This window comes from Photobacterium obscurum, assembly GCF_026191635.1.
Lineage (GTDB): Bacteria > Pseudomonadota > Gammaproteobacteria > Enterobacterales > Vibrionaceae > Photobacterium > Photobacterium obscurum.
In genome coordinates, this window is record NZ_JAKRRW010000009.1 from 57,672 (window position 1) to 173,014 (window position 115,343).

General features: G+C 45.9%; 93 protein-coding genes and 4 tRNA genes (2 of these 97 cut by a window edge). 43 read left to right on the plus strand and 54 right to left on the minus strand.

The features are described from left to right. The 4 genes from MD588_RS13040 to MD588_RS13055 all read right to left on the minus strand — a co-directional run. On the minus strand, positions 1 to 27 hold the 5' end (the start) of the coding sequence (locus MD588_RS13040) for a LutC/YkgG family protein (RefSeq protein WP_265697763.1). The gene continues 624 nt to the left of window position 1, outside the view; 27 of the gene's 651 nt are visible here — the first part of the coding sequence; its start codon is at positions 25 to 27; its stop codon lies beyond the left edge, outside the window. A 10-nt stretch (positions 28 to 37) separates the two neighbouring features. Further along, positions 38 to 1,471: a LutB/LldF family L-lactate oxidation iron-sulfur protein gene (locus MD588_RS13045; RefSeq protein ID WP_265697764.1), complete on the minus strand. Its 1,434-nt coding sequence runs from the start codon at positions 1,469 to 1,471 to the stop codon at positions 38 to 40. A 1-nt stretch (position 1,472) separates the two neighbouring features. Continuing rightward, positions 1,473 to 2,225 (minus strand): (Fe-S)-binding protein, encoded by a 753-nt coding sequence (locus tag MD588_RS13050; RefSeq protein ID WP_265697766.1) that lies wholly within the window; start codon positions 2,223 to 2,225, stop codon positions 1,473 to 1,475. Between the two features lie 185 nt (positions 2,226 to 2,410). Continuing rightward, a complete protein-coding gene (locus MD588_RS13055) occupies positions 2,411 to 4,108 on the minus strand; it encodes an L-lactate permease (protein ID WP_265697767.1) in 1,698 nt (565 codons plus the stop codon). Between the two features lie 155 nt (positions 4,109 to 4,263). On the opposite strand from MD588_RS13055, the gene MD588_RS13060 reads away from it, so the two are divergent. From MD588_RS13060 to MD588_RS13070, 3 genes are all read left to right on the plus strand, one after another. Continuing rightward, the gene (locus MD588_RS13060) at positions 4,264 to 5,166 is read left to right on the plus strand and encodes a LysR family transcriptional regulator (protein WP_265697768.1); all 903 of its coding nucleotides are present in this window, start codon (positions 4,264 to 4,266) and stop codon (positions 5,164 to 5,166) included. A gap of 110 nt (positions 5,167 to 5,276) precedes the next feature. Continuing rightward, positions 5,277 to 5,672 carry a DUF805 domain-containing protein gene (locus tag MD588_RS13065; RefSeq protein ID WP_265697769.1) on the plus strand — a complete coding sequence of 132 codons (396 nt, stop codon included), beginning with the start codon at positions 5,277 to 5,279 and terminating at the stop codon, positions 5,670 to 5,672. A gap of 387 nt (positions 5,673 to 6,059) precedes the next feature. Beyond that, the gene (locus MD588_RS13070) at positions 6,060 to 7,007 is read left to right on the plus strand and encodes a hypothetical protein (protein ID WP_265697770.1); all 948 of its coding nucleotides are present in this window, start codon (positions 6,060 to 6,062) and stop codon (positions 7,005 to 7,007) included. A gap of 82 nt (positions 7,008 to 7,089) precedes the next feature. Here the strand turns inward: MD588_RS13070 and MD588_RS13075 are convergent, their stop codons facing one another. Then, on the minus strand, positions 7,090 to 8,793 hold the full coding sequence (locus MD588_RS13075; RefSeq protein WP_265697772.1) for an FAD-dependent oxidoreductase: 1,704 nt from the start codon (positions 8,791 to 8,793) through the stop codon (positions 7,090 to 7,092). A 203-nt stretch (positions 8,794 to 8,996) separates the two neighbouring features. On the opposite strand from MD588_RS13075, the gene MD588_RS13080 reads away from it, so the two are divergent. Further along, entirely contained in the window at positions 8,997 to 9,416 is a 420-nt protein-coding gene (locus MD588_RS13080) for a YeeE/YedE family protein (protein WP_265697773.1), read from the plus strand. Between the two features lie 24 nt (positions 9,417 to 9,440). After that, the gene (locus tag MD588_RS13085; protein WP_265697774.1) at positions 9,441 to 9,908 is read left to right on the plus strand and encodes a YeeE/YedE family protein; all 468 of its coding nucleotides are present in this window, start codon (positions 9,441 to 9,443) and stop codon (positions 9,906 to 9,908) included. Between the two features lie 39 nt (positions 9,909 to 9,947). Here the strand turns inward: MD588_RS13085 and cobA are convergent, their stop codons facing one another. The 4 genes from cobA to nirB all read right to left on the minus strand — a co-directional run bounded on the left by cobA (position 9,948) and on the right by nirB (position 14,675). Further along, positions 9,948 to 10,706, minus strand: coding sequence for a uroporphyrinogen-III C-methyltransferase (cobA, locus tag MD588_RS13090; protein ID WP_265697775.1), 759 nt, complete (start codon positions 10,704 to 10,706; stop codon positions 9,948 to 9,950). Between the two features lie 78 nt (positions 10,707 to 10,784). Next, entirely contained in the window at positions 10,785 to 11,639 is an 855-nt protein-coding gene (locus MD588_RS13095) for a formate/nitrite transporter family protein (RefSeq protein ID WP_265697777.1), read from the minus strand. Between the two features lie 151 nt (positions 11,640 to 11,790). Continuing rightward, on the minus strand, positions 11,791 to 12,114 hold the full coding sequence (gene nirD / locus MD588_RS13100; protein ID WP_265697778.1) for a nitrite reductase small subunit NirD: 324 nt from the start codon (positions 12,112 to 12,114) through the stop codon (positions 11,791 to 11,793). A gap of 2 nt (positions 12,115 to 12,116) precedes the next feature. Then, positions 12,117 to 14,675, minus strand: coding sequence for a nitrite reductase large subunit NirB (gene nirB / locus MD588_RS13105; RefSeq protein WP_265697780.1), 2,559 nt, complete (start codon positions 14,673 to 14,675; stop codon positions 12,117 to 12,119). Positions 14,676 to 15,010: 335 nt separating this feature from the next. Here nirB and MD588_RS13110 point away from each other — a divergent pair, with 335 nt between their 5' ends. From MD588_RS13110 to MD588_RS13120, 3 genes are all read left to right on the plus strand, one after another. Next, the gene (locus MD588_RS13110) at positions 15,011 to 15,271 is read left to right on the plus strand and encodes a hypothetical protein (protein ID WP_265697782.1); all 261 of its coding nucleotides are present in this window, start codon (positions 15,011 to 15,013) and stop codon (positions 15,269 to 15,271) included. Positions 15,272 to 15,846: 575 nt separating this feature from the next. Further along, a complete protein-coding gene (locus MD588_RS13115) occupies positions 15,847 to 17,013 on the plus strand; it encodes an amino acid permease (RefSeq protein ID WP_265697784.1) in 1,167 nt (388 codons plus the stop codon). Between the two features lie 445 nt (positions 17,014 to 17,458). Continuing rightward, the gene (locus MD588_RS13120; RefSeq protein ID WP_265697785.1) at positions 17,459 to 18,223 is read left to right on the plus strand and encodes an ATP adenylyltransferase family protein; all 765 of its coding nucleotides are present in this window, start codon (positions 17,459 to 17,461) and stop codon (positions 18,221 to 18,223) included. A 126-nt stretch (positions 18,224 to 18,349) separates the two neighbouring features. On the opposite strand, the gene fusA is transcribed toward MD588_RS13120, so the two are convergent. Beyond that, a complete protein-coding gene (fusA, locus tag MD588_RS13125; protein ID WP_265697786.1) occupies positions 18,350 to 20,437 on the minus strand; it encodes an elongation factor G in 2,088 nt (695 codons plus the stop codon). A 490-nt stretch (positions 20,438 to 20,927) separates the two neighbouring features. After that, positions 20,928 to 21,254, minus strand: coding sequence for a c-type cytochrome (locus MD588_RS13130; RefSeq protein WP_265697787.1), 327 nt, complete (start codon positions 21,252 to 21,254; stop codon positions 20,928 to 20,930). Positions 21,255 to 21,452: 198 nt separating this feature from the next. Between MD588_RS13130 and MD588_RS13135 the strand changes: the two genes are divergently transcribed. Further along, on the plus strand, positions 21,453 to 22,160 hold the full coding sequence (locus tag MD588_RS13135; RefSeq protein ID WP_265697788.1) for a DUF4336 domain-containing protein: 708 nt from the start codon (positions 21,453 to 21,455) through the stop codon (positions 22,158 to 22,160). A gap of 86 nt (positions 22,161 to 22,246) precedes the next feature. Here MD588_RS13135 and MD588_RS13140 read toward each other — a convergent pair whose 3' ends face one another. Further along, positions 22,247 to 22,705 (minus strand): RNA methyltransferase, encoded by a 459-nt coding sequence (locus MD588_RS13140; protein WP_265697789.1) that lies wholly within the window; start codon positions 22,703 to 22,705, stop codon positions 22,247 to 22,249. 139 nt (positions 22,706 to 22,844) lie between these two features. Next, complete coding sequence (locus MD588_RS13145; protein ID WP_265697790.1) at positions 22,845 to 23,177, minus strand: PBPRA1643 family SWIM/SEC-C metal-binding motif protein; 333 nt, start codon at positions 23,175 to 23,177, stop codon at positions 22,845 to 22,847. A 302-nt stretch (positions 23,178 to 23,479) separates the two neighbouring features. Between MD588_RS13145 and MD588_RS13150 the strand changes: the two genes are divergently transcribed. The 8 genes from MD588_RS13150 to MD588_RS13185 all read left to right on the plus strand — a co-directional run bounded on the left by MD588_RS13150 (position 23,480) and on the right by MD588_RS13185 (position 35,063). Further along, the gene (locus MD588_RS13150) at positions 23,480 to 25,294 is read left to right on the plus strand and encodes an extracellular solute-binding protein (protein ID WP_265697791.1); all 1,815 of its coding nucleotides are present in this window, start codon (positions 23,480 to 23,482) and stop codon (positions 25,292 to 25,294) included. Between the two features lie 78 nt (positions 25,295 to 25,372). Next, the gene (locus MD588_RS13155; RefSeq protein ID WP_265697792.1) at positions 25,373 to 26,458 is read left to right on the plus strand and encodes a microcin C ABC transporter permease YejB; all 1,086 of its coding nucleotides are present in this window, start codon (positions 25,373 to 25,375) and stop codon (positions 26,456 to 26,458) included. Next, entirely contained in the window at positions 26,459 to 27,475 is a 1,017-nt protein-coding gene (locus MD588_RS13160) for an ABC transporter permease (protein WP_265697793.1), read from the plus strand. It begins immediately after the preceding gene. A 3-nt stretch (positions 27,476 to 27,478) separates the two neighbouring features. Continuing rightward, the gene (locus MD588_RS13165) at positions 27,479 to 29,074 is read left to right on the plus strand and encodes an ABC transporter ATP-binding protein (protein WP_265697794.1); all 1,596 of its coding nucleotides are present in this window, start codon (positions 27,479 to 27,481) and stop codon (positions 29,072 to 29,074) included. A gap of 183 nt (positions 29,075 to 29,257) precedes the next feature. Next, positions 29,258 to 30,757 carry a glucose-6-phosphate dehydrogenase gene (zwf, locus tag MD588_RS13170; RefSeq protein WP_265697795.1) on the plus strand — a complete coding sequence of 500 codons (1,500 nt, stop codon included), beginning with the start codon at positions 29,258 to 29,260 and terminating at the stop codon, positions 30,755 to 30,757. Further along, positions 30,754 to 31,476 carry a 6-phosphogluconolactonase gene (pgl, locus tag MD588_RS13175; RefSeq protein WP_265697797.1) on the plus strand — a complete coding sequence of 241 codons (723 nt, stop codon included), beginning with the start codon at positions 30,754 to 30,756 and terminating at the stop codon, positions 31,474 to 31,476. The genes zwf and pgl overlap by 4 nt, the downstream gene beginning before the upstream one ends. Before the next feature lie 10 nt (positions 31,477 to 31,486). Further along, positions 31,487 to 32,935: a decarboxylating NADP(+)-dependent phosphogluconate dehydrogenase gene (gnd, locus tag MD588_RS13180; protein ID WP_265697799.1), complete on the plus strand. Its 1,449-nt coding sequence runs from the start codon at positions 31,487 to 31,489 to the stop codon at positions 32,933 to 32,935. A gap of 580 nt (positions 32,936 to 33,515) precedes the next feature. Then, a complete protein-coding gene (locus tag MD588_RS13185) occupies positions 33,516 to 35,063 on the plus strand; it encodes an alanine/glycine:cation symporter family protein (RefSeq protein WP_265697800.1) in 1,548 nt (515 codons plus the stop codon). 81 nt (positions 35,064 to 35,144) lie between these two features. Here the strand turns inward: MD588_RS13185 and MD588_RS13190 are convergent, their stop codons facing one another. The 3 genes from MD588_RS13190 to MD588_RS13200 all read right to left on the minus strand — a co-directional run bounded on the left by MD588_RS13190 (position 35,145) and on the right by MD588_RS13200 (position 39,669). Next, complete coding sequence (locus MD588_RS13190; protein ID WP_265697801.1) at positions 35,145 to 35,840, minus strand: hypothetical protein; 696 nt, start codon at positions 35,838 to 35,840, stop codon at positions 35,145 to 35,147. A 552-nt stretch (positions 35,841 to 36,392) separates the two neighbouring features. Continuing rightward, positions 36,393 to 38,261, minus strand: coding sequence for a methyl-accepting chemotaxis protein (locus MD588_RS13195; protein WP_265697802.1), 1,869 nt, complete (start codon positions 38,259 to 38,261; stop codon positions 36,393 to 36,395). A 304-nt stretch (positions 38,262 to 38,565) separates the two neighbouring features. Beyond that, the gene (locus MD588_RS13200) at positions 38,566 to 39,669 is read right to left on the minus strand and encodes a phosphoribosylaminoimidazolesuccinocarboxamide synthase (RefSeq protein WP_265697803.1); all 1,104 of its coding nucleotides are present in this window, start codon (positions 39,667 to 39,669) and stop codon (positions 38,566 to 38,568) included. Positions 39,670 to 39,996: 327 nt separating this feature from the next. On the opposite strand from MD588_RS13200, the gene MD588_RS13205 reads away from it, so the two are divergent. The 5 genes from MD588_RS13205 (at position 39,997) to MD588_RS13225 (ending at position 49,910) form a co-directional block, all read left to right on the plus strand. Further along, the gene (locus tag MD588_RS13205; RefSeq protein ID WP_265697804.1) at positions 39,997 to 42,354 is read left to right on the plus strand and encodes an ATP-dependent helicase; all 2,358 of its coding nucleotides are present in this window, start codon (positions 39,997 to 39,999) and stop codon (positions 42,352 to 42,354) included. A gap of 278 nt (positions 42,355 to 42,632) precedes the next feature. Continuing rightward, positions 42,633 to 43,076: a DUF805 domain-containing protein gene (locus MD588_RS13210; protein ID WP_265697805.1), complete on the plus strand. Its 444-nt coding sequence runs from the start codon at positions 42,633 to 42,635 to the stop codon at positions 43,074 to 43,076. A 94-nt stretch (positions 43,077 to 43,170) separates the two neighbouring features. Further along, entirely contained in the window at positions 43,171 to 44,625 is a 1,455-nt protein-coding gene (locus MD588_RS13215; protein ID WP_265697806.1) for an HD-GYP domain-containing protein, read from the plus strand. A 265-nt stretch (positions 44,626 to 44,890) separates the two neighbouring features. Continuing rightward, complete coding sequence (locus tag MD588_RS13220) at positions 44,891 to 46,861, plus strand: diguanylate cyclase (RefSeq protein ID WP_265697807.1); 1,971 nt, start codon at positions 44,891 to 44,893, stop codon at positions 46,859 to 46,861. 280 nt (positions 46,862 to 47,141) lie between these two features. Then, a complete protein-coding gene (locus MD588_RS13225; RefSeq protein ID WP_265697808.1) occupies positions 47,142 to 49,910 on the plus strand; it encodes an EAL domain-containing protein in 2,769 nt (922 codons plus the stop codon). A gap of 10 nt (positions 49,911 to 49,920) precedes the next feature. On the opposite strand, the gene MD588_RS13230 is transcribed toward MD588_RS13225, so the two are convergent. Beyond that, complete coding sequence (locus MD588_RS13230; protein WP_265697810.1) at positions 49,921 to 50,187, minus strand: hypothetical protein; 267 nt, start codon at positions 50,185 to 50,187, stop codon at positions 49,921 to 49,923. Positions 50,188 to 50,364: 177 nt separating this feature from the next. Continuing rightward, positions 50,365 to 50,853 carry a L,D-transpeptidase family protein gene (locus tag MD588_RS13235; RefSeq protein WP_407676568.1) on the minus strand — a complete coding sequence of 163 codons (489 nt, stop codon included), beginning with the start codon at positions 50,851 to 50,853 and terminating at the stop codon, positions 50,365 to 50,367. A 495-nt stretch (positions 50,854 to 51,348) separates the two neighbouring features. On the opposite strand from MD588_RS13235, the gene MD588_RS13240 reads away from it, so the two are divergent. The 3 genes from MD588_RS13240 (at position 51,349) to cydB (ending at position 55,102) form a co-directional block, all read left to right on the plus strand. Then, the gene (locus MD588_RS13240) at positions 51,349 to 52,212 is read left to right on the plus strand and encodes a GNAT family N-acetyltransferase (RefSeq protein WP_265697811.1); all 864 of its coding nucleotides are present in this window, start codon (positions 51,349 to 51,351) and stop codon (positions 52,210 to 52,212) included. Positions 52,213 to 52,721: 509 nt separating this feature from the next. Further along, positions 52,722 to 54,095 (plus strand): cytochrome ubiquinol oxidase subunit I, encoded by a 1,374-nt coding sequence (locus MD588_RS13245; RefSeq protein ID WP_265697812.1) that lies wholly within the window; start codon positions 52,722 to 52,724, stop codon positions 54,093 to 54,095. Between the two features lie 8 nt (positions 54,096 to 54,103). Continuing rightward, complete coding sequence (cydB, locus tag MD588_RS13250) at positions 54,104 to 55,102, plus strand: cytochrome d ubiquinol oxidase subunit II (RefSeq protein ID WP_265697814.1); 999 nt, start codon at positions 54,104 to 54,106, stop codon at positions 55,100 to 55,102. A 176-nt stretch (positions 55,103 to 55,278) separates the two neighbouring features. Here the strand turns inward: cydB and MD588_RS13255 are convergent, their stop codons facing one another. After that, on the minus strand, positions 55,279 to 58,446 hold the full coding sequence (locus MD588_RS13255) for an efflux RND transporter permease subunit (RefSeq protein ID WP_265697815.1): 3,168 nt from the start codon (positions 58,444 to 58,446) through the stop codon (positions 55,279 to 55,281). Beyond that, positions 58,446 to 59,546, minus strand: coding sequence for an efflux RND transporter periplasmic adaptor subunit (locus MD588_RS13260; RefSeq protein ID WP_265697816.1), 1,101 nt, complete (start codon positions 59,544 to 59,546; stop codon positions 58,446 to 58,448). Before MD588_RS13260 ends, MD588_RS13255 begins: the two co-directional genes overlap by 1 nt. A 219-nt stretch (positions 59,547 to 59,765) precedes the next feature. On the opposite strand from MD588_RS13260, the gene MD588_RS13265 reads away from it, so the two are divergent. After that, the gene (locus MD588_RS13265) at positions 59,766 to 60,716 is read left to right on the plus strand and encodes a M23 family metallopeptidase (RefSeq protein ID WP_265697817.1); all 951 of its coding nucleotides are present in this window, start codon (positions 59,766 to 59,768) and stop codon (positions 60,714 to 60,716) included. An 8-nt stretch (positions 60,717 to 60,724) separates the two neighbouring features. Then, a complete protein-coding gene (locus MD588_RS13270; protein ID WP_265697907.1) occupies positions 60,725 to 61,060 on the plus strand; it encodes a bactofilin family protein in 336 nt (111 codons plus the stop codon). 74 nt (positions 61,061 to 61,134) lie between these two features. Here MD588_RS13270 and MD588_RS13275 read toward each other — a convergent pair whose 3' ends face one another. The 9 genes from MD588_RS13275 to MD588_RS13315 all read right to left on the minus strand — a co-directional run bounded on the left by MD588_RS13275 (position 61,135) and on the right by MD588_RS13315 (position 66,855). Continuing rightward, the gene (locus MD588_RS13275) at positions 61,135 to 62,319 is read right to left on the minus strand and encodes a pyridoxal phosphate-dependent aminotransferase (RefSeq protein ID WP_265697819.1); all 1,185 of its coding nucleotides are present in this window, start codon (positions 62,317 to 62,319) and stop codon (positions 61,135 to 61,137) included. A gap of 104 nt (positions 62,320 to 62,423) precedes the next feature. Next, a tRNA-Val gene (locus MD588_RS13280) sits at positions 62,424 to 62,500 on the minus strand. Positions 62,501 to 62,556: 56 nt separating this feature from the next. After that, positions 62,557 to 62,633, minus strand: a tRNA-Val gene (locus tag MD588_RS13285). Positions 62,634 to 62,690: 57 nt separating this feature from the next. Beyond that, positions 62,691 to 62,768: transfer RNA gene (locus MD588_RS13290), tRNA-Val, on the minus strand. A 38-nt stretch (positions 62,769 to 62,806) separates the two neighbouring features. Beyond that, positions 62,807 to 62,883 (minus strand) — tRNA-Val (locus MD588_RS13295). Positions 62,884 to 63,071: 188 nt separating this feature from the next. Continuing rightward, entirely contained in the window at positions 63,072 to 63,863 is a 792-nt protein-coding gene (locus MD588_RS13300; RefSeq protein ID WP_265697820.1) for a ParA family protein, read from the minus strand. Positions 63,864 to 63,924: 61 nt separating this feature from the next. Then, on the minus strand, positions 63,925 to 64,185 hold the full coding sequence (locus MD588_RS13305) for a DUF5062 family protein (RefSeq protein ID WP_265697821.1): 261 nt from the start codon (positions 64,183 to 64,185) through the stop codon (positions 63,925 to 63,927). A 129-nt stretch (positions 64,186 to 64,314) separates the two neighbouring features. Further along, positions 64,315 to 65,361 (minus strand): DUF3080 domain-containing protein, encoded by a 1,047-nt coding sequence (locus tag MD588_RS13310; protein WP_265697822.1) that lies wholly within the window; start codon positions 65,359 to 65,361, stop codon positions 64,315 to 64,317. 123 nt (positions 65,362 to 65,484) lie between these two features. Beyond that, positions 65,485 to 66,855: an MATE family efflux transporter gene (locus tag MD588_RS13315; protein WP_265697823.1), complete on the minus strand. Its 1,371-nt coding sequence runs from the start codon at positions 66,853 to 66,855 to the stop codon at positions 65,485 to 65,487. Between the two features lie 436 nt (positions 66,856 to 67,291). Between MD588_RS13315 and MD588_RS13320 the strand changes: the two genes are divergently transcribed. Further along, positions 67,292 to 67,903, plus strand: coding sequence for a riboflavin synthase subunit alpha (locus tag MD588_RS13320; RefSeq protein ID WP_265697824.1), 612 nt, complete (start codon positions 67,292 to 67,294; stop codon positions 67,901 to 67,903). Positions 67,904 to 67,999: 96 nt separating this feature from the next. On the opposite strand, the gene MD588_RS13325 is transcribed toward MD588_RS13320, so the two are convergent. From MD588_RS13325 to hutC, 8 genes are all read right to left on the minus strand, one after another. Further along, on the minus strand, positions 68,000 to 68,203 hold the full coding sequence (locus MD588_RS13325) for a CPXCG motif-containing cysteine-rich protein (protein WP_265697825.1): 204 nt from the start codon (positions 68,201 to 68,203) through the stop codon (positions 68,000 to 68,002). Positions 68,204 to 68,523: 320 nt separating this feature from the next. Beyond that, positions 68,524 to 69,180: a hexitol phosphatase HxpB gene (hxpB, locus tag MD588_RS13330; protein ID WP_265697826.1), complete on the minus strand. Its 657-nt coding sequence runs from the start codon at positions 69,178 to 69,180 to the stop codon at positions 68,524 to 68,526. 163 nt (positions 69,181 to 69,343) lie between these two features. Then, positions 69,344 to 70,210, minus strand: a complete 867-nt coding sequence (locus tag MD588_RS13335) for a fructosamine kinase family protein (RefSeq protein WP_265697827.1) — start codon at positions 70,208 to 70,210, stop codon at positions 69,344 to 69,346. A 230-nt stretch (positions 70,211 to 70,440) separates the two neighbouring features. After that, entirely contained in the window at positions 70,441 to 71,973 is a 1,533-nt protein-coding gene (hutH, locus tag MD588_RS13340; protein WP_265697828.1) for a histidine ammonia-lyase, read from the minus strand. A 25-nt stretch (positions 71,974 to 71,998) separates the two neighbouring features. Next, positions 71,999 to 73,708: a urocanate hydratase gene (gene hutU, locus MD588_RS13345; protein WP_265697829.1), complete on the minus strand. Its 1,710-nt coding sequence runs from the start codon at positions 73,706 to 73,708 to the stop codon at positions 71,999 to 72,001. Between the two features lie 28 nt (positions 73,709 to 73,736). Next, entirely contained in the window at positions 73,737 to 74,762 is a 1,026-nt protein-coding gene (gene hutG / locus MD588_RS13350) for a formimidoylglutamase (protein WP_265697830.1), read from the minus strand. Continuing rightward, positions 74,752 to 75,984 carry an imidazolonepropionase gene (hutI, locus tag MD588_RS13355; RefSeq protein WP_265697832.1) on the minus strand — a complete coding sequence of 411 codons (1,233 nt, stop codon included), beginning with the start codon at positions 75,982 to 75,984 and terminating at the stop codon, positions 74,752 to 74,754. Before hutI ends, hutG begins: the two co-directional genes overlap by 11 nt. A gap of 281 nt (positions 75,985 to 76,265) precedes the next feature. Next, positions 76,266 to 76,970 (minus strand): histidine utilization repressor, encoded by a 705-nt coding sequence (gene hutC, locus MD588_RS13360; protein WP_265697834.1) that lies wholly within the window; start codon positions 76,968 to 76,970, stop codon positions 76,266 to 76,268. A gap of 159 nt (positions 76,971 to 77,129) precedes the next feature. Between hutC and yqfB the strand changes: the two genes are divergently transcribed. From yqfB to rplT, 5 genes are all read left to right on the plus strand, one after another. Further along, on the plus strand, positions 77,130 to 77,459 hold the full coding sequence (gene yqfB / locus MD588_RS13365; protein WP_265697908.1) for a N(4)-acetylcytidine aminohydrolase: 330 nt from the start codon (positions 77,130 to 77,132) through the stop codon (positions 77,457 to 77,459). A 185-nt stretch (positions 77,460 to 77,644) separates the two neighbouring features. Continuing rightward, the gene (thrS, locus tag MD588_RS13370; protein WP_265697835.1) at positions 77,645 to 79,573 is read left to right on the plus strand and encodes a threonine--tRNA ligase; all 1,929 of its coding nucleotides are present in this window, start codon (positions 77,645 to 77,647) and stop codon (positions 79,571 to 79,573) included. 3 nt (positions 79,574 to 79,576) lie between these two features. Next, positions 79,577 to 80,128 (plus strand): translation initiation factor IF-3, encoded by a 552-nt coding sequence (gene infC / locus MD588_RS13375; RefSeq protein WP_265697910.1) that lies wholly within the window; start codon positions 79,577 to 79,579, stop codon positions 80,126 to 80,128. Between the two features lie 96 nt (positions 80,129 to 80,224). Beyond that, the gene (rpmI, locus tag MD588_RS13380) at positions 80,225 to 80,419 is read left to right on the plus strand and encodes a 50S ribosomal protein L35 (protein ID WP_007469870.1); all 195 of its coding nucleotides are present in this window, start codon (positions 80,225 to 80,227) and stop codon (positions 80,417 to 80,419) included. Between the two features lie 41 nt (positions 80,420 to 80,460). Continuing rightward, complete coding sequence (gene rplT, locus MD588_RS13385) at positions 80,461 to 80,814, plus strand: 50S ribosomal protein L20 (protein ID WP_048897216.1); 354 nt, start codon at positions 80,461 to 80,463, stop codon at positions 80,812 to 80,814. 71 nt (positions 80,815 to 80,885) lie between these two features. Here the strand turns inward: rplT and MD588_RS13390 are convergent, their stop codons facing one another. The 4 genes from MD588_RS13390 to MD588_RS13405 all read right to left on the minus strand — a co-directional run bounded on the left by MD588_RS13390 (position 80,886) and on the right by MD588_RS13405 (position 84,253). Beyond that, the gene (locus MD588_RS13390; protein WP_265697836.1) at positions 80,886 to 81,380 is read right to left on the minus strand and encodes a hypothetical protein; all 495 of its coding nucleotides are present in this window, start codon (positions 81,378 to 81,380) and stop codon (positions 80,886 to 80,888) included. A gap of 1 nt (position 81,381) precedes the next feature. Next, positions 81,382 to 81,642: a YiaA/YiaB family inner membrane protein gene (locus MD588_RS13395; protein ID WP_265697837.1), complete on the minus strand. Its 261-nt coding sequence runs from the start codon at positions 81,640 to 81,642 to the stop codon at positions 81,382 to 81,384. A gap of 242 nt (positions 81,643 to 81,884) precedes the next feature. Then, entirely contained in the window at positions 81,885 to 83,369 is a 1,485-nt protein-coding gene (locus tag MD588_RS13400) for an acyltransferase family protein (protein WP_265697838.1), read from the minus strand. 65 nt (positions 83,370 to 83,434) lie between these two features. After that, positions 83,435 to 84,253 carry a helix-turn-helix domain-containing protein gene (locus MD588_RS13405; protein WP_265697839.1) on the minus strand — a complete coding sequence of 273 codons (819 nt, stop codon included), beginning with the start codon at positions 84,251 to 84,253 and terminating at the stop codon, positions 83,435 to 83,437. 373 nt (positions 84,254 to 84,626) lie between these two features. Between MD588_RS13405 and pheS the strand changes: the two genes are divergently transcribed. From pheS to btuD, 6 genes are all read left to right on the plus strand, one after another. Then, entirely contained in the window at positions 84,627 to 85,610 is a 984-nt protein-coding gene (gene pheS / locus MD588_RS13410) for a phenylalanine--tRNA ligase subunit alpha (protein WP_265697911.1), read from the plus strand. Between the two features lie 18 nt (positions 85,611 to 85,628). Next, the gene (pheT, locus tag MD588_RS13415; protein ID WP_265697840.1) at positions 85,629 to 88,016 is read left to right on the plus strand and encodes a phenylalanine--tRNA ligase subunit beta; all 2,388 of its coding nucleotides are present in this window, start codon (positions 85,629 to 85,631) and stop codon (positions 88,014 to 88,016) included. A 476-nt stretch (positions 88,017 to 88,492) separates the two neighbouring features. Next, entirely contained in the window at positions 88,493 to 88,789 is a 297-nt protein-coding gene (gene ihfA / locus MD588_RS13420) for an integration host factor subunit alpha (RefSeq protein WP_075763434.1), read from the plus strand. A 366-nt stretch (positions 88,790 to 89,155) separates the two neighbouring features. Continuing rightward, positions 89,156 to 90,202, plus strand: coding sequence for a succinylglutamate desuccinylase (locus MD588_RS13425; RefSeq protein ID WP_265697842.1), 1,047 nt, complete (start codon positions 89,156 to 89,158; stop codon positions 90,200 to 90,202). A gap of 124 nt (positions 90,203 to 90,326) precedes the next feature. After that, entirely contained in the window at positions 90,327 to 91,319 is a 993-nt protein-coding gene (gene btuC / locus MD588_RS13430) for a vitamin B12 ABC transporter permease BtuC (RefSeq protein ID WP_265697843.1), read from the plus strand. A gap of 49 nt (positions 91,320 to 91,368) precedes the next feature. Further along, positions 91,369 to 92,130 (plus strand): vitamin B12 ABC transporter ATP-binding protein BtuD, encoded by a 762-nt coding sequence (gene btuD / locus MD588_RS13435; protein WP_265697912.1) that lies wholly within the window; start codon positions 91,369 to 91,371, stop codon positions 92,128 to 92,130. A gap of 71 nt (positions 92,131 to 92,201) precedes the next feature. On the opposite strand, the gene MD588_RS13440 is transcribed toward btuD, so the two are convergent. Continuing rightward, a complete protein-coding gene (locus tag MD588_RS13440; RefSeq protein ID WP_265697844.1) occupies positions 92,202 to 92,528 on the minus strand; it encodes a hypothetical protein in 327 nt (108 codons plus the stop codon). 133 nt (positions 92,529 to 92,661) lie between these two features. Beyond that, a complete protein-coding gene (locus MD588_RS13445) occupies positions 92,662 to 94,116 on the minus strand; it encodes a DUF3360 family protein (RefSeq protein ID WP_265697845.1) in 1,455 nt (484 codons plus the stop codon). A gap of 750 nt (positions 94,117 to 94,866) precedes the next feature. Between MD588_RS13445 and MD588_RS13450 the strand changes: the two genes are divergently transcribed. Further along, complete coding sequence (locus MD588_RS13450) at positions 94,867 to 96,669, plus strand: M3 family oligoendopeptidase (RefSeq protein WP_265697847.1); 1,803 nt, start codon at positions 94,867 to 94,869, stop codon at positions 96,667 to 96,669. A gap of 89 nt (positions 96,670 to 96,758) precedes the next feature. On the opposite strand, the gene MD588_RS13455 is transcribed toward MD588_RS13450, so the two are convergent. Beyond that, positions 96,759 to 97,409: an outer membrane beta-barrel protein gene (locus MD588_RS13455; RefSeq protein ID WP_265697848.1), complete on the minus strand. Its 651-nt coding sequence runs from the start codon at positions 97,407 to 97,409 to the stop codon at positions 96,759 to 96,761. Between the two features lie 374 nt (positions 97,410 to 97,783). On the opposite strand from MD588_RS13455, the gene trpB reads away from it, so the two are divergent. From trpB to MD588_RS13470, 3 genes are all read left to right on the plus strand, one after another. Continuing rightward, positions 97,784 to 99,019, plus strand: a complete 1,236-nt coding sequence (gene trpB, locus MD588_RS13460) for a tryptophan synthase subunit beta (RefSeq protein WP_265697849.1) — start codon at positions 97,784 to 97,786, stop codon at positions 99,017 to 99,019. A gap of 376 nt (positions 99,020 to 99,395) precedes the next feature. Then, entirely contained in the window at positions 99,396 to 100,919 is a 1,524-nt protein-coding gene (locus tag MD588_RS13465; protein ID WP_265697850.1) for a DUF1800 domain-containing protein, read from the plus strand. Between the two features lie 3 nt (positions 100,920 to 100,922). Beyond that, entirely contained in the window at positions 100,923 to 102,251 is a 1,329-nt protein-coding gene (locus MD588_RS13470) for a DUF1501 domain-containing protein (RefSeq protein ID WP_265697851.1), read from the plus strand. 113 nt (positions 102,252 to 102,364) lie between these two features. On the opposite strand, the gene MD588_RS13475 is transcribed toward MD588_RS13470, so the two are convergent. The 10 genes from MD588_RS13475 to MD588_RS13520 all read right to left on the minus strand — a co-directional run. Then, positions 102,365 to 103,771, minus strand: coding sequence for a YfcC family protein (locus MD588_RS13475; RefSeq protein WP_265697853.1), 1,407 nt, complete (start codon positions 103,769 to 103,771; stop codon positions 102,365 to 102,367). Positions 103,772 to 103,869: 98 nt separating this feature from the next. Continuing rightward, positions 103,870 to 104,979 carry an NAD/NADP-dependent octopine/nopaline dehydrogenase family protein gene (locus MD588_RS13480; protein ID WP_265697854.1) on the minus strand — a complete coding sequence of 370 codons (1,110 nt, stop codon included), beginning with the start codon at positions 104,977 to 104,979 and terminating at the stop codon, positions 103,870 to 103,872. Between the two features lie 192 nt (positions 104,980 to 105,171). Beyond that, the gene (locus tag MD588_RS13485; protein ID WP_265697855.1) at positions 105,172 to 106,107 is read right to left on the minus strand and encodes a LysR family transcriptional regulator; all 936 of its coding nucleotides are present in this window, start codon (positions 106,105 to 106,107) and stop codon (positions 105,172 to 105,174) included. A 285-nt stretch (positions 106,108 to 106,392) separates the two neighbouring features. Further along, a complete protein-coding gene (locus MD588_RS13490) occupies positions 106,393 to 106,581 on the minus strand; it encodes a hypothetical protein (RefSeq protein WP_265697856.1) in 189 nt (62 codons plus the stop codon). Between the two features lie 355 nt (positions 106,582 to 106,936). Next, positions 106,937 to 108,109 (minus strand): MalY/PatB family protein, encoded by a 1,173-nt coding sequence (locus MD588_RS13495; protein WP_265697858.1) that lies wholly within the window; start codon positions 108,107 to 108,109, stop codon positions 106,937 to 106,939. A gap of 9 nt (positions 108,110 to 108,118) precedes the next feature. After that, a complete protein-coding gene (gene nhaC, locus MD588_RS13500) occupies positions 108,119 to 109,573 on the minus strand; it encodes a Na+/H+ antiporter NhaC (RefSeq protein WP_265697859.1) in 1,455 nt (484 codons plus the stop codon). A gap of 117 nt (positions 109,574 to 109,690) precedes the next feature. After that, positions 109,691 to 110,731: a LacI family DNA-binding transcriptional regulator gene (locus MD588_RS13505; protein WP_265697862.1), complete on the minus strand. Its 1,041-nt coding sequence runs from the start codon at positions 110,729 to 110,731 to the stop codon at positions 109,691 to 109,693. Between the two features lie 299 nt (positions 110,732 to 111,030). Beyond that, complete coding sequence (locus MD588_RS13510) at positions 111,031 to 113,106, minus strand: methyl-accepting chemotaxis protein (RefSeq protein ID WP_265697863.1); 2,076 nt, start codon at positions 113,104 to 113,106, stop codon at positions 111,031 to 111,033. Between the two features lie 192 nt (positions 113,107 to 113,298). After that, positions 113,299 to 113,880, minus strand: coding sequence for a PadR family transcriptional regulator (locus MD588_RS13515; protein ID WP_265697865.1), 582 nt, complete (start codon positions 113,878 to 113,880; stop codon positions 113,299 to 113,301). Between the two features lie 298 nt (positions 113,881 to 114,178). After that, positions 114,179 to 115,343, minus strand: partial view of a cache domain-containing protein gene (locus MD588_RS13520; protein WP_265697866.1) — the 3' end only. It continues 2,003 nt past the right edge of the window; only the last 1,165 of its 3,168 coding nucleotides appear in the window; its start codon lies off the right edge, out of view; the stop codon is at positions 114,179 to 114,181.

Consider the following 115,343-nt stretch of genomic DNA (forward strand, 5'->3'; position numbering starts at 1 on the left):
CAAAATCGTTTGACGTGCTTTGCTCATTGTTCTCTCCTTATTTTTTCCGTGATTTCAGCAGTTGGTGCAGGGTTTTATCTGCAGGTTTTGGCGCGGTTCGGCACTGGGTCCATGGTTCAAGACGGCGGGGGATCAGGGCTTTCAGTTTGGTCGCTGCCAGTGTACCGGTGTGGTACAGCGTTGGATGCGTGGCCGCAAAAGCGAAGCTTTTCATCGCCAGTTTCTCTGCAGTATTGGCCGCTGCTTGCTGGCCATCAATGGCTTCCGTACCCAGAGCGGGCGGGTTTTTGGATTCATGGCGCAGGCGTTGTAGTAGTTCAGGGATCGGAATGCGTACCGGGCAGACTTCACCACAGGCGCCACATAAACTGGATGCCGTGACTAAATCTTTGGTCTTTTCCAGCCCCATCAGGTGCGGAGAAATGATTTTACCAATCGGGCCCGGGTAAACCGTACCGTAGGCATGGCCACCGATACGGGTATAGACCGGACAGTGGTTCATACAGGCACCACAGCGAATACATTGCAGGGTTTTACGCATTTCTTCATCGCGATAAGCCTGCGAGCGGCCATTGTCGAGCAAAACAAGATGAACTTCTTCCGGTCCATCCAGTTCGCCTTCCCGACGTGGTGAGCTGATCATATTGAAATAGGTGGTGATGGCCTGGCCTGTTGCCGAACGGGTAAGGGCACTTAAGAGCGGGGGAACATCAGTCAGAAATTCTACCACCTTTTCGATACCGGTGATGGCGATATGTACATTGGGTACTGTAGTACACATCCGGCCGTTACCTTCATTTTCGACCAGGCATAGCGTTCCGGTTTCAGCGACGGCAAAATTGACCCCGGACAGGCCGACATGGGCATCATGAAACTTCTGGCGCAGTCGACTTCGACCAGTTTGGATCAGCGCATCGACATCCAGCGTCGGGGTAAAGTCGTCAAGGTTGTGCTCGAAGGTATCACTGACCTCCTGCTTGTTCTTGTGAATGGCCGGCATAATGATATGAGACGGCTTGTCACCGTCCAACTGAACAATGTATTCCCCCATATCACTTTCTAAACATTCGATGCCCAGCTCAGCCATTTCATGATTGAGTTCAATTTCTTCACTCACCATGGACTTGCCTTTGATAATCATCTTGGCGTGGTGCTTCTGAGCAATCTTGGCAATGATGATGTTGGCTTCCTCGGCATCTTGCGCCCAATGCACTTGCATGCCATTTTGGATACAGTTGGCCTCAAGCTGTTCGAGTAAGTCGGGTAGCTTGCTCAGGCAGCGTTGGCGAATGGCTTCAGAGAGATCACGAATGCGTTTCTCTTCAGCCAGATCGGAAAAGGCGGTTTTGCGTTTGTCTCGCAAGTAATCCATAGCACCGCGAAAGTTTTGGCGAAGCTGTTTATCGGCTAGTGCGTCTTTGGCCTGAGAGTGGAACAACTGCGGAGACGGTTCTGATTTATGTTCTGCCATGTTATTTTCCCCCAGTCCGTTCCAGTAAGAAGCTGGCAAGGTGACGGCCGCGCATTGGCTTACCTTGATATTCCAATGCGCCATTAATGTTCAGCAGGCAGCCCCAGTCTGCGCTGACGAGTTCTTCGGCCTGGGTCTCAGACAAGTGACGAGTTTTGTCTTCAACCATAGCCTGGCTGATATTTGGGTGGCGAACGGCAAAGGTACCGCCAAATCCACAGCATTCACTCTCGTAGGCTTGCTCTCGCAACTCAACGTTGTCGAGTTGTTTGAGTAGCTGGGCCGCTGTAACGTGGACATTCATTTCCCGCCTGGCGGCGCAGGATGTGTGCATGACGACTGAGGTTGCTTCGCCTTGATCGGTAAGTTTCACGCGGCATACGTTTACCAGAAACTCTGTGAACTCAAAGACACGATCACAAAAGGCATTCACTTCAGTGTGGTTATCGTCAGCTTTGAACAGGCGGCGATAGTGGTGATGCATTGTACCGCCGCAGGAGCCGGACAATACAATGACTGGCCAGTCTTCTTCAAAGAGTGCCATCTGGCTGAGGGCGACTTGTTTGGCTTCCTGATCATAACCCGAGCTGTAGGCGGGTTGCCCGCAACAGGTTTGTTTCTCGATAAAAATGACTTCAATGCCCTGCTGTTCCAGCAACGTAATGGCATCGAGTCCGGCTTCCGGGTCGAACATATCAACCAGACAAGTCGCGTAGAAGTACACCTTATCCGGTTTGGCAGGGTAAATACGCATCTGAATACTCCTGTTATCTATGTTAACCGTTGCTATTTTGATTGATCGTAGTTGTTTGATAGCGATTAGCTGTTAATGAAAAGAGAAAGTGCTAATTTATATGAATAAACGCTGCACTTTCTCTATGGGTTGGCGATATTGCTGTAAGTTGTACAGTTACATGCTGAATAACGGCTTATCGGTATTTACTGAGACAGCGTTAATGCATCTGAGATGTTGAAGCTGTATATAATGGTTAGACCAATTATCCCAGTCATGACAAGGTAGTAGAACGTTGGGATTACGGTTTTACGCAATGTAGCCCCTTCACGTCCAAGCAACCCGACAGTCGCAGATGCGGCAACGACGTTATGAATTGCGATCATGTTACCGGCAGCTGCCCCCACCGCTTGTAGTGCGACAACTGCGGCACTAGATATGCTCAGAGTCTGTGCCACTTCAAACTGGAACTGACTGAACATCATGTTTGAAACGGTGTTGGAACCTGCGATAAATGCACCGAGAGCACCAATTGTGGCACTGAGAGCCGGGAAGAAGTCGCCGACTAGCCCGGAAGCGAAGTTGGCTGTCGTCACCGGCATACTGGCCAAATCGGCCGCATTGACGCCTGAGTTGATGAAGATACGTACCATAGGAATGGTGAATACCAGTACGAAGCCTGCACCAACCAGTGTTTTGCTCGATTCACCCAGTGATTTAACTAAAGGCGCAGCTTTACGAGATTGCAGAATAACCGCCATCAGGGCGACGAACACCAGGATACCGCCAGGCAGATACAGAGGCTGAATCGCAGCGCTGATACCTGTTTCGCCAAGAATATTGCTGAATGAAAGGCTGATCCCGGTTAGGAAGCTTTTAAAGTCTGTACTGACGCGGCTGGCAACCAGTACGACAGCGAGTAGTACATAGGGAGCCCAGGCAAGTGCCATATTCATTGGCTTTTTCTCGCTCTCGGTCAGATCCATTTTCAAAGAACCTAACCACTCTTCAGGCCACTTGTCCTCGCTTTCGAAATCCCAGTGGTTTTTAGGAACCAGAAACTCTTTCTTGGCTGCGGTTACCACAATAGCCAGGCCGACAAGACCACCGATCAGAGAAGGGAATTCAGGTCCAAGAAAGACGCCGGTTAACGCATAAGGAATGGTGAATGCAAGGCCGGCAAAAATGGCAAAAGGTAGGATTTCCAGCCCTTCTCTCCAGCATTTTTTCTTACCAAAAAAGCGAGTCAGCATCATTGTCATTAATACTGGCATCAATGTTCCGACCGCTGCGTGGATCAGGGCTACATTGCTAGTGATTTGCTGCAGATAAATATCCCAGGTAGAGCCATTGGCAATCAGTGCTTCTGTAATGTTATGAGTATCTAGGCCTTTGTTTACACCTACAATGATCGGAGTTCCAACAGCACCGAATGATACGGGGGTAGATTGAATCATCATACCCATCACAACTGCAGCCAAAGCCGGGAAACCGATAGCAACCAAAAGGGGAGCGGCAATGGCGGCAGGGGTACCGAAGCCCGAAGCACCTTCAATAAATGAACCAAAACACCAGGCAATAATTATTGCTTGTACACGGCGGTCGGTTGAAATATCGGTAAAGCCACTTCGGATTGTTGCAATCGCCCCGGTGTGCTTCAGCGTATTCAGCAAGAATATGGCTCCGAAGACGATCCACAATACGGCGACTGTAATTAGCAGCCCCTGGATCGATGAAGCAATGACGCGAGTTGCAGACATATCCCAGATAAACAGGGCTATACCCACGGTTAATATGAAAGCCACAGGCATGGCACGTTTCGCTGGCCAGTTTAATCCCACCAAAAGTACGGCGGCGACCACTATGGGTGAAAATGCAATTATTGCAAGTAGTGTTTCGTTCATGACATTACTTCCTTTGTACTGCTGTTTTGTATCAAACGTTGTCAGGCGTTGTTATGGAGTGTAGGGGTTTTGTTAATTTGGTGTGACATTACCGCTTTATTTTTTCTTGATATAGGGAAATAATGAAAAAGATTAATTCCAAAAGTTGATAAATCATGGCGAAAACAGACGATCTGATCCTCTTTGCCCAGGTGGTGGAATGTGGCTCATTCAGCAAAGTGGCCGAGCAGAATTCTCTTACAAACTCTGTGGTTAGCAAGCGAATTGCGAGGCTGGAAGAAGACTTGGGGGTGCAGCTTTTGTACCGTACCACTCGAAAGTTAACCGTAAGTGAAGCCGGCAAAGTCCTTTATCAAGGTGCGAAAAATGTGAAGCAGGCAGCAATCGAAGCGGTTGATGCGGTAAGTGGCTATGGGGAAAAAGTCAGCGGTCATGTCAAAATGTCAGTGCCGACTATTTCTGGTGACCTGTTGCTTGCAGATGCTGTGGCTGAGTTTTGTATGCTTCACCCGGGAATGACAGTTGATATGTCACTGGATAATCGTTTTGTGGATCTGGTGGAAGACGGCTATGACTTGGTGATCCGTACGGGTTACTTAGAAGACTCAAGTTTAATTGCAAGGCACATTCTGGATTCACAGTGGGTAATTTGTGCGGCTCCGTCATATATCAGTCGGGTTGGCAGGCCGATGGAGCCGGAAGATTTGGTGAACCATAATTGTCTGAAGTATGCCTATCAGACAACAGGGGCGGCAGAGTGGCAATTTGTTGGTGAGCAGGGAAACTATATTCTGCATGTTAGCGGAAACTTCTCGACCGATAATGCGACAGCGTTGAGAAAGGCGGCATTAGGGGGATATGGCATCGCCTATGTACCTCGTTGTCTTGTATATCATGATTTTATTGATGGTAAGCTGGTCGATTTATTTCCTGATAAAGTTGGAAAAAAGCTCGGGATCTATGCTGTTTATCCTTATACACGCCAGCCGTCCCAGAAAATACGTTTGCTCATTGAACACATTCGAGAACGTTATTTGTCAATGCATTACTATTTTTGACGGTATGTAATTGAACGGAAATTGTGTTTATTTAAACAATTTTCGAGAGTAACAATTTTTCTAGCAGATATACTTTGGGTAGGTAAAAATATAAAGATAAAGGAAAATCAATGAACTGGTATATTCACGTACTAAAAAACTATGCCGTATTTAAGGGCCGGGCACGGCGGCAGGAGTACTGGTATTTCTTCTTGTTTAACGTGATTATCAGTATTGCGTTGGCATTTATAGATAGTGCCATGGGTAATCCTGGGGCGGGAGAAGGCGCTGGTATTCTTGGTACGATATATTCGTTGGCAATTCTTATTCCGAGTATTGCTGTTGGGGTTCGTCGGTTGCATGATACCGATCGCAGCGGCTGGTGGATGCTACTCGGTATTATCCCGCTGATCGGTGCATTGGTTTTGATTTATTTCTTTGTTCTGGATAGTGCTCCAGGCAGTAATGAATATGGCCCGAATCCGAAAGAGGGTGGTCCAGATTCGTTAGGCCAGTTTAAAGTCTAAGAGCTCCAATAAGATCGATTTTCAACTCAATATACAATAAGCCCAAATCTAATTCTTGCTTATTGCCATTAAATTCAATGCTTTATTTTGTTTGTTCTCAGTTGTGAGAACTGAGAACAGATAGTTAGCAATTCAAATCGTATTGAAATTAAGAAAACTAAATCTATTCAGTGATTTAATTTAAAAATGCTTCTTATTCGCACTTTTTATAAACTAGTTTAAAGCATCTACAATTAACAAAGTTAAGCCATTACCTCCTATCAATTTATATAGGAGGTAATAATTTATTGTCTAAAAATGAAGTGTCTGTAGGTGGTGGTTTAACAATGTTTTTTGTTGGCTAATAAAATATCAAGTGATGCCACATGATGTTTGTGGAGAGTCGTGATGAAGAGAATGAACAAGGTAGCATTGTCAGTTTTGGCGGTATGTATCGGTTTTTCCGGTTTCACCATAGCGTCTAGCGACAAGAGTAACAAGAAAGATTCATATGAAAACTCGTCCTATAAAAGTGATGAAAAATCAAAAGGAAAGCATAAAGGTAATAAACATAAGTATAAAGATTACTATGACTATTACGGCTATAAAAGCTATAAGCCATACCATGAGGATACAAAGCAAAGACTGGCTTTGAACTTGGTGGGTAAAAACTACATGTACGAAAAGTATGTGCCTGATATCGATGGAGATGGTTATCCAGATCTTGCTTCTTGTTTTGATGTCGAGCTTAAAAATATAGCTGATGGCGAACTTGTTGGTACGGCAACTGACTGTCTTTCTGACATAACTCCAGCTGGCAATGGCGATGGGGTGAAATTAATTGGTACCACATTCTTCAATTTACCCGGCGGTCAAATTGTTACCCGAGGTCTTACTACGGTTCAGCCTGTTTTACAGCCTACGGTAACGCCTGATGGTGAGTATATAACCCACATTACCGGTGCTTCCAGTGATAAAAATAGTGTTCTGAAAGCAACAGGCGACTATGAATGGCTTCGTGGCACTGTGCGGCTGTCAGGGATGGTGAATCTAGAAAAATTCTCCAATACTGTTGGTGACCCGATCTTCTTTGATTGTTTGTTCATTATTGATTTGAAGAAAGTGAATCGCGATCACCCCTATTGGAATAAGTGGTATAAACATTACTTCTATCAAGATTACTATGCAGCCCATTATGGCGATGATACTGATGACTCAGGCGATGATTCGTACGAAGACCCATATGATGATTCGGGCGATGATTCATACAAAGATCCATATGATGACTCGGATGATGACTCATACGAAGACCCATATGATGATTCGAAAGATACCTATAGCTCTTCAGGTTATTAAATCTTCATGTAGAAATTACGCTTTTGGTTAACGTTTAAAAAGCCTAAAGCAAACGCTTTAGGCTTTTTAGTCTGTTGTGTAATTATTGTTTCGCAGCTATCCAGGTACGATAACCCCCAATAAGGTTCTTTGCCTTGTAACCATTGTTGACTAGTTGGCGGTAGGCAACATTGCCACGGAGTCCGACTTGGCACAAGATCACAATTTCTTTATCCTTCGGTAGCTCATGGAGCCGTTGGCGTAAACTATCAACTGGAATGTTGATTGCACCGGGAATTGTCCCAAGTTTGTCCAGCTCAGCCGGATTACGAACATCTAGTAATAGCTGATCATTTCGTAGATTATCGACTTGATCAAAATGGATTGGTGTCAAATCACCTTTGATGATGTTGTTAGCCACAAACGCGGCCTGGTTGATCACATCCTTTGCCGAGCCATAAGGTGGCGCGTAGGTCAGTTCAAGGTGCTGGAGTTGTTCAACCGTCATACCGGCACGTTGGGCAACGGCCATGATATCGATACGTTTGTCGACGCCGTCTTTGCCCACAGCCTGTGCACCCAAGATCTTGCCAGTTTCCGGAGCAAACAGCATCTTGAAAGATACGATTTCTGCACCGGGATAGTAGCTGGCATGGCTTGCGGTATGGACATAGACCTTCTCAAAGCAGACGCCTTCACGTTTGAGTGTTTTTTCGTTTTTACCTGTCGAGGCAACGGCCAGGTCGAACACCTTACAAATCGCTGTCCCTTGTGTGCCTTGGTAGGTCTCTCTACGGCCAAACATGTTGTCGGCAGCCATACGTCCCTGACGGTTAGCTGGGCCTGCAAGCGGAACAAGTGTCGGATTACCTGTTACAAAATCGGTTTCTTCAACCGCATCGCCAACTGCATATATAGCAGGATCACTGGTTTGCATTGAATCGTTGGTATAGATCCCGCCAAGCTCGCCAATCTTTAAACCCGCTTCAGAGGCTAACTTGGTTTCCGGACGCACCCCGATAGCCATGATTAAGATGTCGGTGTTGAATGTATCGCCGTTATTCAGGCTAAGCGTAAGCTCACCGCATAGGTGTTGATGCTCAGGGCTTTCGCCTGCATCTTCGTTGGCGACAGAGTCACTTGGCTGGTAGTTAACAGACTCGAGAGCGACTCCCAGGCGGAGGTCGATGCCTTTACTGCGAATTTCTTGATGGACAAAGCCTGCCATCTCTTTGTCGACAGGTGTCATTACCTGGTCCGCCATCTCAATCAATGTGGTCTTGATACCGAGTTGGTGGAAGGCTTCCATCATTTCAAGGCCAATAAACCCACCGCCTACAACCGTTGCATGTTCAGGCTTGTTCATCTCGATAGTTTTGATGATCTTGTCCATGTCCGGAATGTTACGCAGAGAGTGGGTCAGTGGGTTATCAATCCCAGGGATAGGCGGAACAACAGGTGCTGCGCCGGGGCTTAACAGCAGAAAGTCGTAGCTTTCAATATATTCACTGTTATCGAGGGTGTTGCGGACGGTAACTGTTTTGTCTGAGCGATTGATGCTTACCACTTCGTTCATCACCCGAACATCCACATTGAAACGGGCGAGAAAGCTTTCTGGTGTCTGAAGCAGCAGTTTACTGCGATCCTGGATATCCCCGCCAATATGGTAAGGCAAACCACAGTTGGCAAATGATACGAACTCGCCACGCTCAAACATAATGATTTCAGCATTTTCGCTGAGACGACGAGCGCGTGCCGCTGCAGATGCGCCGCCAGCCACGCCACCGATGATGAGGATTTTGGTCATTACACTCTCCTGTAAGAATTGGCAATGCTGGAAAAGTTACGGCTTCGCCTTGTGTTATAGCAATGGTTATCACTATAAAACCATTAATTAGCAAAGTCTAATTTAATTTTATCTAATTTATCCTTGACTGAAATATGAATTTTAGTAATCTCTAATTTAAAGAAGGGTTTTAATTATGCAAAGTGAGAGAGTAGGAGAGTGTGATGGAGTTTGAAATTCCGTGGGATGCCTTGTTCGGAGGCGTGCTGTTAGGACTGTCTGCAAGTGTACTGCTGTTGATCAACGGAAGAGTTGCCGGGATCAGCGGCATTGTTTCAGGCTTGCTGAAGCCGGTAAGCGGTGAGGTTTTATGGCGGGTGCTTTTTATCATAGGGATGATTTCCAGCGGGCTTTTGGCGCCCAAACTGGGTTTTGAATTACCGCAGTCATTGCCAGTTAGTTCGTTCTTTTGGGTGGGAGTTGCAGGATTACTGGTCGGGATAGGGACGAAAATCGGTAATGGGTGTACCAGCGGCCACGGTATTTGCGGGATGGGGCGTTTGTCAGGGCGCTCAATTGTCGCCACAGGCGTGTTTATGGCTGTGGCTGTTGCCACCGTGTTTGTCCGTTTGCATTTGTTCTAATTCACCTTTACTCGGAGATTGATAATGAAAATGTCGTTACAGGCGGTCGCCTCACAGTTAATCGCGGCTTTATCCGGAGCCTTGTTTGGCTTGGGAATGATGATTTCAGGTATGGTCGACCCGCAGCGGGTTATTGGCTTTTTAGATATTACCGGCGAATGGGATCCAAGTTTGATGTTTGTGATGGGGGGAGCATTGGCGGTATTTATGCCCATCTACCTTTTGGTGATAAAAAAACGCACCGCCCCCGTATGTAGCCCGCGGTTCAGGCTGTCCAATAATCGTATGATTGATAAGAAGCTTGTGGGCGGCGCTGCATTGTTTGGGCTAGGCTGGGGGATTGCGGGTATTTGTCCAGGACCTGCAGTGACGTCCATTTCAGGCCTGAATCCTTCAATGCTGATATTTATTGCAGCAATGCTGTTTGGCATGCTTGCTGCTGGTTTTGTCGTGAATAAGCAGGAAAAGAGCGAGATTATTACCCATAGCTGATAAGAAGGGCGCGATTAAGTGCCCTTTGATACACTACTTTTAGCGATTAAACCACTGTAACGATTCGCTTAACGTTGTCACACTGCCGATAACGATCAAAGCCGGGCTTTGGGCATGTTGTGCAAGCTCTGCCAAGTTAGCTAAGTTACCTGTGAGTACACGCTGCTCTTCGCGTGTACCATTTTCGATAATGGCACACGGAGTGTCTGCGGCCAGACCATGCGTGATCAGCTTGTCGCTAATGTGGCCACTCTGCTTTAGTCCCATATAGAACACCAGCGTATTGTTCGACTGTGCCAGTGATGCCCACTCAATTTCTCGACCGTCTTTTTGGATGTGGCCTGTAATAAACTGAACGCTTTGCGCGTGGTCTCGATGCGTTAATGGTATTCCCGCATAAGCTGTCGCGCCGGCTGCTGCAGTAATGCCCGGAACAACCTCATACCTGATCCCGTGTTTAGCCAATTCTTCCAGCTCTTCACCACCTCGCCCGAAGATAAAAGAGTCGCCGCCTTTTAGGCGAACAACACGTTTCCCTTCTTTGGCTTTGTCGACTAAGATCTGATTAATCTGATCTTGCGGCACACAGTGAAAATCCAGTTTTTTACCGACATAAATCATTTCGGCATCTGAGCTTGCCAATGCCAGAATTTCCTTTGATACCAGACGATCATAGACCACCACTTCTGCTTGTTGGATCACGCGGTGTCCCTTTACGGTGAGCAAGTCCGGATCACCCGGCCCTGCACCAACAAGAGAAACAAAACCGCTGTTTAACGATGTGTGATTGGTGGTCATAGCAATGCCTATCAATTCAATGGATGGTGAAGGGTAAGAGCTGGCCCCGTATAATCCGCGCAGGGCCAGATAGGGTGATTAATTAGTGCTTAACACTGGCTCTGCGTGAATCTCTGCATCATTTTCTACGTCAATTGCTGGTGCTGTTTTTGCGTGAGTGAGGTATAGAGGCACACACGTAAATAGAAGACCACCCACTAGGTTGCCTAGCACTGTTGGGATAAGGTTCCAGTTCAACCAAGTCGCGATACCGAAATCAGCGCCTAGCATCATACCTAGTGGGAATAGGAACATGTTGACTACCGCGTGTTCAAATACGAGTGCGAAGAAGATAAAGATTGGTAGCCACATTGCTGCAATTTTGCCTGCTACAGAACGGGCTGTCATGTTACCAATAACACCTAAACAAACCATTAAGTTACAAAGAATGCCTTTAACGAACACAGTGATCCAACCATTCATACCATGTTCGGCGTAACCCACAGTACGTGCTGTCGCAGCGGCAATGAATTTTTCACCGACAGCACCCGCTTCGACGCTGAAGTTCATCGTGAATGTTAGTGCAACAAGGAAAGCAACAAGCAGTGAACCGATAAGGTTACCTAGACCAACATAGCCCCAACAGCGCAGGATGCGGCTCCAGGTGATGCCTTTGCGGTTTTCAAACTTAGCCAGTGGTGCAAGACCAAAAACACCCGTCAGCAGGTCGTAACCCATCAGGCTTAGAATACAAAAACCTACTGGGAAGACTAAAGCGCCAACAATGCCGACACCGGTTTGTACGATAGTTGTAATGGCTACAACAACGGCCAGAGAAAGAATAATGCCTGCCATCGTGCCGCGTAAGATCAGGTCACGAGTCGATGTGCGCACTTTCGCTTCGCCAGTGTCGATCATCGTCTGAACGAATTCAGCAGGTTTGTTATAAGACATAATAATCCTTATTATCAGAAGTTTAAAAATTAAAAGTTAAGATTGAATAGACAAAGGCTCCCTGTTCCTCTCCGTAAAATCCAGCTCGGAGCAAGAAGCCTTTTCGCTATTAAATCTCGGCGAATGTCACCTTAGGGGCGTCCTTCACACCCTAGGCAGCAATTTCTACCTTGCTGTCTGTAACACGAGCTTCGAACGCTTTGATATTGAAACGCTCATCTTCCATGCATATGCCGGAGCTCAAGTTGAAGCGCTGCTTTTTAAGCGGGCTGGCTACCCAAAGCTCACCCTGGTGCTCACAAATCAGACCGCGTGACAATACGTTTGAACGGGCAAATGGGTCCATGTTGCTGATAGCAAAAACCTGCTCTTCTTCGCTTGGACGGAAAACCGCCACTTGCTGACCGCCGATCAGTGCGCAAACGCCAGTTCCTGGGGTGATGTCGGTGATATCGCAAACTTGTTCAAAAGCCATGATTAGTTCTCCAGTTCCACGTGTAGGATGTCGCCTTTAGCTTCAGGGTGTTTTTCGGTGAACGTTGCCGGACGGTGCTGGTCACGCTCTGGAACAAACACGACGTTGTCGTCACGCATATCTGAGTTGATGAAGTGGGCAAAGCGGGTCAGTTGGGATTCGTCTTCAATCGTGTCTTTCCACTCACAACGGAATTCATCAACCAGACGGGCAACATCGGCTTCCAGCTGAGCGTTAATGCCAAGTTTGTCCTCGATGATAACTTCACGCAGGTAGTCCACACCGCCTTCCATGTTATCCATCCATACTGATGTGCGCTGTAGTGGTGCTGCAGTGCGGATGTAGAACATCATGAAGCGGTCGATGTACTTAATTAGCGTTTGCTGATCCAAATCGGTGGCCAGAAGATCGGCGTGGCGAGGTTTCATACCTCCGTTACCACACACATACATGTTCCAGCCTGCGTCAGTAGCGATGATGCCAAGATCTTTGCCCTGTGCTTCGGCACACTCACGGGTACAGCCTGATACACCGAACTTCATCTTGTGTGGGGTACGGATGCCTTTGTAGCGGTTTTCGATGAATGAACCCAGACCTACCGAATCTTGTACACCGTAACGACACCAGGTAGAGCCAACACACGTTTTCGCCATACGTAGTGCTTTAGCGTAGGCCTGACCTGTTTCGAAACCTGCGTCAATCAGCTTGCGCCAGATTTCAGGCAAGTCATCTTTCTGAGCGCCGAACAAGCCGATACGCTGAGCACCTGTTACCTTGGTGTACAGGTTATATTCCGCCGCCACGTTAGCCAGTTCTGCGAGTGCTTGTGGTGTGACTTCACCACCCGCCATACGCGGAATGACAGAGTAAGAGCCGTCTTTCTGGATGTTGCCAAGGAAGTTGTCATTAGTATCGTGCAGCTTTACCAATTGTGGCTTGAGGATGTGATCACCCCAGCAAGACGCCAGAATCGAACCAATTGCAGGCTTACAGACTTCACAACCGTAACCTTTGCCGTATTTTTCAAGCAGATCGTCGAACGTCTTGATTTCTTCGATGCGGATCAGGTGGAACAGCTCCTGGCGAGAGTAAGCAAAGTGCTCACAGATATCGTTTTTCACTTCGATACCTGTTTTCGCCAGCTCAGCGTTCAATACAGACGTGACCAGAGGGATACATCCACCACAACCAGTACCTGCGCCGGTGATGGCTTTGATGTCAGCCAGTGTATGGTGACCTTCTGCGACAGCTTGTGCGATCTTGCCTTTAGTCACGTCGAAGCATGAACAAATCACAGCACTTTCAGGCAGCGCGTCTGGGCCGAGAGACGGCTTTTCCGCGCCTGCATGTGCCGGAAGGATCAGTGTGTCAGGATGTTTGGGTAGGTCGATGTCGTTCAGCATCAGCTGGAGCAGATCGCCGTAGTCTGACGTATCACCAACCAGCACCGCACCAAGCAGTTTCTTTCCGTCTTCAGAAACGATGATGCGCTTATACACTTCTTCGTTTTCATCGAGGTAGACATAGCTCTTGCAGTTTGGAGTACGGCCATTGGCATCACCGATACTACCGACCTTTACACCCAGCAGTTTCAGCTTGGCACTCATGTCGGCACCTTCAAAGGCATTGTCGTCCCCGAGCAGGTGGCTGACAGCTACCTGCGCCATCTTGTAGCCAGGTGCCACCAGACCGTAGAACATTTCGTTCCAGGACGCACACTCACCAATTGCGTAAACATCTTCATCCGAGGTGAGACAGTTATCGTTGATGGCAATACCGCCACGACGGCCAGTGGCCAAGCCACACTGCATCGCAAGCTTGTCCTGCGGGCGGATACCGGTCGAGAATACGATGAAGTCGACTTCAAGTGACGTACCGTCGGCAAAGTGCATGGTGTTACGTGCATTCTCGCCTTCAGCAACGATCTCTTTGGTATTTTTTCCGGTGTGGACATTCACGCCGAGTTTTTCAATTTTCTTGCGTAGCTGTTCACCGCCTTGAGGATCGAGCTGCTCTGCCATTAAGACGGGGGCAAACTCGACAACATGGGTTTCGACGCCAAGTGCTTTCAGTGCGCCAGCGGCCTCGAGACCAAGCAAGCCACCACCTACAACGACACCGCTTTTACTGCGTTTGGCGGTTGCTTCAATGGTTTTTAAATCTTCAATGGTGCGGTAAACGAAACAGTCTTTACCTTCATTACCTTTAATCGGTGGAACCCAAGGGTAGGAACCCGTTGCCATGATCAGTTTGTCGTACTGAATTTCACGACCGGTATTCGAGTGGATGATTTTTTGAGCGCGGTTGATGGTGATAGCACGTTCACCAATCAGAACGTTGATGCCGTGTTTTTCGTAGAAGCCTTCTTTGACCAGGGAAAGCTCTTCGGCTGTATGGTGGGAGAAATAAGAAGACAGGTGAACCCTGTCATATGCGATGCGTGGTTCTTCACAGAAAACAGTCACTTCGTAGTTTTCCATGTCTGCTCTATCGACTAATTCTTCGATATAGCGATGGCCGACCATACCGTTACCGATAATCGCCAATCTGACTTTGCTCATAAGATCCTCTTAACAAAGGCGTTAAATCTGAGGCAATAGTAATAAGACGGGTTATGAAGGAATATGACGTAAATCAACTACAAACCTAAACACCCCTAAAGTGGTAGATTCATACAAATCAATGACTTATCGATTGGGTTTGTTAATGATTTAACTACTCTATGAAGGTATATTACGAAAGTAATGGTGAAATATGATGATAAAATATTGTTATAGATGATTGTTGACAGGGAAAAGGGGTGCTTAAAGATTGCACAGTTGAAATAGAGGAGGGTTGTAACACTGTCAATTTTTGGTAAAAGAAGAGCATGTTCCAAGGCGTGCAGGAGGCAGGGATGACTGTCGCTATTAAAACCGTTGCTGAAAAATTGCTAAGCCCCGACATCTTGCTTCAGGCAAAAAAACATGGGGCGTTGAATGCATTGGAGGCTGTGTATACCAAAGCACGCTATGCCAGATTTACCCGGGTAAAATGGGGAGCCGATTTCTATGATGGGATCCAGTTCGATGACGGAAGCTATATTAGCGTACGCCCCGGTCCATTTAACCGCTTGATGCTGGTTGTGAGTGATTCTGGCACTCAATTTGGTAAATAAGAAGATGAGTATTTATCCCCTTGGTTAAGTGACATCCAAGGGGATTTTTCTTGGAATAGACTTTAGAATTTATCACGATCATATTTGGTATCAAAGATTCCAATAATGGTTGTTGTGATTTATCGGCCAGAACCTTAAGTTGCTAATTGACCAAACGAAAACAGAACAATCAACGGATGAATGTTCTTATAAGCAGGGATATATCGTTTTTTGGAGTACGATAAATGAAACTTAATTCAGCAAGGCTGCCAGATTCAGCCGTAAGCTGCTTATCGCATGCGACTAGCATTGCGACACCATCACATCGACATTCTGCCAGCTCTCCTGCCTTTACTTCCCAGTATTACGGCTTTTTTGCCTTTTCTCGATTTAGCTCTTTTAGCTATTAATCTTTCGTCTTGCCAGTTGGCTCGATCTCCGTTTGTTATCTGTTGAATACCATTTTTGCTGCTGACCACAGTTGATATCGAATACGATCGAACGCCAAAAGACAAAATTTTCACATCTGCTTAAGAACTAGATGACCATAGAGTCTTGGAGCAGAAACCGATCCAATTTTTTCAGAGATAATTGTTGTGAATTTAAAGTTATTAGGAAGCTCGCTGATCATTGCAGGGACAGCGTTAGGTGCCGGAATGTTGGCTATCCCAATGGTATTGTCACAGTTTGGCCTGGTATGGGGCACACTGCTGATGCTGGTGATTTGGTTAGGCACAACTTATGCGGCTTTATTACTGTTAGAAGCCAGTATTAAGTCTGGCGGCGGGCTGGGAATGAATAGTATTGCCCGTAAAACATTGGGCAAAGGCGGGCAGTTAGTCACGAATGGACTGCTGTATGCACTGCTGGTGTGTCTGCTGATGGCTTATATTATCGGGGCTGGCGATTTAGTGAAAAAGCTGGTTGCTGGAATGGGACTGGAACTGACCATGATGCAGTGCCAGATAGCCTTTACCCTTATCGCTGGTGTGATTGTTGCAGCCGGTACGTCGGTGATCGACAAGCTTAATCGTGCCTTGTTTACCATTATGGTCGTGATGCTTGCTCTGACATTGATGTCACTGGTTCCAACCATCTCGATAGAGAACCTGATGGAAGCAACGAGCACTAGCAAAATTGAACTGATTAAAACCAGCTCAGTACTATTCACTAGCTTTGGCTTTATGGTCGTGATCCCATCTCTGGTTTCTTATAACCAGGAAGCGACGCATAAGCAACTACGTAATATGGTTATTATCGGCTCACTGATCCCATTGTTCAGTTACCTGCTTTGGCTGTATGCGGCGATGGGTAACTTGTCTTCTGAGCAGATGGTGAGCTTTGCTAATGTCTCGGAATTGATTGCAGCGCTGGGTGCTGAGCATCGAATGATTAACTTGGTTCTTTCTATCTTCACTGGATTGGCACTGCTGACTTCTTTTTTGGGAGTGGCCATGGCGCTGTTTGACCAAAATGCCGATACGTTCAAGCAGAATCGCGCCGTAACCTATGTTTTGACATTTATTTTTCCTCTGATGGGAGCGCTATGGGCTGCTGATCAGTTCCTGTCTGTGCTCGGCTATGCGGGAATTATCCTAGTCTTCCTAGCGATTTTTGTTCCTATGGCTATGACTATGAAGGTTCGTAAGGTACAGAAGAATCAAGAGGCTGTAGCAGAGACCTATCAGGCAGGTGGTGGCCAGATTGCGATGGCAATGAGCTTTCTGTTTGGCTGTTTCTTGTTAACTGCTGAATTGATTTAAGGTTTTATTCATTGCGATAAACTACAGTGTTTCGCTAACGACAAACTGTACAATCTAATAGACACAACAAAAGGGCGTTTACCGAGGGGTAAACGCCTTTTTTATTTTCAGAGATAGTTGTTGAAATCGAAAAAGGCATCATGGTTTGACCGAACAACAATGCCCTGGTTAGAGAACCCCTAAGTGACCAAACGAAGGTTTCTACAGCTTTCCCTTGGAGTAACACAGGGAATAGGATGGAAAGCTGCTATCTCATTCAACGCGTTGATCATACGTATTTTATCTATCTTCGGCTAGAGAGTGGCCTGTATCTCTCGCAACATGATAGCCATTGATGTGTAAACTATATAATACACTTGATCAAATTATCGCCTGTTGGCTATGGTGTCTGTAGTTGTTAAGTGTTATTGATGAATCTTAAAGGGAACTAAAAAAAGGAGAGGGTATGTTTTGGGAGGAGGCTGAACGCGTGAGCCGACAAGCATTGGCGAGTGGTAAGCTGATGCCTATTACAACCGCAGCGGAGGTACTCCTTGAAGGCGGGGTTAACTTTCTTGGCCATGTTGTTACCCATAATGCGAGCAAAAAGCTGGTCACTATCAGTAGCCCACAAAATCCATTTCTTCCTTATGATCCGTCTTTGTATGTTGGTGAGGCAGGTACTAGCCATGTTTGCCTGCTCAACAAGTTCCCGGTGCTATCGCCTCATTTATTGATTTGCTCAAAAGACTTTGTTCTCCAATCATCACCATTATCGCTGGGTGATTTCCATGCCTGGTTGCTTGGCTTTACGGGCAGTGATGTACTGGGCTTTTACAATAGCGGGCCAATCGCTGGTGCAAGCCAAACCCATCGACATATGCAGGTGGTTAAAACGGATATACCGCTTGAAGAGGCAATCATTAAACGCCAGCTGCCATTTAAACACTTTCTATATACTTTCACAGAGCTTGATGCTGGTTACTTGTATCAATGTTATATACAGGCCTTGAAGTCATTATTAGAGCTTGGGGAGGGGGAGATGCCTTATAACATCCTTCTTACTGAACGCTGGATGCTGGTTGTGCCACGCTCAACCAATAATATTAATCAGGTGTTTGCCAATGGCCTTAACTATAGTGGACGTTTCCTGGTTAAACAACCTGCGCAGCTCGACTGGCTACAGCAGTATGGCATTATGCGATATTTGACTGAATGTGGTATGGGTTAGTAACGAGCAGTGCGGCTTCCCAATTTCTTGGAAGCGGGTAAGGGGGGCGATGAATATTTATGGTAAAAAATAACCCCGATGGTTTGCACCATCGGGGTTAGTATCAGCTAAAGCTTAAAGGAAGAATTACTTCTTCGCGTTAGCTTCTTTAGCTGCTGCAATTACTGCTTCTGCAACGTTTGCAGGACAAGCTGAGTAGTGTGAGAACTCCATAGAGAACTGACCACGACCAGAAGTCATTGTACGTAGGTGACCGATGTAACCAAACATTTCTGATAGAGGAACGTCTGCTTTAATACGAACACCAGTAGTACCAGCCATCTGATCTTTGATCATGCCACGACGACGGTTAAGGTCACCGATAACATCACCAACGTGATCTTCTGGAGTGAACACGTCTACGTGCATGATTGGCTCTAGAAGCTGAGCACCTGCTTTAGGCATAGACTGACGGAATGCACCTTTCGCTGCGATTTCGAATGCTACTGCAGATGAATCGACTGCGTGGAAGCCACCGTCGAATAGTTCAACTTCAACGTCAAGAACAGGGAAACCAGCAAGAACACCAGTGTCCATCATGCCAGCAAAACCTTTCTCGATTGCAGGCCAGAATTCTTTAGGTACGTTACCACCAACAACAGTTGAAGAGAACGTGAAGCCAGAGTTAGGCTCACCTGGTTTGATACGGTAGTCGATCTTACCGAACTGACCAGAACCACCAGACTGTTTCTTGTGCGTGTAGCTATCTTCAACAGGCTGAGTGATAGTTTCACGGTAAGCAACCTGAGGCTGACCAACAACTAGGTCTACGCCGTAAGTACGCTTAAGGATATCAACCTTGATGTCTAGGTGAAGTTCACCCATACCTTTAAGGATGGTTTCGCCAGTTTCTTCGTCAGTTTCAACCTGGAAAGATGGATCTTCTGCAACCATTTTACCGATCGCGATACCCATTTTCTCAGAACCGCCTTTATCTTTAGGCGTAACAGCAATAGAGATTACTGGTTCTGGGAAGATCATTGGCTCAAGAGTACACTCGTGCTTAACATCACATAGAGTGTGACCAGTCTGAACGTTCTTCATACCTACAACAGCGATGATGTCACCAGCTTGTGCAGATGTTAGTTCGTTACGCTCATCAGCTTGCATCTCAACCATACGGCCGATACGCTCAGTTTTACCTGTTGCGCTGTTAAGGATTGTGTCACCTTTCTTCATCACACCAGAGTAGATGCGGATGAAAGTAAGAGCACCGAAACGGTCATCCATGATTTTGAATGCTAGCGCTTTTAGTGGCTCATCAGCAGATACAGTTGCAACGTCGCCAGTTGGCTCACCAGTTTCTGGATCTGTTAGCGGCTGTGGGTCAACTTCAGTTGGAGACGGTAGGTAGTCAACAACTGCGTCTAGTACAAGCTGCATACCTTTGTTTTTGAATGCAGAACCACAGAACGTTGGGAAGAACGCTAGGTCACGTGTACCCTTACGGATACAACGCTTGATGTCTTCGATAGAAGGCTCTTCACCTTCCATGTAAGCTTCCATTAGATCATCGTCTTGCTCAACAGCAGATTCGATCATCTCTTCGCGGTAAGCTTCTACGTCATCAACCATATCCGCTGGGATTTCTTTGATTTCGTAGTTTTCAGGAAGACCTGTGTCATCCCAAACGTAAGCTTGACGGTTTAGTACGTCTACAACACCAACGAAGTCATCTTCACGACCGATTGGTAGAGTCATAACTAGTGGGTTAGCACCTAGAACGTTCTTAACCTGGTCAACAACGTTAAAGAAGTCTGCACCCATACGGTCTAGTTTGTTAACGAAGATCAGACGAGCAACTTCTGATTCGTTCGCGTAACGCCAGTTAGTTTCTGACTGAGGCTCAACACCACCAGAACCACAGAATACACCGATACCGCCATCAAGAACTTTAAGAGAACGGTAAACTTCTACTGTGAAGTCAACGTGTCCTGGAGTATCGATAACGTTTAGACGGTGATCATTCCAGAAACAGCTTACTGCTGCTGACTGGATAGTAATACCACGCTCAGCTTCCTGTTCCATGAAGTCAGTTGTTGATTCACCATCGTGAACCTCACCAGTTTTATGGATTTTACCAGTAAGCTTAAGGATACGCTCAGTAGTAGTGGTTTTACCCGCATCAACGTGCGCGAAAATACCAATGTTTCTGTATTTAGATAAATCTGTCATTGTTTTTCTCTATAAACAATTACGGTCACATGTCAGGGTGGGGAGTATATCACTGATTCAAACAAAGATTACAGAGCTCATGCACGATAAAATGAACATTTGCTTGTTTTTGCTTCGCCTTTTCCGCATTTCCAGACCAAATGCTCAATAAAACCACAGGTCTAACAAGTTGATAAGATAATCTGCTAGGAAATTGGCCTAACACAAGATGCTTATCTCACCTATAAGGTCATATTCTAACATACGGTTTGAGGCTTCCCTCTGCGTTGTTTGGTTCTGGACATGCTCTCTATGACTTAAATCGGATTAAGTCTAGTCTGATTACGCCTCTCTCTCCAGTTGCCTTGAGCTTTTTCCTGCGGTCATCTTCAGTAATATTGCGTATTACTGTTGCGTGCTATGGGGTGGGCTTGGGACATCAAATGGCGGCATTGCACCACATTGATAAGCAGCTTGGTGCGCATGTTTGTTCTTGTAACAAGTGATGCAATCAGTTGTCCATCCTGGTATAGAAAGCGGCGATATCAGCTAAGTCCTGTTCTTTCATCATTGATAACTGTTTCTTCATCATTTCGGCATAAATGCCTGAGCGCTTATTATCTTGGTAGGCTTTCATTGCGTTAAATAGGTAAAGTTCATTCTGACCGTTTAAATGTGGATAGTTAGGCTGGCTTGCAACCCCATTAGCCCCATGGCAAAACTGGCAGGAAAACGCTTTTATTTTACCGGCCTCGGCGTCTCCGTTGAGTGGGTTAGCGATTGCTGGTGTAGAGCCGAGAATGATGAAGGAAATTAACAGAGATACCTTTTTAAACATTATGTACTAAACCTTTCAATGTGTTAATGCCAGTTATATAGCAATCAATTATTGAGCGTAACGATTATTTTGTAACAAAGATTAATGCATTAAGCCTATTACTATAGCGACAAAGTCCCTGCAGTTGGCACAATGATTAGGAAATTTGAGATATACGATTAGTGCTAAACTTTCTTCTGTATAAATCGGAGACGTAAAATGACCAACTTGCTCACTGAGTATGTACGAGGAGAGATATGGATTACGGACTATCCGGTACATTATGCAGGTTTAGATTTTTTTTCACGAATGACTGTTGTTCGTTTGATTGATAACAAGCTGCTGCTTCATTCCCCTTGCCAAATTGATCAGGCGATGAAAGCCGAGTTGGCCCAGTTGGGAGAAGTGGCCTATATCGTGGCGCCGGGCTCGTACCATCACTTACATATAATCTCGGCACAAGATGTCTATCCGTTGGCGAAAACCATGATATGCCCAGGGGTAGAGCAGAAAGTGCCTGATATTCAGTTCGACGAGTTTCTATGTGACAAAGTACCGGACTGCTGGGTTGATGATTTTGATCAGGTGTTAGTGCGAGGTACTAAATATATGTGGGAGGTTGCTTTTTGTCATAAGCCCAGTCGTACACTCATTTTGGTCGATTTAATAGAAAATATTGGTGACAAAACCCAAGGGATCGGCTGGGGACTGAAAATTTGGTGGAAACTGGTTTTTAGAATGTGGAATAAACCAAAGCCTGCGCCTGAATATCAATTAGGATGGAAAGATAAAGTTGCCGCCAGACAGTCGCTTTTACATATTTTGGGTTGGGATTTTGAACGAGTCATTATTTCCAATGGTGATTTAATTGAAAATAATGCCAAAGAGGTTGTGCGCTTGGCTTGGAGCGTACCACTTGAATCTTGAGGTAAATAGTAAACGGAATAACCTATCGCAATCTATTATTCCGTTTGTTCTGCAATAAAACCCTAAAATTATAATTTCATTATCGTTTATTTGTGGTTAGAAAAGTTCTCACCTTTAGCCAAGCGATCATAAAGAATCACGTTTACCGCAGCTGCCAGGTTCATACATCCTGTGGTCGGAACATAAATCGTTTCGCGGCAAAAATCGGTGATTTCTTTTTTCAGCGTATTGTCTTCCGGACCAAAGATATAAAAGGCGCGTCTTGGGTGTTTATAGTCCGGCAAGGGTTTGGCACCTTCAATGAGATCCACTGCAACAGGGACACAATCGTGAGGAATAATATCTTTCAGATCCTGTACGCCGATGAGTGGGATATCATGATAGGCTTTTTTTGTATCAGTACAGAATTTCTTAGCAAGATCATATCGTGTACCTGTGTAAAAAACCGAATTTACGCCATAGCAGCCTGCTGCGCGCATGACCGAACCAACATTTTCAGGAGTCTTGGGATTGAACAGCCCCACACAGGAATAACCTTTGCTCATATCGTGTACATCTTCAAAATTAAAATTGAGGCGGGATTATACGGATTTTTGTGGGTAATTGCAGGGGGATTATGAAAAGCGGAGCAAAAAGAACAAAAGCCCTTTCTTTATAGGAAGGGCCTGCACCATAGCCGTTTGTTTAGCCACAGCATTTCTTGTATTTTTTACCGCTACCACATGAGCATGGATCGTTGCGGCTAGGTGTTTTTTCAAACACGGTCGTTGCCGGTTTGTTCAGGATCGTGTCCAGCTCAACTAGATCTTCTTTTGCCTCTACATTGACTGTGATATTTGCAAACAGGTTGTTTTGCGCCACGATAGCTTCAACTTCTGCCTTTCGCTCATCACTCGTTACCGTTAGGGGCAATGGGTTAGCTTCAGTACCTAACTTAGCCGCTCGTTTGGTGTTATAGCCGAAGCTTTCATGCTTAGGCTTTTTTTCGATGCGCCCTTTGTAGAAAAATTTAGACATAGTGTAATCCTGTGTACCGTTTATTTTGCAAATTCAGAACTGAAGCTGGCTCTGAATCATGTAGTCCGCATCTGCGGAATGGGTTGCGATGGTAACGGTTAACATCGCAGCCTGCAAGTAATAGACCATTTCAGCAAGTCGGCTTTTTTAAACCTGCAAGATTCGATTTATGCGCCGAAGATATTGTGTTCTAACCGGGATACCGACATTGTCGAAATGTGATTCCTGTCCTATCGTAGAATAATGATAACTTGAACATTTTTTCTTTATGTAGGGGAGCCGAGGCTGGCAGGGAGAGGCTAATGCTTGGAAAAATACCATTTGGCATAGCGATGTTGCTTGCAGCTACTGCAATTAATGCCGCTGAAATAATAGAATCAACACACCTGGTGGGGTTCGGTACCGCCAAGTATTCCAGTGATTTCTCTCACTTTGATTATGTAAACCCTGATGCGCCCAAAGGTGGTCAGGTAATTTATGCGCAGGTCGGTACCTATGATAGCTTTAACCGGTATGCGACGCGTGGTGTCTCTGTTGCCGGTGCAGATACAATATACGATACCCTATTTGTTGCCTCTAATGATGAGATAGACAGTCATTATCCGCTGATTGCTGCAAAAGTACGATATGCCGATGACTTCTCTTGGATGGAAGTGGACATCAACCCTAAGGCACGCTTTCATGACGGCCATCCAATAACTGCTGACGATGTCGCCTTTACCTTCGATAAGTTTATGAAAGAAGGCGTGCCGCAGTACAAAGTTTATTTTAAGGACGTCAAATCAGTCACCGCGAAGTCTGAGTTAACGGCCCGTATTGAGATGAACAAGCCTAACCGGGAGATTTTGTTTGCAGTGGTTCAGGGGATGAATGTGTTGCCTGAGCATTTTTGGAAAGACAAGAACCTTAGCGAGCCGTTGAATGAGCCGCCGCTCGGTAGCAGTGCTTACAAGATCACCCGTTATAAGTCTGGCCAGAGTGTAACCTATTCGTTGGTTGAGGATTATTGGGCGAAAGACTTGCCGGTGAATATTGGGCGCAATAACTTTGATAAAATCAAATATGATTACTACCGTGACGAAACGGTGACACTCGAAGCTTTCAAGGCGGGTGAGTATGATATTCGCGAAGAAAACGTTGCTAAGTTCTGGGCAACCTTGTATCAAGGCACGAACTTCGATAAGGGCTACATTTTAAAAGAAGAAATTCCCCACCGGATCCCGCAGGCTATGCAGGCCTTTGTGTTTAATATTGAAAGTCCATATTTCAAGGATCCCAAAGTTCGTGAGGCTCTGACGTATACCATGGATTTTGAATGGATGAACAAGAGTTTGTTCTATAACCAGTACAAGCGAACACGAAGTTACTTTCAGAACACAGAATATGAAGCAAACGGCTTGCCGTCGAGCGAAGAATTGAAGGTACTGGAACCCGTAAAAGACAAAGTCCCGCCGCGCGTATTTACCGAAATATATCAGCCTCCTGTTACTGATGGTTCCGGACGCATTCGTGCTCAAGTGCGTAAAGCTCTGGGCCTAATGAAACAGGCGGGTTGGGAGTTGAAAAACAAGGTCATGACCAACAATAAAACGGGCGAACCGTTTGTGTTTGAGCTGTTGATCTACAGCCCTTCGACAGAGCGTTTGGCTATCCCGTTGCAAAAGAACCTTAAGTTGATGGGGATCGACATGAAGATCCGTACGGTTGATACGACTCAATATATCAAACGACTGCGTGATCGTGATTTTGACATGGTTTCGGCTGGGTACAGTGCCAATCCGTACCCAAGTCCGAACCTGCTGATTGCCTGGAACAGCAACTTTATCGACAGTACCTACAATACTGCGGGGGTAAAGGATCCGGCCATTGATTATCTGACCGAGAAGATAGTAGAAAATCAGCAAGACCCTGATGCACTCCTAAGTTACGGTCGCGCGCTAGACAGGGTACTGCAGTGGAATTTCTATGTGATACCGCAGTGGCATATCAGCCAGTTCCGGGTTGCCAGCTGGGATAAATTCTCTCGTCCGGCGGTGAGACCAAAGTATGCGCTGGGCAAAGACACCTGGTGGGTAGATCCGCATAAAGCCGAAAGGCTACCTGAGAAACGGCGTTAGTTTCACCCGATAGCACTAACCACTCAGCGTGTATCAGCGCTACATGCCGAGTGAATGATTAAAAGGGCACAGGGAAAGATGTCAGCATATATTATTCGTCGCTTGCTACTGGTCATTCCGACCTTATGGGCCATCATCACTATCAACTTCTTTGTGATACAGATAGCGCCCGGAGGGCCGGTGGAGCAGGCTGTTGCCCAACTGGAAGGTCACTCATCAGGGATCATGGAGCGATTCACCGGCGGCGGCCAGGAAGTTAAGGCGATTGAGCCGGGAGAGAACGGCAGCAGCTACCGCGGCTCTCGCGGGCTTGACCCCGAAGTGGTCGAAGCCATTAAAAAACAGTTTGGCTTTGATAAGCCGTTGCTTGAACGCTATGCCGATATGCTGAAAAACTACGCCACGTTTAATTTTGGTGAGAGCCTGTTCAAAGGTGGCAATGTGATTGATTTGATCATCGACCGCTTGCCAGTCTCCGTTTCTTTAGGGTTATGGAGTACCCTAATTATCTATTTCGTCTCTATACCGCTCGGGATCGCCAAAGCCATTAAACACGGCTCTCGCTTTGATGTCTGGAGCAGTGCCATCATTATTATTGGCTATGCTATTCCAGGATTCCTATTTGCTATTTTGTTGATCATCTTCTTTGCCAGCGGCAATTATTTTAGTTGGTTTCCGTTACGGGGACTGGTTTCGTCTGATTTTGACCAACTCACTTGGTACCAGCAAATTCTGGATTACTTCTGGCATCTAACCTTGCCTATCCTGGCGATGGTGATCGGTGGTTTTGCTACCTTGAGTATGCTGACGAAAAATTCTTTTCTTGATGAGATTAATAAGCAATATGTCGTGACGGCTCGAGCCAAAGGGTTGGACGAACGCAGTATTCTTTACCGCCACGTGTTCCGAAATGCCATGCTGATCATTATTGCTGGCTTTCCGGCGGCCTTTATCAGTATTTTTTTTACCGGCGCGATGCTGATTGAGGTGATGTTCTCGCTGGAGGGGATCGGGCTGCTGGGATTTGAATCCACTATCCAGCGTGATTACCCCGTGGTGTTCAGTTCGCTGTATATCATGACGTTACTCGGTTTATTGCTAAATATTATTTCGGATTTGACCTATACCTTTGTTGATCCACGCATTGATTTTGAGGCGCGCTAGATGAACCCGCTTACGAAGGAGAGATGGGCTAGATTCCGCGCACACAAGCGCGGTTACTGGTCGATGTGGATTTTTACCTTGTTATTTTTCGTTAGCCTGTTTGCGGAAATTATTGCCAATGACAAGCCATTGCTGATCAATTTTGATTCAAACTATTATTTTCCGATTGTTGAACAATACACCGAAACCGAGTTTGGCGGTGAATTTGAATCAGAAGCGGACTATACCGATCCTTACGTGGCTGACTTGATCAATGCCGATGGCTATATGATCTGGCCGATTATTCGTTTTAGTTACGACACCATCAATTACGATCTGGCCGGTCCTGCACCGTCGCCGCCAGATGGTGTGAACTGGTTGGGAACGGACGATAAGGGGCGGGATGTGATGGCCCGGATCATCTACGGTTTTCGGGTTTCTGTCTTGTTTGGTTTTGCCCTGACCATAATATCAACCATTATTGGTGTGATTGTTGGGGCGTGCCAGGGCTATTACGGTGGTTGGGTTGATCTGTTTGGTCAGCGCTTTATCGAGGTGTGGTCTGGGATGCCAACCCTGTTTCTGTTGATTATTCTGTCGAGCTTTGTCGAGCCGAACTTTTGGTGGCTACTGGGGATCATGGTGCTGTTCAGCTGGATGGGGTTGGTCGGGGTCGTGCGCGCAGAGTTTCTGCGTTGCCGTAACTTTGACTATGTCCGCGCCGCTCAGGCGCTGGGTGTCAGTGATGGTCGGATCATGCTGCGGCATATGCTGCCCAATGCTATGGTTGCCTCGCTGACCATGATGCCTTTTATTCTGAGCGGTTCGGTAACAACCCTGACTTCGCTTGATTTTCTTGGCTTTGGTTTGCCGGCTGGTTCACCGTCGCTGGGTGAATTGCTCGCTCAGGGCAAGACCAACCTGCAGGCACCGTGGCTTGGCCTGTCGGCCTTTGTCGTATTGTCTATCATGCTAAGCCTGCTGGTGTTTGTCGGTGAAGCAGTCCGGGATGCTTTCGATCCCCATCATCAGAGATAAGCTATGGCGACGACTCCAATACTAACAATTGAAAACTTGTCGGTGGGCTTTCAAAGCGGCACTGAAATAGAGCAGGTGACCTATGGTGTGAGCCTGGATATACGTCGTGGTGAAACGCTGGCGCTGGTGGGGGAAAGTGGCTCGGGTAAGTCCGTTACCGCCAATGCGATCTTACGTCTGTTGCCAAAGTCATCGGCCCGGTACCTTGCGGGTCATGTTCGCTATGACGGTACGGATATGATGACATGCAGCGAACGTGAAATGCGTCGGATGCGGGGGGATAGGATTGGAATGATATTTCAAGAGCCGATGATGTCACTCAATCCACTGCATAAGATAGGTCGCCAGCTTTGCGAAACGCTGGCTATTCACCGTGGGACGAGACCGAAAGAGGCTGAGAACAGGGCGCTAAGCTGGCTCAAGAAAGTCGGCATTCGTAATCCTGAGAAACGACTGACAGCCTATCCGCATGAGCTCTCGGGCGGAGAGCGGCAACGGGTAATGATCGCGATGGCTTTGATTAATGAACCGGAACTGCTGATTGCCGATGAGCCGACGACAGCACTGGATGTATCGGTTCAGGCTCAGATACTGGATCTACTCAAAGATCTCCAGCAGGAGCTGGGGATGGCGATGCTGTTTATTACCCATGACTTGAGTATTGTCCGTCGTATCGCTGATCGCGTGGCTGTCATGAAACTTGGCCAACTAGTTGAAACGGATACCAGAGAGGTGATTTTCAACAGCCCCTCTGATCCTTACACCATTCAGCTGATCAACTCCGATCCCAGTGGTAGTCCCGTTCCGGTAGATGTTAATGCCCAGCCGTTATTTGATATTAATGATTTAAGGGTCTGGTTTCCGATCACTGGCGGTATTCTCAAGCGGGTTAAGGATCATATTAAAGCTGTAACCGATGTCAGTTTTATCCTTCGTCAGGGGCACAGCGTCGGCTTGGTTGGCGAAAGTGGTTCGGGAAAGTCCACAACCGGAATGGCGATACTTAAACTGCTAAATAGTGAAGGTAGCATTCATTTTGATGGCGTTGATATCTCGGGATTGAACCGTAAGCAAATGCTTCCTTACCGGAGCAAGTTACAGGTTGTGTTTCAGGACCCGTTTGCGGCACTGAATCCGCGAATGTCGGTGGCACAAATTATTGGTGAGGGGTTAAAAATCCATAAGTCATTGACTCCGGACGAAGAGGATAAGGTAATTTGTGATGCGATGCGGGAAGTGGAGCTGGATCCAGAAACTCGCCATCGCTACCCTAATGAATTTTCCGGCGGGCAGCGGCAGCGAATTGCGATTGCCCGTGCATTGGTGCTCAAGCCTGAATTTATATTGCTGGATGAGCCGACATCGTCATTAGACAGAACCGTACAATTTCAGGTACTGACTTTACTGAAGTCACTGCAGCAGAAACATGGCTTAAGCTACCTGTTTATCAGCCATGATTTAAACGTCGTGAAGTCGTTATGCCACTATACGTTAGTGTTAAAGGAGGGCAAAGTGGTCGAGCAGGGGAGTACTGAGCAGATCTTTAATGAGCCTCAACAAGACTATACCCGACAGCTGGTAAATCTATCGGCAGTGTAATATTAGATAGTGTTGTTGACCGGAGTTTCTGCTACTGCTGGTGTTATTGTTCAAAAAGCATTCTTTTTAAGGTTTTAACTATCACTGTTATAGGCAAAACCGAATATCCCTTCTAGCTGCGAGTGCTAACATCTTGAGCATCTGATAATTTACAGGTCATGTTGATCTGAATGGGAATGCTCAATGGTTAAGCCTGAAAATAATTGTATTGTCATTTTTGGCGCGTCAGGCGATCTGACCCACCGAAAACTGATACCAGCCTTCTATCATCTTTTTGCCAACGGACTGTTGCCTGAAGAATTTGCTATTTTGGGTGTCAGTCGTACTGCTTACTCGGATCAAGCATTCAGAGATAAACTCAAACAGGCATTAACGGCTACAGAGAAAGTGGATGAACAAACACTTGAAGCTTTTTGCCAACATCTACATTATCAAGCGCTTAATACTGCGGCGGTTGAAGACTATGTCCATTTAAAGACTCGCCTTGATGATCTTGGTGAGCGTTGTAATACCGGTGGCAATACCACGTTTTATTTAGCCACTCCGCCTACCCTGTACAGTGTTATTCCAGAGTGCCTTGCCGCATATGGATTGAACGATGAGTCAAACGGCTGGAAACGCCTGATTGTCGAGAAGCCATTTGGCTACGATCTGGAATCGGCTCAGGTATTGGATAAGCAGCTACATTGTCACTTCCAAGAGCACCAGATTTATCGTATCGATCACTATTTAGGTAAGGAAACCGTACAGAACCTTCTGGTTTTCCGTTTTGCCAATGGCATGTTTGAGCCTTTATGGAACCGAAACTTTATTGATTATGTTGAAATTACGGCTGCTGAATTCTTAGGGGTTGAAGAGCGCGGCGGTTACTACGACGGAGCGGGTGCGGTTCGCGATATGTTCCAGAACCATCTGCTTCAGGTATTGGCGATGGTCGGTATGGAGCCGCCGGCTGCTATCAATGCCGATTCTATGCGTGATGAGGTGGTTAAGGTGATGCACAGCCTACAGCCACTCTCTGATGAAGATCTGAAAAATAACTTGGTGCTGGGCCAGTACACTGAGTCAGATGTTCGAGGTGAGCATCTGCCCGGTTATCGGGATGAACCTGGGGTCACCGCCGATTCCCGTACCGAGACTTATGTCGGGCTCAAGATGTTTATTGATAACTGGCGCTGGAATGGTGTGCCTTTCTATGTTCGGACTGGTAAACGACTACCGACACGGGTGACTGAGGTCGTGATTCATTTCAAGAAAACGCCGCATCCCGTGTTTAGTGCCAATGCGCCTAAGAACAAGCTGATCATTCGTATTCAGCCGGATGAAGGGATTTTAATGAGCTTTGGTCTGAAAAAGCCTGGTGCAGGCTTTGAAGCTAAAGATGTATCGATGGATTTCCATTACGAGAGCCTTGAAGAAACCAATATGCTGACCGCTTATGAGCGCTTGCTGCTTGATTCAATGAAAGGAGATGCGACGCTTTTTGCCCGTACTGATGCGGTGAAAGCGTGTTGGAAGTTTGTCCAGCCGATCCTTGAGTACAAAGAAAACTCAGAGCACCTGTACGGCTATGCTGCCGGTACATGGGGGCCGAAAGAGGCGGATGCTTTACTGGCGGGAGACAAGCGTGAATGGCGCTTTCCTTGTAAGAACCTGACTAATACGGACTATTGCGAGTTATGAGTGAGATGAACTACCACGTGTTTGAAAGCTCGGCACAGGTTGTTGAGTCGTTGGCAAAAAGCCTGCTGGAATATAGTCAGCTAGGACGTCCGGTGCATATATCTTTGTCTGGTGGCAGTACGCCATCACAGCTGTTTTCTTATCTTGCCAACTCGGAGTATGCCTACACGATAGCCTGGCACAACCTGCATTTCTGGTGGGGAGACGAGCGCTGTGTAGCCCCGGATAATGAACAAAGCAATTATGGCCAGGCAAAGGCACAGTTATTTGATCATATCTCCATTCCAGCTGCAAATATTCACCGCATCCGTGGTGAAGACTTTGCGGCATTAGAGGCGGTGCGTTTTGCTGAAGAAATGCGGACGGCGATCCCGATGCAAGATGATACCCCTGTATTCGATTGGATTTTGCTTGGCATGGGAACCGATGGGCATACCGCTTCGTTGTTCCCTGGGCAGACCGATTACGAGACAACAGAAATTGCCACGATTGCAGCGCACCCTGAGACTCGCCAAATCAGGGTGTCAAAGACGGCTCACTTGCTAGCGAGTGCCAAGCGCCTTACTTATTTGGTCCTGGGTGAAAGTAAGGCTCCCGTGTTGAAACAAATTGCTGATCATGCCGCTGAAGCTGCAATGTATCCGGCAGCGAAGGTGAAGAGCAAATTAGGCATTACCGAGTGGTATTTAGATTCAGAAGCAGCCAAAGAGCTGGCGTAAGGAGAAATGAATGAAAGGTGATATTGGTGTAATCGGCCTGGCAGTTATGGGCCAGAACCTGATTCTGAATATGAATGATCATGGTTTCAAAGTCGTGGCGTATAACCGTACAGTCTCAAAAGTAGAAGAGTTTCTATCTAGCGCGGCCAAGGGAACAAATATTATTGGCGCTAGCTCGCTGCAAGATTTGGTCGATAAACTGGAAAAACCGCGCAAAGTTATGTTGATGGTTCGTGCTGGTGACGTGGTTGATCAGTTTATCAACAACCTAGTGCCTTTACTGGACGAAGGCGACATCATTATTGATGGTGGTAATACCAACTATCCTGATACCAATCGCCGTGTAGCGGCATTGCGTGACAAAGGGATCCGCTATGTTGGCGCCGGTGTCTCTGGTGGTGAAGAAGGGGCACGTTTTGGACCTTCAATTATGCCTGGTGGTGATCCTGAAGCGTGGCCGCACGTTAAACCCATTTTTCAGGCAATTGCTGCCAAGACCGACGAAGGTGAAGCATGCTGTGATTGGGTCGGCAAACAAGGAGCAGGGCATTTTGTCAAAATGGTTCATAACGGTATCGAATATGGAGATATGCAGCTAATCAGTGAAGCCTACCACTTTATGAAAGAAGGCCTTGGACTGTCTCATGATGAGATGCAGTCAATCTTCACAGAATGGAATAAAACCGAACTAGACAGTTACTTAATCGAGATCACCGCGGATATTTTGGGTTATCGCGATGAAAATGGTGAGCCGCTGGTGGAAAAAATTCTGGATACAGCAGGCCAGAAAGGAACCGGCAAGTGGACAGGCATTAACGCTCTTGATCATGGTATACCGCTGACCCTGATCACCGATTCTGTATTTGCACGTTGCCTATCTTCTTTGAAAGATCAGCGTGTTGAAGCTGAAAAGTTATTCAACAACCCGATCACTCAGGTTGAAGGTGATAAGTCTGAATGGGTAGATGCGCTAAGACAGGCGCTGCTGGCGTCAAAAATTATCTCTTATGCGCAGGGCTTTATGTTGATCCGTCAGGCCTCGGAAGATAATGACTGGTCGTTGAACTACGGTAATGTTGCCTTGATGTGGCGTGGTGGCTGTATTATCCGAAGTGCATTCCTTGGCAATATTCGTGATGCTTACGAAGCGAATTCACAGCTGGCTTTCCTTGGTTCTGATCCTTACTTTAAAGAAATCTTGGAGAGCTGCCTACCAGCATGGCGCAAAGTTGTTGCTAAGTCATTTGAGTTGGGTATGCCAATGCCATGTATGTCATCGGCGCTGACCTTCCTGAATGGTTACACAACAGCCCGTTTGCCTGCGAATTTGCTACAGGCACAGCGTGACTATTTTGGTGCGCATACTTACGAGCGTACGGATAAGCCGCGTGGTGAGTTTTTCCATACTAATTGGACTGGTAAAGGTGGAGATATCTCTTCGACCACCTACGATGCATAAGAGCTAGGTGTTTAGGCAGAAGTGTCATAAATACACTGACAAATGCTTGCAAGAGGCGCAGTGGCAACACTGCGCCTTTTTGCTATTTGCACCCTTAGCGGGTCAAGCTTACACATCAACAATGGTTAACGATTTGTTAACCGTATGCTGGTGATGGGGATAAAAGAATACTTAGAATGATGTATTGAGACAGCTTGAACATTGCAGATATTTGTCAATATGAAATAGAAGGAAGATGAAGAGTAATATAGCTGGTCAATTAATGAACACATTTAGATGGTGCGTAGTGAATATTTCAGACGCATCATCTTGATAAATCTGTGATCGCGAACATAAATATACGTTTAGTTGCTTGTTTTTCGAACAATACGGATGATTGCAAAATACTTCTTTAGAGAATGAACATCGGTGTGATCTTCATCAGTCAGGGGAATAGACTGGATGTTAAATCATTGTTGATGATCTGTGCTGTACTTCACGCTCATTTGAGTGACAAAATAAAAATCTTAACATTTAGCTTACAATCTGCTTATTATACTGTCCGAGCATTAACCATAATCTATAAGACAGGGAGATTTTAATGCAGTCGTTAGTAGATTTTTTAAACGGAATAATATGGAGCCCGGTACTGATTTACTTGTGCCTTGGTGCTGGTTTGTTTTATTCCATCACAACTCGCTTTGTTCAAATTCGCCACTTTAGAGAGATGTGGCGTCTGCTGTTATCAGGTAAAAGTTCAGATAAAGGTATTTCCTCTTTTCAAGCACTCGCCGTTTCTTTATCAGGACGTGTAGGTACCGGTAACATTGCAGGTGTCGCTGCAGCAATCGGTTTTGGTGGTCCAGGTGCGGTATTCTGGATGTGGGTTGTAGCCTTCTTAGGTGCAGCGACAGCATACAGCGAATCAGCACTGGCACAAATTTATAAAGAAGAAGATGAAGACGGCCAGTTCCGTGGTGGCCCTGCCTATTACATTGAAAAAGCCATGGGGCAAAAATGGTATGCGTGGATTTTTGCCATTGCAACAATCTTTGCCTGTGGTGTGCTTCTTCCGGGTGTTCAGTCAAATAGTATCGGTAATGCGGTTGAAGCTGCATTTGGTACCGGTGGCATGATTGAAACAACGATTGGTACTATCAGTCTGGCCAAGATTTTAACCGGTACTGTCGTTTCGATTATTCTGGCATTCATCATTTTCGGTGGTGTAAAACGTATCGCGAGCTTCACCCAGATTGTCGTGCCATTTATGGCGCTGGCCTACATCATTATTGCTTTCATCATCATCCTGCTAAACATTAACCTGGTACCAACGGTATTCGGCATGATTATCGGTGATGCATTTACACCAATGGCTGGTGTTGGTGCAGCAATTGGTTGGGGTGTTAAGCGTGGTGTCTACTCCAATGAAGCAGGTCAGGGTACGGGGCCTCATGCAGCGGCAGCGGCAGATGTTGATCACCCTGCACAGCAAGGTTTGGTTCAGTCGTTCTCTATTTACATCGATACACTGTTAGTATGTTCTGCGACAGCGTTCATGATTATCATCACGGGTGCTTACAATGTACATGGTGGTGCCGAAGGTACATTCCTGGTACAGAATCTGGCTGCCGATATCGGTGCTAACGGCCCTGTATTTACCCAGATGGCCATCGAGAGTGCAATGCCAGGTATCGGCAAGCCGTTTATTGCCTTTGCACTGTTCTTCTTCGCCTTTACGACTATCCTTGCGTACTACTACATTGCTGAAACGAACATTGCATATATCCGCCGCTCGCTAAAACTACCAGGCATGATGTTCGTACTGAAGATTGTTCTGACTGTTGCTGTATTCTACGGCACAGTAAAAGCTGCGAACCTAGCTTGGGCAATGGGTGATGTGGGTGTTGGTCTGATGGCATGGCTGAACATTGTCGGTATTCTGATCATCTTCTTCCTATCTAAGCCAGCTTTAAAAGCACTTAAAGATTACGAAGAACAGCAGAAAGCTGGCGTAAAAGAATTTACGTTCGACCCAGTAAAATTAGGTATCAAGAATGCTGATTACTGGGAGAAGCGTCTGAAGTCTTCTGGTAAACCAGCAGCGCAGCCTGAAGATGTAGAAGGTGAGCCTGTTAAGACAACGATTTAGTAGAGAGATTTATCTCAAATATCAAAAGGGTTAGCGAGAGCTAACCCTTTTTGCTTTCAGGGGAATAGTATTTAGGCCTATTTAGTTTGCGTTGGAACCATGCACTTCCCATACGCTTAAAGTGCCTTTGCCAAGCGTTGCGTTCGCATCCCATGACCCCGATCCTGATTCAGGATCTTCAACCACAACTTCGCCACCATAGCTTAAGCGAGCGAATGCTTCGATAGTGTGTGAGCCGGAGCCAATATCATAGGCAAGAAAGTTAAAGGTATGTGCGGCTGTTGTATCTAGAATCAGTCCAATCTCTTCTTCTGTCAGATCACATTCATCAAAAGAGATAATCCCATCGTCATTTGTATCTTCACAATTAAGTGAGCCACCAAGTTTTGCCCAAAGTGTTTGTGTACGTTTGTCAAAAATAACATTCCCAGGCTGTGCTAAGACACCATCGACATATACTTTCATCTCGATCTTGGCATCTGCAGTAGAGCTACTCTTGGTACCGCCTTTACTCTTAACAACGGTTTCTGTAAATAGGCTGGTCTCGAAAGATAGTCCGATAACAAGATCTTTAGGGGCTCCTGAATTGCTAAGCTCAGTACTCAAAACTCTGGTATAACCTTCATCATCAGCAAGCATCGCTCTGCTAGCAAGAGCGCCAATCACTGCTGTCCCATTTCCTGTATACGCTGAAGCCGTATTATCTGCATAGCTAGTTGAGGTGATGAGTAAGCCGGCGATTGCCAAGGCAATCGAACTGGTTTTTAAACTATTCATTTCTAATCCTTATTTAATATAGATAGCTTCCCAATTATCTTTGGGGGTAGTGTAAAGCCAGAGTTCACCAAGCAAGAATGCGCTTAAGCCCTGATGTTTATATATGCAAACACTTAAAGACTAGTGCACAACATTCTATACCTTCGGGTATAGAGACTAGGAAAGGTATTAAAAATGCGTTAGGATTTTTTTGTCTTTTTTTGGTGATATTTTGCGGTAATTAAAATAATCAGTTTAAATAGCTTTTTAAATAAACAGGTTAGATAAAAAATAAACAATAAAAAAATTTAACTTCGTCATTATTTTGATTGTAAAAAGTTGATGCCAGATGGAATATTTATGTCAATAATTTAATAGTCGCTGTTTTATAAAGTTTGAGTGGGGCGGAACTGTAGAAGCTGTTATATTCAGCTGATTTCATAATTTATTGGATATAACAGAAATGCCACTCTTAAAAAGAGTGGCATTATATTGTATAAGCAATCTGTTTAGTAATTGGTTATCTCTAAATAACTCCAAGTTTTCCGTTTAGATATCGCATTGCACTAATATCTAAACAATAAATTTGTTCATCACACTGTCTTGCTCGCGAACCTTATTGATTTGCACCTCCATTGCTTCATTTGCTCCGTTGGCGGCATCTGCCACCTGTACCGATAGCTCTTTGATGTTGAGGGTATTGGTATTGATTTCTTCTGCCACTAAGCTTTGTTCTTCAGCGGCAGAGGCTATTTGCAGGTTCATATCGTTAATTTGCTGAATGGCTGCGCTGATACGCGCTAGAGCTTCATCGGCTTCTTGCGCTTTAATCACGGTGTTAGCCGCAGTCTCTTTACTTAACCCCATCACATTGGCCGCGGAACTGGCTCCAGACTGCAGTTGCTCAATCATTTGACGAATTTCAGTCGTTGATTCTTGAGTGCGCTGGGCAAGGGTCCGTACTTCGTCAGCCACGACAGCAAAGCCACGCCCGGAATCGCCGGCGCGAGCAGCCTCGATTGCAGCATTTAGGGCAAGTAGATTGGTTTGATCTGCGATTTCATTGATAACCTTGAGGATAGATTCAATGTTGCCGGTCGCTGTCTCTAGACGTTTAACTACCTCGACGGCTTCATCAATTTGTTCCGAAAGATCGGTGATTGCTGTTGCGGTATGAGAGACGACATCACTCCCTTCTGTTACCGCGGTATCAGCTGCTTGAGCGGCGGAGGCGGCTCCCTGTGCATTACCAGCAACATCGGAAGAGGTTGTGGCCATTTCATGCATGGCGGTGGCCAGCTGATCCAGCTCTTGCAACTGTGAGGACATGGCGCTGGCCGATTGTTTCGCTCCATCTGCGGTCAGTTCCGTTCCACGCATAATATCGTGGCTTAGCGATTTAGACTGAATAATGAGGCTCTGTAATTTCTCGGTAAAGGCGTTGAACCCCTTGGCCAGCTCGGCGAATTCAGTATCGGTATTGGTATCTAAGCGACGGGTAAGGTCACCTTGCCCGGAAGCAACATCTTGAATTGCCACGTTTAGATCCTGCAATGGACGCATCAAGATTTTGATAAGCAGAAGCAGGGCAATAATACCAGCGATCAGCGCGATAACCGAGTATAAGACCGAATCGGTTTTGAGTTTGTCGACAGCGGCAAAGGCAAGGCTTTCATCAAGAACCGCACCGATGTACCAGTTCTGTCCTTCAATTTGGGTAAACGATAGCTTTACTGTCTTGCCATTGAGTTCAGTCGTAGCAACCTGAGTCGAAAGAGACTGATTTCCAAGGAAGTCAGACATAGGCTTACCGTTATATTGTTCCTCGGGGTGGGCGATAACCGTACCGTCGTCGGCAACAATAAACAGGTAGCCGGCGTTAAACAACGATACCTGATTTACCAACTTGGCAAGACCGCCAAGGCTCATGTCAAAGAAGATCGCGCCTTTAAACTCTGTGTTTTTAAACAGAGGTGTGGCAATTGAAACCAAAATTTCATTGGTTACCGCGTCGGCATACGGTGCTGTGATGATTAACTTGCGAGCTTGCTTGGTGTCTTTATACCAAGGGCGGGCACGAGGCTCCCAGCTTGGACCCGGATCCCAGTTTGGATCATTGCTGGTGTAGCTACCATCAGCTTCAAACCCTAGCCCAGTAAGTAGGAAAGCATCTTTGATAATCGGCTGGCTGATAACGGTTTGGATATTGTTTAGTGACAGATCGTTTTCGACTAAGCTGGTTGCGTAACTCGCAAGTGCTGTACGGCTGCTGATCTCGGCATTAACGGTATTACTCATGCCTGATACGATTTCATCGATACTATGCATGACCAAAGATTCGATTTGAGATTTGGTATTGAAATATTGATTGGCAGAAAGCAGCGATAAAGCGGCGAGCAATATGGCTGATGATGTGGCAACGACTTTATGGCTGAACTTCATTTGATGAGACCTCAACGAGCACAAGTTTATTTATAGGTTTGATAACCATTGTGTCGGCTGGGTTGCGCTATTGTTAATGGTGATTGTGGAAATATGTGATCAAGGAATGTATTTTTTTGCGTTATTTCAATTAAGCATTGATCGCCATGTAAAGAAACAGCAACTTAGACAAAGTTAATATATGAATCATGATGCCCAAAGAGTTCAGCTAAAATATTTATCATTTAATCTGGAAATAAAAAAGGCAGCTTAGTTGCTGCCTTAATATATATTAAAGAAACTGGCCATATAAGCAAGATGTTGCTTATTTAATTAGATCATATTTATTACGCAGAATATTGATGATCTCATCTTTGGGATTTTTACTAAGAACAATTTGCTTGCCAGTAATTTTTTCGGCGATACCTGTGTAGACTTTCGAAACCTGCATCAGTACATCTTCAGGAAGCTCATTGTCACGGGCGAGGGCAAAGCGTTCTTCCATACGATCCTTATTTAGAAGAATGTCCGGATCAGGGAAGTGGTTCAGCAGAACCTGGCGGAAGTCTTCTTTTGAGTTTTCGATGATTTTACCATTACGGTAAGCGGCTCCATCCCAGATACGGGATGAGTCCGGGGTGCCCACTTCATCCATATAGATTAGTTTTTCCTGACCGCTTGCATCGGTAACATAGCCGAATTCAAATTTGGTATCGACAAAAATTTGGTCCAGTTTTTCAAGCTCAGCACTGATCACACTGAAGCCTTCCTTAAGCAGTCTTTCGTAGTGGTCAATGTCGTTTGCGCTGCGGAAGTTGAATTTGTCGTAGTTATTTTCTAAATCTGTACGGGTCACGTTAACGTCATCGACTTCCGGTACACCTGGAATACCTTTTAGGATACCTTTGGTCGAGGGTGTCATGAGCAAATTTGGCAGCTTTTGATCTTTTTCCAACCCTTCTGGTAGTTCGATACCGCAGAAGTCACGCTCTCCTTTGCTGTAGGCACGCCACATCGAACCGGTGATGTACTGGCGGCAAATTGCCTCGACCATTACCGGTTTGGCTTTCTGGACAATCCAGACAAAGGGGTGGGGAATATCTAAGATGTGGCTGTCTGCCAGACCGTTGTCACGGAATAGCTTGAACCAGTGGTTCGAGATGGCATTTAGTGCCGCCCCTTTCCCCGGTACGCCCTTGAGACCGCCTTCACCATGCCAAATGCAGTCGAAGGCTGAGATACGGTCGCTGATCACCATAATAGCCAGCGGTGCATCAGGTTGAACATTATAGCCTTTTTCTTCGATCAAACGGCGGCTGTCGGCTTCGGTTAACCAGTAGACAGAACGTACTTTACCACTGTGTACGGGTTTGTCGGTACGGATCGGAAGGTCGTCATTTACAGCGAGAACTTGATCAGCAAGGCTCATGGTGAATTCCTATTTCAATAGTCGAGACGAAGATATACCGAAGTGATCTCAAAGTGCAGGATTCAGAGTGAGCTCACTTGAGTATAAAACCATGCAAGCTAAGCCGTTTTACGGTGTAGGTAAAGTGGCTTAGCCTGTAACTGGGGCAGATAATAGCAGAACTGATTATGCCTTTCAGCAACTAAAGCAAACGTTTGCGTAAATTTAGTTTTTGGAATTGCCTAACCACTAATCATTCCTGGTGACTAAGCGGTAATTAACGGAGCCAAGGCTGGGGAATTATGGCAAAATCACCAACCTTATGGTTTACCAGGTTCAACTTTCACTATGACGCGCTATACACCCGAACAGACAGCATTTATCAACCATCAAACAGGTAATGCACTCTGTATCGCCGGCGCAGGGACGGGGAAGACCACGACCTTAGTGGGATTGATTGAAAATAAACTGGCGCAGATCCCTGCCGCTGAAATGCTGGTGCTGATGTTCAACCGTGATATTCGCAGTGATTTTCAGCAAAAGCTGCAGGCTAAAGGTATTTCGCAAAATGTACCGGTTCATACCTTTCATAGTTTTTGCCTGAAGCTACTAAACCAGACGGGCTTTCTTCGTGAAACGGGTTATCGCATCGATTACCAGAGCGGAGAAAGTGATAAGTCGCTGGTCAAGATGGTATTGCGAGAGGTTGCTGGCAGAGAAAAAGGCTACCAGCGCCAGCAGATGATTAAAGACCCAAAAACAATTGAGCTATTGCTGAGTTTTGTCGGTTTGGTGAAGGCGTATATGCTGCCGCCGAGAGAGGTCTTTCAAATGTCGGAAATAAGCCGTGATTACCTGTTTATTATTGATGCCTATGAACAGTTTGAAACCTTGCGTAAGCAGCACAAGGTACTGTTCTTTGACGACTGGCTAGTCGAATCGGTAAAGATGCTGGAAAACTCGCAGGCTATCAGACAGCACTATCACCAGAACTGTAAGCTGGTGGTGGTTGATGAATTCCAAGATATCAATACGGCGCAATATCGCCTGCTGAAGCAGCTACTTGGCCACGAGGCACAGCTTCTTGCCGTGGGGGATGTTGATCAGTGTATCTATAAATGGCGCGGTAGTGCACCGCAGTTTATGCTCAACTTCGATAATGATTTTGCTCCGGCTACGACCTATACCTTATCTCGTACATTCCGGTTCGGGCATAGCCTTGCACTTTCGGCAAGCCACCTGATTGCCAACAATAAGCAGCGCTTTGATGACTTTTTGACTATCTCGGATGAAGGCGTGAGTGACACCGGTATAGAGTTGTCGGGCTCTCCTCGCCAGGTTGGGGAGATCGCCCAATCGGTACAAAAATATATCAGTGATGGAGGGGAGCCTTCAGAGATAGCTATCCTGGTGCGACGCTGGTCGCAAACCTTGTTGTTTGAACTGGCCTTCCTGAGTAAACAAATACCTTATCAAATGCCGGTACCATCGGTACTGGCTAACAGTCGCGAAGTGAAATTGCTGATTGAGCTGATGTCGCTGGCGACAGGCCGATACGAACAGATGGCGGCTCAGCAGAAAATGCTATTGCTGTTCAATCTGCTCAGCTTTCCCCATTGCTATGTTCCCAATAAGTCGCTTCGTCCACTATGTGATCAACTCGCGGGGATGGAACCCTCTAACTGGGGCGTATTTATCGCCCGTTATGACAAGGCCAACAGCAGTCTGAAGCTGGATAACCTGATTGAGCGGTTAGAGCTGCTGGTGCGCATCCAGCGCAAGGGAAGCTTCAAGGCTCTGGATGTCTATAACCAGTACCGTAACGAAAGCGGTTTGGATAACTGGATATGGAAGACAGAAGCAACGGCAACAGAAATTGAAGAGGCTATCGAGAGGCTGGATAGTGTGGCAACTGTGCTTGAGTCGATGGATCAAAACTGTGCCAAGGCGTTGCAGTATTTTGAGTACTATACCCAACAATCGGCACAGCACTCGGCGCAACAATCCGGTCAGGCTAATCAGGCGGACACAGAGTCTGCCGGGGTACAGTTAACAACCATCTTCCGGGCGAAAGGCTGTGAATATAATCACGTTCACCTGCCGTTCTGGGATAAAGACGCCTTTCCGTATATGAACAAGTCGGCCGGAAGTATTGCTGCCGATGTTGAAGAAGAGCGCCGGTTGGCCTATGTCGGGCTAACACGAGCCAAACAGCAGGCGATGGTCTACTACACTGAACCCGAGCAAAAGACAGCGAAAGCCACCAATGCCAGTACATTTGTTTTAGAAGCAAAGGTTGAACTGGCTAAAGAACTAGGGCCAAAACTCTATCAGCAGGGTCAATTGCCACATCATAAATCACCTGTTGTTGAGGAGTACTACAAGCATCTTGGACGAGAAGGTGATGTACAAGCGCCTGTTGTGGAGAAGGCACGGAATGTAGTGACTTTACAGAATAGTGTTTCGGAGAGCTGCATTTTGGAGAAAGATGCGGACTATAGCTATCACTGGGCACTGCGACAGCCGTTACCGACGAATGCTGAGAAGGTAATTAATGCAATGATCCGTACCAAAACGGCTAAATATCTGGATTCAGAAATCAACCGTGTTATTCGCGAACTGAGTACGGCATCAGATACCAAGCAAAAAGTACTGATTAACAGGCTGATCGTGGCTGCCAATGCCAGAAGCCGGGTCAGGCGATGAGGGACACACCCTAGATAATAGCTTCGAGTGATATCGAGTTTTTTGCCGACTGTCATTTTCAAGATTAAAAATAATGTGGCTACTCTCTAGGGGCTGAAACCGAGATAGCTAAACATAATGCAACATTGATTGGTTGTACAAATAACAACCAACGTTTCTCTTGGTTGAACCAGAGAAGAGCAAAAGCCACTACTTTGGTGGCTTTTTGTTTGCTTCGCTTTTTTCGTCACCAAGATCAACTAGGCTCTATAGCATGCGAAGCAGGTAGGAGCATGATCATGATTACGGCAATATTAGGTGAAGTGCAGCGCGGTAAGCTGCAGCGACTGGCTTTTTTGGGTTATATCGTGTTGCTGACTGTACTGTTGGTTGTGTTTGGCTTGGTGATGGCGTTATTTATTGGTGCTGGCGAGCACTTGCTTGGTGGTGATCTGCAACAAGCTCAGGAAACGATGCATCAGAAGGGGACAACTCCTGTTACGCTGGTATTTTCCGTTGTCTTGGCACTGTTTATCTATGCCAAGTTGAATATAACAGCTAAACGGATTCGAGATATGGGGCTACCGGGTTGGAGAATGGTGCTGGCTATTTTTATCGTTGATATATTGCTAGGGATAATTGTATCTCGGGAAGCAGTAAGTTCATTCATGTTGGTTATATTTCTCTTGCTACTGTTTATACCGACAGCAATGATGGCAAAGAAAAAAGGTGTAGGTTTGTGAGTATCGTGTTGGTTCTGTGAACGTGTTGTTGTGAGGTGAAATGCTGATAGCATTTCGTTAAACTACAACAAACTAATACTAATAATAAAATGCTATGAATACAGAAAAACAACTGACTCGACGGACCGGCCTTCATTATATTTTAGCTGCAGGGATTTTCAGTTTATACGGTGGGCGAGTATGTCCATTTCTCGATACCCTCTCAGGCTGGCAAGCCAGTTTGTACGCCTCTTTGACTTTTTTTCTAATGTTTGCCCTCCGTACGGCATGGGGAAAAAATGGTGAAGATGGCCATTTCACGCTTAAAAATCTGGTGGTATTTGTATTAGGTGCCATCGGGTTATCTGCTTGGTACAGTTACTATCACCACTTTCCGGCAGAAAGCCTGCTAAAAGTGCTGCTGGGCATTGGCAGTCTTGGTGTGCTGATCAGTCTTGATCTCTCGTTGTTCAGGCAGATCTTGCATTATCCGACTCAGATCAAAATGACAAACCTGACGGTGTTGCAACGTTATCGTCATTCTATTGCGTTTCAAATGGCTGCAATGGTGCTATTTGTTGTGGCGTTACTGACAACAATCCTAGGGATGATCGTGTTGAAAGATGTTCGTTGGATGGCTGAAAATATTACGGTATATGGCTCCGAAGCCGCGATTGTCAGTATTGTGAAAGAGTTTGTTTTTGTGGCCGTTGTGCTTGTCGGTTATACCGTCTCGATCATGTACCAATGGTTGAAACTCATGCGTATGTTGCTGGCAAGTCAGCAACAGGTACTGGAGAAAGCGGCTAGCGGGAATCTATCGGTACGGGTACCTGTTGTACAGCATGGCGAAATGGGGGTTATTGCTCATTACACCAATGAAATGTTGGGACGATTGGAAAAAAGTTATGAAGAAGTTAACCTTACACGTGATGTAGCTATTGTCGGTTTATCAGCTCTGGCTGAATCTCGTGATAATGAAACCGGGGCACATATACTTCGAACTCAAGAGTATGTACGAGCACTGGCCAACAAGCTTAAGCAGCAAGCGGAATATCGTGGCTACTTAACAGAGGAAAGGGTTGAGTTGTTGTATAAGTCAGCGCCGCTGCATGATATTGGTAAGGTTGGTATCCCTGATGCGATTTTACTTAAGCCGGGGAAGTTGACTGATGAAGAGTTTGAAACCATGAAGAACCATACTGTGATTGGTGCTCAATCGATAGCGACGGCCGAAAATCAGATGGGGAGTTGCAGCTTTTTGTCACTGGCGCGTGAAATTGCGCTCACCCATCATGAGAAGTGGGATGGCAGTGGGTATCCGCGAGGTTTAGCGGGTGAACAAATTCCGTTATCAGGGCGCTTGATGGCGTTGGCTGATGTTTACGATGCACTGATTTCGAAACGTGTATATAAGCCAGCATTTAGCCATGAAAAAGCCAAATCGATTATTTTCGAGGGCAATGGTACTCACTTTGATCCGCTGGTGGTTAAGGCATTTTTAGCCTGTGAGAGCGAATTTGTTCAAATCGCCAGTACTTATCAAGATGAAGAAGCTTTGGTTGCTTAAAGTATTATTTATTGATTACAAGGTACTTTAAGCAACAACCTATCTTGCTGTTATCTTTGTTTCATATTTTTTAGAGTAATAACTCAGCCTTGGTCATTTTATTGGCGAATGGCGTTGGGAATGAATGATGTGTCCGGCATTTATTAAAATTACTGACAGAATCTGACGGATAGTGTTTGTATTTGTAATACAATGTCTGGTACTAATAGCCACGATGGAATGTCGTTCAGGGAATAACTTCGATTATTAATCTGTAAAGAGTTTTATGCCGACACCTTCTAAGCTGATAGCACACTTTTCGAGACTACTATTGCTCGTTGCTGTACTTATTCCTCACGTATCTTATGCTGCTCATGAGAGTAACAACCTGCCTTGTATCCAATTTTTGAAAACAATGGCTACCGGCAAAGATCAGCCATACCTCGATTTGTATGCACAATCGATTATTACCCCTAAAAAAGCTGAGTTGCGCCTACGAAAACTGGTAAATAAATTAGATCCCAAAAGCTCTCCAGTACGACAAGCTATATACTTGTTAATTCAATACAATATCGAGCAGGCCGAAGGTGACGATGAGACTAAGGCGATGGGATATATCGCCGAACTAAGAGATCTTGGAGAGCAGACGAATAGCCAGTGGATGATTGCAGAAGCGCTGTTATATGAAGCGGCAGATCTGGTAGATAAGCGCGATTATGACTTAGCTGTATCCATGCTTTCAGAGGTTGTTAATTCGGCTCAAGCGCTTGAATACCATTCTTTGTTAGCTCGTGCTCTAAAATGGCAGGGAAATGTCTATGTTGACCGTTCTGAATACAAGCGAGCGTTACAACATTATCAAGATGCATATGATATTTTTTCAGACTGCGGGGATAAGCTGCAACTGGCTAGGGTTTTATCAAACATATCATCGGTTTATATTCGGATGGAAGAGTGGCCGAAGGCAGACCGTTATATTAACAAAGCTCTAGCATTATACCGTAAAGAAGGCTTTTCTAATCCATTCGCGGAAGCGATTCTCCATATCAATGCCAGTGTTATTGATAAATACCTCGAAAGACCGGAGAAACGTGTTTTTCATATTCAACAAGCGATGAAACTGGCGGCAAAAACGAGTTCGTATCGAGTAAAATTAACGGCTCTCATGAATTTGTCAGCAGTACAGTTCGACCATAACGAGCCGGAGCAGGCTATTGAAAGTGCAAAGGCCTGTTTAAAATTAGCTGAATCCTACAATGAGCCAAGGGGACTCGCTAACTGTAATGAAAGTTTGGCAGAGTCTTACTTATTGATTGGGGAGATAGATAAGGCACTCTCTCATGCTTTCTATGCACTGAACATGTATGAGCAGCGCGGTGACCGCAAAGGGTACATTTATGTGAGTAACATTATCGCTGACATCTATGAATCCGCCGGAGACTATAAACAGGCACTGAAGTATTACAAGCAATATGCCGTAGATGGTAAAGAGTACTTGTTTGATGTGCGAAGAAAGGAGTTGTTTGACTTGCAAGAGCGCTTTGAGGCAAGGGTCAAAGAGCAGGAAATCGTATTGTTGAAAACCGAAAACTCTTTAAAAACAGCACGTTTAGCCGAGCAAGAAGCAAGTGAAAATATGCTTCGAATTGGTAGTGGTTTTATCTTGCTCGTTTTGTATTTGCTTTTCCGTCGTTATAGCAATATCAGCCGAAGCAATGTTGCGTTGGAGCAGACTAATGCTGAATTAGCCACCCAGTCAATGCAAGATCCATTGACTGGGCTTTATAACCGTCGCTATTTGGAGTCTTGGTTAGACTCAGCAGCATCAGGAGCTTTTGAATCTGGAGCTTTGATTGTAGTGCTCGATATTGATCATTTTAAAATGATCAATGACAGGCTAGGGCACGACAGTGGGGACCAGGTCCTGACTTTACTTGCTAAACGGTTAAAAGGGGCCACTCGGACAGATGATCTTATCATTCGTTGGGGGGGAGAGGAGTTTGTTCTGGTTGTAAAAGCGAATGAACATGAAGCGAATACAGTATTAGAGCGTTTGCGACGCGTGATTGCTGATGAAACCTTCTTAACGAGCTCTGGAGATATAGCTGTGACAGCGTCACTCGGTGCGGTATTTGCCCCCACACTAGATTCTTTGCAGAAGGGATGGAAGCCTATGCTGGTTGATGCCGATAAAGCGTTATATAACGTTAAATCGTCAGGCCGCAATGGTTATCAGTTAGCAACAGGATCAAATTGATTACCATGGTCATGGCTCTAGTTTATGTGCCCCATCTTAATCCCCCCAGTTATTGTCGCTGAAATGAATATTTTGGCTAGGAGTAATAGCAATCGGGATGAGTAAGTGTTCAGATAATTGCGCAAGAATGCTCCCATACCGATGCTGATTGGTATAAGTCCTTCACTGGTCTGTTGAGTCACTATCTTTGACAACAACCAGCATTAATCACAATTCGATGCTGCTATAATTGCTAAATTGTTATTCCTCATAAGCATTAAAAAGTAAGTACTAATTGGTAATGAGAATAAAGAATTTTGCACCTGTCAAACTGAGTACGAGAACAGCACTGTTGTTTGGTGTCGGTCTGTTTGCCATTGCAGCCCTTTGTTTATTCAGTGCTCGCTATTTCTTTTTGTTGAATCTCAATGAGATAGAGCGGCAGCATATTCTCCAGTACAGTACCCAAGCTAAATCCGTCATCGATATAGTGGTTCGGAACCAGGGAGAGCGGGCCCATGATTGGGCAAACTGGGATGAAAGCTACTACCTTGTTACTCAAGGTGACGATGCCTATCAGGAGCGTAACTTATATTATGACGGCCTTAAGAATTTAGACCTCGATTTGATGTTGTTTCTGAATCGAGAAGGGAAGGTTGTCGAGAGCACGATGGTAACCGATCAGTCGCTATCTACCGACATCCCTTCTGGGATCATTCACCAATTATTGTCGTCTCAGGGGCTGGGCCGCATTTTGAAATCAATACGGGCTGGTCAGTCTTCTGTTGAGCAAGAGTTAGCTGGTCTAATGGCTATTGATGACAAGGTACTGATTGTTAGTATTACCCCAATTCGAAATAGCCTGGCTAACAGCCCTGTTGGCGGTTGGCTAATATGGGGACGTTACTTATCTACTATTTTCCCGAGTCGGTACAGTGCCATTCTTTCGGCGGAAAATACCCTGGAGCTGGTTACAGCAAAAGACAATATTGCAGGTAAAATTTTTCCATCCATTCAAGTAGAGAATGAAGGTAAAAGCTTAGTGGCGTGTGTTGTCCTTAAGGATATAAATGGTAAGCCATTGGCAATATTGAAAAGCAGTCAACCACGCTCTATTGTTCAAGGCGGTAACCAACTTATTAGCTCGCTGGCAATTGCGATGTTTGCCGCGGCCGTTGTTATTGGAATCCTGACGTTGCTTGCCTTTCGGCGTAAGGTAGGTAGTCGCTTTTTGGCTTTGGAAAAGGGACTTGAAGCCTTGGTCAAGGATCAATACAGCACTCGAATGCCTGTGGAAGGCAATGACGAATTTTCGATGGTTGGCGAGGTTATTAACCAAATTCTCACTAAATCATCCTATACCCATTCTGCGCTAAGTGATGTGGCCGAGAAATTTGAAGCCTTATATCGCAACAGTAACCTTGGCTTGTTGATGGTGCTTGATGGGAAAATAGTGGATGCAAACGACACGATTGCCACCATATTGCATTACCCCTCAGGAAAAGTACTTATTGGACAACCGCTATTGAATCTCTGCTCGGAGTCGAGTCGGGAATATTGCCAGGTTGAACCTCTGTGTCAGGCCGTTGCGGAGGGGACTAGACACTTCGATACCGATATGCTGTCTGCTGAGGGCACCCTTGTTGCGTGTAAATTAGAGATAACGCCAATTAAGCAACAAAATGGCGAAGCTCTGATGCTTTCTATTAAAGATGTAAGCCAGCAGAAAGTGCAGGAAGGGCTAATTAAGCAGTTGGAAAAGTACGATGCAGTAACAGGATTGGTTAACCGTCAAACGCTGTTCGAGGTACTCAAGAAGAAATTATATGAGAGGCATCGAAGGCCTAGCTCCGACTATTTATCGTTGCTCTATATAAGGATAGAGCGTTTTAATATCGTGGCTGGCGCATTTGGCCATCAAATGGCTGATGAGATATTGGTTGCACTGACAAGGGAGTTAAAGCACAGAGTTGATTGCAGGATCTTGGGGCGTGTAGCCGAAAGTGAATTTGTGTTTGTTTTAAATACAGACAGTCGTTTTGCCCCATATCGTTACGCCAAGAAAGTTATCGCAGCACTAGAGCAGCCATTAATCGTTGAAGGCGTTGAGGTGCGACTGTCGGTGTCGGTAGGTTTAGTGCTTGCAACCCCCATGATTGCATCTGCAGAAGAGATGATGAATGCCGCAGAATATGCGACGTATCGTGCTGGAAGTCAGAAGACACGTATTCAGCTATTGAATCGAGGTACCTTCGAGCAACTCAAAAGCCATAGTGTGATCCAACGTGATATGGTCAAGGCGATTCGCGATGGAGACATTTATCCTAAGTTTCAGCCTATTATTTGTGCTGCAACTGAGGAAATATGTGGCTTTGAAGCATTGGCGCGATGGCAGCACCCTGAGCTGGGTGAGGTATCACCTGCGCGATTTATTCCTATGGCTGAGTCCCGTGAACTGATTATTGCATTGGGTAGCCGGATTTTAGAGAAGTCTTGTGAATTTTTGGCGAAGGTGAACGACCTGCGCCACAATCATGGACTGAGTCCGCTATCGGTACATGTAAACTTGTCGAGCCCACACTTTTCTCACTCTGAACTGATACCCTTGATTAAATCTGTCCTTAAGAAGTATCAAATTAAACCCGAGAACCTAACGATCGAAATAACAGAAAGTATGCTGATTGGATCGGCCAAGAAGGTGATTCACCGAATGCAGCTGATTAAGAAGATTGGGGTTAAGTTGGCTTTGGATGATTTTGGCACCGGGTATTCAGCACTGAATTCATTGTGCGAGTTTCCGTTGGATGTGGTGAAGCTAGATCAGAGTTTTGTGAGGCGGATTGGTGTTGATTATCAGGGCGAAATCTTGGTGAGTAACATTGTCAGTATGTCTAATGCCTTGGGGTTAAAGATGGTTGCTGAAGGAGTAGAGACCGAGAACCAGAAGTTGGCCCTACAGGCTCTCAATGTAGATGAACTCCAGGGATACTACTTCTATAAGCCAATGTCGGCTGAAGACGGCTTGCGCTTTGCTCTTGCCGGGCCGATAAAATCTGAACACGTTTTGTGAGTACAAAAGCCTAAACAGCAACTAGCATCTCTTTAAGTTGAGATGATGTGTTACCGCAGGCCAATGTATAGAGGCAATGCTCGGTTCGAGTGATGAAATCGTCTGGGCTTCTGGAGTCTGTGTGGTAAAGCGATTGGTGAAACTCATTGCCAGGAGCAAGAAGGTTGTATTGCTCGTGTCCAGAACTAACAGTGACTGTCTGATATAGACCAACTTGCATTAGTATCTGATCATTCTCCCTTGTCTTAGGTGATTTTTCTGGCGATTCTCTGAACATTTACTTCTCCCGGTTAATATGACTCCATCTCGGGTTTGATGGTGAGGATAACCATTGTGTCGAGAGTTATCTATTGGTGGTCACATTTGGAGATTAGGGGTTATAGGTAGGGTTTTGAATGATTTATTAGGTGAGGGATGAAAACAGGGCAAATGTTGCCCTGTTTTATATTGGCAGCTATGGCGCAATTCTTATTGGCGTACCGTCGGCGACATACATTGCAATCTCTCTGATCTGAGGATTATTAACGGCAATGCATCCCCGCGTCCAATCGACACCTTGGTACAGTAGCGGTTTATTCTTACCATTGGGTAACCCATGGATGAAGATGTCGCCTCCAGGATTGACACCAAGTCGTTTGGCATTTCTCACATCTTGCTCGTTAGGGTAATTAATGTGCAAGCTTAAGTGAAAGCGACTTTTTCGATTACGAAAATCAATGGTATATAGACCTTCTGGTGTTCGATAGTCACCGCGCTGTTGTTTGTGACCAACAGGTTGCTTTCCGAGGCTAATTGGATATTCTCTAAAAATCTGATTGTTTCTGATCAAAAACATTTTTCGTTCAGATTTTTTTACTAACACGAGATCAGCGGTAGGTCGATCACTATATGCCAGTACAGATTGAGATAAGACCAGTAATATAAATACAATTATAGTTTTCATTAACTTCTTAATTATTATAAGTTTGTTTTAAGTGTTTAAATAGAAAAATAAAAGTAGGGAGGCGAAGTGATATTTCATAAGCATCCATGCTTTATTTTCTAGTCGTTATAATTTGTAACTTAGCGCAAGGTATTTCGTGTTCTTGACATTGCTCTGATATAACGAACTTTAATAAATGATAGATTAGTAATCAACTCTACTTGTGAATATTTTGAGGTCTGCCTGCTCGTTTTTTGAGCGCTGATTCATCAATGCATTGAAATGAAAATAATAAAAAAATTGCTCAGATTGTAAGTTTTTTTTCGTCAATTATTTGTCGTCAATTAATTGTCGCGGGTCTTGGCTTGAGCGATAGAATAATGACGTTTATCTGCACCGAATAAATCATGTGTCACAACTTGCAATGTTTTTCCATTCTAATTGAAACTAATTTGATAGTATTTGAGCGGCTTTGAAGTGGTTGTTTGCTGCTTTAGTATTGACAGGTTTCGTTTCATGCAAAAAAATCGTTATCAAATTTATCTTCAAGAAGACTTTTCCTTTAACTTGCGTCACTCTTGTCGTTATTGGCAAGAAGCCGTGTTGCAGGCATCTTCATGGTCGAACGATGATAAGCAGAAAGTCTATATATTTGATACCCTGGCAACTAGTAATGATGAAGATGTCTATTGGGTCGATACCTCAGGCCAGCCTATGGCGACAGGCCACCGTTCTCATCCAGGCTATGAAGACATCAGATTAACGCCAATAGCAACCCTTTCAATGCTGCAGTTAACGGAAACACTGAATGTCGGCAATACGGTGACTTTGCTTCGGCCTCTTGATGATGTTAACGACGAGCTATGCCATCTGAGTGAGGCTTCCGAGCAGTTCGATATGTTGAGTGGAGCTTATATGATGGATTCACCGCTAAGCCGGCAACATCATCCTGAAAACGATGTTGCACTGATGGTGTATCAACAAGACTCGCTTATCGCCACGGCTATGTTTAGTCGTTATATTGAAGATCATCGTTTTCCATCCCACCTGTCCGAGTTGTGTTATGAACTCTCTCTCCATACGGTATATGTTGAACCGGAATTTCGTGGCATGGGCATTGCGGCGAGCTTAGCTAATACCATTGTTAATATTGCCCGAAGTGATATGGCGTCTCTACACCGCACATTATTAACAATGAATATTCGCCTCAAGCCTTGGTTTTCCGCGCTAGCTTTAACCGCTGGTGGTGAGGCCATTTGTGATATTCTCAGCGAAGCTTTTGTTGAAATGAATGATGATGTCATTGAAGAACTGATGGATGACGGTTTCACTATCAGCTACCAAGATCCCATTATTTCCGTAGAAAGCTTAGCCGTGTGAGTGATAATGTAGACAAGCAAGGCTGATAAATTGGGCTTATATATATGGCGATTAGTTTGATTATATAAAGTGAATATACAAGGCTGACTTAACTTCTTATATTTCAGTAAATAAAACTAATTGTACATCAACGCCGTGCTTGTTTGATTTGGGTGTAACTTAGCGTCTAGAAGAAACCAATCCAATATAAAAATAAAACGAGAGTTAATAATCGAAAGGGCTAAACAGTCGAGTTAACAATGTTGACAAATTATTGTTAAATGATGAGCTTATAGCTCTTGTCATTATTAACTTTTGTTGCGGGGAATATCATATCGTTATTTTGGTGTTCATCCAGTTAAGATTTAGTTGTATTTTTATTTGTAAATATCGCTGAGAATGCCCAGTTGAACCATAATTTATCTTTAACCGTATAAGGTAACTACATAGATGGCCTGGTGTGCCTATACATGAAAAGTAGTTGCCTAAACTGCACAGCAAAAACTATCAGTTAAGGTTAAGGAGCAATGATGGACGAACTCGCTGTTGACTTGGCAAGATTTCAATTTGCTTTTACAGTGTCTTTTCACATTATATTTCCGGCATTTACTATTGGTCTAGCAAGCTATCTTGCGGTTCTTGAAGGTTTGTTTCTTAAAACCGGCCAGCATAAATACATCGAACTCTATCAATACTGGATAAAGATTTTTGCGATTAGCTTCGGAATGGGCGTGGTCAGCGGTATTGTTATGAGCTATCAGTTTGGGACAAATTGGAGTGTTTTCTCTGATAAAACCGGGCCTGTGCTCGGTCCGTTGATGGGGTACGAAGTCTTTACAGCATTTTTTCTTGAAGCGGGCTTTCTTGGGGTGATGCTGTTTGGTATGAACCGAGTTGGGAAAAAACTCCACTTTCTGGCAACAGCAATTGTTGCGTTCGGTACCTTGTTTTCAGCATTCTGGATCCTGTCGGTTAACAGCTGGATGCAGACGCCTGCGGGTTATGCTGTCAATGAACTGGGCCAATTTGTTCCAGAAGATTGGTGGGAAGTTGTCTTTAACCCCTCATTTCCCTATCGCTTGGTCCATATGGTGTTGGCGGCATACCTGACGACGGCTTTTGTCGTCGGCGGGGTCGGGGCGTACCATCTGCTTCGTTCTCAGAATAACCATTTAGCCAGGACGATGTTTTCGATGGCGATGTGGATGGCGGCGATTGTCACGCCTATTCAGGTGGTTGTCGGCGACCTACATGGTTTGAACACCTTAGAACACCAACCCGCTAAAATCGCGGCGATGGAGGGGCATTATGAAACGCAACAAGGCGCCCCTCTCATATTGTTCGGTCTTCCTAATGAAGAAAACAAGACAATAGACTATAAAATCGCAATCCCCCACCTGGGAAGTGTAATCCTCAAGCATGAGTGGAACGGTGAAGTAACTGGCTTGGATGCGTTTCCTGACGATGAGCATCCACCAGTGAGTATTGTCTTTTGGAGCTTTCGCCTGATGGTCGTGATTGGCTTCCTGATGCTGGCGGTTGGGTTAACAAGTCTATGGCTACGAAGGAAAAAGGAGCTTTATTATCAGTCATGGTTCCACCGATGTTGCGTGGCCATGGCACCTGCCGGTTTTATTGCGATTATCAGCGGGTGGGTTACCACAGAAGTTGGCCGCCAGCCATTTACAGTTTATGGCCTGCTGCGCACTGCCGACTCCATTTCTCCTGTCGATGCCGCTGCTGTCAGTGTATCGCTGGCTGCCTTTGTTATTGTTTATTTTACTGTCTTTGGCGCCGGTTTTTTTTATTTGCTCAGGCTAATGCGAAAGTCACCAACCAAATATGAGAAGGAGCTGAAAGGTGGTAGTTCGACGATTACGACAACAACTCATTTAAACCCTTAGGAGGCCATATGGATTATGCATTGATATGGTATGTTCTGATCGCTGTTGCTGTATTGGCTTACGTTGCCCTCGATGGGTTCGACCTGGGTATTGGTATTTTGTTTGTGGCCGGGGATTCAGTCAAAGAACGAGATCTGATGATGAATAGCGTTGCACCGGTCTGGGATGGCAACGAAACCTGGTTGGTACTCGGTGGTGGTGGGTTATTTGCGGTATTCCCTTTGGCATATTCCGTCGTGATGCCTGCTTTGTACGCACCGTTAACGATGATGCTGCTTGGGCTAATTTTTCGAGGTGTTGCCTTCGAGTATCGCTTCAGAACTCGGCGGGGGCAGTTCTTATGGGATAGTTCGTTCTTTATAGGATCGCTAGTCGCGACCTTCACTCAGGGCATGATGCTGGGAGTACTGTTACAGGGAATAGAGGTTGTCGACCGTCAATATAGCGGTGGCTGGTTTGATTGGTTTACTCCGTTTAGCGTATTTTGCGGTTTCGTGACCATCGCAGCATATACCCTGCTTGGTGCTTGCTGGCTGTTGATCAAGTTGCCAGAACCTTACCAGCAGCGGTATTACGCAACAGCGAAACGGTGTGCACTCGTCTTGGTGGTGATGGTGGGGATTCTCAGTATCTGGTTGCCTTTGGGGAATAGTGAAATTGCGGCTCGTTGGTTTTCTTTTCCACAAGCCTTACTGTTTTTGCTGATCCCTGCGGGATCGGGGTATCTGGTCTATTTGTTGTTTAAGGATTTGATTGAGCATAAACCCCTAAAGGCCTACTTGGCCTGTTTAGGCTTATTTCTGCTTGCTTCAATCGGCTTTGGTGTTAGTACCTATCCCTATATAGTCCCTCACAGTCTGACTTACGTCGAAGCGGCCGCACCAGATACTAGCCTGAAGTTTCTACTCAGTGGGGCGGTGATCTTATTGCCGCTAATCATTGCCTATACCGCCTATTCGTATTGGGTCTTCCGTGGAAAACTGAGTGAAGACGAGGGGTATCATTAATGATCTCTCCCTGTATGAAACGATGGCTGTGGTTTACGGCATTGTGGCTAGGTGGTGTGCTGAGCCTTGCGTTTGTTGCCGCAATTATTCGTTGGGCCATCATCTAAATGAATTAATCCAGCAGACATCCTGCAGCGTTAGTCGTTGCAGGATATCTGCAGGGGCATGGCCAGAAATTAGCAAGCTTCCTCTATTTTCATCGACACCTCTTGGCGTGCTTGCTCTTTTTGCTGCAAGAGAGGCGGTGGTTGAGACTGGGCTTTCTGAGATTTATCTCGACTCAGCATTAGCATGCAGGGTGTCAGGATCAACGTTAGCAGGGTAGCAAAAGTCAGTCCGCCAGCAATAGCAGTGGCCAGTTGGGACCACCATTGGGTACTGGGAGCACCAAATTCCACTTTCCTGTTGAGCAGGTCGATGTTCATCTCTAGAACCATCGGCATCAGACCCAATATCGTGGTAATGGTCGTTAACAATACCGGGCGTAATCGCTGGGCCCCGGTATGCATAATCGCGAGGGTTTTATCGTAGCCTTTTCGGCGCAGCTGGTTATAGGTATCAATTAGCACAATATTGTTATTTACGACAATGCCGGCTAGTGCAATGACACCAATACCTGACATGATGATACCGAATGGCCGCTGGAATATCAGCAGCCCCAGGAAAACGCCAACAGTTGAAAATAACACGGCACTTAGAATCAGAAATGCCTGGTAGAAGCTGTTGAACTGGGTGATAAGGATCAGCCCCATAACCGCTAAGGCAACGATGAATGCAGACTGCAGGAAGCTTGAGGAGTTTGCCTGCTCTTCATTCTGCCCGCGTAGTTGTACAGTAATACCATCACCGAGCGCCATTTGGTCAATAGCGGCTTGTACTTTGGGGAGTTCAAGGCTGAGGTTGTAGCCTGGAGCAATATCAGCCATCACTTCAAGTATTCGTTTTCCGTCCATACGACTAATTTCATTTTGTTTTGGGGACGGAGAGACAGTCGAGAAGTTGGTAATGGGCACTAACCCATAAGCGGTCTTCACTCTTAGCTCATCAAAGCGACCAATATCCCGCTTGGTATCCGGGTAGCGAACAAGGATATCGACCTCCTCGTCGGTATCGTCTGGCAGGTATTCACCAATTTTAAGGCCGTTAGTTACAAACTGTACGGTATTGCCAACGAGCGTTGCATCGCCACCGAACCGAGCAGCATCATCTCGGTTTATATCTATTTCCCAATCAATACCGGGTTTAGTGCCGGTATCAGAGATATTGGTAAATTCAGGCTGGGATTCCAACCACTGACGAATTTTAACGACTTCCGCTGGTATCGCGGTGTTATCGCGACCGGAAACTTCGATCACTAGATCGTGCTCACTTGGCGGACCGGCTTCCGGAAATTTAAACTCAAGCTCGATGCCGGCCAAGTCAGCTGTTTTCTGGCGCAGCTCTGCAATAATGTCTTTGACGGGGGCTCTAAATTGCCAATCTAGCGGGTTAATCTGTATTTGGCCGATCTCATCGTTTCCGCCTGTGCGGGTATAGACACTGCTAATTCCTTCCGTACCGAGCACTTTTGCTTCCACTTCACGCATGAGGGCATCTTTTTCATAGATAGATAAATCTCCGTGGGAGCGGGCCTTGATAGAGAAGTGGGGTGGATCAACCTCGGGGAAAAAGACGACGCCCAATCCTGCTTGAGCGTAGCTCAGGCCGACTAGTACAGCCATTAAAAGTGCACTGATTAGAATTTTAAACGGGTGCTGAATGGCCACGGCTAAACTGCGAAGATAAAGGCGGGTTAGCCCTTGGGCTTGATCGAAGCGTCCTTCTTCAACGGCTATCATATGTTGTCGTTCGGCATGGCTGATATAACGGGGCTTTCCGATGACACTGCCGAGAACAGGAACAAAAAACATCGCCATGACCAATGATGCACTTAGGGTTGCTATCAGAGTCAGGGGCAAGAAACGCATAAACTCGCCCGTTGTATCTGGCCAGAAGAGCATGGGGGCAAAAGCGGCGAGCGTTGTTGCCGTTGAGGCAGTAATAGGCCATGCCATTCGTTTAGCTGCTTCACGATAGGCTTCCTTGCGAGGAACATTTTCTTGCATGCGACGATCGGCATATTCGGTAACAACAATGGCACCGTCGACGAGCATTCCGACGGCCATGATCAAAGAGAACAGAACAATAATATTTACGGTTAGGCCGCTCATTGCCAGCACAAGCAGACCGGTGAGGAAAGAACCAGGAATAGAAATACCGACCAAAACAGCGGTTCGTGCTCCGAGTACCGCCAAAATGACGACAACGACCAATATGATGGCGGACAAGATATTGTTTTGTAGGTCGCTCAGCATCATTTTTACATCTTTTGACTGATCTAGCGTGTACTCTACCAGCAGGTTATCTGGCCATGCTTCTTGTTGTTGCGCTGCTTTCACAACCGCTTTGATTATTTCTACTGTCTCGATGATATTTTCACCGGAGCGTTTTTTTACATCTAGGACGATGGCTGGCTGCCCATTAAGGCGGGCGAAGCTTTCTGGATCCCTGAATGCACGTCTTACGGCAGCAATATCGCCGAAGGTAACGACTTTATTGCCGTCAACCTTGATGGGGAGCTCCAGTATATCTTTTAGTGAGTCAAATACTGAGGGGACTTTAACCGAGAAACGACCATAGCCACTGTCAATAAATCCTGCTGCGACTACTCGGTTGTTGCGTGATACCAAGTTGAATACATCGTTCTGATCGAGGCCGTAACTCTCCATCAGTAATGGTTCGACGAGTACTTCGACGACATCTTCTCTGTCGCCGGCGATATCGACTTCGAGGATCTGGCGGTAGCTCTCAAGCTTATCTTGTAGCTCCCTCGCAATTTGGATGGTTGTACGTTCCGGTACCGTACCATACAGCACCATAGACAGGACGGGGTCGACATTGGCCAATGTAATTTCATTCACTGTGGGCTCATCGCTGTCAGCCGGAAGTTTTACTTTTGCGATATCAACCGCTTCCCGAACATCAGTTAACGCCTCGTTGAGATCTATCCCAATATTGAATTCAAGCACAACCGATGCGTGGCCTTCAGAAGCCGTCGCACTCATTTCTTTAATCCCCTCGATAGAGCGGAGCTCCTTCTCTAGCGGGCGGACCAGCAATCTCTCTGAGTCTTCAGGGCTTATGCCTTGGTGAGCAACAGAAACGTAGATAATCGGTATTGTGATATCCGGGTTGGATTCTTTGGGGATGATGCGATACATCACCATGCCCGCAATAAGTACAAGTACGAGTAGGGTGATTACGGTGCGGGTGCGGCTTAGTGCTGCATTAATTATTGTAAACATTATTCATTCCCTGCGCGGCGAACAGGAACAACATTATCACCATCGCGAACAAACCCCTGGCCAACAGTGATAACATCGACGGTCTCTTCTACACCACCTAGCCAAACGCCGTCTGGCTCAACTTTTACGATAGAGATGGGAACAAAACTCACGCGATTTTCATTGACCAGTGTTTTGATCCCTAAATTTCCGGCCTCATCAAGCGCAAGCATTGACGGCGTTATTTTGATTGCAGGCTGGGTATCCAGCTCCAACTCAACTTCGGCACTGATCCCTGCTGAGAGCGTCATTTCGCGGTTGGGTATTTCTAGCTCTATGGCAAAGGTATTGGTTTGCGGTGAGGCGATAGTGGCCTGATATCTTAGCGTGCCAACTGTGCTGAAGCCGGTTACCAGCGATATGTTGGCTTTCTGGCCACTATAAATTTGTTGTATATGCTTTTCGCTGACATCGGCATTAATGACAAGAGGATCGAGATCGACAATGGAAGCAATGGGGTCACCAATACCAAGATAGTCTCCTTGTTCAATATGAAGTGTTTCGACAATGCCATCGAAAGGAGCACTAATTAGGGTATTTTCTAGTGCTAGCTCTAGGTTTTTGACTGACGATTTTGCTTCGATATGAGCGGCCTCCGCCTTGCTTAATGCAACTTCGCCTTGTAATCCTCTTTCCCGTAATGATTTTGCCGCTTTAAGCTCTTTGTTTTTTACCCGCAGTTGTGCCTGTGCTCGCTGCAATTGAATAACCCGATCCGCTTTATCCAGTCTCACCAGGGCCTGTCCTGCTTGAACTCGTTGCCCTTTGCGAACTAAGAGTTTCTCGACGGTCCCTGCAACTTCTGCTCCCAGTGTAGCTTGTCGGTCAGGAGCTGTTCGACCATAGAGTGATATAGAGCGGGTGATTGGACTGCTGGTAAAGGACGTTACAACGACTTTAGCGAGAGGTGCTGTTTTTTGGGGGGACGATTCTGATGTTGAGGGTTCTGTGGTTTCACTTTGATCTGACGTGCCACTTAACAACCACAGTCCAATGGCGAGCAGAATGATTGCTGAAATAATCCAGGGTTTTCTTGCAAGGTGTATGTTTAATGGTTTCATCTGCCACTGTCCTTGTCAGCAAAATGTAGGCGTTGTTACGTTATGGGTTAATGATAGTTTATAGTCTCAATCGTATGATTAGTAAGCTGAATGTACTAGCAATAAACAGCTTTGCTGTGGGTTTTACGTGTGATGTCTCAATAATATAAACATCTATCTTAAGCGAGCCCGGTAAATGGTCGCATTGAGACTAGGAAACTTGCTAAGAAATGCAATGTCATGAAGGAACGTATAACAATTTCAGTATCCTCGGTTAACGGATCGAGGCAGTTTCATCTTGGAAGAAAGTCACAGAAGCGTCTGCGCTTGGCTGGCTATTTTGTCTTAGTTGCTTCCCTGGTGACAGTGGGCGCGATGTTATACCTGGTCAATGAGGTCGACTTTGCCAAGGTAAAACAAGAAGAGCTGGAAAAACAGTCTTATTCAATGAGTGAAGAGCTTGATGTACTCAACCAGCTTAAATCAGATCTGGAAAGTGATTTAGATGAGCGAGAAACACGATTGAGTACCGTTTCAGATCGTTTGGGTGAGCTGGAAAATTTACTTGGTGTCAGTACCGATAACGATGCTCGCTTGGAGACTCGTCTCGATGTGGCAGCGATCAACTCGGCAGTAAGAATAGCTGTTTTAGATGGCTTACCCAATGGTTCTCCTGTCAAGAATGCGAGGCGCTCTTCTCAGTTTGGAGTGCGCAAGCATCCGGTATCCGGGAAGAAGCGTATGCATCGAGGCTTGGATTTTGCGGTCAACATCGGCACGCCGATTTACGCCCCTGCCGACGGGGTCGTAGAGACCGTGCGACCTAGTAATAAGGGCTCGGGGAACTTTTTGAGGCTGCAGCATTCTTTCGGTTTTACGTCGTCATATTCCCACCTAAAAAAATTCGCTGTTCGTAGCGGTGACTTTGTAAATAAAGGGGACTTGATTGGCTATTCCGGGAACTCAGGTTTGTCCTCAGGACCACATTTACATTATGAAATCCGTTTCGTTGGGCGGGCTCTGGATCCGAGCTCTTTTGTTGACTGGGGAATGGATAACTTTGAACTTATTTTCGAAAAAGAGAGAAAAATCAAATGGGCATCTTTAATAAACAAAGTGGAACAGCGAGTCAGCATGCAACTACAACTGTCATCGCAAAGGGATGCAATATTACTGGAGAGCTCCAGTTAACTTGTGATATTCAGGTTGATGGTGTGATTGAAGGTAAACTTCGTATTGAGAAGAACTTGGTCGTGAGTAATACAGGGCATTTGAAAGGCGAAGTCTATGCAGACAAGATCGTTGTTAATGGCCTGATTGAAGGGACCTGCTGTGCCAATACGATTGAAATCCTCAAAAAGGGTGTCGTGTCCGGCACTATTTACAGTGACAATTTGAGTATAGAGCGCGGTGGAAAATTCTTTGGCAGCACCCATCCGGCTGAGCAGAAGCAAGTCGTTGAGTTAACACCGAAAGATAAAGCGAGTTCAAAACCGGCGAATAAGAAGCACCAATCGCGAGCGGTAAACGAGTAAAGTTGCAATAAGTGGTGTTCGGAAGCGATCTTTGAGAAGGGGCGGAATTAGTGGTTTACTGATTGGTTAACGGTCTAATAGCCAGAAAAATAGTTTTCTATCCTGTCAAAGGCGAGGTTGATTGTGTCTTCATCAACACAGTAGGCCATACGGACATGGTGTTCGCCAGAGGGGCCAAATGCGCTGCCCGGTGTAACTGTCACCTTAGCCTTGTACAGCAGATCAATGGCAAACGATTTTGAATCAGAATGTTCCACCAGAATTTTGGGGAACATATAGTAGGCACCTTCTGGTTTTTGCCAGGAAAAAACAGAAGGTACATTGGACAGCCTCTCGACCATTAAATGACGGCGTTTATTCAGAACCGTGGCAAATTCTTGCTTGTGGTTTGAAGGCAGAGAAAGGGCGGTGATACCCGCTAACTGGGAAATACGCGGGGCGCAGATCATGGTTGCATCGTGTACCTTCATCGCCTCCCGTTTTAGCTCCTCAGGCAGGATCATATAACCCAAACGCCAACCGCTCATGGCATAGGCTTTGGAGAATGAATGTAGGTAAACAATATGCTCTCGGTATTGCTCGATACAGGCAAGGTTGAAGTACTTTCCCTCACTTTCGTAGGTAAAAGCACTGTAGGGGTCATCAATGATCACCAGAATACCGTGTTGCTTGGCGATTTCTCCCACTAGTCGTAATTCATGTTCGGTAAAGATTTTTCCTGTGGGATTCGAGGGTGAAACCAGCACAATTGCCTGAGTTTTTTCAGTAATTAAATTGGGTAACAGGTTGAGGTCTAAGCACCAGTTGTTATCTTCAATCAAAGGCCAGTAAACCGGCTTGCCGTTGAACATAATGATTTGCTGGATATGGGAGGCAAAGCAGGGATCTGTCAGAATGATTTCGTCACCGGGATCGAGCATGGTGTGGAACATTGTATTTAACCCCTGCATATTACCGGCAGTGATCATCACGTTGTCATCAGCAGAGACTTGGATTCCCGTTTCTGTCAGATGTTTCTTAACCACTAATTCGCGAAACTCCGCGAGCCCGTCCGGTAAGGTATATTTTCCTGCATCAGGGTCTTGTATCAGTCGTTTGATAACCGCTTGACGGATGTAGTCTGGAGTTTTGAAGGAAGGCAATCCCCAGGCGAGAGATACAGCGTCATTGACCTTGGCACTCAGCATGGCCATGTGTTTAATTTCAGATACACAGGCTTCATGGACGTAGTTGGAAACAATGTCGGAGATAAAAGTCATTAGGTAATGATAGGCCAGTAATACCAAACCGAATCATTTTTATAATGCCCTGACACAAAAAAGCCTGTTCTTTCGAACAGGCTTTCTGCTTCTCTATGAGAATTTGGTACGACTAAGTGGACTCGAACCACCGACCCCCACCATGTCAAGGTGGTGCTCTAACCAGCTGAGCTATAGTCGTATTGTCTTTTGTGTGATAACAACTGGTTGATTGCTATCAATGCCTTACAGCATGTTTGGTACGACCGAGTGGACTCGAACCACCGACCCCCACCATGTCAAGGTGGTGCTCTAACCAGCTGAGCTACGGTCGTATTATCTTTTAGTTGTAAACCGCATTTACTCAAGGAGTGGGGCAGTTTACTAAAATCTGGTGCGTCTGAGTGGACTCGAACCACCGACTTCCACCATGTCAAGGTGACACTCTAACCAGACTGAGTTACAGACGCAAATTTTAACTTTCGATAAGGTTAGCTTATACGAAAATTGGTACGACCGAGTGGACTCGAACCACCGACCCCCACCATGTCAAGGTGGTGCTCTAACCAGCTGAGCTACGGTCGTACTGTTTGTTGTTCGCTGAGAACAAGGTGGATATTAAACACTTCATCGCAGTGGTTCAAGACCAAGTATCGATAAAATCAGAAAAAAATGTTTGTTTGCTTACAGTTTGTGCAAAATGAAAAGCTCTTAATCAACTATTGGTTTAATCGCGCTAACTGTTTGTTCATTAACGCGATTACAATTTATTGTTATTGCTCGATTTCTGTCACAGCTTCTTTTTCCAGCGTTGCATACAGTTCTTCAAAACGTTTGGTGAGCTTATGGCTTGGGTATATATGAAGAAGTGGTTTTTGGTGGTAGTGAGACTCTTTCATTTTTATAGACTGCGGTAAATAGGGTTGCAGGATTGGTAGGCCGAGTTCACTTAAGTCAGCAATGATCTGTGATGGGAAGTTCGCCTGTGCGTTGAACATATTTACGATAACTCCCTCAACATTAAGGTTGGGGTTATGGTCTTCCCGTAGCTCTGCCACATTGTTTAGCAATGTGAGTAGAGCTTGTTGCGAAAAGCTATCACAATCAAATGGAATTAACAGGCTATGGGCTGCGATTAATGCGGCTTTACTAAAGAAGTTCAGGTTAGGCGGTGTATCGATATAGATCCGATCATAGATCTTCTCTAGTTCATCAAGAGCATCGCGAAGCTTGTAGATTTTATAGCGACGCTCAAGCTCAGATTCAATTTTTTCGAGCTTAGGACTAGAAGGAATAATGTCCAAGTTTGAAAATGATGTCGGTTGAGGAAATTCTTTCACTGGTGTCGATACTGAAAACCAGCCAACGGTTTGGTTAAGTAAATCCGCTACTGTTCTTTTATTTTCGACGTTAATATCGCAGCCGAGATAATGGCTACTGTTACCTTGTACATCTAGGTCAATCAACAGCGTTTTATAACCCTTGGCTGCACTTAGTGCGGCTAAATTAGCGGCAATACTCGACTTTCCGACGCCACCTTTCTGATTGAATATAACACGACGCATTGTTCCTACCTTGGACGCTATCTGATTGAAAATAAGTTTAATTGATTAAAATATCGGGGGGTTATTGTAGTAACTCGTGATCTGGCGGCAGTAGCCTTGAAATCCATAACACCAGCTTGTGTTTCATGTTGGGGCCATCTTCCTGATCGATGGCAAGTGGCGTGATTTGTTTCGCCTCAACGAGAAGGCGGTAGATGCACTCAACCTTATCTTTTGGCGAGACTGTTTTATCCAAGTCACCATATCCTTGCTTTTTAGCAAACGCCATTCCTAGCTCTAAGGCTTTCTTTAGGAGTTTGGCTTCATTCTTATGTTTCTTCATTGTTTGCTCCTTGCAATACGGATTTGCTTATCTTCTTCATTAAGGAGGAGATGAGCAAATACCTATCAACTGTGTTTTATATTAGAGTGAAACGGGATCAATCTAAACAACAAACTCACGGTTATTTGATCATTGTATACCTAGTTTAATTCCACACCGCTCAAAAGTACGTTGCCAGAATTCCACATGAGCCAGTGTTGCCTGTCTGAAGCTGTCGAAAAGCTCCCCGGCCACATAGTTTTGATAATACACTGAAAATTCGTCAGAAATTACTGATGGTGGCTGAAGGACTTCTTGAAGTGGTTTCTGGATTTGTCGGTATTGAGAGTCTAGGTCTGCGAGGTAGGGCTGAATATCGGTGACAAAAAAGCGGAAAAAGACATTGCTGAGAAACTCGGCCTTTTGCTGATTGCGGTTTGGGCCGCAATGAATATTATGCTCATTGGCTTCCAGTAGTTTAATTGTGGCTTCTAGCCAGTCTCTGGTGCGTGCCATTGAATAGACCAGCTGGCCGAAATAGCGATAGGGATGAATTTGTTGTTGATGAAACAGTAGCCTTTCAGCCTGTTTGGGAGGCACAGTCTCTTGCGCTTGGATCATGTGATGAATTGTTTGCAGGTAATGGATAGCTTCTTGGTTCTCAATGAGTCCAGGGAAATTGTTGAGCGAGAAAGTCCGGTAGTAAATGGCCAATTGTTTGCGCCACTCTTCACCCGCGGTGAGCATATTCCAGAAATAGACGGACAATTGCTGACGTTTAAGCTGGTGGAACTGCTTGAGGTCGGGCAGTAGCCCTGAGTCTATGGGAAGGGTATCGATGCAGTGCTCTAACCCATCCATAAAGAGTAATTCATAGTGAAATTGGCGGGTTCTGTCTCTGACTTTCCCAAGGATTGAATTGCGTTCGGCGATCAGCTGAAATAGGCCACATTTTCTGAGTTCGTAAGCATCCAGCAAGCCGATGCGAATATCACTTATGGGCAGTATCAGGTCGCGGGGGGCAGCGAATACGGGGATGTCGGTATCGGGTTTTGGCGAAGGAGAAACGTCCAATACCTTGGCGAGCCGTTTATTATAGTTTTGGAGACTGGCTTCTGCAGAGTTTCGGTCACAGCCCTGAACTAAAAGAAAAAGCAGTAACAGAGTTAGAAAATGGAATAGGTCGCTTTTAGCCATCGCATGTTCTTTGCTTGGTCTTGGGGGGACTTCTTTTATTATGGTAAAACAACAAGAAAAGGCGACCTATGGTCGCCTTTTCATCTTAATTAAAGTCTGTGGAATGTAATTGAGGGGCACACCCTAGCGCAAAGACATTGCTATCTGATGGTCATCGTCCTGCTTATGCACCCAATGCATTCGGGTTGCCAGCATGATGGCCGCTGAACTCAGGCCGATAATATTGCCGATCCAGAAGCCATGCGGGCCCATCGGTTCTACAACCCAGTTCGTCAACCCGAGGGTATAGCCAATCGGTAGGCCGAGAATCCAGTAGGCGATAAAGGTACGAATAAAGATAGCACGCATGTCTTTATACCCTCGGAGTGCCCCTGCTGCGACAACTTGTACGGCATCGGTACACTGGTAGATTGCCGCCAAGAACAAGAGTTGCCCCGCGATAAGGATAACTTCAGGGTTATCGGTATACATCTGTGCAATTTGTTCACGAAACATGACGGTTAAGAGCGCGGTCAGCATGGCAATAACAAGCCCGACAAGCAAACCACAGCGAGAAGCAATCTTGGCTTCTTCTAGATCTTTTTGCCCGAGCAGGTGACCGACACGGATGCTCAATGCCGCCCCCAGGCTCATTGGGATCATAAATATTAATGAAGAAAAGTTACTCGCTACCTGATGGGCCGCTACGGTAATTGAACCAAGAGGCGAAATTAGCAATGCGATGGCAGCAAAGAGTGAGACTTCAAAGAAGATAGAAGCGGCAATGGGTAAACCTAGTTTAAACAGGCGTGAAATAGCCGAGAGCTGAGGTGTATGCCAGTGGCTAAATAGTCCGATCGAATTTAACCGTTTGTTAAGCCTAATGTAGACTAACATCGAAAAAAACATGAGCCAATACACGATAGCGGTCGCGACGCCACAACCAACCCCGCCCAGCGCTGGAGCACCGAACTTGCCGTATACAAAGATCCAGTTGAGTGGAATATTAGCGGCAAGACCTATAAAGCCAATAACCATGGCTGGTACGGTAAGAGACAAGCCTTCAGAAAAGCTTTTAAGGGTCTGAAAAAAGAGGAAGGCAGGAACCGCGAATAACACTGCGTGTAGATAGCCGATAGTTTTATTTGCAAGTTCTTGTTCTACATCCATCATGTCTATCAGAGCGCCAGCATTGTATAGCACTAAAATAATGGGTAATGAGACGATGGCTGCCAGCATGAAACCATGTTGTACCTCAAATGGAATCTTCTGTTTTTTTCCTGAGCCATTAAGTGTCGCAACAACAGGAACTAACGCGATCAGCAAGCCCACACCGAACAGGATAGAGGGTAGCCAAATACTCGCTGCAACAGAGACGGCAGCCATGTCAGTCGCACTAACGCCACCAGCCATGACGGTGTCAACAAAACCCATTGACGTTTGAGCAACAGAGGCAATGAGTACTGGGATGGCGAGCTTTAGTAAATGACGCGTTTCGCGCCTGTAATTATGCACAGAAGGCTCCTGAAGCAGAGAAAAGTAATACAAATAGTTCGTGCGGTGGATTATAACCTCTACTGTCGTTGATACAATTGTTTATCGAAGAGCGTTCTGAAGACCCCATCAATATGTTGGTAATATTGTAACCGCTATATCGAAAACGGCTTTATTTGATTCACTATATCTTATTGAACATATGAATCAGCAGCAATTCCCTTAAAGGATCTTCGGTTCACCATCCCACTCAAATGACTTTATTTAGATGGCTGTATAAGTTTTTGATAGTTTGAAGAAGTAGCCACTTAGAGCTGTGATACCATTGCTATTCGAGATAAATGGCGGTTAGTTGAACGAACAAAGTCAAGCGGAACTGAAAACAACCTCCAGTTTTGTAGACAAATTGCTGAATCATTAACGAAAACCAAACTGAAGAAGGTTTGCAGGAGAGAGTATGTTTACCGGTATTGTTCAGGGAACGGCGAAGGTAGTGAGCCTTATTAAGAAAGACCAATTTCAGACCCACGTGATTCAAATGTCTGAAGAACTACGAACAGGTCTTGAAATAGGTGCATCAGTTGCACATAACGGTTGTTGCCTAACGGTGACCGAGATACATGACGATCGGGTTTCGTTTGATTTGATGCAAGAAACGCTGAAAGTGACCAATCTAGGTTTGTTGAAGGTGGGCGATGAGGTCAACATTGAACGGGCTGCAAAGTTTGGTGACGAAATTGGTGGTCATTCGATGTCAGGACATATAAACGTGTCGACAGAGATTTGTGAGGTAATAACCACTCCAAATAACTGCACTATCTGGTTTCACTTACCTCAAGCCTATCAAAAGTATGTTCTGCGGAAAGGTTACATCGGTATTGATGGTTGTTCATTGACTATCGGTGATGTGAAAGAGGATCGTTTCTGCGTTCACTTGATACCTGAGACCCTGAATCGAACGTTGTTCGGTCAACGCCAGAGTGGCAATGTGGTTAACATTGAAATCGACCCCCAGACCCAGGCGATTGTTGATACGGTAGAAAGAGTATTAGCAGCTAAATCAATTTAAGTTATTTGCCTGGTGAATATATAAATATCCCTGCATCTTTTGTACAGGGATATTTATATTTAGCTGGCTTATAGAATATATTCCAATTGTTATTGATTAAAATATTTGTTCGTCATCAGCATCAACAAAAAGATTAATCGTTTTGTGTTGATCATCGACTTCCATCGTCAAATGTATGGCATGGCAACAGGCAGGACAATCATCGTAAAACTCCTGACTACCGTTACTGGTATCTAGAGTAATTCTAATGTGATGACCGCAGTGAGGGCAGGTTACCCCTTGCTCTGTAAAATTCTTCATATTGTACTCCTTAAATAGTGCTGAGCACATATAGCCAGCTTCCTTACTACTTGTTGGACAATTAACCCATAACTAAACTTTAGCGTTTGAAAATCGTTTTTGCCGAGAATTAACTGCAAAGTTTGATAGCTTCGGTAATTTTGAACAAATACTGACAGAATAATCGAATATTATTCAGTTACGCTGGACGTTTATGATTTTGTAAGTTCTTAATTATTTTATAAGAAGTCAATTTAGGAACATTTGGAACTTGGCGAGGGTACTAAATTTGATGTAAAGGCAAGCCTGGTTACCTTTACATCATTTCAGTATTTTTTTGTTTACTGGATGCCAGCAATCAATTGCTTGTTTACTTCGTGAAGCGAGGAAAGTTTATGATCAGCAATGGCCCAACGGGCATCGTTGGCATAGGCTTTTTCTGGTACCGCGATTCCTATCATTTGGGCGGCTTTGGCTGCCAGTAAACCATTAACGGAGTCTTCAAAAGCAACGCAGGCTTGTGGAGGTACGCCAAGCTCGTCGGCTGCATTGATATAGACTTCTGGGTGAGGCTTCCCGTAGCGGAGGTGCTCGGCAGATAATACTGCTGAAAATTTCTCTTCTAGTGACAGTGCTTCGAGGGTCGCTTTTATTAAACGCATTGGCGATGAAGAGGCAAGGGCAATTTTCAAGCCAAGCTGTTCGCAGGCATCAATGGCTTCCATTACGCCTGGCAGCATAGGTTTGTATTCTTTAACCAGTTCTTCAACTCGAACTACAATCATTTCGGTGACGGCGGCGCAGTCGGGGCCTTGCCAAGGTTGTTTGCCAAACCAAAATTCAACGACTTGATCAATGCGCAATCCCATGGTTTGCAAGGTATCTTTCTGTTCAATCTGTACGCCAAGCGAAGAGAAAACTTCAACTTGAGCACGTTGCCAAAACGGTTCTGAATCGACCAACAGGCCATCCATATCAAAAACAGCAGCTTGTAACATCTATCAATCTCAATATAAAAGTACTAAAAACAAGTTGAGCATTTATACCCAATCACCTTGCTTGAGGTAGCTTAGGTATAAATGCTCAACTCGTAATATTTCACTGAAGATAACATATACCTCAGAATAATTCTGATGGATGTTAGCTAGAAAAACTGAGGAGCTACTTTAGTAGGCCGAGTTTTTCTATTGAATGCTCGGCTTGAGCGATATAGCTTCCACCAAACAAGTTACAGTGATTTAAGACATGGTATAGATTATATAGCTCTTTGCGTTCTTGATACCCATCATCCAAAGGCCAAACTGATTGGTAACCATCGTAGAAACTGTGAGGGAAACCACCAAATAGTTCGGTCATCGCAATATCGCACTCTCGATCGCCCCAGTAGCTGGCGGGATCAAAAATAATCGGTCCGGTAACAGTAACAGCGGTATTGCCATGCCAAAGATCGCCATGGAGTAAAGACGGTTTCGGTTGGTGGTGCATGAGTAGATCGATCACTCTACTGGTGATCGTATCGATATTCCCAAAATCAATTCCTTTCTCTTTGCAAAGCTGTAGCTGCCACGCAATGCGCTGCTCTGCAAAGAACCGACACCAGCGACGGCGCCATTTGTTTGGCTGAGGAGTGAGCCCGATGTAGTTATCTAAGTCAAATCCATACTCTGCCTGCTCCCCCCAAGAGTGTAGACGAGCTAGTTCTTGGCCAAGGGTATAAGCCGCTTCATTGTCGAGCACTTTAGTTGGTAAGTAGTTTAAAACTAAAAAGGATTTATCACGGCTGGTACCGAGATGTAGAAACTGGGGGACCTGAATACAATCAGCTTCATTGAGGATACGTAAACTTTCAGCTTCGGTTTCGAATATTACGAGCAGGTCACGATCATTGAGTTTCAGAAAAAAACGATCGTTACCGTCACCAATACAGTAGCAGTCATTAATATCACCACCTTCAAGAGTTTCCCTTTCAGTGATTTTGAATGGTTTTCCTAACACGTCTGAAAGCTGGTGAGAAATCGCTTGCCACATAGCATCCTCCACGGTAGATCAAGATTATAACGAGATTTTTCAGTCTCACTTCAACATCTTAGTCTATTTATTGAACAAAGAACTGTGCGCTTATCAAGGTTTTAGCTTGTCTTTGTCTGTCGTATCGCTGAAATGATAGCTAAATCAACATCAAGAAGATGAATCAAAAGCATGACAAAATAATGAAAAAAGCCGGAAAAATGCTTTCCGGCTTTCTGCTTAAGGGGGGATTACAGGCTTGGTAGTAACTGAGCCGGCATTAGCGGGTTATAAGCGGCTTCTTTAAGAAGTTGGTTGGCTTTTTCGATATCTGGCGCGAAGTACCTGTCCTTGTCATAGAAAGTTACACGTTCACGCAGTTGCGCCTTGGCTTGCTCAATACGCTCCGAGCTTCTGTTCGGCTTTCTGAAATCCAGCCCTTGCGAAGCAGCCAACAGCTCGACGGCCAGAATACCTCGGGTGTTTTCCGCCATATCGGTCAGGCGTCGACCGGCAAATGTTGCCATCGAGACATGATCTTCCTGGTTGGCTGATGTTGGCAAGCTATCTACCGAAGCCGGGTGAGCCAGCGTTTTGTTTTCGCTAGCCAGGGCTGCGGAAGTCACCTGGGCAATCATGAAGCCGGAGTTCACGCCTCCGTTATCTACCAAGAACGGGGGTAGCTTACTTAGCGCGCTGTCGATCAATAGTGCCATTCGGCGCTCTGATAAACTGCCAATTTCGGCAATGGCAAGGGCTAGATTATCAGCCGCCATTGCAACAGGTTCTGCGTGGAAGTTACCACCCGAAATGATGTCGCCATCGTCAGCGAACACTAGCGGGTTATCAGAAACAGCATTGGCTTCAACTTCAAGAATATCGGCCGCGTGGCGTATTTGCTGTAGGCAGGCACCCATTACCTGAGGTTGGCAACGTAATGAGTAAGGGTCCTGTACTTTCTCGCATTGTTGGTGTGATAGGCCGATTTCACTGTCTTTATCCAACATGTGGCGGTAAGCCATGGCTGCGTCGATCTGGCTACGATGACCACGGACGCGATGGATGCGAGGATCAAATGGGCGGCGGCTACCTAGTGCCGCGTCGACGGACATTGCGCCACAAACGATGCCAGAAGCATACAGGTCTTCTGCCGCAAACAGCCCTTCAAGGGCAAAAGCCGTTGATGCCTGTGTGCCGTTGAGTAGGGCAAGTCCTTCTTTTGGAGCCAGCGTAATTGGCTCAAGGCCTGCAATCTTAAGTGCCTGCGCACCAGAAATGACTTCATCTTGATACCGAGCCTGACCTTCGCCCAGCAGTACGGTACTCATGTGGGCAAGGGGGGCTAGGTCGCCTGATGCACCCACCGAGCCTTTTTTAGGGATACAAGGATAGACTTCTGCGTTGATCAGCTGAATAAGCGCATTTACAACCAGCGGGCGAATACCAGAGTAGCCCCGTGCCAAGCTGTTGATCTTCAATGTCATCATAAGGCGTACGGTGGCATCGTCCATGAACTCGCCGATACCTGCTGCATGAGAAAGCACAATACTACGCTGGAGTGTTTCCAGATCTTCTACGGCAATACGGGTATTGGCTAACAGGCCGAAGCCGGTATTGATACCATAAACGACTCGGTCTTCGGCAATGATTTGTTCGACTGCACGGGTACTTTCCAGCATTCCTTCGATTGCCGACTCGTTGAGTGAGAGCGATGTAGGTTGGCGGCTGATTTCACGGAGCTGCTTAAGAGATAGCTTTCCCGGATTAATTTCTAATTGGTACATACAACGTCCTTTTGGCTATCTATCGTTATTGAGTTTCTGACTGGCTGTCGATCATCGGCAGATCAAGGCCTTGTTCTTTGGCACAGTTGACGGCGATGTCATAACCGGCATCGGCATGGCGCATCACACCGGTTGCCGGGTCATTACGCAGAACGCGACCGACACGTTCTGCCGCATCATCACTACCGTCACAGACAATAACCATTCCTGAATGCTGTGAGAAGCCCATGCCAACACCACCCCCGTGGTGTAGTGATACCCAAGTTGCACCGGATGCGGTATTGAGCATGGCGTTAAGTAGCGGCCAGTCAGAGACAGCATCGGACCCGTCCATCATCCCTTCGGTTTCACGGTTCGGGCTGGCAACAGAGCCTGAATCTAGATGATCGCGGCCAATAACAATCGGTGCTTTCAGCTCACCGTTCTTGACCATTTCGTTGAATGCCTTTCCTAGGCGGGCACGGTCTTTTAGGCCCACCCAGCAGATACGAGCTGGTAATCCCTGAAACTGAATACGCTCGCGAGCCATATCCAGCCAGTTATGCAGGTGAGGGTTGTCAGGGATCAGTTCCTTCACCTTCTGGTCGGTCTTATAGATATCTTCAGGATCGCCGGAGAGTGCTGCCCAGCGGAATGGACCAACCCCCTCACAGAATAAAGGGCGTATATATGCCGGTACAAAGCCGGGGAAATCAAAGGCGTTCTCGACACCCTCCTCAAACGCCATCTGACGGATGTTATTGCCGTAGTCGACGGTTGCCGATCCGGCTTTTTGTAGAGCCAGCATCGCCTGTACCTGAATGGCCATAGACTGTTTCGCGGCCTTCACGACTGCGGCTTCGTCTTTGGTACGCATTTCGGCCGTATATTCCATGCTCCAGCCTTTAGGCAGGTAGCCGTTAAGTGGGTCATGGGCAGAGGTTTGGTCGGTAGTCGCATCCGGTGTGATGCCGCGCGCTACCAGTTCCGGATATACATCTGCAGCGTTGCCTAATAACCCGACAGAGACAGGCTTGCCGGTTTGTTTTGACTCTTCAATAATAGCCAGAGCTTCATCTAGGCTGGTTGTCTTGCAATCAACATAGCCTGTGCGAAGGCGGTAGTCGATTCGTGATTCATCACATTCGACGGCAATCATCGAGAAACCAGCCATCGTTGCAGCAAGTGGCTGAGCACCCCCCATTCCGCCAAGGCCACCGGTAAGGATCCAGCGTCCTTTGGCTTGGCCATCAAAGTGTTGGCGAGCCATAGCGACAAATGTTTCGTAAGTACCCTGAACGATGCCTTGTGAGCCGATGTAGATCCAGCTACCAGCGGTCATTTGACCGTACATCATCAGGCCTTCTTTATCGAGCTGGTTAAAGTGCTCCCAGTTGGCCCAGTGAGGTACCAGGTTCGAGTTGGCTATTAGGACTCGCGGCGCATTACTATGGGTTTTGAATACCCCAACAGGTTTACCGGATTGAACCAGTAATGTTTCATCGTCTTCCAGGCGTTTCAATACTTCAACAATCTTGTCATAACACTCCCAGTTACGGGCTGCGCGACCAATACCACCATACACCACCAGTGAGTGAGGGTGTTCGGCAACATCCGGGTGTAGGTTATTCATCAGCATCCTTAGCGGTGCTTCAGTTAGCCATGACTTGGCGTTTAGCTGTGTCCCGGTAGGGGCAATAATTGTTCTTGTTTCATCTAAACGTGGGTTTTTATGTTGAGACGTTGATTGCGTCATTTGGCTCTCCTTGCTGTGCCTATTTGGATTAACGAATGGAACGGGCGATTGTCCAGGCTAACCTTGCGGCTAACCGTGCAGTTTGGTTATCGATATCAAAGCGTGGGTTATACTCCGCCATATCGGCGACCAAGATTTTTGATTCACCTTCTTGGTTTTTGGCTGCCAAAATAGGTTGGAGTAGGTGCTCGACAATATCGTAAGGGACGCCACGTGCAGCTGGTGCACTGACACCGGGTGCGATGGCGGCGGGAAAGACATCAAGATCAATGGTGAGATAGAGATGATCACATTGATCGATAAAGGCCTGTAGCTCAGCGGTCACTTGTTCCATATTCTGATGCGTGAGCTCAGTGTCATCCTTGTAATACACTCCGAGACGATCGGCTTTCGCGTACAGTGCTTGGGTATTGCTGGTACGGCTCAAGCCAAGACAGGCATATTTGAATGGCCAGTTCTGTAACTCGCAAAAACGTGCGGTCTGGTGAAAGGGCGTGCCTGAACTGCCTTTTTCCGATTGCTGGCCGGCTGGTGGATTGCGCAGGTCAAAATGGGCATCGAAGTTAATGATCCCAATCTTAGGTGCAGGTTGGTCCGCTTGTTCAGTCACAGATTCATCATCAGGATTAGCGACATGCTGCTTCTGTACCAGATAGCTTCCGATACCTTGGAAGGTTCCCCACGCAACCTCGTGACCACCGCCAAAAACAATGAGTTTGTGGCGCTGGCGCAACGCCCGGCTGACATCTTCACCTAAACGATGCTGCGCAAGCTCAAGGTTTCCGTCATTGCAACTGATATCCCCACCATCATAAACCGGCTCTGTATGGTGCCAGGCCAAATTGGCCAGCGCCTTACGAATAGCAACAGGTGCTGCATAGGCGCCTGTGCGGCCTTTGTTGCGGGCCACCCCTTCGTCACAGGCAAAACCCAGTAGCATAATACCGCCTTCATTGGCTTGATCGGCTGGCTTCACTTGCTGATGCCAGCGAAGGCCTAGCTCACCGTCTTCAGGATCGGTTCGTCCTTGCCACGGACTCATATCAATAGGCATTGGCTGTCTCCTGGTGTGCAGGGAATAGGTGACCATCGACAACCCGTGCGACAAGGTCAGGTACACCGAGGCAATATGACAGTTCAGCGGGGTTCTCGATGTTCCAAATAGCAAGATCGGCATCCATCCCGATTTGAATTTGGCCTCGGGTTTCTTGCAATCCCAGTGCCTGAGCTGCATGGGTAGTGACACCACGCAAGCATTCCTCAGGTGTTAGCCTGAAAAGCGTGCAGCCCATGTTCATCATGGTTCGAAGTGATGCAATTGGTGAGGTACCCGGGTTGAAATCGGTGGCGATTGCGATCGGAACATCCAGTTGCCGTAGCTGATCGATAGGGGGCTGCTGAGATTCACGCAGGAAGTAGAAAGCCCCGGGCAGCAGTGTCGCGACTGTGTTACATGCAGCCAATGCCGCAACACCTTCGTTGTCGAGGTATTCTATATGGTCGACGGAAGTTGCACCCATCCGTGCTGCCAGAGCACTGCCACCAAGATTAGAAAGCTGTTCAGTGTGTCCTTTGATTGTCAGGCCGTGTTGTTTGGCTGCTGTGAACACGCGCTGGCATTGTTCTGGGCTAAAACCAATTCCTTCACAGAAAACATCAACGGCATCTGCGAGTTTTTCGTCGGCTGCTGCAGGAATGATTTGCTCACAAACCAAGTCAATGTATTCATCACCTCTGCCTGCGAACTCTGGTGGCAGGGCATGGGCTGCCAGGAGGGTGGTAGTTATCTTGATATCATTTAACTCGCCAAGTCGCCGGGCGACTCGAAGCATCTTTAGTTCATCAGACAGAGTCAAGCCATACCCGGATTTGATTTCGACAGTGGTGACACCATCCTGCTTAAGTCCTAGTAGGCGTTGCTGAGCCAGTTCATACAGTTCATGTTCCGAAGCTTCACGAGTAGCACGTACTGTTGCAAGAATGCCGCCTCCGGCTTTGGCTATCTCTTCGTATGGTACGCCATTAAGGCGCTGTTCGAATTCTTTGGCGCGGTTGCCTGCGAATATGAGGTGGGTATGGCAATCAATTAAACCAGGGGTGACTAATGCTCCATGGCAGTCGACGACGTCCGGATGACCATGAAGGTCTTCATGACTAGCGTTGCCGGCAAATATGATCTTACCGCCCTCAATGCCAATCATCCCGTCCTCAATGACCTGATAACCAGCCTCAGGCTGCATGGTAACCATTTTCAGATTCGTCAGTACTCGATCCATGGAAGTCCTTCTCTGAATGTTGATTATGTATATACAAATAAATAGACAATTATCAGGCGAAACTCAAGGTGGTATGTAAAGAAAATGTGATCGGAATTGTAATTATTAACTGGCGGAGGTTAAAAACTTGGTGCTTGATCGGGGAGCGGAGGGGATTGGAATCTAGATCCTAGTTCTTAGAGGAAAAGCGGTCCTTGGAAGAACCGATTTTAGAGAAGAGCAAGAGCGTGACATTTCTCATAGGCTTTTGAAATTTCTTTGCAGGGCCTAGGTTATCGCTCCTAAACCCGACTTCTCGAACTCAACTTATATTTATCACCCGGATGATAGAGCAGGGCTGAACTGACAAGGTTTTTCTCGCTCCAGGTACGGCGGTTAAGCAGCAGACACGGGGAGCCAGTTCTCATTTTTAACAGGTCGGAGATACGCTTTGCCGGCAGGATCGCTTCTACCGTGTGCTCGATATCACTGAGTGGGCAGGTCTGTACCAAATATTCGTTTGGTGTTTGCTGGGTGAAGTCCTGTTCGATGTAATCGGGGGCAAAATCAGGATTTACCCACCGCTCTTCAAGCTGAATAGGCGTATCGTTCTCGTAATGCACTATTTGGGTGAAGTAGACATTGGTGCCATGGCGCACGCCAAGCTGCAGAGCGATATCGTCATTCGCTTTAACTGTACTCTGGCTAATTACCTGTGTGGCGTAGGCATGTCCGCGGTTTTTAACTTCTGCGGCAATATTACGGATCTCCATCAGCGGAGACTCCGCTTTTTTCTGACACACAAATGTTCCAAGGCGAGGAGTGCGCTCAAGGAGCCCATCTTTGACAAGGTCGCGGATGGCTTTATTCGCTGTCATGCGGCTAACGGAAAACTGTTCAGAGAGTTCAATTTCGGTCGGGATCCTAAAGCCGGGCGGCCAGGTACGAGATTGAATTTTATCGTTTAGGTATTGCTTAATCTGAAGGTAGCGCGGTGACTGAGCCATTGACGTCATTCCATAATTGCCTATACAAATGAAAGCAACTTTTGGGCTCGATTTCAAGTTATTGAATCTTTAAAGTCGATATGACTACGCCATGGCGGCAATATCAATAAGATGACTGTTGCTATATAGTCTCTTTATTTATCAAAGTTGAGTGAAATGATGGTTAATAAACCTGTTCCTACCGAGATGAGTTTCTTTGAGCGTTTCGAGCATGACATTGTTACTGGTATGAAAACGATCACGATTCGTGACGAGGCCGAAAGTCACTATGTTCCTGGCAGTCGTGTTAATGTCGTAACCTTCGAGGAGGGGCGTCAATTCTGTAAGCTTGATATCAAGAGTGTCGAGCCTATTTTGCTTAATGAACTTAGTGAGTTTCACGCCGAGCAGGAAAATATGACGTTGCCTCAGCTGAGAGAGGTGATTGAAGAAATTTATCCCGGCCTGCAGCAGCTGTTTGTCGTGAGCTTTACGCTGGTAAAAAATTAATTTGTCAGCGCCTTTGCATTCAGTGAGGGGCGTTTGCTATATTTGCACATCGTTTTTGTATTGGTATGCCGCTCAGTATTGCGGTAGCGATATAATAACTGCATTTTTTCATAAAAGTTTCTCTAAGCTTTTTTAATTCAACATGTGCTACTTGGTATGTGGCACCACTGTGAAAGGACATATTCATGCCTGTAATTACTCTTCCTGACGGCAGTCAGCGTCAATTCGACGAAGCTGTATCAACTATGGATGTTGCACTATCAATTGGTCCGGGTCTTGCGAAAGCATGTATCGCTGGTCGTGTTGACGGTGAGCGTGTTGATGCTTGTGATTTGATTGAAAATGACGCTAGCCTAGAAATCATCACAGCAAAAGACGAAGACGGTCTGGAAATCATCCGTCACTCTTGTGCCCACCTTCTAGGTCATGCCATCAAGCAGCTATACCCTGATGTTAAAATGGCAATCGGTCCAACGATTGACAACGGTTTCTACTACGACATCGATCTTGAGCAATCACTAACCCAAGAAGATTTGGAAGTGATTGAAAAGCGCATGGTTCAACTGGCTAAGACCAAGTACCAGGTTATCAAGAAGAAAGTTAGCTGGCAGGAAGCACGTGATGCGTTTGAATCACGTGGCGAAACCTACAAAATGGAGATCCTTGACGAGAATGTTTCTCGCGATGATCGTCCGGGTCTGTACCACCACGAAGAATACATCGACATGTGTCGTGGTCCACACGTTCCGAACATGAGCTTCTGTCAGCACTTTAAACTGCTGAACGTTGCGGGTGCGTACTGGCGTGGTAACAGCGACAACAAGATGCTTCAGCGTATCTACGGTACTGCTTTTACAGATAAGAAAGCGCTTAAAGCACACCTAACGCGTCTTGAAGAAGCGGCGAAGCGTGACCACCGTAAACTTGGCAAGCAACTTGATCTGTACCACATGCAGCAAGAAGCACCAGGTATGGTGTTCTGGCACCATAATGGCTGGACTATTTTCCGTGAGCTAGAAGTGTTCGTTCGCGACAAGCTAAACGAATACGGCTACCAGGAAGTAAAAGGCCCGCTAATGATGGACCGCGTTCTTTGGGAACGCTCTGGTCACTGGGATAAATATGCTGAGAACATGTTCACGACTTCTTCAGAGAACCGTGAGTATGCTGTTAAGCCGATGAACTGTCCTGGTCACGTTCAGATCTTCAACCAAGGCTTGAAGTCTTACCGTGATCTACCACTGCGTATGGCGGAGTTTGGTTGTTGTCACCGTAATGAACCATCAGGTGCACTGCATGGCCTAATGCGTGTACGTGGCTTTACTCAGGATGATGCCCATATCTTCTGTACAGAAGGCCAGGTGCAAGAAGAGGTTACATCTTGCATTAAAATGGTTTATGATACTTATCAGACATTTGGCTTCAACGAGATTGTCGTTAAGCTATCTACTCGCCCAGAAAAACGTGTGGGTTCTGATGAAATGTGGGATAAGGCAGAATCTGACCTTAAGCTTGCACTAGAGTCAATGAGCATTCCATACGAGATTCAAGAGGGTGAGGGCGCATTCTACGGTCCTAAGATCGAGTTTACGCTACATGACTGCCTAGATCGTGCTTGGCAGTGTGGTACTGTTCAGCTAGACTTTGCTCTACCTGAGCGTTTGGGTGCAACATACGTAGGTGAAGACAACGAACGTCATACACCGGTTATGATTCACCGTGCTATTCTTGGTTCACTAGAGCGATTTATCGGTATTCTTATTGAAGAATACGCAGGCTTCTTCCCAACATGGTTGGCGCCTCAGCAAGCTGTAGTGATGAATATTACTGACAGTCAGTCAGAATATGTACAAGAAGTAGTAGAAAAACTGCAAAAAAGTGGATTTAGAGTCAATGCGGACTTGAGAAATGAGAAGATTGGCTTTAAAATCCGCGAACATACTTTGAAGCGAGTGCCTTACATGCTTGTCTGCGGCGACAAAGAAGTTGAAGCAGGTGAGATTGCAGTTCGTACTCGCAAGGGTAAAGATTTGGGTAAATTTAAGATTGACGAACTTGTTGCTTATTTGCAGCAGGAAGTTAGCAGTCGCAAGCTCAATGTTGTGGAGGAATAAGGTATTAAAGGCGGAAGAAGAACTCAAGCACCAGTTAAACAAAATGCGCATCGTCTAAACGGCGAAATCCGCGGTGTTAACGAAGTGCGTTTAACGGGGATTGATGGCGAATCAATCGGTGTTGTTTCTATCGAAGAAGCAATGCGTGCTGCTAATGAAGCTGGCGTGGATTTAGTTGAAATCAGCCCGAATGCCGAGCCACCAGTTTGTCGTGTGATGGACTATGGCAAGTACCTGTTCGAAAAGAGCAAGGCTGCTAAAGAGCAAAAGAAAAAGCAGAAACAAATCCAGATCAAGGAAGTTAAATTCCGACCTGGTACAGACGAAGGCGATTATCAGGTAAAACTGCGCAACCTGACTCGCTTTTTAGAAGAGGGCAACAAGGGTAAAGTCACACTACGTTTCCGTGGTCGTGAAATGGCCCATCAGAATCTTGGTATTGAACTTCTAAATCGTATTAAGAAAGAGCTTGAAGACCTAGCGGTCTGCGAGAGCTTCCCGAACCGAGTTGAAGGTCGCCAAATGACGATGATGCTTGCTCCAAAGAAGAAGTAATTACGGCATTCAAGTAGCTAAAAGCGCTGCTTAGGCAGCGCTTTTTGTTCGCCTGATTACTATGTTTATTAACTATCAACAATGCGGAGTCTCATCATGCCAAAGATGAAATCCAACAAAGGTGCTGCTAAGCGTTTCAAGAAAACTGCTGGTGGCTTTAAGTTTAAGCACGCGACTAAGCGTCACATCCTTACTAAACGTACTACTAAGAACAAGCGTCAGCTTCGTCCAAATGCGATTCTTCCAGCATGTGAAGTAGCAGCAGTTGCACGTATGCTTCCGTTCGCTTAATAGTTTTTAGTTTTATATTTTAATTTAGTTAGGAGTCTCCTATGCCTCGCGTAAAACGTGGTGTACAAGCACGTGCACGTCACAAGAAAGTTCTTAAACAAGCTAAAGGTTACTACGGTGCACGTTCACGTGTTTACCGCGTAGCTTTCCAAGCAGTTACCAAAGCTGGTCAATACGCTTACCGTGACCGTCGCAACAAGAAACGTACTTTCCGTCAACTTTGGATTGCACGTATCAATGCTGCAGCACGCCAGAATGGCATGTCTTACAGCCGTCTAATCAACGGTCTTAAGAAAGCATCTATCGAAATCGATCGTAAGATCCTTGCTGATATCGCAGTATTCGACAAAGCTACTTTCACAGTACTAGTTGAAAAAGCGAAAGCTGCACTGTAATTTCAGTCCAGTTTGATGGAAAAGGAGAGCTTCGGCTCTCCTTTTTTTTATTGTGGTTTGCAAGGGACACCCTAGAGCCTATTATATTGCTTGAGCAATAACTGATTCCTCAATACTGAGAGCTCAAGAGTTACTTGAAGTGAGCTGCTGAAGGCTCCAGTCCCCCTCTTCTTTGCCAGACTGGCTAATAACGCCTGTGCCTTATCAATCGCCTCTCTAATACGTTTATCTTGCCGGTGCACACGAGAGATTCTTGCGTCAAGCTGAGTCTGCGCCAGTTTTACCTTCCAGTTATGTTTTATGAGGTTGATAAACTCGCCGCTTTCATTTTCCGTCTGCTGGGTACCATGAGCTGATATTGCTGCATTGCTATGCTGCGTAACCGGCAGTTTGTTTATCATCGTATTAATATTCTGTTCGATACTGTCATGTAAGGAGCAGAGTGCCTGTTGTTTATGGGCGAACGCCACTTTTTGGCCTTCTAGGATCGCCTGGGTCGCTTGCAACAGCTTGAGCTGTTTTGCCAGAAGTAGAAGGGTTTGATGAGCAAAACCTGCGTTATTCACGTTACTGATCTTCAAGTTCAGTTAATAACTGAGCAGTCTTTGCTTCTTCTAGCTTTTGCAAAAGCTTTTTGGACTCGGCTTCATCACGAACGGCCTTGCTTAGTGTGATTGTTGCACTGACCAAGAATAAGCTGCAGATACTGTAGTAGCCTTTAACGAGGAGATCTCCGGGCAGCATGACGATGCTGATGATCATTGCTGCGATGGCAATAACGAAAGTGAATTTGGCGTAATTGAGCCAGTATTTATCTTGCGAACCCATAGAGACCTCTCTGTCAGAATAATCAATCGAACGTTGTTTTATTAATTTAGAGTACAACTCTATATTCTGCAATGTAAAAGGACAAAATAGCTGAAGTGATGTCAGAGTTGCGGTGGGGGAGGCTTTAGCTGCGTGTGAGAGACATGTCAATTGCAGAGAAAAAAGATGCTAACTGATCGGTTATCGTGAACAAGGCCTCGTGTTAATCAGAGGGCGCAACGGAAGCGCCCCGATAAAAGTGCTTAATGACTAGCGGCAGTGATGGGGGGGAGTTTGGCTTGATACACTCGGCTTTGCAGGGCAAGGGTAAGTCCGATCGTTATAAGGTATAGCAGGCTATAGAGCAGTAATGGTGATTTTAACAGGCTTTCGATAACCGGAAGTTCCGGGTTGTAAGCGTGATATAGGCTGGTTAGTGCTCCTGTATATGCCATCATAATCCAGAATACCGAAGTACTCATTACGACTATCAGGTGTTGTTTGAGTATGTCTATGATGCCAGTTTTTATTTGCTTGAGAATATGCAATACCAAGACATAACTTGTGATTGCACAGACAATGGCTACCATAATAGCCATAGGCGATTCCACATCAAACAGTGTGGTTTGCTCAGAGGACTGCATGGTGAAAAATAACAGCCAGAAGGCATTTAATATCATTGCTGACTCTCGATATGTACTGATGATATTGCTAGCGATAAAGGTGCGGTAGACTTTTCGTACTGTGAGATATAAACCAATATTTAGTAAAAACATACAAGGTACGAGTAGGCTTTGAAGCCAGAGATTGCTGGCTTGCTGTGACATCATCTCCGGAACCCGATAATAACCTATCATCCAAAAAATGGTTCCCTGCATCATTTGAACCACACCGTGGTTAAGATAGAGTTCCCCGCTATGAATGCCGAGTCGGCTAAATACACTTGGTCTGTCGGTATTTGGCCAGCGGATTGCCAGGCAGATCAGTGACAAAGTAAGTGGGATAGTAGTGATGTAATAATCCGCAATTTTTGACCCGTGCGACTGGATCAACGTTATTCCTTCCCATGCTGATAAAGCCATAAAGATCAGGCAGGCGATAAGCAGAGGTTGCCATTTCAACTTTGTAATTAACTCAAGCCATTTGGGTTGGGCTAGCTGGTAACCAAGCGAAACATAGAATAGAGCAAAAAAGAGAGGATCTCGTGATTGGTTGAAGAACTCGTTAGCGCTGTCGAATAAACCGAGCGGAATGAGTGTTTGGTAGCCTTGCCCCGTCAAGCCCACGAGGTGAAGTATGCAAGCTAATACAAAAAGCGCTTTAGTCTGATTAGTACGAAAAGCGAGATACTGCGTTCCGATAGCTATAGCCAAGGCGACCAAGAACCAAAGGATTTCTACACCCCAAGTACCAAAATATAACAGGTTTAACAGGTCGAAAGGGCGCCAAGAATTACGACCAACACCGAAGGCTACTAAGTAGATCATTGTCCAAGTGACATACATAAGCACAAGTTGTCCGAGATACTTTTTTGTATACGGCCAACCGCCCTGTTGGACTTTGTGATAGTAAAGAAAACCGGCTATAACAAAAAATACCGGCACAGCGAAACGTGCCACGATGTTAAAGCTGAGATAGTACGAGTTATGTTCTATACCACCGAAATAATAGAAAATACCGTAGTGAATAACGAATACGGCAAAAATTGACAGAAGTTTTAGGCTGTCAAAGGTGTAAATCCTTTTCATGCTTTCTCCTTATATACATCCCGAAACAAGGGAAAATTGGTTTTAGTAAAGTTAAATAGTTCGCTTTAATTAAGCTTGGATAAAACGGACATATTGATGAAGTTTCTGGGTGTTACGCCCGTGAATTTTTTAAACTGTCGAATAAGGTGAGATTCATCGCAGTAATCATGTGATTGATAAAGGGCATTTAGGCCTTGATGATCAATGAGTTGAATGCAGGATTGGAGCCGCACCACATCAGAGTATTGCTTCGGGGTCATCCCCAGGTTGTGAAGGAATAGTCGACGTAAATGGCGACTGCTAACACCCTGTTCTGCTGCCCATTTCTCGCTTAGAGAAAGCTGACCGTGGGACTGATGAATCGATTGGATTGCGCAATGAAGTGGGGCCTGGCCTTGCGAGTAATCGATAATTTGTTGTTCTAGCTGCTTAAGCAGCCATAGCTCGACAAGCTGTATTTTGGAATGGAAATCCGGCTCATTGCGGAGTGTTATTTCCAGTTGGGTTAAGGACGGTATTGATAAATCGGCCCAAGAGAGAATTTGTTCCGTATGTTCAACTTGGACAGGAATAAAGACTTGGCGCATCGCGGGCCTAAAACTAATCCCGAAGAGTCGTGCTGGCCCAAAGAGTTGCCGCTTAAGTGGGAATAGCGATGGCAGGCAAAGTTGGCCCAAAGAGTAGTTTGGCGCACTTAAACTTATCAGGTGTTGGCAGGTGTCGGGGAGGGCTACATAGTTAAATTGTCCTTCAGGAATAATAACTTCCCAGTAGTAAGTTATATAACTATTTAGCGCAGGAGCTGGCTGAGCGCGTCGGTGGATCCCTTCGCCGCAATGTAACGGTTGGTAAAACGGAGATTTTCTTCCGGTAGGATGGTTCATATCGCCTATAGTTATGAATGATTTTCTCATAAGCATTTAAGCGCGTATAAATTGATTCGTCTTTAGTAAAAAGTCAGTTTCAATCGGTTTCATTCGATATTTCGTTTTGACTCGAGAAATGGATGCTTTGACATGCTAAGTGCGATTGGCCTGATTGCTGCCCAGGCTCAGGTGCCAATCTGTCGAGTTCTCTCAGAATACGCAGATACTTACGCTATTTTTTCTAACTCCAGTTAAAGACGGTTTTTTTTCGTTCAATTCCCCTTTTTTAGTGCGATTCGATTTGGATTTACACGTATGTTTCTTTAGTATGTATCGTTACGCGAATTTATATCTCCCTTATGGACGCCACCTGTGGGTGGATGAGGAAATGATGCAACATCTAGACGAGATTATTGCCAACGCAACGGCAGCTATTGAGCAGGCTGATTCATTAGTCGCTCTGGACGAAGTCCGAGTTCAGTACCTAGGTAAAAAGGGCCACTTAACCCTTCAACTACAGCAACTAGGTAAATTACCACCAGAAGAGCGTCGCACTGCGGGTCAAGAGATCAACAAAGCGAAGCAAGCTGTACAAGCGCTATTAGTAGAGCGTAAAGACGCTCTACAACGTGCAGAGCTGGAAGCTAAGCTAGCAGCTGAAACGATTGATGTTTCTCTTCCTGGTCGCCGTATCGAGAACGGTGGTTTACACCCTGTTACTCGTACGATCGAACGTATTGAAAGTTTCTTTGGTGAGCTTGGTTTTACAACCGAAGCTGGCCCAGAAATCGAAGATGCTTTCCACAACTTCGATGCATTGAATATTGCTGAAGATCACCCAGCACGTACGGATCACGATACTTTCTTCTTTAACCCGGATTTGATGCTGCGTACGCACACATCTGGTGTTCAGATCCGCACAATGGAAGAGAGTCAGCCACCGCTGCGCTTTATCGCACCTGGCCGTGTTTACCGTAACGATTACGACCAAACACACACGCCAATGTTCCACCAAGTGGAAGGTATGCTAGTTGACGAGAATGTTAACTTTGCACAGCTAAAAGGCATTCTTCACGACTTCCTGTGTAATTTCTTTGAAGAAGAAGTGGAAGTGCGTTTCCGTCCATCTTACTTCCCATTCACTGAACCGTCTGCAGAAGTAGATGTTAAAGGCAAGAATGGTAAATGGTTGGAAGTACTAGGTTGCGGTATGGTTCACCCGAACGTACTACGCAGCGTAGGTATTGATCCTGAGAAATACTCTGGTTTTGCATTTGGTATGGGCGTCGAGCGTCTGACTATGCTTCGTTATGGCGTAAACGACCTACGTGCGTTCTTCGAGAACGATCTTCGTTTCCTAAACCAGTTCAAGTAATCCAGAGGATTAATCACAATGAAATTCAGCGAATCATGGCTTCGTGAGTGGGTTAACCCTGCGGTTACTACTGACGAACTAACTCATCAAATTACAATGGCTGGCCTAGAGGTAGATGATGTACTGCCTGTGGCGGGTTCATTTACTGGCGTTAAAGTCGGTCAAGTTGTTGAATGTGGTCAGCACCCAGATGCAGACAAACTACGCGTAACCAAAGTGGATGTTGGTGAAGAAGAACTTCTAGACATCGTTTGCGGTGCGCCAAACTGCCGTCAAGGTCTGAAGGTTGCAGTCGCGACTGTCGGTGCAGTGCTACCAGGCGATTTCAAAATCAAGAAAGCTAAACTACGTGGTCAGCCATCTCACGGCATGCTGTGTTCTTTCACAGAGCTAGGTATTGACGTTGAGTCAGACGGCATCATGGAACTAGCTGAAGACGCTGTACTTGGTACTGATTTCCGCGAATTCCTAGGTCTTGACGACGTAACAGTAGACGTAGATCTAACAGCGAACCGTGCTGACTGTTTCAGCATTCGTGGTCTTGCTCGTGAAGTTGGTGTCCTAAACCGTGCTGACGTTACCGAGCCAACCGTTGAGGCGGTTGCGGCTTCAATTGAAGATACTGTATCTATCGAAGTTAAAGCGTCAGAAGCTTGTCCTCGTTACCTTGGTCGTGTTGTTCGCAATGTAAACGTTAAGGCTGAAACTCCACTATGGATGCAAGAGAAGCTGCGTCGTTGTGGTATCCGCTCTATCGATCCTGTTGTAGACATCACTAACTACGTTCTACTTGAGCAAGGCCAGCCAATGCACGCATTCGATCTTTCTAAGATCGGCGGCGGTATCGTTGTTCGTATGGCGGAGCAGGGCGAGAAGCTTACTCTTCTGGACGGTACGGAAGTTGAACTAAACGCAGATACGCTAGTTGTTGCTGACCACAATAAACCGCTGGCGATCGCTGGTATCTTCGGTGGCGAGCTGTCTGGTGTTATGGCTGGTACAACAGATATCATGCTGGAATGTGCTTTTTTTGCACCTGACCATATTCGTGGACGTGCGCGTAGCTATGGCTTGCACACAGATTCTTCAATGCGTTTCGAGCGTGGCGTGGACTATGCGCTGCAGGCAAGTGCAATGGAGCGTGCAACTCAGCTGATCGTTGAAATTTGTGGTGGTGAAGTTGCGCCGGTTGTGACTGTAGAGTCAGAAGCGGATCTGCCTAAGCCGAACAACGTTGAACTGCGTCGTACTAAATTAGACAACCTGCTTGGTCACCATATCGCAGATGCAGATGTTGTTGAAATTCTTGAGCGTCTAGGCCTGACTGTTGAAAAAACAGCAGAGGGTTGGACTGCAGCTGCGCCAACATGGCGCTTTGATATTGCAATCGAGCAAGACCTGATTGAAGAAGTTGGCCGTATCTACGGTTATAACAACATTCCAAACCAGTCGCCTGCTGCTGCACTGAAGATGAACGATCATAAAGAAGCGAACCTGCCGCTTAAGCGCGTACGTGATCTTCTGGTTGACCGTGGTTACCACGAAGCAATTACTTACAGCTTCGTAGAGCCAGAGCAGCAAAAACTGATCGTTCCAGGTGTTGAGCCGTTAATTCTGCCGTTCCCAATTTCTGCAGATATGTCAGCAATGCGTCTTGGCCTAATCCAAGGTCTATTGAATACGGTTGTTCACAACCAGAAACGTCAGCAACCACGCGTTCGTCTGTTCGAATACGGTCTACGCTTCATTCCTTGCGAAACTGCAGAAAACGGTATGCGCCAAGAGCCAATGCTTGCAGGTGTTATCGCGGGCGCGCGCAGCGAAGAACATTGGGATATCGACACCAACACGGTTGATTTCTTTGACCTGAAGGGTGACCTAGAAGCGGTACTAGAACTGACTGCAAACGAAGTTGCATTTGGTTTCAAACCAGCGAAGCACCCGGCACTTCACCCTGGTCAGACAGCAGCGATTGTTGTTGATGGCAAAGAAGTTGGCTTTATTGGTACCGTTCACCCTGAGCTAGAGCGTAAGTTCGGTCTAAATGGTCGTACTATCGTATTCGAAATCGAGTGGGATGCGATTAATACTCGCGTATTGCCAGAAGCTGCAGCGGTTTCTAAGTTCCCTGCTAACCGTCGTGATATCGCGGTTGTGGTAAATGATGATGTTGCCGCTGGTGATGTTGTGGAAGTCTGCCGTGAAAATGGTGGCGAGCTACTAACTGGTGTTAACCTATTCGACGTTTACCGCGGTAAAGGTATCGAAGATGGCCAGAAGAGTCTAGCGATTGCTCTGACTCTTCAATCAGCGGAGCGTACTCTTGAAGACGCAGATATCTCTGGTGCAGTAGAGAGTATCATTGCTGTTCTTACAGAGCGCTTCGGTGCAACTCTGCGTGACTAATAGATTCACTGCAGGACTCGAATAGGCAATTTTTTGCTATTTAAGTCATTGTTTTATGAAAGCAGCCAGTAATGGCTGCTTTTTTTTGATCTATATCTAAAATTATCTAACATTCTGATAGCTAGCGATATTTACTGCTTCTTTGTATCAACGTAGAGGCTTATTCTGTATATCCATGATTTGTCAGGGTTTATTATTGTGTTTTTAGTCAATCAAGCACAACAAGATGCATTTAAAAAGTCGTTGCCAGCGACTATAAATCAATAATTTGTCGATAAGTTCACTTAAAAAAGTTGGCGGAAATCAGCAAGTTGGCTTAAACTTGTCTCTAGTTGAGGTTGGGCTGTTGTCATGCTACCTAGAATGCATATTGATGCGATTGCATGTTGCTCACATCTGACACGAATTTTTTAGCAGTGGATATATCTTGCTTATGTATCCACTATCCATTCAACATAGTCTTGAGGGAGTTATCTATGGCGCTCACAAAAGCCGATTTGGCTGAGAACCTGTTTGAGAATGTTGGATTAAGCAAACGGGACGCCAAGGATACGGTGGAAGTCTTCTTTGAAGAAATTAGAAAGGCGCTTGAAAGTGGCGAGCAGGTGAAGCTATCAGGTTTTGGTAACTTTGATCTGCGCGACAAAAATGAGCGACCAGGAAGAAACCCTAAAACAGGTGAAGATATTCCAATTTCTGCCCGCCGTGTTGTTACTTTCCGTCCAGGTCAAAAACTTAAAGCTCGCGTAGAAAGTATCGAAATCGAAAAGTAACAGTTTTAAGTCTGAAAAAAGAACCCAAGTGAGATGTGTAGACTCACTTGGGTTTTGTTTTTTTACAAGCAGGTAAAAGGTTCTAGGATGATTAGAACCCAGAACTTGACCTTTCCGCTGTAATAAATAATTCCTCGCACCTCGCACCTCGCACCTCGCACCTCGCACCTCGCACCTCGCACCTCGCACCTTATGTCTTTGTTGTTTTTTGCGATCTTCTTCTGAAACAATATGGTTACAAATATGTAGCTAGCTTGTATATTGGTTTGTGGTGGGTTCCACGCATTGAATTTGATTCCTAATGATTAAATAGCTATGTGCCGTGCTTAATTCACCCGTTTAATCGCAATGACACGGAGGTTATAAATGGCGTTACTGCAACAGGTGAAAGATGGGGAGTTTCTTAAAGCGACTTGTGATTTGTCTTCACCGTGTGAATTAGGTGAGTGGAAGGTATCTACCGGAGTGCATTGTCAGCTCATAATGCGTGGTGTGCTTCAGATAACACCGGCAGAGCTGGGCGGTAATGAAAAAGATATAATTCTTTCATCAGGGGTACATGGTGATGAAACCAGCCCGATCGAACTGATACAAAACTTGGCTCAAAAGATTTTGAAAGGTGAGTTGGTTCCGGTACATCGCCTATTGCTAATTATTGCCCATCCTGAAGCGATCAATGCCCATACCCGGTTTATTGACGAGAACATGAATCGGCTGTTTAACGGGCACAATGAAGAACGCAATGTGGATTGTATTGTCGCAAACCAACTGCAAGCTGCGGTAAATAGCTTCTATGCGGGCTCTACGGCGATTAATAAAGATCGTTGGCATCTTGACCTTCATTGTGCCATTCGTGGCTCAGCGCATTATACCTTTGCAGTTAGCCCATTTAGTGAGAAGCCAACCCGTAGTAATCGACTATTTGCCTTCCTGCAACGTGCAGAAATTGAAGCTGTTCTATTATCACGTACGGCTTCGCCGACTTTCAGTTGGTATAGTGCCGAGAACTTTGGTGCGCAAGCCCTGACGATGGAACTCGGGAAAGTTGCCCCATTTGGTAAGAATGATTTGTCTTTGCTGGAATCATTTAATACTGCCATGTTGGCATTAGTTATTGAGCCGGAACTGGCTCTGGAATGGCATGGTGATAAATTGAACGTCTATAAAGTGACGAGAACCTTAACCAAGCAGACTGAGGCGTTTCAGTTTACGTTTCCGGATAACCAGGCCAACTTTACTTTTTTTGAGCAGGGTAAACTGTTAGGCAGTGATGAAGGCGTCGAGTATTTTTCTTTGGAAGGCGGTGAAGCCGTTGTTTTCCCGAATCCTAATGTTGCTATTGGGCAGCGGGCTTGCCTGTTGGTGAGAAAAACAGCGGTTAATTTTGCCGAACAGGTAACGGTAAAACCCTAATTGGGTTTGAATTGTCGAAAAGAGAGCGATTTGCTAATTGGCTATCGTATTCTTTGTCGTGCCTCCTTTTCATTCATTGAATGAGAAGGTATTGTAAACGCTCTCTTTTTACCGTATTCGACCCATGCATTTAAACGATCTTATTTTACGCCAGCAGGCAAGGTGGAAGTTTAGTTTTATCCTGATTTCTGGTGCCGTGTTGGTATCTTGTTTCTTCTCTCTCGCGGTGGGCGAACTCTTTATCTGGCCATGGGCGCCCGATAGTGCGTTGGAGCAACAGTTGCTGTTGCAATTGCGTATGCCCCGTTTACTGGCAGCTCTTGCGATAGGTGCTTCACTGGCAACTTCCGGTGCTGTTCTACAGGTACTGCTTGGTAATCCACTTGCCGAACCCGGCGTATTGGGGATATCTGGCGGGGCAAGTCTCGCTTTAGTTATACTCTTATTTGTTTTGCCTTTTGTCCCTAGTCCGATGATAACCATGCTTGCAGCGATGTTCGGTGCCTTGGCATTTACTTTGATCCTCGTTGGCCTATCTCGACGGCGCAAAGTCTCAACAGCACGCTTACTATTGATAGGCGTCGCACTGGGCATTTTGTCCGGTGCTGTTGTTACCTGGGCATTTTATTTTAGTGATGATCTGAATTTGCGCCAATTGATGTATTGGCTGATGGGCAGTGTAGGCGGCGTGAGTTGGAGTCAGTTGTCCCTTTTGCTAGTCGTGATGCCGGTACTGGCATGGTTGTGTACCCAAGGTAAGAAACTGGATTTACTGATGTTGGGCGAGGGGCAGGCCAAACAGCTGGGGCTTGATGTTGCAGCTTTTCGTTGGCGTTTGATTCTGATTGTTTCCCTGTTGGTTGGAGCTTCGGTGGCGCTCGGTGGCGTTATTGGCTTTATTGGCTTGGTGATCCCTCACTTATTGCGCCTGGCGCTTGGCACGGAGAATCGGTTTTTGCTCCCGTTGTCGGCAATGTGTGGCGCACTGCTGCTTGCCATTGCAGATACCCTGTCTAGGGTTATCTTACCTTCGGCAGAGCTGCCGGTTGGGGTGGTGATCACCAGTATTGGTGCCCCTATCTTTATCTGGATGCTATTGCGTTCACAAATAGACTAAACGGTAGTGAAATAGACTAGCAATGAACCATGTAATTAAAGAAAGCACCATGATATTCGATGTTAAGAACCTAGCGATGTCTCCCCGTTTATTGCCTGTTTCTTTTACTGTGGAAGCAGGCGAGATCGTGCATCTTATCGGCCCAAACGGCAGCGGTAAAAGTACGGCAATATCGATGTTATCAGGATTGTTTGCCGGCGATGGGGATGTGCAGTTTCTCGGCAAATCGATAGACGATTATGATCTCCACTTCTTAGCAAGATTACGTTGCTATTTGGCTCAGCAGGATCGTCCGGCGTTTGCTGTTGGGGTTTATCATTACCTGTCTTTGGCACTATCGGCTCTTGGAGAGCTGGATGCAGATAGGGTGCAAGCAGCGTTAGATGAAGTTTGTCAGGCATTGAATATTGCCGATAAGCTAACAAGAAGTATCCAGCAGCTTTCAGGCGGGGAGTGGCAACGCGTTCGTCTTGCGGCAGCCTGCTTGCAGGTATGGCCATCATTGAACCCTGATGCAAAACTTCTTTTGCTTGATGAGCCGGCGGCAGCACTGGATATTGGCCAAGAGGCGGCGATGTATAAGCTGATCCGAATGATGGCGGAGAAGGGGATTAGTGTTGTGATGGCAAACCACGATTTAAACCGTAGCCTCAGAGAGGCGGATAAAGTCCTGCTGCTAAATAACGGCTCTTGCGTGGCAAAAGGAAAGCCCGAAGAAGTAATGACAGTTGAGCGACTAGAGCAGATATTTGTCACCCGAGTACAACGTATCGAGCATGGTGGAAAATCCTGCTTACTATTTACTGATTAAGCTCTTTGATTGAAGCGTAAATAGCCTTTTAGGCCTGTTCAGAAGGACGGCAAGTTACGGCCGTCTCGACTTTAACGACGGGTGTTACCAATATTGCAGATTCTCACGACATTACTTGAGCGGGCATCGGACCACGCTAACAGGCGCTGGTAGTATTTTTTTTGCAAAAATAAATACAGGCTAAAGCAGATAAACGCCAAGGCAACGAGGCTGCCGCTTTCTTTCACATTAGACGGTGTAAAGCTGAGCAGAAGGCCAATTCCGGTACCCAAACCACACAATAGTTGCAGCATCGGGTAGGTGAGGAAGAAAAAAGACTTAAGGTTGAAGAGCAAAGAATACAATCCGTGTTTGAGTATTCTTAGGGCATGGTCCAGAGCCATGACTATAAATCGCATATTCTTTACCAAGACTAATGAACATATTAACTAAGGTATTAAAGCTTAAAACAACTTTAATCCTTATTTTTGCTTATTGTGTACTGCATGCAATAGACCAGATCTCTGGCCTATTGCATATTACAGATCCAGTTTAGCCTAACAGTGCAGGGATACCCGGTAATTGACCTACAAGGGCCAGTGCTCCGACACAAACAACTACTGCTGTCGCTGGAATAATCAGCTTATCTGTTCTTGACAGAGATTCAGCTCGCTCCTTATTTCCGATTAAACCAAGGTTGTCTAACAACATAGTGAGTGCCCAACCAAATACAGGATTGACTAAGGCGCAGGCAAACATACAGATACCAGCGCTTTGCGAATTACGTGAACATTTCACCATCTGCATACCGGCTTCTAGTAGAGGCAGGAATACACCAACAAGCAGGGCAACGCGCAGAACAGGTTCCCACATAGCTAGATCCATCGGGAAGCCAAGAACAGCTGCCAAAACACATAGCAGGCCTGTTAGTAGTGCACCACCTGGAATTGGACGTTTGGCAATCGCAGCCGGGATCATGTAAGTACCCCAAGACGATGCCAGGTTACCACCACCCAGGCCAGCACCGATCATCTGACGAATAGAACATACTGCCATTGTATCGTCGACGTTCATTAGCGCGCCTTTGGCACTTTTCGGGTAATTTAATTCCTGGAATACGCGGTGGCCAAGAAAATCTGGCGACCACATTGCAACAGCTAGAATAGCAAAAGGAATAACTGCAACATAATGTTCTAGTTGAGGCCAACCAAGTTGCCAACCGGTATTTTCTCCCCACCAGAAGAATGGGCTCATATTTGGTAAGCCAGGCTCAGTGACAAACTCAAAAGGTACACCCATTATATATGCAACTACACCTGCAATTAATGAGCAAAGTGGAATGGCGAGCCAACGTTTTTCTACTTTTGCAAGGTAGGCATAAATAACAATTGTCGTCAGAATAACAATAAATGAAACGGCATCCAGGCCAGAACTTACTGACCAGGATTCGAATTTATTTAATTGTCCGATAAGTCCAACGGCACCAAGATATATTAAGAGTCCGCCACGAACACCTTCGCCAGTTAAATTAACCAGTCGCGAACCACCTTTGGTTGCACTTAATATTAAGCCAAATACACCCACCATAATACCTAATGCGAGAGGGTGTCCCCCGGCTGCTGCTATTAACGGAATTAGCGGGATCATTGGCCCATGCGTACCCGCTAAATTGGATAATGGGTTTAAAATGGCAGAAAAGAAAACAACAAAAATAAGTCCTGCAATTAGCAGTTCAAAACGTACGTTTTCAGCCACAAATTCTTGTGACAGGCCAAATTGTGCTGCAAATGCGGCGACCATGGCGGTAACCATTACAACTTTACCTATGGTTGCAGCAATTGCCGGTACCCAGTCTTCAATCTCGATACCAAAGTCGCGGAAGGGCAAATGCACCCGCCAGCGCTTAAGATCCATAATAGAGAGCTCATGCTCTAAATAAGCGGCCCTTGATTCAAACTCACTGGCTTTTTTACGGCGCTGTTTGTAGGTCCCTTGATCTACACTCATGTCAACTCCAAGAATTAATAATTCATATGCACTGCGGTGCTAATAATAGATATATTACTAAAGAGGTATTTCATAAGTCTGAAATATTTACACATACATTGAAATATATTTGGGGGTGTAATTTGATCTATATCTCATTATTCATGCAAACATATAAACAAGATGCACATAAAGATATTTTATATTACAGCCTGATTATTTTGTAATTTGTTAAGTTTTTAATTTGTATTATATTTTATCTAGTTATTTGTTTTATATATTCAAACTTTTATTGGCAACCAAATAGTAATTGATTGACAACTTATTATTAACATTAAGGGTGGTGTGGCTGTTATTTTTACGTATTTAGGGGGTTGTATTGACGTTTAATCTCATTGTAGTTGATTGTTTGGCTTATTTTGGGGGTGGCAGGGAGATGTATCACTTAAAAAGTTAAAATCTTTGTACTTAATTCATATTCTTCAAAAGTGTTTAACATTTATAGTGATTGTTATAAATATTATTAGGTTCTAATATACTCATATTCAATTAAGTATTATTCCTTTTGTTGAATATATTAGTTGCGCTATTAATTAGCCAATATTAACCCTGCCTTAATGCCTTCATATCATTGCTTTCTTCACTATTTAGAAAACACTTCCTGAATACTGTAGTTTGATAGTAAGCATAATTATAAGCTACTCTAATCTAATGATTTAATTCACATTGTCGATGAGCTGAAAAGACTTGTCGGCAGTTGAGGAGCTATTGATGACTGCACCAAGCTGGGATCTTTCCATCGCTTACAAGGATCTTTCTGATCCGAAGATTAATCAGGACTTTAAGGAAGCAGAAGAAAAAATTGCGGACTTTACATCATTGGATCCAGGTTGCCTTAATGATCTGATGAAGGCGATTGTGCTTAAAGATCAGCTCTCTATCATAGTGAGAACCTTATCAAGTTATGCTAACTGCCTTTCTTCGGTAGATGCATCGGACGACGGAGCTAAAAAGCTCGCGGGTAAAGTTGAAAAGCTGTTTTCGGAGTTTGAGCAATCGGTTAATCCTTTTCTTCAGGTTTTGGTGAACTTAAATGATGATGAATTTGATACGGTACTGGCAGGTAATGAAGTACTAGGTGTTCTCGAAGCACACCGTTTTAAACTTGAGCGAGAAAGGCTTAAACGAAACCGCCTGCTTTCTGTTGGTGAAGAACAGCTTCTATCTGCGATGAACGTTGACGGCAGAAATGCCTGGGGTCGTCTGTATGACAACCTGACAGGTAGCCTTTCAGTGACGTTGAAATTGGATGATGGCACTGAGGAGACCGTTGGATTGTCACAAGCTGCCAGTATTCTCTATGGAGCAGACAGCGAACGTCGTGAACCGGCATGGAAAGCGATTTCAGAGGTGATGAAAGTTCATGAGCAAAGCTTCGCCGCTATTCTAAATGGTTTGGCTGGTGGTCGACTGACTGAGTATGAAAAACGTAGCCATACGGAGTCGGTTCATTTTCTTGATTCGCCATTGCATAGTAGTCGGATCGAAAAAGAGACTTTAGATGCGATGCTGCAAGTCGCCCGAGATAACCGTTCTGTTGGGCGTAAAGCCGGATTGTTGATGGCCAGACTATTTGGTACAGATAAGCTCAAACCATGGGATGAGCTTGCTTCAATGCCGGCATTGAAAGCTGGAAAAAATGAAACTTACAGCTTTGAGCAGGGGATTGAAATTATTCGCGATGCTTTTTCCAGTGTTGACCCCGACATGGGCGAGTTTGTTGGCATGATGGTCGAAAGGCAGCTTATTGATGCTGCGCCGCAGCCAACTAAACGGCTTGGCGCATATTGTACCAAGTTTGCAAATACCCGAACCCCGTTGGTGTTCATGACATGGGGGGGCAGCATGTCGGATGTATTGACGCTTGCCCATGAGCTTGGTCATGCGTTCCACAACTGGGTGATGCGTGATATGCCGCTGGTACTAAGCGAATACCCGATGACCTTGGCAGAAACCGCGTCGATCTTTGCTGAAAATATTGTCCGCGATGCTTTGCTTGATAAAGCTAACAGCGAACAAGACAAACTCGCCATGCTATGGGAAGAGGCACAATCAGCACTGGCATTGATGATTAACATTCCTGTTCGCTATGAGTTCGAGAAGTCCTTTTACGAGCAAAGGCAGCAGGGGGAATTCACCCCCGATCAGCTCAGGGAGTTAATGGCTGAAAAATGGCGTGATTGGTATGGTGATGCCATGGAAGAAAGCAATGATATGTTCTGGGCAAGCAAATTACATTTCAGTATTCCTGAAATCAGTTTTTACAACTACCCGTACCTGTTTGGTTACCTGTTCAGTAAAGGTGTTTATGCCCAGCGAGCAGTGAAAGGCAAACAATTCTATGCTGACTATAAGGCGTTGTTGCGTGATACAGGTTCGATGACCGCAGAAGAGGTGGTTGAGAAACACCTTGGGATGGATATTCGTCAGCCAGAGTTTTGGCAGCAGAGTGTTGATATGGTTGCCTTGCAGGTTGAGCAGTTCGAAAAGCTGTTGGCTAAGGAAAAACCATAGCCTCCCGGGGTAACGCCAAACCAAATGAAACAGCGGCCTGACAGTATGATGCCAGGCCGCTGTGATTTTGAATTCAATCGTTTTAGCGATTAGAAGCTGTAGCGGGCACCGATTTGGTAGCTCATTTCTTTTAAGTTATCAATTGCACGGTGCTGAAGGTTAGCCTCGACGCTTACGTGCTCAGATACTTTGAAGTTGTTGCCAAGGCGTAGCTCGTACATTGTCTCGTCATAACCGGCTAGACGTACTGCTGGCTCCACTGTCCACTGTTCCATAACCTGGTAGCGAGCACCAATTTCACCTGTTAGCGCAGTATCATCAGCACTTACCGACGTATTGATGTCTGAACCGAAGTTGTTGATATCCCATTTCATTTCAATAGTCGAGAAGCCAGCCAGGCCGTATACAGTGAAATTATCATTGATTGGCTGATAGTAACCCAGACCAAGAAGGCTATGAGAAACAGTTAGGTCATCTTTTACCGTAGCGTCACCACGAGTCTCTACAAAGAAGTTGTCTTTGAAGTTCCAGCTACCACGAAGGTACATACCCACAGTGCTATCTGTTGTGCTGTTCCAAGAGCTAGGTAGGTCATGGTTGTAAGTAGAAACCTGAAGGCCACCCGCAACGTAAGTAAAGTTTTGCGTTAGATTCTGGTTTTCTGTTTCAGTTGTTTCCGCTTGAGCAGCAAAAGTTGTCGCTAAAAGAGCAGCAAGTGGAAGCAGTGCAATTTTTTTCATTTTTTCTACCTAATTGTATTTCTTAAAACAACAGAGCAGCCATTTCTGCTGTTGTTTTCAAACTTGGTGCGAATAGTACACATATTAAAAACAGCGTGCAATATAATTTTGTACGGTGTTTTTAATTTTTGGGTTGTTCGGCTGCTTTTTGAGCTTTTTGGTTGGTTTTTCGTAGATGAATATCGTTTATGTCTGTTTTTTTGGGGGGGATAGGCGCTAGGCTGGAGATTTTTCAGGTTGCTTAAATCTAATAGAGGTCGCAGTTAATTACCGAGATCACATTTATCCTCAATACTAATAGGGTTGCTATTCAATCAGCTGCTATTACTCTCTATGATAGTTTTGTGTACTCATTGAATAGGACAAGGAATGCCATGAAAAACTCTTTTGATCTCTCTTTACCCAATGCACAGGGATTTTTCGGCGAATACGGGGGGAGTTTTATTCCTGAAGAACTACAAAAAGTGATGGACCAAATTACGGCAGCCTATGATGAGTGTCGACAGGACCCAGCCTTTCAGGATGAGCTAGCACGTTTGTATAAGCATTTTGTGGGACGTCCTAGCCCGATTTTTCATGCTGAAAACCTATCACAAAAGTACGGAGCTCCGATCTATCTGAAGCGTGAAGATCTAAACCATACCGGAGCCCATAAGATTAATCACTGCCTTGGTGAAGCGTTAGTAGCCAAGAAGATGGGGAAGAAAAAGCTGATAGCCGAAACAGGGGCCGGTCAGCATGGTGTTGCCCTTGCCACCGCTGCAGCCTTGGTTGGCCTGGAATGTGATATATACATGGGCGAGGTAGATATCGCCAAAGAACATCCTAATGTCGTTCGTATGCGTATCTTGGGTGCCAATGTTATTCCAGCAACACACGGCAGAAAAACATTAAAAGAGGCCGTGGATGCCGCGTTTGAAGCCTATCTTGCCGATCCTATTAATCAGCTGTATGCGATTGGCTCTGTGGTTGGCCCTCATCCATTCCCGATGATGGTACGTGATTTTCAGTCAATAATTGGCAACGAAGCGCGTGTGCAGTTTAAGGAAATGACCGGGGAGTTGCCAGAAAACCTGGTTGCCTGCGTCGGTGGCGGATCGAATGCTATGGGGTTATTCACTGCTTTCTTGGACGATCAGGGGGTCGCCATTCACGGTGTTGAACCAGCCGGCCGTTCAATGACCGAAGTTGGTGAGCACGCCGCGACGTTATCGTTGGGCGAACCGGGTGTGATGCACGGCTTCAAGTCTTATATGCTCAAAGACGAGCAAGGTGAGCCACAGGAAGTGTATTCGGTTGCCAGTGGCTTGGATTATCCTTCGGTCGGTCCGCAGCATAGTTACCTTAAAGATATCGGGCGTGTTAACTATGGGACAGCCAATGATCAGGAAGCCATTGATGCTTTCTTCGAGCTATCGCGCTGCGAGGGTATTATTCCGGCGATTGAATCAGCCCATGCATTGGCTTACGCACTGAAATTAGCAAAAGAAGGTGAGACAGGCTCAATATTGATTAATCTGTCTGGACGCGGTGATAAAGATATTGATTTTGTTGTCGAGAATTATGGTAAGGATTATGGCATTGAGTCTTTACTAAAAACGACTAAATAGCTATACGTAAAAAATTCGTTGTATAAAAGCCAATGAAAACTTCATTGGCTTTTTTATTGTCGCGCATGAAAAAATCGAATAGTGAATATCAACACGTTGAATTTTAATGAAAACCTGCCAGGAAAAATTGAAGGAATATCAAATTTAATAAACATTCCGCATCATAAAAAATAGTTAACTATTATGTTCTTTGTTTGGTAAAAACAGATTTTGTTATGTTTATTCCACAATCTAGTCATTATTTTTGCGTATTCATTCCCATTAAACATTATTAAATAGGTTTAGCTTTCATGCTGTCTTTAGTTCTTCTACTAATTGATGGGGGGCCAATGACAGCACTCGGTTAATAAGAGCATAAAAAGAGAATGAGGACGTCATGGCTATGAATATGGATGATCCGGTACAGGCTGCCCAGTTCCTGTATCGAGCAACATTTGGCCCCAAGAGTGGTGATATTGCGGCTTTGAGGAGTATGGGAGTTGATGCTTGGCTTGATGAGCAGTTTCAGCATGAACATCAGCTGCATCGCCCGCTTGCAGCTAGCTTTGCCACCGCCAGCGGTGATTCGCTAAATGAAAATGCACGGTTGAGCGCCTGGTGGGATAGCAGTATCAATGCCGGCGATCAGCTACGCCAACGCGTTGTCTTCGCTCTAAGCCAGATATTTGTAGTCTCGAGGTTTGGGGGCCCAGCTTCAGAGGCATTGGCGGAATATTATGATGTGCTGATTAAGCATGCCTTCGGAAATTTTCGCGATATGCTTGAGGCCGTCACATTGAGTCCGGCTATGGGCAAATACCTGACGCTGGAAGGCAGCCGCAAAGCCGACCCGGTAAAAAATACCTTTCCTGACGAAAACTATGCGCGTGAGGTAATGCAGTTATTCAGCCTGGGGTTGTGGAAGCTCAAATCAAACGGAATGCCGAAAAAAGATGCGCTCGATAACAACATTCCGACCTATACCCAGAATGATGTCGAAGAGCTTGCGCGGGTACTAACCGGTTGGCGCATAGATACTTACCTCAAGCCAATGTATGCCGATGACAGATATCATGATGTCGGTGAAAAACGAGTGCTGGGGCAAGTATTCCCGGCCGGTCAAAGTGCTGAGCAGGACTTAAAACAGGCCATCGAAGTGTTGTTCAACCACCGGAATACACCCGTGTATATTTCGACTTTGCTGATAAAGCGCTTAACTATCAGTAATCCCCGGCGCAGCTATATCAAGCGAGTGGCTCAGGTGTTTAAGGATAATGGCAAGGGTGAACGTGGTGACATGAAGGCTGTGGTCAGGTCTATTTTGCTCGATCCGGATCTGTTAGCTGGTAAAGCAATGGCCGATTATCAGAATACGGGATCGAATAAGCGAAACTTTGGCAAGGTTAAAGAGCCAGTTATTGCAATGGCAAATTTGTGTCGGGCATTCAATGTCCAAAGTAATGACCCCGACCGCTGGTGGGATTTTGCATCAACGCAAAATAACTATGGCCAGGGGCCATTGCGCGCACCAAGCGTATTTAATTTTTATGAGTCGGATTATGCCCCAAAAGGTGAGATCAATGAAAAGTCACTAACCGCTCCTGAGTTCAATATATTGTCGATGGATGTTATGCGAAGAATTTCCAATCGAATGTGGACATGTATTTTGTCCCACGATTCGACAAGCCAGAAAAAATGGTCGTGGGACCGAAGTGATTTTGAGCGAACGGTTAGCCAGCCGGAAGAGTATGTCGCTCTCATCAATGAAAGGCTGTTCGGGGGGCTGATGTCTGTTTCGTTATCTCAGTTCTTAGCCACGATGTTATCGGATATGACGCTGGATAAGAGATCTGATGACAGAAAAATCAATGACACCTTGTTTGCCGTTCAATGTTCCCCTGAATTCCGTTGCCAGGAGTAAGCTATGAAAATCTCAAGACGCAATTTTCTAAAAAGCAGCGCAGCACTAAGTGCGACGACGCTTGCTCCAGCTGTGACAGGTCTTAATAAGGCATATGCGCAGGAGGGGGATTTCAAGGCGCTGGTATGCATTTTTCTCTTCGGCGGTAATGATGCCTACAACATGGTCATTCCGAATAATGACAAGGAATACCAGGATTATTTTAATGCCCGGCCGGGATTGGCGGTTGCACGGGATGAACTGGTCAATCTGGAAATATCGACGGATAACGGGGTAGCTCTCGGCCTTCATCCGGCTATGCATAGTTTGTATGATGTCTATGCCATTGAGAAGAAAGCTACGGTTATTGTAAATTCAGGTCAGTTGGTTGAACCTATTATTGGCAGTACTGCAAGTAATCCGCGATTACCGGAATTTTTGATGGCGCATAACCTGCAACAGACAATGTGGCAGTCTGGTGCCGAGAATATGGGAGACAGGCTGGGCTGGGCCGGACGGATGGTTAAAGAGATGTACCTTCCGGGTTCGCTGTCGCCTCTTATGTCTCTGAACGGTGAGAAAAAGTGGTTACGGAGCGATAACCATGAACAACTCGTCATGACCAGTGGCGGTATCGGTGATTATAGTGGTCTCAATACGGCCGAGCGCTATGATGCGATGCTTCGGCACTTCAATGAAAAGTACAGCAACCTGTTTGCCGATAATTATTCGGATATGATGGCCAACCGATATTACGAAAGCGATAAACTCAAAGCGGTATTGGAGGGAATTGGTGATCTGCCAGGATACCCTGATACGTCGTTGGGTAAATCGCTGCAAACGACGGCGAAGATGATCCGGGCCAGATCTGAACTGGGGCACCAGCGCCAAATCTACTTTGTTGGCCTGGGCGGATTTGATACCCATAAAAACCAACTCAATACCCATCCGGCTATACTGAAGCAACTCGCTGATGCAATGGCTGCATTTTACGGGGATATAAAAAATGCCCAAATGTCAGATAAGGTAACGACGTTTACTATGTCGGATTTTGGCCGCCGAGTGATGGCTAATGAATCAGGAACTGATCATGGCTGGGCAGGGCATCAGCTAATCATGGGTGGGGCCGTCAACGGTGAAAAAGCGTATGGTAAGTGGCCGGATCTGACACCGGGCAGCCAATACGACTATAACAACGGTCGCCTGATCCCTGAGATCGCCGCCGATCAGGTTAATGCGTCATTGGCACAGTGGTTCGGTTATCAGGGGGCGTTAACGGATTTGTTCCCGTCGCTTGGAGCCTTTGACCAGCATACGCTGGATATTTTTCATTCCACTGCCGTTACCTCTTAGCTTGGCATAGGTTCTGATAGAAAAAGCCAGACGCCAGTACGAATACTGTGTCTGGCTTTTATGATAGATATTGAGAGAGACTGGCTCACTAGCAATATCGTTGTGGAGTCTTGTTAGCTGAAGGCCACCCCAAGGCTGAGTAATATCATTACCATTGCTGTCAGGAAGCCAAGTAGTGGGCCTATAAATTTAAGCCAAGAGGAGTAGGAGACTCGTCCAATTGCCAGACCACCCATCACGACGCCTGATGTTGGGGTAACCAAGTTAGGCAGGCCTGATGCTGATTGGAAAGCAGTAACCACCAACTCACGGCCGACACCGGCAAAATCTGCAAGCGGTGCAAGTACCGGCATAGACAGGACAGCCAGGCCAGATGATGACGGCACAACCAGACACAGTACGGCTTCAACCCAGTAGATAGCGTTAATAAATGCTATTTCATGAAGTCCGCCTAATAGGCCTTCAGCATAGTTAAGAATAGTATGGGTGATGTTGCCATTGTCCATTACTACGACCAGGCCGCGTGCGATAGCGATAATCAAGGCGACACCAAGCAGATCGCGGGCACCGTTGACAAAACTGTCTGTAATTTCCACTTCAGACAGGCGCCCGACAAAGCCGACGACAATACTGGAGCCGATAAACAGTGCAGATAGCTCGGCCATCCACCAACCCGCAAGGGATACCCCCCACATCATTACAGCAAAGGTTAGACCGAAAATAGCCAGCACTGCCTTGCGTTTGCCTGTTAGCTCCGGAGCTTGCTGCTCTTTGCTATGCAGAAAGTGTTTGAGGTTCTCGTCTTTCTGGTGGGCGACAATCGATAGCATCGGATCGCGTTTTACCTTTTCGGCATAGCGCATGACATAAATTACGCAGGCCAGCCAGCCCAGTACCAGAATTATGGCGCGAAGCGCAAAGCCTTCCATGAAGTTGATTTCGGCAGCGTTGGAGGCAATGACCGTCGCAAATGGGTTGATGGTTGAGCCAAGACAGCCGATACCGGCACCGACCATAATGATGGCCACACCGACAATACTGTCATAACCGGCTGCGATCATGACTGGGATCAACAGGGCGTAGAAAGGAATTGTCTCTTCTGCCATTCCATAAACCGTTCCGCCAAGGGCGAACAGACCCATTAGGATTGGGATCATCCACTTTTCGCGCCCGGCAAGACGCTTCATGGTGCCAGCAATACCGGCATCAATTGCACCGGTCTCGGTAACCACCGCTAAAAAACCGCCGATCACTAATACAAATAGCGCGACATCAACGGCACGCGCAGCATAGCTAGCGGGATCGTAGAAGCCCTGAATCGGTGCCATCAGTACATCGATGATCCCCTGCGGGTTGGCATCGACAGTCTGGTAGGAGCCGACGAGAGGCACCATCCGGCCCAGTACTTCATTGTTTTCCATTTGATATTGGCCTGCTGGAATAACCCAGGTCAGCACGGCCATCAGAACAGTCAGCAACATCAAAATGGTGTAGGCAGAGGGAAACTTTATTTTTGTCATAAGGATGTCCTTTTCGAATGGGGCAAACGCCCCATTAACGGGTGGTAACCACCTTCTAATTTATTCAGTAAACTCGATGTCCAAGTCCAGGGCATAAGTCATGCGACAAAAGCCATGATTTCTTGCGCTGACAAGTTGGCTAATCCCATCTTTTTCAGGGTTCGGCCAGTCGAGAAATAGTTAGTATCGTTGTATGCATTGTCGATGTGCAGGCAAGAGGTGATAAGCGGCGTTTCGATACCAGCCAACTGGCCTAACTCATAGCACGGTACCAGCAAATAGGCTGCATCCTCAGTGATATAGCGGTTACTGGCAGAATTAGGAGCGCTGTTGAGCTTGCCGTGTGTTTCGGAAGTGCGGTTTACCTCGTAGACACTCTCGCAATCCATCGCGTAGAGTGCATTCATCGCGTCAAGTTCAGACTGAAGCTCAAGTCCTAGCGCCTGGCCGATAGCCTGACGTTCGCCTTCCATGACAGCTGCGGCTTTAGCCGTCGATACCGAGCAGCAGTCTTTGTAATAGTTAAATTGGCCGTCAAAGTTTTCCAGTAGTCCCATATTGAGTGTCGTTAGCAATGGATGGCCACCGAAGTTGATATTCTCCAACCCGGCTTCAATAACATTGCCCAGTGCTGTCAATGGCAACGGCATAACAGGTTGTAGCGCTTTGATTGCGGCTTGAGTTTGGCTGGCAGGAAAAGCAGAGACTGGCAGGAACTCTTTCATTCCAAGAATCGCCAGTTCCGCAGGGCCGACAATACGGGTTGCCCAAGGAATAGAAATTGCGTCGACAAAGGTAATGTTCAGATCACCATAGCCCTGTTCCTGTTTGATGCGGTTCAGTACCAGCGAGCCATAGTTGCCCGGCATTAGCATGATGATCTGACCGTCACGTAAATGCGGTAGCATACTGATAAACAAAGGTTCCTGAGCAAACGAAGGAACCGGTAAAACCAGTAAGTCCGAATACGTGATGGTTTCTTCAAGATCTCGGCTGATTTTGTCGATTGCCTGAAAACCGGCGTAAGCCAACGGGACATCGTTGAAGCTGGCTAGTGCTTCGATACCGCCACGTTTCTCAATATCTTCCAAGGGTTGATCAAATCCCGTGGCGCCATACAGGCAGACATCAGCCCCCTGAAGTGTGAAATGGTAAGCCGCTGTAAGGCCGGCATTGCCAGAGCCAATAACAGATACACGAGGTGACATAGTTCTTCCTTTTTCTAACGTGTTTTTCGTGTCATCAGATTAAGGAAGAAGGTGTTTTTGCCGCCAATGTCAAAGGTGCAAACTACCATGCATAAAAGTTATACTTAATGTCTGTTTGAGTTTTATCTTACTGAGTTTAAAGGACTAATCAAGATGGCCGTAGAAGCTCTCACTTTCATGGTAACTGTGAGCTTACTCGTCTAGGCATTCACCGAAATCTCGCATAGGGCCGATTTTTAGATATATATTCATCTCATCGGCGAGCAAAATAAATTGCTCGATGAACTGTTCTGCATGACGGTGAACAGGCTTGAGTGCCGGATAGAGGATATCGAACTCAAAGGGAAGGCTGAATACCAAGGGGCGCATAACGACCTGAGGATGTTCATTTTCCATGTGGGCCGTAAAGGGATCGGTAATGGCTATGCCGACACCTTCCCGAACCAGAGCTCCGGCGGTACTTGCCAGTGACACCTCAATCTGTTCGACTGCCGATAAATTATATCGTCGTAATAGGGCATCGATGCGCCTTTGGTTGGCATCTTTCTCATGGCGGATCAGCATCTGATCGGCAATATCGTAAATATCGATCACTTTGCGCTTGGCAAGTGGGTTATCGGCTGGGATCAGGCACACACATTCGCATTCGATACGTTGCGCTGTAACTCCTGCCAGCGGTTCATCAACAAAGGCAAATCCGATATCAGTTGTCTGGCTCTGGATCCGCCGGATCACTTCTTCAGAGCGGTAGGTCTTGAAGCTAACTTTCATGCGCGGTGCATTTTTAAGAAACGTGGCCAGAATACGGGGGAGATAGGCATTGGAAAGTAATGGCATCGCTGCAATATTCAAGCTGCCAAAGTGGCTTGAACGTATTGATTCTGCAGCATGGTCGAGCCCTGTCACGGCATCAAACACTTTGGCGACTTCGAGGTAGAATGCCTGGCCTTCATCACTCAGGGCAAGTCGGTTTCCCTTGCGGATGAAAAGATGAAATCCAAGTCGCTGCTCCAGTCCTGATAATAAGCGACTCACAGCCGGCTGGCTTAGGTTCAGGCGCTCAGCTGCCGCAGTGACCGTCTGGCACTCGACAATAGCTTTGAATGCATTGAGTTGGGACAGTTTCATAAAATTCTATTTCTTATAATTGTGAGCTTTCGGGGGCAATAGCTTCGGTATGCTAGGGAAATTAATGCGGTAGGCTAACAAATACGGCTTACGAATACTTTGAACTGCGAGTTATAAGTAAGAATTCAACCGGTTAAATTGATTAAAAGATTAATAATGGGCGAGGCGGTTGGGGGGATGGAGTGGGCTGGTATCACAGTGTTGGTATGAGGTTTCACCAAGTGTTTAACCAGCCCGTTCGGTGCGGCAACACCTATCCAATTCTATGTGAGGGGGCTAGCTGGATTAACTAAGGTTAGTAATTGCAACAGCAATTTCCGGAGCATGGTTCATCAAAGCCGATACAACAACAGCGGCAAGTAATATTTTAAGTCCTAGCACCACACACTGAAGTTTGGTCTTTAAAAGGTGGAGTTTGGCTATTTTTGCCTCGGACTCAGCGACTTTTTTTCCGCAGTTATCACATTCAGTCATTACGGGTCTCCACAAGATTTAGTCACGCTGATGTATCAACTTGAGTACTTTCCTAAACTTCCAGAAGGTTAAGCACAGGTTTATAGTTGTTAGCGCAGTAAATAATTATTTTGATGAATGTAAGTTTTCTTATCTATAAGTCGTTAAAAGCGCTCTTTCTTGGGAGGCGAAGTATAGGGATAAATCCAATGGTAGCAAGCCTTTTTTTGTCCTGATTTTGCAATTGATTTGAATTTGTAATCAAAATCAGTAGGTTGGTTTTTTGGTAAATGATATCAAGATGTCATTGCTTTACTTAGCGTCAGAAAAATAGCTTCCCCCTGCCTGTTATGGGCTGGGGGAAGTGGTTATGGTGTTAAGCAACAAGTGCATTTTTCAGGCGTTGACAAGCCTCAACCAGAGTTGCCTTCGGGCAACCAAGATTAAGGCGGATGTAGCCGCTTCCAGCCTCGCCAAAAGCGATCCCCAAGCTTGGCATAATCCCGGCTGTCACCAGTTTTTGCTCTAGCTCCTTATCTGTTATAGCCAGTTGGCGGCAATCAACCCAGGCCAGATACCCAGCTTCGGGGGCATGGAAAGCGAGTGTTGGCAGCTCGGTGGCAATGAAATCAGCAAGGTAATTGATGTTATCGTGAAGGTAACCCTTTAACTCCAAAAGCCAGCCAGCTGAGGTCTGGTAGGCTGCCGTTGCTGCACAAATCGCGAGGCTGTTATAAACATCCATGCCATGGGCGTCTAAACGGCGAACAAATTGCTCTCGCAGTTCGGCATTAGGGATCATAAAGTTGGAAATACGCACCGATGACAAACCAAAGGTTTTGCTTGGCGCGGTGGCAACGACGAGCTGCTTATGCAGCTCTTCCGGCAAAGAGAGGACAGAGCAATACATATGCCCCGGCATTGCCAAATCCCCCCAGATCTCATCGCTCAGCAGCCAGACGCCATATTGACCGCAGAGGGCTGCGACGTCCTTGATCTCATCTTTAGACCATGCACGACCAACAGGGTTGTGTGGGTTACAGAAAATCATGGCCTTGGCACCGGACTGAAAACAGCGTTCAAGATGGGCCAAGTCCATGCTGTAGTGCCCATCGGACTCGAGCAACGGGTTTTCAATAATAGTTCGCTCATTGAACTCGCTGATTTTGCGAAAAGAGCCATAGCCCGGTGTTTGCATAACGATGCCGTCACCGGCTTCTGTAAGCATCTGGATCAGCATTGATAAGCCGGGGAGTACACCGTGTACCGTGGTGATCCACTCTCGGCGCAGACTGATGCTGTGCTGGTTATGATACCAGTCAGTAATTGCCTGATAGTAATCGTCATTTCTTTCGGCATAGCCAAAGATACCATGCATAACACGTTTGTTAAGGGCTTCCAGTACTGCAGGAGGAGCCTGAAAATCATAGTCTGATACCCACATCGGCAATAGATCGTTGGCCTTCAGGCCGAGCTTTTGCTCCATGAAATCCCATTTCAATGAACCACTCTGACGGCGATCGTAAACATGGTCAAAAGATGTAGTCATTGTTTTACCTTACTTCGCTGCAGCGAGAGATGTCTCTGCTGTATTTTCTTGATTCGATGCTTTGGCGATACCGAAACCGGTGAACCCGTAGATAATGGCGAAAATAACACCTGTGTAGCACTGGATGGCCCACGGCAGGTAGTCGAGGGTCGAAACGCCGAGTGTTCCGGCCATGTAAACACCTGCGGCAGTCCAAGGAACCAGAGGTTCGATAATGGTGCCGGCATCCTCGATGGTCCGAGAGAGGTTCTTGGTATCGAGTCCCATCTTGCGGTAAGCGTTCTGGAACAGCTCACCCGGGATAAGTAGGGCAAGTTTGCCGTCAGAGGTCGTGAATACTACCGTAATTGTTGCGACAACTGTCGAGAAGATAAGTTGGCCAGTGTTGCGGATAAGGTGCAGGAAGTGGCCAAGAACCACATTCAGTGCACCTGTCAGGCTAAGAATACCGGCAAAGGCGAAGGCGCAGAATACCAGTAGGATGGTGCTCATCATCGAGAACAGGCCGCCGCGATTTAGAAGCTTGGCGATATCTGGAACCAGTCCGTCAACAGCATGGCCGTTATCACTGAACATGCTGATATTGAAGCCGTCCACATAGGCCTGGAATCCCTGTTGCAGGTTAAATCCTTGGAATACCATTCCCAGCCCTAGTGCGATTGCAGAAGCAGTCAGCATTAGAGGGATCACTGGTTTCTTGGTTACTGCTCCCCACAGGATGATTGCCGGAGGCAATGCCAGCAGAATATTCAGGTTATACAGACTTTCAAGGCCGGCCAAAATGTCGATGACCTTTTGCGGCTCAGCAACTCCGGCAATATCACCATGTTGGCCAGCGAAGTAGAATACGATGGACGCGATCACAAAACCTGGCAGTGTGGTATAGAGCATGTGCTGAATATGCTCATAAAGCGTTGTTCCGGCAACAACCGGTGCAAAGTTTGTTGAATCAGAAAGGGGAGAGATCTTGTCACCGAAGTAAGCACCTGATACCACGGCTCCGGCCGCAGCGGCAAGCGAGACATCCAGACCTGCAGCGACGCCCATTAGAGCGACCCCGACCGTACCGGCTGAGCCCCAAGACGTACCGGTACAGACTGACACCACGCTGGTGACAAAGAAGGTTGCGATAAGAATGTATTCAGGGCTAATGACTTTCAACCCCCAGTACACCATAAAAGGAATGGTACCGCTGATCATCCAGCTGGCAATCAGGCCACCTACCGAGACCAGAATCAAAATAACCGGCATGGCCTTGGCCAGTTTATCGACGATCGCCGCCATAATATCATCCCAGCTATAGCCCATCCTCATGGCGATAAAACCGGTAAAGGCTGCCGAAACTAATAATAGGGGTTCGATCCGCAGGCCCATCATGCCATATCCGATCACTAGCAGGCCAAACATGACCGCGATAGGGGCAATCGCCAATGTCAGGGATGGCAGAGGCTTTGTATTTGTCATCTTGTTGTCCTCTTAAAAAGTCGTATAGGGTTGTTTCAACGTCGCCATAGTAAGAGGTAGCCAAAGTTAAAAATGAGACCTCGGATACTGTTTCATGTAAGCGGTTACATGGAGTATTTACATTTGATCAGGTTCACGTTTATTTTCATTTTTTCGTAAGTTAGGGCTTGAAACCGTCTGCCGACAGACCAGCATGGCATCAAACTTGTGCTGAGCTGGAGGTGCTATTTTCCCCTCGCGGAGTTGGAGTGCGAGTTTGGCTGCATGGACGGACATCTGGTCGATAGGGTTATGCATAGTAGAAAGGCGCGGGTAGAGATAACGTGCCAGTAATACGTCATCAAAACCAATAACCGAGTAATCACCAGGCACTTTCAGGCCTTGTTCGTACAGGCTGGCCATCAAACCAGCAGCCATAACATCGTTGAATGTGACCACGGCGGTGACTTCCGGACATTGTTGGGTGAGGAGCTGGCCTGCAACTTCACCGCCTTCTTCGACAAAGGGTTGGTTGATAATCCAGTTTGGTTCAATAGGAAGGTTGGCACTGGCCATTGCTTCGCGATACCCAGTCAGTCGATCAGCCCTGTCTTCGATAGGCAGATCACTGGTGATACAGGCAATCTTCCGGTGCCCCTGGGCTATTAGGTATTGTACTGACGTTGCGGCACCTGATTGGTTGTCGACCCATACCGAGCGGTTGGCAATTTGCGGGATGGTTCTGTTGATCAGAACCATTGCAGGCAGCTGCGCGCTGTAGCGGAGAAGGGTTGCATCATCGAGCATTTTGGAGTGCACCACCATTGCTTCACAACCCTGGCTAATGAGAAAGTCGAGCCCTTCTTTCTCCCGTTGGGCATTGTGGCCGCCACTGACGACCACCAACTGGCAACCATGCTGTCTTGCAACTTCTTCAACATGCTTGGCGATAAGTGCAAAGAATGGATCCGCCAGGTTACCGGTAAGAAGCCCCAGAGTGTTGTTGGAGCGACTTGCCAGCGCTGCTGCCCGGGCATCTCGCTTATAATTTAGCGCTTTCATTGCCTTTTGAACCCGCTCCTGGGTGACGGGTTCAACATAGGTTGTCTGGTTAATGACTCGGGAAACGGTCGCGGTAGAAACGCCCGCCAGCTTGGCGACATCTTTAATCGTTGCCATGTTCGAAAATCACTGTGGTTGCTGGGAAGTGGGGCGAGTCTAGCGGTTTGTGCGGGTCAATAATGTTAGCTGGTTCAAACTCATGCTCGCGAATAGCAGTTGAAGGTAATTTGCAAGAGGGTTGTTTCATTGCTTAGCTAATGATGATGGTGGTACTTATTCAGCACTCCGATGAGCTGATTGTTATTCTGCTGGTTGTGTATTTGTATGGCTGTGTTATTGGCCACAGAGAAGAGAGATCTCTGCGGCCAATAAAAGCTTACTAACGGCAGGTTACCGTGATAGAGCTAACCCGCACCTTATTGCAATTTAAACTTACTGACTAGAGCGTTTAGTTGTGCATTAGCGGCGGCTAGGCTTTGGGTACTGTCCACTGTTGCCTGGCCGTTCTGGGTCAGCTCATGAACCATCTCGCGGATATTGTTCATATTACGGCTGACTTCCTCGGTGACCGAGCTCTGCTCCTCAGAAGCTGTTGCGATTTGGGTACTCAGATCATTGATATCGACAATGGAGTCTGTCATTGAATCCAGGCTGTTTGATACCCTACCTGCGTTTGCAGCTGTACGTTCACAGCTTGCCTTGGTCATCGTCATCGCATCAACGGCACTGGCAGCATCTTGACGTAGAGTGGTCAGAATTTCATTAATTTCAGCCGTGCTGCTCTGGGTTCGAGCGGCAAGCGAACGAACTTCATCAGCAACGACCGCAAATCCACGTCCTTGTTCACCGGCACGTGCCGCTTCGATTGCAGCATTAAGCGCCAGCAGGTTCGTCTGATCCGCGATTTCACCAATAACGCCTAATACTGTCACGATCTGATGGGTATTCTCGTTCATGGTGTTAATGCTTGATGATGCAGCTTCAACTTCATCGACCAACGATGTCATACTGTTAGATGCCTCAAGTACATCGTCTTTAGCCAGCATCGCTTCGTCATTGGCTTTTTGGGTGCTAGAAGCTGTTTCAGTGGCATTTTGTGCAACTGTCTCTGCGGTTGAGCTCATCTCGGTAATAGCGGTAACAACCTGATCGGTTTCAGAGGCGTGGGTGATTAGCGCTTGGTTATTTAGCTCTGATTGCGTATTGAGCTGTTTGATTCCATCCGTGATATGCGCCGAGGCCTGCGAAATGTCCAGGATCATCGACTGTAGGTAGATAATGAAACTGTTTACTGAGTTGCCAATATCTCCCAATTCATCACGAGATGTAATTTCGATTCGTGAGGTTAAGTCGGCTTCACCAGTTGATAAAGTATCAATGCGCTCTTTAAGAAGCACTAAGCCTTTGACAATCTTGCTGATTGAAAGTGCGGCTACCAGCAGCGCAATAATGAGTAGTGCAATGGCAATCGCAATGCTCATGTAAACTTTGTCGGTAAATATTTCTTCAGTTGCGCTGGTCAGACCGTCCTGAATATTGGTAAGGTCGCTATCATAGGTACCAGTACCGATGGTCCAGCCCCATTCAGGAAAGATATTACGAGCATAGACAAACTTTGTTTCTTGCTGGTTGGTGGTGGGATTGGTGTGAACGGTTTTGGTAAAAACTTCTGGTTTACCTTGAATACTTTCCGCGATTTTTTTTGTGGTTGACGGAATCACCGTGCCAATAATCGACGAATCAGGGTGCGCTAGAATTTTTCCGTTTTTGTCCTGTACCCAGAAGTAGCCATTTTGACCATATTTTGACGAGCTAATGGTATCTAGGGCCGATTGATAGCTCTCTTTCTTGAGAGTACTGACATATTCGCCTGTTGCAATAACAAGGTTTAATGGTTCAAAGTATACCGATGCTGATAACTTTTCTTCGTTTTTTTTGGTTCTTGGATTCAAGAATTGATAGCGGGTAAAGCCAATATTATTATCTTTTGCGGCACTGACAATATTCCGCGCATAGTAGTTGCCATTGTTGTCTTTTTTATCATAGGAGCTGGTGCCTATAATACTGGCATTGGCGCCATTTGCCTCGTTAACCACCGATGTTGCGTCGTACGCAAAGATATACCGTCCGTTGTCCCATCGATATTGGTTGATAAAGGCATGAATGACGGTTTCCGCCTCGGCAGAAGATGCGCTGTCGCGGTAGAGCCTTTCGATTGTATCTTTGAATGTGGTTATTTCTGAGGCTAATTGTGTCTCGATATTTTTTTGTTTCGTGTTTTCATAATAGTAAGACAGCGAGCGGGTAACAGTATCAACTTGGTTTTTTAAATTGTCATTTAATAGTTTAGTGACCTTTTCATTGACGTTTTTACTTTCTGTTTCAAGAACAGTTTGTTCGGTATTAATTAGGCTGGTAATAAAGAAAACACTCATTATGAGTAGCGGTATACACAGCAGTGCTGCTAGCTTGTTTTTTATCGTTAAATTCATTAGGCGAAACCTTCGATTGTATTCTTGTCATTTGATTATTATTCGATGTGCTTATTATTTTTGTTTTACGCAAATCAGTTGCGCTTACTTCTTGTGATTATTTATATTTGTGAAATCATGAAAAATAGAAATGAGCGATTTCACATAAATTCAATCAGAATATTTGTTCAGTCGCTCAAATCTTAATTTCTTTTAGAGACTAAGACAGGCTTCAGGTACGCTGCTTACCTTCGGGGTATCGATCTCTTTTAGTTCCGTAAGAACTTCTTCAGCCCAGCTGACCCAAGCTTGACGGTTGTGGATATTTCTTCTTAGTGTCAGGCGGTTGAGGCGAGACTGGCGATCCAGATTTTGAGGATTCGCAAAGTATATTTTTTCCAGCTCGTCATAGTTGTTTAGTAACGTATGAGATTCCTGAATAAGAGCTTCAAGTTGCTTTTGCATTGGCTCGGAGTAATGAACACTACAAACAAGCAGCTTGGCTGATAACTCATCGCGAGCGGCTGGATTTCGGGCAGGGGCTTGGAACCATTCGAACAGTGTCTGGCGTCCCAGATCGGTAATTGTGTAGACTTTACGATCTGGCTTGCCAGTCTGAGTTTCAACGCGGAAGGTAACCAGGTCGCTGTTGGTCATTCGATTTAGCTCACGGTACACCTGCTGGTGGCTGGCTTTCCAGAAAAAACCGATGCTTTGTGAGAATTCCTTGGTGATATCGTAACCAGATGCGTCACGACTGCTAAGTACCGTTAAGATTACGTGTGGTAGTGACATTTTTTATCCCTTCTAAAAATACAACATAAAGACTGGGTGTTTGTTGTTCGGCAGCGGCTTTTGGCTCTGCAACACCTCTCATGCAATCAATTGCTATGTCAATAATGCATTTTTATTAGGAATAAGTATTAAAGAAATGCGTAAAAATATGAACAGATTTTCCTGTGGCTCAATGTTCTGACTTTAGTTGTTAAATCTAAGTATGGGGAAGGGGAGCAGCGAATTAAAACAGAGAGAAGAATAAAGGATGTTTAGTATCTTATTGTAGAAGTTACTAAACATCCCGTTTTGTTTTCGCCTAAAACTCTTCTTTGAGTTTTTCTATCGATGTGGGGTAGAGCTCCAGCAAGACGGCCGACAATGTCTCGAGTTCCTGTTCATCTGCCTCTTGCTTACAAGCGATTTCCAGCTCTTCGCAGGCTTTGCTGAGGGCGATTAGCCCTATGGCTCCGGCAGAGCTTTTAAGGCTATGGGCCGCGTCCCCAAGTTGTTGTGCCGAACGTTGGGGTTCAATTTCTTGGATTAGGGTGGCAGAACGCTGGTAAAATATGTTGACCATCTCGTGTACAAGCTCGTCACCAATTATCTGCCGGTCTTCCTCTAGTACTGATGGATCAAAAAGCGTTATATCCGGCTTGTCATAAGTGCAGCCGCTTGGGTCGCACTTGCTGGAATAGCCGTTATAGACATTAGCGATGATTGTTTTCAATTGATCAAATTGTACCGGTTTGCCTAGAAAGCCATCGAGACCCGCTTCCAGATAAGATTCAATCTCTTGACGGAATACATGTGCAGAGAAGGCAATAGTGGGGATCCGGCGGTTCGCTTGCTCCCTTAATTGATGAGTCAGCGTAACGCCATCGGTATCCGGTAGATTAATATCCATCAAGATAATGTCGACATCATTATCCTTTATCGCGTGCTGCGCCATCTCTCCTGACATGGCAACGACAACTTTATGGCCAAGCTTATTCAGGAACCCTCGGGCAACCAAGACATTGGTTTCATTATCTTCTACCAGCAAGATATTCAATGCAGGAACCGATAGGGGAGTTGCTTCATCCGTTCCAATAAACTCACCTTGTTTAGCTGTATTTAACGGAAGAGTGAGAATAAACTGGCTACCGATATCCTGCTCACTTTGTAGTGATAACTCTCCGCCAAGCATTTCGGCGAATCTTTTGCTTATGGGTAAACCTAACCCGGTACCGCGTTCAGAACGAGCAGCTTGTTCAAAAGGTTCAAAGATAACGGCCTGCTTATCTTTGGGAATTCCTTTACCTGTATCCAAAACTTCGAATTGAAGTAAAAAGCGATCTTTTGCCAGTTGCTCTTTCAGTTGCACTTTAACCGCGATATTTCCATTGTGGGTAAACTTTATCGCGTTACCTACTAAATTTATGAGTATTTGGATAATTTTATTGAAGTCGCCATACCAATAGTTTGGGACGTTACCAGCAATT

Bases quoted from the DNA above. Each gene is read 5' to 3' on its own strand.
- MD588_RS13045 (WP_265697764.1), bottom strand. From the start codon at position 1,471: ATGGCAGAACATAAATCAGAACCGTCTCCGCAGTTGTTCCACTCTCAG.
- MD588_RS13050 (WP_265697766.1), bottom strand. From the start codon at position 2,225: ATGCGTATTTACCCTGCCAAACCGGATAAGGTGTACTTCTACGCGACT.
- MD588_RS13055 (WP_265697767.1), bottom strand. From the start codon at position 4,108: ATGAACGAAACACTACTTGCAATAATTGCATTTTCACCCATAGTGGTC.
- MD588_RS13060 (WP_265697768.1), top strand. From the start codon at position 4,264: ATGGCGAAAACAGACGATCTGATCCTCTTTGCCCAGGTGGTGGAATGT.
- MD588_RS13065 (WP_265697769.1), top strand. From the start codon at position 5,277: ATGAACTGGTATATTCACGTACTAAAAAACTATGCCGTATTTAAGGGC.
- MD588_RS13070 (WP_265697770.1), top strand. From the start codon at position 6,060: ATGAAGAGAATGAACAAGGTAGCATTGTCAGTTTTGGCGGTATGTATC.
- MD588_RS13075 (WP_265697772.1), bottom strand. From the start codon at position 8,793: ATGACCAAAATCCTCATCATCGGTGGCGTGGCTGGCGGCGCATCTGCA.
- MD588_RS13080 (WP_265697773.1), top strand. From the start codon at position 8,997: ATGGAGTTTGAAATTCCGTGGGATGCCTTGTTCGGAGGCGTGCTGTTA.
- MD588_RS13085 (WP_265697774.1), top strand. From the start codon at position 9,441: ATGAAAATGTCGTTACAGGCGGTCGCCTCACAGTTAATCGCGGCTTTA.
- cobA (WP_265697775.1), bottom strand. From the start codon at position 10,706: ATGACCACCAATCACACATCGTTAAACAGCGGTTTTGTTTCTCTTGTT.
- MD588_RS13095 (WP_265697777.1), bottom strand. From the start codon at position 11,639: ATGTCTTATAACAAACCTGCTGAATTCGTTCAGACGATGATCGACACT.
- nirD (WP_265697778.1), bottom strand. From the start codon at position 12,114: ATGGCTTTTGAACAAGTTTGCGATATCACCGACATCACCCCAGGAACT.
- nirB (WP_265697780.1), bottom strand. From the start codon at position 14,675: ATGAGCAAAGTCAGATTGGCGATTATCGGTAACGGTATGGTCGGCCAT.
- MD588_RS13110 (WP_265697782.1), top strand. From the start codon at position 15,011: ATGACTGTCGCTATTAAAACCGTTGCTGAAAAATTGCTAAGCCCCGAC.
- MD588_RS13120 (WP_265697785.1), top strand. From the start codon at position 17,459: ATGTTTTGGGAGGAGGCTGAACGCGTGAGCCGACAAGCATTGGCGAGT.
- fusA (WP_265697786.1), bottom strand. From the start codon at position 20,437: ATGACAGATTTATCTAAATACAGAAACATTGGTATTTTCGCGCACGTT.
- MD588_RS13130 (WP_265697787.1), bottom strand. From the start codon at position 21,254: ATGTTTAAAAAGGTATCTCTGTTAATTTCCTTCATCATTCTCGGCTCT.
- MD588_RS13135 (WP_265697788.1), top strand. From the start codon at position 21,453: ATGACCAACTTGCTCACTGAGTATGTACGAGGAGAGATATGGATTACG.
- MD588_RS13140 (WP_265697789.1), bottom strand. From the start codon at position 22,705: ATGAGCAAAGGTTATTCCTGTGTGGGGCTGTTCAATCCCAAGACTCCT.
- MD588_RS13145 (WP_265697790.1), bottom strand. From the start codon at position 23,177: ATGTCTAAATTTTTCTACAAAGGGCGCATCGAAAAAAAGCCTAAGCAT.
- MD588_RS13150 (WP_265697791.1), top strand. From the start codon at position 23,480: ATGCTTGGAAAAATACCATTTGGCATAGCGATGTTGCTTGCAGCTACT.
- MD588_RS13155 (WP_265697792.1), top strand. From the start codon at position 25,373: ATGTCAGCATATATTATTCGTCGCTTGCTACTGGTCATTCCGACCTTA.
- MD588_RS13160 (WP_265697793.1), top strand. From the start codon at position 26,459: ATGAACCCGCTTACGAAGGAGAGATGGGCTAGATTCCGCGCACACAAG.
- MD588_RS13165 (WP_265697794.1), top strand. From the start codon at position 27,479: ATGGCGACGACTCCAATACTAACAATTGAAAACTTGTCGGTGGGCTTT.
- zwf (WP_265697795.1), top strand. From the start codon at position 29,258: ATGGTTAAGCCTGAAAATAATTGTATTGTCATTTTTGGCGCGTCAGGC.
- pgl (WP_265697797.1), top strand. From the start codon at position 30,754: ATGAGTGAGATGAACTACCACGTGTTTGAAAGCTCGGCACAGGTTGTT.
- gnd (WP_265697799.1), top strand. From the start codon at position 31,487: ATGAAAGGTGATATTGGTGTAATCGGCCTGGCAGTTATGGGCCAGAAC.
- MD588_RS13185 (WP_265697800.1), top strand. From the start codon at position 33,516: ATGCAGTCGTTAGTAGATTTTTTAAACGGAATAATATGGAGCCCGGTA.
- MD588_RS13190 (WP_265697801.1), bottom strand. From the start codon at position 35,840: ATGAATAGTTTAAAAACCAGTTCGATTGCCTTGGCAATCGCCGGCTTA.
- MD588_RS13195 (WP_265697802.1), bottom strand. From the start codon at position 38,261: ATGAAGTTCAGCCATAAAGTCGTTGCCACATCATCAGCCATATTGCTC.
- MD588_RS13200 (WP_265697803.1), bottom strand. From the start codon at position 39,669: ATGAGCCTTGCTGATCAAGTTCTCGCTGTAAATGACGACCTTCCGATC.
- MD588_RS13205 (WP_265697804.1), top strand. From the start codon at position 39,997: ATGACGCGCTATACACCCGAACAGACAGCATTTATCAACCATCAAACA.
- MD588_RS13210 (WP_265697805.1), top strand. From the start codon at position 42,633: ATGATTACGGCAATATTAGGTGAAGTGCAGCGCGGTAAGCTGCAGCGA.
- MD588_RS13215 (WP_265697806.1), top strand. From the start codon at position 43,171: ATGAATACAGAAAAACAACTGACTCGACGGACCGGCCTTCATTATATT.
- MD588_RS13220 (WP_265697807.1), top strand. From the start codon at position 44,891: ATGCCGACACCTTCTAAGCTGATAGCACACTTTTCGAGACTACTATTG.
- MD588_RS13225 (WP_265697808.1), top strand. From the start codon at position 47,142: ATGAGAATAAAGAATTTTGCACCTGTCAAACTGAGTACGAGAACAGCA.
- MD588_RS13230 (WP_265697810.1), bottom strand. From the start codon at position 50,187: ATGTTCAGAGAATCGCCAGAAAAATCACCTAAGACAAGGGAGAATGAT.
- MD588_RS13235 (WP_407676568.1), bottom strand. From the start codon at position 50,853: ATGAAAACTATAATTGTATTTATATTACTGGTCTTATCTCAATCTGTA.
- MD588_RS13240 (WP_265697811.1), top strand. From the start codon at position 51,349: ATGCAAAAAAATCGTTATCAAATTTATCTTCAAGAAGACTTTTCCTTT.
- MD588_RS13245 (WP_265697812.1), top strand. From the start codon at position 52,722: ATGGACGAACTCGCTGTTGACTTGGCAAGATTTCAATTTGCTTTTACA.
- cydB (WP_265697814.1), top strand. From the start codon at position 54,104: ATGGATTATGCATTGATATGGTATGTTCTGATCGCTGTTGCTGTATTG.
- MD588_RS13255 (WP_265697815.1), bottom strand. From the start codon at position 58,446: ATGTTTACAATAATTAATGCAGCACTAAGCCGCACCCGCACCGTAATC.
- MD588_RS13260 (WP_265697816.1), bottom strand. From the start codon at position 59,546: ATGAAACCATTAAACATACACCTTGCAAGAAAACCCTGGATTATTTCA.
- MD588_RS13265 (WP_265697817.1), top strand. From the start codon at position 59,766: ATGAAGGAACGTATAACAATTTCAGTATCCTCGGTTAACGGATCGAGG.
- MD588_RS13275 (WP_265697819.1), bottom strand. From the start codon at position 62,319: ATGACTTTTATCTCCGACATTGTTTCCAACTACGTCCATGAAGCCTGT.
- MD588_RS13300 (WP_265697820.1), bottom strand. From the start codon at position 63,863: ATGCGTCGTGTTATATTCAATCAGAAAGGTGGCGTCGGAAAGTCGAGT.
- MD588_RS13305 (WP_265697821.1), bottom strand. From the start codon at position 64,185: ATGAAGAAACATAAGAATGAAGCCAAACTCCTAAAGAAAGCCTTAGAG.
- MD588_RS13310 (WP_265697822.1), bottom strand. From the start codon at position 65,361: ATGGCTAAAAGCGACCTATTCCATTTTCTAACTCTGTTACTGCTTTTT.
- MD588_RS13320 (WP_265697824.1), top strand. From the start codon at position 67,292: ATGTTTACCGGTATTGTTCAGGGAACGGCGAAGGTAGTGAGCCTTATT.
- MD588_RS13325 (WP_265697825.1), bottom strand. From the start codon at position 68,203: ATGAAGAATTTTACAGAGCAAGGGGTAACCTGCCCTCACTGCGGTCAT.
- hxpB (WP_265697826.1), bottom strand. From the start codon at position 69,180: ATGTTACAAGCTGCTGTTTTTGATATGGATGGCCTGTTGGTCGATTCA.
- MD588_RS13335 (WP_265697827.1), bottom strand. From the start codon at position 70,210: ATGTGGCAAGCGATTTCTCACCAGCTTTCAGACGTGTTAGGAAAACCA.
- hutH (WP_265697828.1), bottom strand. From the start codon at position 71,973: ATGTACCAATTAGAAATTAATCCGGGAAAGCTATCTCTTAAGCAGCTC.
- hutU (WP_265697829.1), bottom strand. From the start codon at position 73,708: ATGACGCAATCAACGTCTCAACATAAAAACCCACGTTTAGATGAAACA.
- hutG (WP_265697830.1), bottom strand. From the start codon at position 74,762: ATGCCTATTGATATGAGTCCGTGGCAAGGACGAACCGATCCTGAAGAC.
- hutI (WP_265697832.1), bottom strand. From the start codon at position 75,984: ATGGATCGAGTACTGACGAATCTGAAAATGGTTACCATGCAGCCTGAG.
- hutC (WP_265697834.1), bottom strand. From the start codon at position 76,970: ATGGCTCAGTCACCGCGCTACCTTCAGATTAAGCAATACCTAAACGAT.
- yqfB (WP_265697908.1), top strand. From the start codon at position 77,130: ATGGTTAATAAACCTGTTCCTACCGAGATGAGTTTCTTTGAGCGTTTC.
- thrS (WP_265697835.1), top strand. From the start codon at position 77,645: ATGCCTGTAATTACTCTTCCTGACGGCAGTCAGCGTCAATTCGACGAA.
- rpmI (WP_007469870.1), top strand. From the start codon at position 80,225: ATGCCAAAGATGAAATCCAACAAAGGTGCTGCTAAGCGTTTCAAGAAA.
- rplT (WP_048897216.1), top strand. From the start codon at position 80,461: ATGCCTCGCGTAAAACGTGGTGTACAAGCACGTGCACGTCACAAGAAA.
- MD588_RS13395 (WP_265697837.1), bottom strand. From the start codon at position 81,642: ATGGGTTCGCAAGATAAATACTGGCTCAATTACGCCAAATTCACTTTC.
- MD588_RS13400 (WP_265697838.1), bottom strand. From the start codon at position 83,369: ATGAAAAGGATTTACACCTTTGACAGCCTAAAACTTCTGTCAATTTTT.
- MD588_RS13405 (WP_265697839.1), bottom strand. From the start codon at position 84,253: ATGAACCATCCTACCGGAAGAAAATCTCCGTTTTACCAACCGTTACAT.
- pheS (WP_265697911.1), top strand. From the start codon at position 84,627: ATGCAACATCTAGACGAGATTATTGCCAACGCAACGGCAGCTATTGAG.
- pheT (WP_265697840.1), top strand. From the start codon at position 85,629: ATGAAATTCAGCGAATCATGGCTTCGTGAGTGGGTTAACCCTGCGGTT.
- ihfA (WP_075763434.1), top strand. From the start codon at position 88,493: ATGGCGCTCACAAAAGCCGATTTGGCTGAGAACCTGTTTGAGAATGTT.
- MD588_RS13425 (WP_265697842.1), top strand. From the start codon at position 89,156: ATGGCGTTACTGCAACAGGTGAAAGATGGGGAGTTTCTTAAAGCGACT.
- btuC (WP_265697843.1), top strand. From the start codon at position 90,327: ATGCATTTAAACGATCTTATTTTACGCCAGCAGGCAAGGTGGAAGTTT.
- btuD (WP_265697912.1), top strand. From the start codon at position 91,369: ATGATATTCGATGTTAAGAACCTAGCGATGTCTCCCCGTTTATTGCCT.
- MD588_RS13440 (WP_265697844.1), bottom strand. From the start codon at position 92,528: ATGCGATTTATAGTCATGGCTCTGGACCATGCCCTAAGAATACTCAAA.
- MD588_RS13445 (WP_265697845.1), bottom strand. From the start codon at position 94,116: ATGAGTGTAGATCAAGGGACCTACAAACAGCGCCGTAAAAAAGCCAGT.
- MD588_RS13450 (WP_265697847.1), top strand. From the start codon at position 94,867: ATGACTGCACCAAGCTGGGATCTTTCCATCGCTTACAAGGATCTTTCT.
- MD588_RS13455 (WP_265697848.1), bottom strand. From the start codon at position 97,409: ATGAAAAAAATTGCACTGCTTCCACTTGCTGCTCTTTTAGCGACAACT.
- trpB (WP_265697849.1), top strand. From the start codon at position 97,784: ATGAAAAACTCTTTTGATCTCTCTTTACCCAATGCACAGGGATTTTTC.
- MD588_RS13465 (WP_265697850.1), top strand. From the start codon at position 99,396: ATGGCTATGAATATGGATGATCCGGTACAGGCTGCCCAGTTCCTGTAT.
- MD588_RS13470 (WP_265697851.1), top strand. From the start codon at position 100,923: ATGAAAATCTCAAGACGCAATTTTCTAAAAAGCAGCGCAGCACTAAGT.
- MD588_RS13475 (WP_265697853.1), bottom strand. From the start codon at position 103,771: ATGACAAAAATAAAGTTTCCCTCTGCCTACACCATTTTGATGTTGCTG.
- MD588_RS13480 (WP_265697854.1), bottom strand. From the start codon at position 104,979: ATGTCACCTCGTGTATCTGTTATTGGCTCTGGCAATGCCGGCCTTACA.
- MD588_RS13485 (WP_265697855.1), bottom strand. From the start codon at position 106,107: ATGAAACTGTCCCAACTCAATGCATTCAAAGCTATTGTCGAGTGCCAG.
- MD588_RS13490 (WP_265697856.1), bottom strand. From the start codon at position 106,581: ATGACTGAATGTGATAACTGCGGAAAAAAAGTCGCTGAGTCCGAGGCA.
- MD588_RS13495 (WP_265697858.1), bottom strand. From the start codon at position 108,109: ATGACTACATCTTTTGACCATGTTTACGATCGCCGTCAGAGTGGTTCA.
- nhaC (WP_265697859.1), bottom strand. From the start codon at position 109,573: ATGACAAATACAAAGCCTCTGCCATCCCTGACATTGGCGATTGCCCCT.
- MD588_RS13505 (WP_265697862.1), bottom strand. From the start codon at position 110,731: ATGGCAACGATTAAAGATGTCGCCAAGCTGGCGGGCGTTTCTACCGCG.
- MD588_RS13510 (WP_265697863.1), bottom strand. From the start codon at position 113,106: ATGAATTTAACGATAAAAAACAAGCTAGCAGCACTGCTGTGTATACCG.
- MD588_RS13515 (WP_265697865.1), bottom strand. From the start codon at position 113,880: ATGTCACTACCACACGTAATCTTAACGGTACTTAGCAGTCGTGACGCA.